Source organism: Clostridium sp. (assembly GCF_050717635.1).
Lineage (GTDB): Bacteria > Bacillota > Clostridia > Clostridiales > Clostridiaceae > Clostridium_AD.
Genome location: NZ_JBOITO010000010.1, coordinates 1 through 115,343, shown reverse-complemented (window position 1 = coordinate 115,343; position 115,343 = coordinate 1). Strand labels below are relative to the sequence as shown.

Annotated in this window: 103 protein-coding genes and 1 other annotated feature (1 of these 104 running past the window's edge); of the genes, 85 read left to right on the top strand and 18 right to left on the bottom strand. The window is 31.5% G+C overall.

The genetic code is table 11. The annotated features are described in order from the left end of the window. A protein-coding gene (locus ACREWB_RS05205; protein WP_431546430.1) for a glutamine--tRNA ligase/YqeY domain fusion protein crosses the window boundary here: on the top strand, positions 1 to 343 show its end. It extends 1,316 nt beyond the left edge of the window; only the last 343 of its 1,659 coding nucleotides appear in the window; its start codon lies beyond the left edge, outside the window; it ends in the stop codon at positions 341 to 343. Between the two features lie 39 nt (positions 344 to 382). On the opposite strand, the gene thrS is transcribed toward ACREWB_RS05205, so the two are convergent. After that, on the bottom strand, positions 383 to 2,320 hold the full coding sequence (thrS, locus tag ACREWB_RS05200) for a threonine--tRNA ligase (protein WP_431546429.1): 1,938 nt from the start codon (positions 2,318 to 2,320) through the stop codon (positions 383 to 385). A gap of 61 nt (positions 2,321 to 2,381) precedes the next feature. Further along, positions 2,382 to 2,585 (bottom strand) — a binding site (T-box leader). A gap of 222 nt (positions 2,586 to 2,807) precedes the next feature. On the opposite strand from thrS, the gene ACREWB_RS05195 reads away from it, so the two are divergent. The 3 genes from ACREWB_RS05195 to ACREWB_RS05185 all read left to right on the top strand — a co-directional run bounded on the left by ACREWB_RS05195 (position 2,808) and on the right by ACREWB_RS05185 (position 6,571). Beyond that, positions 2,808 to 4,946 carry a sensor domain-containing protein gene (locus ACREWB_RS05195; RefSeq protein ID WP_431546428.1) on the top strand — a complete coding sequence of 713 codons (2,139 nt, stop codon included), beginning with the start codon at positions 2,808 to 2,810 and terminating at the stop codon, positions 4,944 to 4,946. Positions 4,947 to 5,224: 278 nt separating this feature from the next. Further along, positions 5,225 to 5,455 (top strand): DUF6465 family protein, encoded by a 231-nt coding sequence (locus ACREWB_RS05190; RefSeq protein ID WP_503417243.1) that lies wholly within the window; start codon positions 5,225 to 5,227, stop codon positions 5,453 to 5,455. A 45-nt stretch (positions 5,456 to 5,500) separates the two neighbouring features. Continuing rightward, the gene (locus ACREWB_RS05185) at positions 5,501 to 6,571 is read left to right on the top strand and encodes a C40 family peptidase (RefSeq protein ID WP_431546426.1); all 1,071 of its coding nucleotides are present in this window, start codon (positions 5,501 to 5,503) and stop codon (positions 6,569 to 6,571) included. A gap of 136 nt (positions 6,572 to 6,707) precedes the next feature. Here the strand turns inward: ACREWB_RS05185 and ACREWB_RS05180 are convergent, their stop codons facing one another. Next, positions 6,708 to 6,926, bottom strand: a complete 219-nt coding sequence (locus ACREWB_RS05180) for a DUF1450 domain-containing protein (RefSeq protein ID WP_431546425.1) — start codon at positions 6,924 to 6,926, stop codon at positions 6,708 to 6,710. Between the two features lie 294 nt (positions 6,927 to 7,220). Continuing rightward, positions 7,221 to 8,132, bottom strand: coding sequence for a transposase (locus ACREWB_RS05175; RefSeq protein WP_431546424.1), 912 nt, complete (start codon positions 8,130 to 8,132; stop codon positions 7,221 to 7,223). 267 nt (positions 8,133 to 8,399) lie between these two features. On the opposite strand from ACREWB_RS05175, the gene ACREWB_RS05170 reads away from it, so the two are divergent. From ACREWB_RS05170 to ACREWB_RS05140, 7 genes are all read left to right on the top strand, one after another. Next, positions 8,400 to 9,395: a serine hydrolase gene (locus ACREWB_RS05170; RefSeq protein ID WP_431546423.1), complete on the top strand. Its 996-nt coding sequence runs from the start codon at positions 8,400 to 8,402 to the stop codon at positions 9,393 to 9,395. A 550-nt stretch (positions 9,396 to 9,945) separates the two neighbouring features. Then, the gene (locus ACREWB_RS05165) at positions 9,946 to 11,670 is read left to right on the top strand and encodes a phospho-sugar mutase (RefSeq protein ID WP_431546422.1); all 1,725 of its coding nucleotides are present in this window, start codon (positions 9,946 to 9,948) and stop codon (positions 11,668 to 11,670) included. A 246-nt stretch (positions 11,671 to 11,916) separates the two neighbouring features. Next, positions 11,917 to 12,399 carry an RNA polymerase sigma factor gene (locus tag ACREWB_RS05160; protein WP_431546421.1) on the top strand — a complete coding sequence of 161 codons (483 nt, stop codon included), beginning with the start codon at positions 11,917 to 11,919 and terminating at the stop codon, positions 12,397 to 12,399. Next, positions 12,378 to 12,851, top strand: a complete 474-nt coding sequence (locus ACREWB_RS05155) for a hypothetical protein (protein WP_431546420.1) — start codon at positions 12,378 to 12,380, stop codon at positions 12,849 to 12,851. The genes ACREWB_RS05160 and ACREWB_RS05155 overlap by 22 nt, the downstream gene beginning before the upstream one ends. Then, positions 12,832 to 13,356, top strand: coding sequence for a hypothetical protein (locus tag ACREWB_RS05150; protein ID WP_431546419.1), 525 nt, complete (start codon positions 12,832 to 12,834; stop codon positions 13,354 to 13,356). The genes ACREWB_RS05155 and ACREWB_RS05150 overlap by 20 nt, the downstream gene beginning before the upstream one ends. Continuing rightward, positions 13,349 to 13,654, top strand: coding sequence for a LiaI-LiaF-like domain-containing protein (locus tag ACREWB_RS05145; RefSeq protein WP_431546418.1), 306 nt, complete (start codon positions 13,349 to 13,351; stop codon positions 13,652 to 13,654). Before ACREWB_RS05150 ends, ACREWB_RS05145 begins: the two co-directional genes overlap by 8 nt. Positions 13,655 to 13,793: 139 nt before the next feature. Beyond that, positions 13,794 to 14,588, top strand: a complete 795-nt coding sequence (locus ACREWB_RS05140) for a nitrilase-related carbon-nitrogen hydrolase (RefSeq protein WP_431546417.1) — start codon at positions 13,794 to 13,796, stop codon at positions 14,586 to 14,588. A gap of 36 nt (positions 14,589 to 14,624) precedes the next feature. Here ACREWB_RS05140 and ACREWB_RS05135 read toward each other — a convergent pair whose 3' ends face one another. From ACREWB_RS05135 to glsA, 3 genes are all read right to left on the bottom strand, one after another. Next, positions 14,625 to 16,706: a methyl-accepting chemotaxis protein gene (locus ACREWB_RS05135; RefSeq protein WP_431546416.1), complete on the bottom strand. Its 2,082-nt coding sequence runs from the start codon at positions 16,704 to 16,706 to the stop codon at positions 14,625 to 14,627. 293 nt (positions 16,707 to 16,999) lie between these two features. Next, positions 17,000 to 17,269, bottom strand: a complete 270-nt coding sequence (locus ACREWB_RS05130) for a late competence development ComFB family protein (protein ID WP_431546415.1) — start codon at positions 17,267 to 17,269, stop codon at positions 17,000 to 17,002. Between the two features lie 76 nt (positions 17,270 to 17,345). Continuing rightward, positions 17,346 to 18,263 (bottom strand): glutaminase A, encoded by a 918-nt coding sequence (gene glsA / locus ACREWB_RS05125; protein ID WP_431546414.1) that lies wholly within the window; start codon positions 18,261 to 18,263, stop codon positions 17,346 to 17,348. A gap of 312 nt (positions 18,264 to 18,575) precedes the next feature. On the opposite strand from glsA, the gene ACREWB_RS05120 reads away from it, so the two are divergent. Both ACREWB_RS05120 and ACREWB_RS05115 read left to right on the top strand, forming a co-directional pair. Further along, entirely contained in the window at positions 18,576 to 18,878 is a 303-nt protein-coding gene (locus tag ACREWB_RS05120) for an autorepressor SdpR family transcription factor (RefSeq protein ID WP_431546413.1), read from the top strand. Next, positions 18,859 to 19,527, top strand: coding sequence for an SdpI family protein (locus tag ACREWB_RS05115; protein WP_431546412.1), 669 nt, complete (start codon positions 18,859 to 18,861; stop codon positions 19,525 to 19,527). The genes ACREWB_RS05120 and ACREWB_RS05115 overlap by 20 nt, the downstream gene beginning before the upstream one ends. 96 nt (positions 19,528 to 19,623) lie before the next feature. On the opposite strand, the gene ACREWB_RS05110 is transcribed toward ACREWB_RS05115, so the two are convergent. Next, positions 19,624 to 20,061 carry a hypothetical protein gene (locus ACREWB_RS05110; protein ID WP_431546411.1) on the bottom strand — a complete coding sequence of 146 codons (438 nt, stop codon included), beginning with the start codon at positions 20,059 to 20,061 and terminating at the stop codon, positions 19,624 to 19,626. Between the two features lie 269 nt (positions 20,062 to 20,330). Here ACREWB_RS05110 and ACREWB_RS05105 point away from each other — a divergent pair, with 269 nt between their 5' ends. Both ACREWB_RS05105 and ACREWB_RS05100 read left to right on the top strand, forming a co-directional pair. Next, positions 20,331 to 20,642: a UPF0175 family protein gene (locus tag ACREWB_RS05105; protein WP_431546410.1), complete on the top strand. Its 312-nt coding sequence runs from the start codon at positions 20,331 to 20,333 to the stop codon at positions 20,640 to 20,642. Next, positions 20,627 to 20,968, top strand: a complete 342-nt coding sequence (locus ACREWB_RS05100; RefSeq protein WP_431546409.1) for a PIN domain-containing protein — start codon at positions 20,627 to 20,629, stop codon at positions 20,966 to 20,968. The genes ACREWB_RS05105 and ACREWB_RS05100 overlap by 16 nt, the downstream gene beginning before the upstream one ends. A gap of 133 nt (positions 20,969 to 21,101) precedes the next feature. Here ACREWB_RS05100 and ACREWB_RS05095 read toward each other — a convergent pair whose 3' ends face one another. From ACREWB_RS05095 to ACREWB_RS05085, 3 genes are read right to left on the bottom strand one after another with little or no spacing between them, the layout of a single operon-like run. Then, complete coding sequence (locus ACREWB_RS05095; protein WP_431546408.1) at positions 21,102 to 21,236, bottom strand: hypothetical protein; 135 nt, start codon at positions 21,234 to 21,236, stop codon at positions 21,102 to 21,104. Between the two features lie 2 nt (positions 21,237 to 21,238). Next, complete coding sequence (locus ACREWB_RS05090) at positions 21,239 to 21,595, bottom strand: enoyl-CoA hydratase-related protein (RefSeq protein WP_431546407.1); 357 nt, start codon at positions 21,593 to 21,595, stop codon at positions 21,239 to 21,241. Beyond that, positions 21,588 to 21,908: an enoyl-CoA hydratase/isomerase family protein gene (locus ACREWB_RS05085; protein WP_431546406.1), complete on the bottom strand. Its 321-nt coding sequence runs from the start codon at positions 21,906 to 21,908 to the stop codon at positions 21,588 to 21,590. Before ACREWB_RS05085 ends, ACREWB_RS05090 begins: the two co-directional genes overlap by 8 nt. A gap of 344 nt (positions 21,909 to 22,252) precedes the next feature. Between ACREWB_RS05085 and addB the strand changes: the two genes are divergently transcribed. The 22 genes from addB (at position 22,253) to ACREWB_RS04975 (ending at position 51,211) form a co-directional block, all read left to right on the top strand. After that, positions 22,253 to 25,825, top strand: coding sequence for a helicase-exonuclease AddAB subunit AddB (gene addB / locus ACREWB_RS05080; RefSeq protein ID WP_431546405.1), 3,573 nt, complete (start codon positions 22,253 to 22,255; stop codon positions 25,823 to 25,825). Next, a complete protein-coding gene (addA, locus tag ACREWB_RS05075; protein WP_431546404.1) occupies positions 25,815 to 29,669 on the top strand; it encodes a helicase-exonuclease AddAB subunit AddA in 3,855 nt (1,284 codons plus the stop codon). The genes addB and addA overlap by 11 nt, the downstream gene beginning before the upstream one ends. Positions 29,670 to 30,087: 418 nt before the next feature. Beyond that, positions 30,088 to 30,357: a DUF1294 domain-containing protein gene (locus ACREWB_RS05070; RefSeq protein WP_431546403.1), complete on the top strand. Its 270-nt coding sequence runs from the start codon at positions 30,088 to 30,090 to the stop codon at positions 30,355 to 30,357. A 97-nt stretch (positions 30,358 to 30,454) separates the two neighbouring features. After that, positions 30,455 to 31,183 carry an ABC transporter ATP-binding protein gene (locus tag ACREWB_RS05065; RefSeq protein WP_431546402.1) on the top strand — a complete coding sequence of 243 codons (729 nt, stop codon included), beginning with the start codon at positions 30,455 to 30,457 and terminating at the stop codon, positions 31,181 to 31,183. Then, positions 31,176 to 32,360, top strand: a complete 1,185-nt coding sequence (locus ACREWB_RS05060) for an ABC transporter permease (RefSeq protein WP_431546401.1) — start codon at positions 31,176 to 31,178, stop codon at positions 32,358 to 32,360. Before ACREWB_RS05065 ends, ACREWB_RS05060 begins: the two co-directional genes overlap by 8 nt. Positions 32,361 to 32,495: 135 nt before the next feature. Beyond that, positions 32,496 to 32,903 carry a hypothetical protein gene (locus tag ACREWB_RS05055; protein ID WP_431546400.1) on the top strand — a complete coding sequence of 136 codons (408 nt, stop codon included), beginning with the start codon at positions 32,496 to 32,498 and terminating at the stop codon, positions 32,901 to 32,903. A gap of 199 nt (positions 32,904 to 33,102) precedes the next feature. Then, positions 33,103 to 33,939 (top strand): YihY/virulence factor BrkB family protein, encoded by an 837-nt coding sequence (locus ACREWB_RS05050; RefSeq protein WP_431546399.1) that lies wholly within the window; start codon positions 33,103 to 33,105, stop codon positions 33,937 to 33,939. Positions 33,940 to 34,383: 444 nt separating this feature from the next. Beyond that, positions 34,384 to 35,295 carry a UTP--glucose-1-phosphate uridylyltransferase GalU gene (gene galU / locus ACREWB_RS05045; RefSeq protein ID WP_431546398.1) on the top strand — a complete coding sequence of 304 codons (912 nt, stop codon included), beginning with the start codon at positions 34,384 to 34,386 and terminating at the stop codon, positions 35,293 to 35,295. Between the two features lie 40 nt (positions 35,296 to 35,335). After that, the gene (locus ACREWB_RS05040; protein WP_431546397.1) at positions 35,336 to 36,004 is read left to right on the top strand and encodes a sugar transferase; all 669 of its coding nucleotides are present in this window, start codon (positions 35,336 to 35,338) and stop codon (positions 36,002 to 36,004) included. 26 nt (positions 36,005 to 36,030) lie between these two features. Then, positions 36,031 to 36,951: a glucose-1-phosphate thymidylyltransferase RfbA gene (gene rfbA, locus ACREWB_RS05035; RefSeq protein ID WP_431546396.1), complete on the top strand. Its 921-nt coding sequence runs from the start codon at positions 36,031 to 36,033 to the stop codon at positions 36,949 to 36,951. Between the two features lie 210 nt (positions 36,952 to 37,161). After that, on the top strand, positions 37,162 to 39,246 hold the full coding sequence (locus ACREWB_RS05030) for a glycosyltransferase (protein ID WP_431546395.1): 2,085 nt from the start codon (positions 37,162 to 37,164) through the stop codon (positions 39,244 to 39,246). A gap of 32 nt (positions 39,247 to 39,278) precedes the next feature. Further along, positions 39,279 to 40,787 carry an oligosaccharide flippase family protein gene (locus ACREWB_RS05025; protein ID WP_431546394.1) on the top strand — a complete coding sequence of 503 codons (1,509 nt, stop codon included), beginning with the start codon at positions 39,279 to 39,281 and terminating at the stop codon, positions 40,785 to 40,787. A 26-nt stretch (positions 40,788 to 40,813) separates the two neighbouring features. After that, on the top strand, positions 40,814 to 41,785 hold the full coding sequence (locus ACREWB_RS05020; protein WP_431546393.1) for a glycosyltransferase: 972 nt from the start codon (positions 40,814 to 40,816) through the stop codon (positions 41,783 to 41,785). A 33-nt stretch (positions 41,786 to 41,818) separates the two neighbouring features. Continuing rightward, positions 41,819 to 42,877 (top strand): glycosyltransferase family 2 protein, encoded by a 1,059-nt coding sequence (locus tag ACREWB_RS05015; RefSeq protein WP_431546392.1) that lies wholly within the window; start codon positions 41,819 to 41,821, stop codon positions 42,875 to 42,877. Positions 42,878 to 42,888: 11 nt separating this feature from the next. After that, entirely contained in the window at positions 42,889 to 43,923 is a 1,035-nt protein-coding gene (locus ACREWB_RS05010; RefSeq protein ID WP_431546391.1) for a glycosyltransferase family 2 protein, read from the top strand. Between the two features lies 1 nt (position 43,924). Next, entirely contained in the window at positions 43,925 to 44,593 is a 669-nt protein-coding gene (locus ACREWB_RS05005) for a YveK family protein (protein WP_431546390.1), read from the top strand. Positions 44,594 to 44,609: 16 nt separating this feature from the next. Continuing rightward, positions 44,610 to 45,242 carry a CpsD/CapB family tyrosine-protein kinase gene (locus ACREWB_RS05000; RefSeq protein WP_431546389.1) on the top strand — a complete coding sequence of 211 codons (633 nt, stop codon included), beginning with the start codon at positions 44,610 to 44,612 and terminating at the stop codon, positions 45,240 to 45,242. 13 nt (positions 45,243 to 45,255) lie between these two features. After that, on the top strand, positions 45,256 to 46,410 hold the full coding sequence (cps2T, locus tag ACREWB_RS04995; protein ID WP_431546388.1) for a beta 1-4 rhamnosyltransferase Cps2T: 1,155 nt from the start codon (positions 45,256 to 45,258) through the stop codon (positions 46,408 to 46,410). Between the two features lie 90 nt (positions 46,411 to 46,500). After that, positions 46,501 to 47,823, top strand: a complete 1,323-nt coding sequence (locus tag ACREWB_RS04990; RefSeq protein ID WP_431546387.1) for a glycosyltransferase — start codon at positions 46,501 to 46,503, stop codon at positions 47,821 to 47,823. Then, positions 47,824 to 49,035, top strand: coding sequence for a hypothetical protein (locus tag ACREWB_RS04985; RefSeq protein ID WP_431546386.1), 1,212 nt, complete (start codon positions 47,824 to 47,826; stop codon positions 49,033 to 49,035). Positions 49,036 to 49,208: 173 nt separating this feature from the next. Then, positions 49,209 to 50,465, top strand: a complete 1,257-nt coding sequence (locus ACREWB_RS04980; RefSeq protein WP_431546385.1) for an AAA family ATPase — start codon at positions 49,209 to 49,211, stop codon at positions 50,463 to 50,465. Further along, positions 50,456 to 51,211 carry an RloB family protein gene (locus ACREWB_RS04975; protein WP_431546384.1) on the top strand — a complete coding sequence of 252 codons (756 nt, stop codon included), beginning with the start codon at positions 50,456 to 50,458 and terminating at the stop codon, positions 51,209 to 51,211. Before ACREWB_RS04980 ends, ACREWB_RS04975 begins: the two co-directional genes overlap by 10 nt. Before the next feature lie 57 nt (positions 51,212 to 51,268). Here the strand turns inward: ACREWB_RS04975 and ACREWB_RS04970 are convergent, their stop codons facing one another. The 3 genes from ACREWB_RS04970 to ACREWB_RS04960 form a co-directional block, all read right to left on the bottom strand. Further along, positions 51,269 to 52,612, bottom strand: a complete 1,344-nt coding sequence (locus tag ACREWB_RS04970) for a right-handed parallel beta-helix repeat-containing protein (RefSeq protein WP_431546383.1) — start codon at positions 52,610 to 52,612, stop codon at positions 51,269 to 51,271. A gap of 189 nt (positions 52,613 to 52,801) precedes the next feature. Next, positions 52,802 to 54,187 (bottom strand): right-handed parallel beta-helix repeat-containing protein, encoded by a 1,386-nt coding sequence (locus tag ACREWB_RS04965; protein ID WP_431546382.1) that lies wholly within the window; start codon positions 54,185 to 54,187, stop codon positions 52,802 to 52,804. Positions 54,188 to 54,192: 5 nt separating this feature from the next. Beyond that, the gene (locus ACREWB_RS04960; protein ID WP_431546381.1) at positions 54,193 to 54,327 is read right to left on the bottom strand and encodes a hypothetical protein; all 135 of its coding nucleotides are present in this window, start codon (positions 54,325 to 54,327) and stop codon (positions 54,193 to 54,195) included. Positions 54,328 to 54,889: 562 nt separating this feature from the next. On the opposite strand from ACREWB_RS04960, the gene ACREWB_RS04955 reads away from it, so the two are divergent. The 22 genes from ACREWB_RS04955 (at position 54,890) to ACREWB_RS04850 (ending at position 76,682) form a co-directional block, all read left to right on the top strand. Continuing rightward, a complete protein-coding gene (locus tag ACREWB_RS04955; protein WP_431546380.1) occupies positions 54,890 to 56,761 on the top strand; it encodes a polysaccharide biosynthesis protein in 1,872 nt (623 codons plus the stop codon). Between the two features lie 22 nt (positions 56,762 to 56,783). Beyond that, positions 56,784 to 57,380 (top strand): sugar transferase, encoded by a 597-nt coding sequence (locus ACREWB_RS04950; protein ID WP_431546379.1) that lies wholly within the window; start codon positions 56,784 to 56,786, stop codon positions 57,378 to 57,380. A gap of 16 nt (positions 57,381 to 57,396) precedes the next feature. Further along, entirely contained in the window at positions 57,397 to 57,954 is a 558-nt protein-coding gene (locus ACREWB_RS04945; protein ID WP_431546378.1) for a NeuD/PglB/VioB family sugar acetyltransferase, read from the top strand. A gap of 22 nt (positions 57,955 to 57,976) precedes the next feature. Then, on the top strand, positions 57,977 to 58,495 hold the full coding sequence (gene loaP, locus ACREWB_RS04940) for an antiterminator LoaP (RefSeq protein WP_431546377.1): 519 nt from the start codon (positions 57,977 to 57,979) through the stop codon (positions 58,493 to 58,495). A gap of 205 nt (positions 58,496 to 58,700) precedes the next feature. Beyond that, positions 58,701 to 59,066, top strand: coding sequence for a prepilin-type N-terminal cleavage/methylation domain-containing protein (locus ACREWB_RS04935; RefSeq protein ID WP_431546523.1), 366 nt, complete (start codon positions 58,701 to 58,703; stop codon positions 59,064 to 59,066). Between the two features lie 299 nt (positions 59,067 to 59,365). Next, positions 59,366 to 60,286, top strand: a complete 921-nt coding sequence (locus ACREWB_RS04930; RefSeq protein ID WP_431546376.1) for an SDR family oxidoreductase — start codon at positions 59,366 to 59,368, stop codon at positions 60,284 to 60,286. Positions 60,287 to 60,307: 21 nt separating this feature from the next. Then, a complete protein-coding gene (locus ACREWB_RS04925; protein ID WP_431546375.1) occupies positions 60,308 to 61,462 on the top strand; it encodes an NAD-dependent epimerase/dehydratase family protein in 1,155 nt (384 codons plus the stop codon). 6 nt (positions 61,463 to 61,468) lie between these two features. Beyond that, the gene (locus ACREWB_RS04920) at positions 61,469 to 62,512 is read left to right on the top strand and encodes a WaaS/CpsH family glycosyltransferase (protein ID WP_431546374.1); all 1,044 of its coding nucleotides are present in this window, start codon (positions 61,469 to 61,471) and stop codon (positions 62,510 to 62,512) included. A gap of 156 nt (positions 62,513 to 62,668) precedes the next feature. Next, positions 62,669 to 63,226 carry an acyltransferase gene (locus tag ACREWB_RS04915; RefSeq protein WP_431546373.1) on the top strand — a complete coding sequence of 186 codons (558 nt, stop codon included), beginning with the start codon at positions 62,669 to 62,671 and terminating at the stop codon, positions 63,224 to 63,226. A gap of 110 nt (positions 63,227 to 63,336) precedes the next feature. Then, positions 63,337 to 64,254 carry a glycosyltransferase gene (locus tag ACREWB_RS04910; protein ID WP_431546372.1) on the top strand — a complete coding sequence of 306 codons (918 nt, stop codon included), beginning with the start codon at positions 63,337 to 63,339 and terminating at the stop codon, positions 64,252 to 64,254. A gap of 1 nt (position 64,255) precedes the next feature. Then, complete coding sequence (locus tag ACREWB_RS04905; protein ID WP_431546371.1) at positions 64,256 to 65,383, top strand: EpsG family protein; 1,128 nt, start codon at positions 64,256 to 64,258, stop codon at positions 65,381 to 65,383. 89 nt (positions 65,384 to 65,472) lie between these two features. Beyond that, a complete protein-coding gene (locus ACREWB_RS04900) occupies positions 65,473 to 66,267 on the top strand; it encodes a glycosyltransferase family 2 protein (RefSeq protein ID WP_431546370.1) in 795 nt (264 codons plus the stop codon). Between the two features lie 4 nt (positions 66,268 to 66,271). Continuing rightward, positions 66,272 to 67,366, top strand: a complete 1,095-nt coding sequence (locus ACREWB_RS04895; protein WP_431546369.1) for a TDP-N-acetylfucosamine:lipid II N-acetylfucosaminyltransferase family protein — start codon at positions 66,272 to 66,274, stop codon at positions 67,364 to 67,366. Beyond that, entirely contained in the window at positions 67,363 to 68,241 is an 879-nt protein-coding gene (locus tag ACREWB_RS04890; protein WP_431546368.1) for a formyltransferase family protein, read from the top strand. The genes ACREWB_RS04895 and ACREWB_RS04890 overlap by 4 nt, the downstream gene beginning before the upstream one ends. 3 nt (positions 68,242 to 68,244) lie before the next feature. Continuing rightward, positions 68,245 to 69,375: a dTDP-4-amino-4,6-dideoxygalactose transaminase gene (rffA, locus tag ACREWB_RS04885; protein WP_431546367.1), complete on the top strand. Its 1,131-nt coding sequence runs from the start codon at positions 68,245 to 68,247 to the stop codon at positions 69,373 to 69,375. A 12-nt stretch (positions 69,376 to 69,387) separates the two neighbouring features. Next, positions 69,388 to 70,815, top strand: a complete 1,428-nt coding sequence (locus ACREWB_RS04880) for a lipopolysaccharide biosynthesis protein (RefSeq protein WP_431546366.1) — start codon at positions 69,388 to 69,390, stop codon at positions 70,813 to 70,815. Between the two features lie 299 nt (positions 70,816 to 71,114). Beyond that, positions 71,115 to 72,017 (top strand): glucose-1-phosphate thymidylyltransferase RfbA, encoded by a 903-nt coding sequence (gene rfbA / locus ACREWB_RS04875; RefSeq protein ID WP_431546365.1) that lies wholly within the window; start codon positions 71,115 to 71,117, stop codon positions 72,015 to 72,017. Between the two features lie 15 nt (positions 72,018 to 72,032). Further along, the gene (gene rfbC, locus ACREWB_RS04870) at positions 72,033 to 72,605 is read left to right on the top strand and encodes a dTDP-4-dehydrorhamnose 3,5-epimerase (protein ID WP_431546364.1); all 573 of its coding nucleotides are present in this window, start codon (positions 72,033 to 72,035) and stop codon (positions 72,603 to 72,605) included. A 6-nt stretch (positions 72,606 to 72,611) separates the two neighbouring features. After that, positions 72,612 to 73,667, top strand: coding sequence for a dTDP-glucose 4,6-dehydratase (gene rfbB, locus ACREWB_RS04865; RefSeq protein ID WP_431546363.1), 1,056 nt, complete (start codon positions 72,612 to 72,614; stop codon positions 73,665 to 73,667). An 80-nt stretch (positions 73,668 to 73,747) separates the two neighbouring features. Further along, positions 73,748 to 74,581, top strand: a complete 834-nt coding sequence (rfbD, locus tag ACREWB_RS04860) for a dTDP-4-dehydrorhamnose reductase (RefSeq protein ID WP_431546362.1) — start codon at positions 73,748 to 73,750, stop codon at positions 74,579 to 74,581. A 56-nt stretch (positions 74,582 to 74,637) separates the two neighbouring features. Beyond that, entirely contained in the window at positions 74,638 to 75,990 is a 1,353-nt protein-coding gene (locus tag ACREWB_RS04855; protein ID WP_431546361.1) for a nucleotide sugar dehydrogenase, read from the top strand. Between the two features lie 413 nt (positions 75,991 to 76,403). Further along, complete coding sequence (locus ACREWB_RS04850) at positions 76,404 to 76,682, top strand: hypothetical protein (RefSeq protein WP_431546360.1); 279 nt, start codon at positions 76,404 to 76,406, stop codon at positions 76,680 to 76,682. A gap of 1,080 nt (positions 76,683 to 77,762) precedes the next feature. On the opposite strand, the gene ACREWB_RS04845 is transcribed toward ACREWB_RS04850, so the two are convergent. Continuing rightward, positions 77,763 to 77,900 carry a hypothetical protein gene (locus tag ACREWB_RS04845; RefSeq protein ID WP_431546359.1) on the bottom strand — a complete coding sequence of 46 codons (138 nt, stop codon included), beginning with the start codon at positions 77,898 to 77,900 and terminating at the stop codon, positions 77,763 to 77,765. Between the two features lie 211 nt (positions 77,901 to 78,111). On the opposite strand from ACREWB_RS04845, the gene ACREWB_RS04840 reads away from it, so the two are divergent. The 3 genes from ACREWB_RS04840 to ACREWB_RS04830 all read left to right on the top strand — a co-directional run bounded on the left by ACREWB_RS04840 (position 78,112) and on the right by ACREWB_RS04830 (position 80,957). Next, positions 78,112 to 78,378, top strand: a complete 267-nt coding sequence (locus tag ACREWB_RS04840) for a type II toxin-antitoxin system Phd/YefM family antitoxin (RefSeq protein WP_431546342.1) — start codon at positions 78,112 to 78,114, stop codon at positions 78,376 to 78,378. Beyond that, the gene (locus ACREWB_RS04835) at positions 78,365 to 78,685 is read left to right on the top strand and encodes a type II toxin-antitoxin system RelE/ParE family toxin (RefSeq protein WP_431546358.1); all 321 of its coding nucleotides are present in this window, start codon (positions 78,365 to 78,367) and stop codon (positions 78,683 to 78,685) included. The genes ACREWB_RS04840 and ACREWB_RS04835 overlap by 14 nt, the downstream gene beginning before the upstream one ends. 865 nt (positions 78,686 to 79,550) lie before the next feature. Continuing rightward, on the top strand, positions 79,551 to 80,957 hold the full coding sequence (locus ACREWB_RS04830; RefSeq protein WP_431546357.1) for an RNA-binding domain-containing protein: 1,407 nt from the start codon (positions 79,551 to 79,553) through the stop codon (positions 80,955 to 80,957). A gap of 926 nt (positions 80,958 to 81,883) precedes the next feature. Here the strand turns inward: ACREWB_RS04830 and ACREWB_RS04825 are convergent. Next, on the bottom strand, positions 81,884 to 82,153 hold the full coding sequence (locus ACREWB_RS04825; protein WP_431546356.1) for a hypothetical protein: 270 nt from the start codon (positions 82,151 to 82,153) through the stop codon (positions 81,884 to 81,886). Between the two features lie 817 nt (positions 82,154 to 82,970). Between ACREWB_RS04825 and ACREWB_RS04820 the strand changes: the two genes are divergently transcribed. The 19 genes from ACREWB_RS04820 (at position 82,971) to ACREWB_RS04730 (ending at position 99,792) form a co-directional block, all read left to right on the top strand. Beyond that, positions 82,971 to 83,102, top strand: a complete 132-nt coding sequence (locus tag ACREWB_RS04820; protein ID WP_431546355.1) for a hypothetical protein — start codon at positions 82,971 to 82,973, stop codon at positions 83,100 to 83,102. Next, positions 83,078 to 83,395 carry an ATP-binding protein gene (locus ACREWB_RS04815; protein ID WP_431546522.1) on the top strand — a complete coding sequence of 106 codons (318 nt, stop codon included), beginning with the start codon at positions 83,078 to 83,080 and terminating at the stop codon, positions 83,393 to 83,395. The genes ACREWB_RS04820 and ACREWB_RS04815 overlap by 25 nt, the downstream gene beginning before the upstream one ends. A 395-nt stretch (positions 83,396 to 83,790) precedes the next feature. Then, positions 83,791 to 84,381, top strand: coding sequence for an REP-associated tyrosine transposase (locus ACREWB_RS04810; protein ID WP_431546354.1), 591 nt, complete (start codon positions 83,791 to 83,793; stop codon positions 84,379 to 84,381). Beyond that, positions 84,365 to 85,903 (top strand): YifB family Mg chelatase-like AAA ATPase, encoded by a 1,539-nt coding sequence (locus ACREWB_RS04805; protein ID WP_431546353.1) that lies wholly within the window; start codon positions 84,365 to 84,367, stop codon positions 85,901 to 85,903. The genes ACREWB_RS04810 and ACREWB_RS04805 overlap by 17 nt, the downstream gene beginning before the upstream one ends. A gap of 1 nt (position 85,904) precedes the next feature. Next, positions 85,905 to 87,029: a DNA-processing protein DprA gene (gene dprA, locus ACREWB_RS04800; RefSeq protein WP_431546352.1), complete on the top strand. Its 1,125-nt coding sequence runs from the start codon at positions 85,905 to 85,907 to the stop codon at positions 87,027 to 87,029. A gap of 147 nt (positions 87,030 to 87,176) precedes the next feature. Continuing rightward, complete coding sequence (locus tag ACREWB_RS04795) at positions 87,177 to 88,130, top strand: Rpn family recombination-promoting nuclease/putative transposase (RefSeq protein WP_431546351.1); 954 nt, start codon at positions 87,177 to 87,179, stop codon at positions 88,128 to 88,130. A gap of 847 nt (positions 88,131 to 88,977) precedes the next feature. Beyond that, a complete protein-coding gene (locus tag ACREWB_RS04790) occupies positions 88,978 to 89,244 on the top strand; it encodes a type II toxin-antitoxin system Phd/YefM family antitoxin (RefSeq protein WP_431546342.1) in 267 nt (88 codons plus the stop codon). Next, positions 89,231 to 89,551 carry a type II toxin-antitoxin system RelE/ParE family toxin gene (locus ACREWB_RS04785; RefSeq protein ID WP_431546350.1) on the top strand — a complete coding sequence of 107 codons (321 nt, stop codon included), beginning with the start codon at positions 89,231 to 89,233 and terminating at the stop codon, positions 89,549 to 89,551. The genes ACREWB_RS04790 and ACREWB_RS04785 overlap by 14 nt, the downstream gene beginning before the upstream one ends. Positions 89,552 to 89,964: 413 nt before the next feature. Next, positions 89,965 to 90,972: an RpnC/YadD family protein gene (locus ACREWB_RS04780; RefSeq protein WP_431546349.1), complete on the top strand. Its 1,008-nt coding sequence runs from the start codon at positions 89,965 to 89,967 to the stop codon at positions 90,970 to 90,972. Between the two features lie 394 nt (positions 90,973 to 91,366). Then, complete coding sequence (locus tag ACREWB_RS04775; RefSeq protein WP_431546348.1) at positions 91,367 to 92,509, top strand: Fic family protein; 1,143 nt, start codon at positions 91,367 to 91,369, stop codon at positions 92,507 to 92,509. A gap of 606 nt (positions 92,510 to 93,115) precedes the next feature. Then, a complete protein-coding gene (locus ACREWB_RS04770; protein ID WP_431546347.1) occupies positions 93,116 to 93,472 on the top strand; it encodes a hypothetical protein in 357 nt (118 codons plus the stop codon). A gap of 523 nt (positions 93,473 to 93,995) precedes the next feature. Further along, entirely contained in the window at positions 93,996 to 95,147 is a 1,152-nt protein-coding gene (locus ACREWB_RS04765) for an RNA/DNA-binding domain-containing protein (RefSeq protein ID WP_431546346.1), read from the top strand. 50 nt (positions 95,148 to 95,197) lie between these two features. Further along, positions 95,198 to 95,791, top strand: coding sequence for a hypothetical protein (locus tag ACREWB_RS04760; protein WP_431546345.1), 594 nt, complete (start codon positions 95,198 to 95,200; stop codon positions 95,789 to 95,791). Positions 95,792 to 96,096: 305 nt separating this feature from the next. Beyond that, positions 96,097 to 96,669, top strand: coding sequence for a Uma2 family endonuclease (locus tag ACREWB_RS04755; RefSeq protein WP_431546344.1), 573 nt, complete (start codon positions 96,097 to 96,099; stop codon positions 96,667 to 96,669). A 506-nt stretch (positions 96,670 to 97,175) separates the two neighbouring features. Then, the gene (locus tag ACREWB_RS04750; RefSeq protein WP_431546343.1) at positions 97,176 to 97,433 is read left to right on the top strand and encodes a nucleotidyl transferase AbiEii/AbiGii toxin family protein; all 258 of its coding nucleotides are present in this window, start codon (positions 97,176 to 97,178) and stop codon (positions 97,431 to 97,433) included. 111 nt (positions 97,434 to 97,544) lie between these two features. Next, a complete protein-coding gene (locus ACREWB_RS04745) occupies positions 97,545 to 97,811 on the top strand; it encodes a type II toxin-antitoxin system Phd/YefM family antitoxin (protein ID WP_431546342.1) in 267 nt (88 codons plus the stop codon). Further along, complete coding sequence (locus tag ACREWB_RS04740) at positions 97,798 to 98,118, top strand: type II toxin-antitoxin system RelE/ParE family toxin (protein ID WP_431546341.1); 321 nt, start codon at positions 97,798 to 97,800, stop codon at positions 98,116 to 98,118. Before ACREWB_RS04745 ends, ACREWB_RS04740 begins: the two co-directional genes overlap by 14 nt. A gap of 286 nt (positions 98,119 to 98,404) precedes the next feature. After that, positions 98,405 to 98,707 (top strand): hypothetical protein, encoded by a 303-nt coding sequence (locus tag ACREWB_RS04735; protein WP_431546340.1) that lies wholly within the window; start codon positions 98,405 to 98,407, stop codon positions 98,705 to 98,707. Between the two features lie 515 nt (positions 98,708 to 99,222). Then, positions 99,223 to 99,792, top strand: coding sequence for a Uma2 family endonuclease (locus ACREWB_RS04730; protein WP_431546339.1), 570 nt, complete (start codon positions 99,223 to 99,225; stop codon positions 99,790 to 99,792). Positions 99,793 to 100,284: 492 nt separating this feature from the next. Here the strand turns inward: ACREWB_RS04730 and ACREWB_RS04725 are convergent, their stop codons facing one another. From ACREWB_RS04725 to ACREWB_RS04715, 3 genes are all read right to left on the bottom strand, one after another. Continuing rightward, positions 100,285 to 100,458, bottom strand: coding sequence for a hypothetical protein (locus tag ACREWB_RS04725; RefSeq protein WP_431546338.1), 174 nt, complete (start codon positions 100,456 to 100,458; stop codon positions 100,285 to 100,287). A 115-nt stretch (positions 100,459 to 100,573) separates the two neighbouring features. Then, positions 100,574 to 100,795, bottom strand: a complete 222-nt coding sequence (locus ACREWB_RS04720) for a DUF2922 domain-containing protein (RefSeq protein ID WP_431546337.1) — start codon at positions 100,793 to 100,795, stop codon at positions 100,574 to 100,576. A 70-nt stretch (positions 100,796 to 100,865) separates the two neighbouring features. Further along, entirely contained in the window at positions 100,866 to 101,051 is a 186-nt protein-coding gene (locus ACREWB_RS04715; RefSeq protein WP_431546336.1) for a DUF1659 domain-containing protein, read from the bottom strand. Between the two features lie 142 nt (positions 101,052 to 101,193). Between ACREWB_RS04715 and ACREWB_RS04710 the strand changes: the two genes are divergently transcribed. The 4 genes from ACREWB_RS04710 to ACREWB_RS04695 all read left to right on the top strand — a co-directional run bounded on the left by ACREWB_RS04710 (position 101,194) and on the right by ACREWB_RS04695 (position 115,281). Beyond that, positions 101,194 to 102,762, top strand: coding sequence for a cell wall-binding repeat-containing protein (locus ACREWB_RS04710; RefSeq protein WP_431546335.1), 1,569 nt, complete (start codon positions 101,194 to 101,196; stop codon positions 102,760 to 102,762). Positions 102,763 to 103,208: 446 nt separating this feature from the next. Then, a complete protein-coding gene (locus ACREWB_RS04705) occupies positions 103,209 to 107,024 on the top strand; it encodes a cell wall-binding repeat-containing protein (RefSeq protein ID WP_431546334.1) in 3,816 nt (1,271 codons plus the stop codon). An 834-nt stretch (positions 107,025 to 107,858) separates the two neighbouring features. Beyond that, the gene (locus ACREWB_RS04700) at positions 107,859 to 112,958 is read left to right on the top strand and encodes a cell wall-binding repeat-containing protein (protein ID WP_431546333.1); all 5,100 of its coding nucleotides are present in this window, start codon (positions 107,859 to 107,861) and stop codon (positions 112,956 to 112,958) included. 79 nt (positions 112,959 to 113,037) lie between these two features. Then, complete coding sequence (locus ACREWB_RS04695; protein ID WP_431546332.1) at positions 113,038 to 115,281, top strand: cell wall-binding repeat-containing protein; 2,244 nt, start codon at positions 113,038 to 113,040, stop codon at positions 115,279 to 115,281. The last annotated feature ends 62 nt before the right edge of the window (positions 115,282 to 115,343 follow it).

Genomic DNA, 115,343 nt, shown 5'->3' with positions numbered 1-115,343 from the left:
AGAAACTAAGAGTGGTAGTGGATTTACTGGAAGAAAAGTCAAAGGAACAATTCACTGGGTAGACGCAATAAATGCATTGCCAGCAGAATTTAGATTATTTGAACCATTAATATTAGACGAAGCACAAGAAGAAGGAAAAACTTTCTTAGATCAAATAAATCCTAATTCTATAGAGGTTTTGCAAGGATTTATAGAGCCAAGTATGAAGGATTCAAAACCACAGGATAAATTCCAATTCTTTAGACATGGTTATTTCAATGTAGATTCTAGATACACTACTGAGGGGAAACTAGTTTTTAACAGAATAGTATCCTTAAAGAGTTCATTTAAAATTTTAAAATAAAATAAACGCCAGTACAAAATTTTGTACTGGCGTTTATTTTTATAACTGCCTAGTTTCTATATCTTCTTTAATTGCTTTAATAAAGGATTCTAGTGGAGTTGCACCTTCATCACCATTTTTACGACTTCTAACAGAAACTTCATTAAGCTCTGCTTCTTTTTCTCCTACTATTAGTAGGTATGGAACTCTTTCATTACGAGCTTCACGAATCTTGTATCCAATTTTTTCTGCTCTGAAATCTCCTGAAGTTCTAATGTTAGCTGCTTTAAGTTTTGCTACTACAGTGTCCGCATAATCATGGAATTTTTCGGAAATAGGCAATACCTTAACTTGCATTGGTGCAAGCCAAGTTGGGAAAGCACCAGCATATTTTTCTATGAGCATTGCGAGTGTTCTCTCGTAGCAACCAATAGAAGTTCTATGGATAACATATGGACGTTTTTTAGAACCATCACTATCAATATAAGTCATGTCAAATCTTTCTGGTAATGAGAAGTCAATTTGTACAGTAATTATAGTATCCTCTTTACCATGAACATTTTTGAATTGAAGGTCAAGCTTAGGGCCGTAGAAAGCTGCTTCACCAACGGCTGTTTTATACTTTATACCTAAATGGTTTAACATATCTTCCATCTTAGTTTCAGTTTCTGCCCAAGCTTCTGGGTTATCAATATATTTATCACTATCATTTGGATCCCATTTAGAGAATCTGTAAGTGATATCATTTTCAATTCCGAGTGTTACCATTATATAGTTAATTAAATTTATAACACCTTTAAATTCGTCTTCTAATTGATCAGGTCTAACAACTAAATGACCCTCTGAAATAGTGAACTGACGAACTCTCATAAGACCATGCATTTCACCTGAAGATTCATTTCTGAAAAGTGTTGAAGTTTCTGCATATCTAATTGGAAGATCGCGATAACTCTTTTGATCTGCATTATAAATTGTAAATTGGAATGGACATGTCATTGGGCGAAGTGCCATAACTTCCTCGTCTTTAGATTCATCACCAAGGACAAACATTCCATCTTTATAATGATCCCAGTGACCAGACATTTTATATAAATCGCTTTTAGCCATAAGAGGAGTCTTAGTAATAACATATCCTCTTTTTTCTTCCTCATCTTCAACAAAACGTTCAAGTAACTGAATTACCCTTGCGCCATTAGGCATAAGTAGTGGTAATCCTTGACCTATAACATCTGATGTTGTAAAGAATTTCAATTCGCGTCCAAGCTTGTTATGGTCTCTTTTTTTAGCATCTTCCACTCTTTCTAAATGAGCATCTAAATCAGATTTTTTTGTAAAGGCAGTCCCGTATATACGACTGAGCATTTTGTTTTTCTCGCTACCTCTCCAATAAGCTCCTGCAACTTGAGTAAGTTTAAAAGCTTTAATATACTTTGTAGACATCAAATGTGGTCCTGCACAAAGATCTGTAAACTCACCATGTTTATAGAAGGAGATAATCGCATCCATTGGTAAATCTTCAATCAATGCCACTTTGAAACTTTCATCTTTATTTGCCATAAAAGCTATAGCTTCAGATCTTGGAAGTTCAAATCTTTCTATGGCAAGATCTGATTTAACAATCTTCTTCATTTCGTCTTCTATTTTTATAATTTCTTCAGCAGAGAAAGAACCCTGTTTATCAAAATCGTAGTAGAAACCTCCATCTATAGCGGGTCCAATAGCAAGTTTAGTAGCAGGAAACAATCTTTTTACTGCTTGAGCCAAAATGTGACAAGCGGTATGTCTAAAGGCCTTTTGACCTTCCTCACTATCAAAAGTTAATATACTAAGTTCGCAATCCTCAGTGATTTTTAAACGTAAATCTACAGTTTTATCGTTCATCATGCCAGCACAGGCCACTCTTGCAAGGCCCTCACTAATATCTCTCGCAATTTCAAATACAGTTATTCCAGACTCATAAGCTTTCATTGAACCATCTTTTAGTGTGATATTTATCATTTATATTGCTCCTTTCAAATTTTTTACAAAACAAAAAACCCCATCCCAATTCTAGTTATAGAAAAGGGACGAGATTATAATTTCCCGCGGTTCCACCCAAATTGTTTATAAAAATAAACCACTTAATAATTATAACGGAATTACCGGGCTTTATTAAAGCCACTCAGAGGTAGTTTTCAGCTAACTGCATTTAAGAATACTTACAGCAATAGTATTCTCTCTCTGTAAATGTATGGTAACTTACTTTTCTCTTCATAGTATTTAAGTATTATATTTACATTAATTATAGCACCTGGGGTAAAAATGTCAAGGTCATTAATAGAGCAACTAAGAATAGTTTAATTAGCATAGAAGTATATTATATTAAAAAGAAAATTAGCTAAAAATAAAATAAATTGTAAAAAACTATTAATAAAACTAAAGTTTATACGATAATTAAAAGTACTATGTAAAAGTTACATGAATTTTCTAAATAGGAGGGCTCGAGGTGAATGACAAAAAAATAGACTTAAACAAAACTGCAAGAAAAGACTTAACAAGTAAAGCTGAAATATTAAATGATGATTCGTTATTCCCTAATGAAATGGGACTTAAAATAATGCCAATTAAGGTAACTGCTGGATATGCTTTAAGTGCTGGACTTTGGGTATTATTTTCAGATAGGATTTTAAATATGGTAATTAAAGGAAAATTTTTAGTGCAGCATATACAAAAAGTTAAAGGTTGGGGATATGTACTTATTTCATCTGTTATAATATATTATTTAGTCAATGAGTTTAGCAAAAAAAATAAGATGTGGTCTCATAAATCAAAAGAGAATTATGAGGAAATACAAGCTACTTATGAGCAGTTAATAGCTGCAGAAGAGGAGTTAAGGGCACAGTATGATGAACTTAATGAAAAACAAGCAATGATTGAAAAAAGTGAAGAAAGATATAAATTAGCTTTGGAAGGGTCCAATGATACCATTTGGGAAGTTGACCTTATAACTAAAGAATTGTTTTTATCTGACAAATTCGGGAAAATTACTGGATATGATAACAACACTATAAATTCATTAGATGATCTAATAAATTTAGTAATTGAAGACGACAAAGAAATTGCAATAAGTGATTTTGAAAATCACATTAATGGAAAGACCTTATATTACCAAAGTAAAATAAAAATTAGGTCTAATGCCGGAGAGAAAAAGTGGATTTTAATTAGAGGTAAGTGCCTAAGAAATAAAAAAGGTATTGCAACTAAAATTTCAGGATCCCTTACTGATATATCTGTACTAAAGGACTCTGAGGAAAAAATTAATAAGTTGGAGTATTATGATATATTAACAGGTATACCAAATAGAAGACTTTTTGTTAATACTCTTAAAAGTGAGATTATAAAAGCTAAATTTAAAGAAACTAAAATGGCTGTATTATTTATCGATTTAGATAATTTTAAAGAAATTAATGATACTTTAGGCCATGATTATGGGGATGAATTATTAAAAAAAGTTGCAATAACCATTAAAGCATCTATTAAAGAAGGCGATCTTGTTTCAAGAGTTGGAGGGGATGAATTTTTTATTTTAATGAAGGATGTTCAGGATTACGCATCTATTAGTGAGCTTTGTAGAAAAATACAAAGTTTACTAAACTGTGGAATTAATATAGATAGTAAGCATGTATATTCTGCAGCAAGTATTGGTATTGCAGTGTTTCCACAAGATGGCAAGACTAGCTCAGCACTGCTACGAAGTGCTGATACTGCCATGTATAATTCTAAATACAATGGAAAATCCAAATATTGTTATTTTGACAAATGTATGAGTGAGGCTGTAGTAAGACGTGTAGAAATAGAAAAAGGTCTAAGACGTGCATTAGAAAGAAACGAGCTTGAAATATATTATCAACCACAGATAGATATTATAAACAATAAAATAAAAGGATTTGAGGCACTTTTAAGATGGGAAAGTCCTGAACTTGGGAAAGTATCTCCAGTAGAGTTTATACCTATTGCAGAGCAAAGTGGATTAATAATTCCTATGGGTGAATGGATTATAAAAACTGTGTATCTTCAAAATAATGCATGGAAAAATAAAGGCTACGTATATGATACTATTGCAATAAATCTATCGTCAATTCAACTTGAGAATGATAAATTTGAAGAAACTCTAAAAAAACTTATAGCTGAAACAAATGTTAATCCAAGATTTGTGGAGCTAGAAATTACAGAAAGCATTTTGGTGAAAGATTTTGAAAAAAGCGTAAAACTTCTTACTGTCATAAGAGACTTAGGTATAAACATTGCCTTAGATGATTTTGGAACGGGATATTCTTCTCTTAGTTATTTAAAGCAATTGCCTATAAACACCCTTAAAATAGACAAGTCTTTTATTGACAACATAGTTACAAATGAAAGAGAAAGAGCCATTGTAGATGGAATAATACAACTTGCACAGAAAATTGGATTGGATGTTATTGCAGAAGGCGCGGAATCCAAGGAACAAATTGAACTATTGCAAAGTATGGGCTGCAACCAAATACAAGGCTATTATTACAGTAAACCTCTTCCAAGCGCTGAAATTGAGGAGAAATTTTTAAAAAGTAAGTGGAGTCAACAACAATTGGGGACGGTTAACAACTAATCGGCTAAAGTCTGGGGAAAGTCTGGGGGACGGTTAACAACTAACTGACTTAAAAAGTGTGGGGGACGAGCATAAGCTTTTAGCTTTAGGCGGAAAAGTTGTTAACCGTCCCCTTAGTGTTTAAAAAAACATAATTAAATAAAAAAGCAGAAAGCTGTGATTTTTAAAATCACAGCTTTCTGCTTATAGAAAAATAATAAAAATATATAAATTACTAAAGTATATGTTCAATAAAATATATTTATGCTATAATAGTACATAAATGTAATATTAAGTAAATAACAAATAAAAGGGGGAAGATTCACATGAAATCAAATAAAATTATACAATTTAATGGGAGGGAAGTAATTTTTAAAGATTTAGAGCAAAAGGTTAAGAAAATATGGAGGCAAGGTGGACAACTTCAAAAGGATATAAAATCAATGGAGATATATGTGAAAATAGAAGAAAATAAGTGCTACTATGTTATTAATGAAAATGTTTCGGGCAAATTTGAATTAACTGCTTAAGGGCTAGATTACTTATGAATCTTGCAAAACGAAGGAGATGTAAAAATGAGAAATGTCCTAAAGAATCTGGCAGTTGTGATAACTTTGATGCTCACTTTAAATGTAACAGCACTAGCAGTTCCAACTAGTGGAATGTTACAACAGCAGAAGGATCAACTAACGAAAGTTCAAACTGAAAGGGATAAAGTAGAAAGCAAAATAGAACAATTAGATAACGAGATTGGAATTAATATGACTAAAACGGAAGAAAATAAGGCCGAAATATCTTTAACAGAAAAGGCGATTAAAATAGCCATAGTAGATATTGAGAAGGTTGAAATTAGCGAAACAAGTCAAGAAAAATTGTTTAATAGCAGAATAAGAACTATGTATATGAATGGTTTCGATGGCTATGCCGAGATGATTCTCAGTGCAGAGACCATTGGTGATTTTGTATCAAGAGTAGAAAATGTAAAAATTATTATGAATTTTGATAAAGAAGTAACGAATAAATTAAAAGCTACTAAAATTAAGTTAAATGAAAAGCAACAAAGTTTAAATAGGACGAAAGAAGCACTACTTAGTTTGCAAGTTGAAAATAAGGAAAAGTTAAATAAAATAATTCTCGCTAGAGAGGCACAAAAAAAATTAATAACTCAGCTAAACAGCAAGAAAAATATTCTTCTAGCTGAGATAAGTAACTCTTACGTGTCATTAAATATAGGCATGTCAAACATAAATGTCATGGGAGACATTTCACCTTCAAGAGGCGCGACTAATGTGTCACAAAACGCTGTAGTATCCTATGCAGCAGATTTCCTTGGCACACCATATTTATGGGCTGGGACATCACCTTCAACAGGTTTTGATTGTTCAGGATTCACACAATATGTGTACAGGCATTTTGGAATATCAATAGGAAGAAGCACTGGTGATCAGGTAAGAAGTGGTGTAGGAGTATCTATAGATAATCTTCAACCTGGAGATTTAGTTTTCTTTGGGGGTTCAAGTAATCCTAAACATACTGGTATTTATATTGGAGATAATAAGTACATTCATTCTCCTCATACAGGAGACGTAATAAAGATTTCATCTATGACAAGACGGGATTATGTAATAGGCAGACGAGTAAGATAAAAAGTATATATATCGCGGATGAACTTTATATAATATATATACTTTGTTGAAAATGATAGGGACGGTTAACAATTGTTGAAAATGATAGGGACGGTTAACAATTGTTGCACTTTATTGAAATACTCCTAATGCCCACCTAAGAGATTAATAATTTACTGATTATCATATCATATAAATTTTCTTCATCCGTACCAACTAAAATCTTTTTATCTACCAGAGCAATAGTGTGAGACTTACACCTGCGGCATTTTCCAAGACATTTTTTAGTGGATATTTTTATATTTGGATGAGTTTCAGTTATCATAGCAATGACAGCATCTTTCCCTTTGTTTTTTTCGCAAAATTTAACTTTCACATTATCAACTCCTCAATAATTACTTTATGCTAGAGGGAAGGCGAAAATGCTTGGGGACGGTTAACAATTGTTTTATCCTTAGTGAATATTAGACTTTAAGTAGAGGTTATCCCTTTGCATTAGGTTTTACATCTATTTATCTCTTGTTTTAATTTTTTATTGGTTTAAAAGGACAAGCATCTGTAATTATAGAGGCTTGTCCTTTTTTATTGAATAAAAAACAAATAAGTAATAATTATAAAATTTTTATTTGTAACTGTTACTTATAGATAAAAGAAATTAATAATAAGCTTTTTAAGAGTAACTTTCGATAAACTCAGAAATAATATTTTCATATTTTTTGTCTGATATAATTAAGTCCACACCAATAGTGCATAATTTTGATGTTCTAGCCTGTGTAATGTTTCCAAGTATACTGCAGATATCGCTGGATTTGAAATTGCAGAGGCATCTCATTAGGACAACAGCTAATGCTCTTGATTTTACGAGCTTTCTGTTATGTTTCATATGAAGAACAACCTTTGGTATACCCATCTTATTCGCTATGAAATTTATTATGTCCTTACTTTTAAAGTTTCGTAAAAGTATTTTCCTTTCACTTTTATATTCCGTTGTTTCATCTTCAAATTCAATTTTTTCTATTTGTTTTTCATCGGTGCATCCTAAAATACGGTTGCAGTAATTTTTTCTTGCTTTTTTAAGATCATTACCAAAAAAGCTCATAACAAAGTCGTAATCAACTACTCTGAAAGCGTCTTTTCTTTTTCCAGTGTATATTCCTAAGCTAGAAAAAGCATATTCTTCAGGACAATCTTTGAATTCACCAATATCTGTAGGATTATTATGTATATATAATGATACAGTTCTAAGGTATTTGTCATTATCAACTATTAGGCTCTTAAATCTATCTTTAAAAAGAGGCCCGTGCCTTTTATATTTTTTGTTAAAGTACATTGCATAAGAAAAATTTATTCCATGCATGACTTTTGATATATCTGCGCCGTTAGCATCGATCAGTAGATGTGCATGGTTATCCATAAGACAGTAACCATAAACTTTAATATTATAGATAACTTTATATTTCTTAAGTAGAGTTAAATACTTGTTCTTATCTTCGCAATCTCTGAATAAATCTACCTCGGTTATACTTTTGCACATAATATGAAATATAGCATCGCTCGCTTTTAATCTTGCTTTTCTTGCCATGAATTATTACCCCTTTTCATAAACTTTTATTTAAATTCTTGCCTATGATTTCAGATGTTATTCATGTTTTTAGATGATAGTTTAATCCAATTAATTGTTAACCGTCCCCAGCTTTTCCATAACTATTTTTCGATAAAATAAAAAAAACAGAAATTTTAAGGTAATGTAAGGTATAATGTAACTATAAGAATAAATTTGGAAATTGTAATTAAAATAAAACAGAAATAATAGAATATTAGTAATAGGATTTTAGGGGGAGTGATTTAGATGGAAGATAAGGATATTATACTTTTGCTAGCAATAGTAATGGTTTTCTTTGCGACACTTTTCATTAGTAAGCAGCAGGCGGTTGCCAGTGTAAGCGTTCCTACGATATATACCTCTGCTAATATTGAAGGGACATCTCAAAGGGAAGCTAGAACAGCTGCAGCTAAAGTTGAAGCACAAGCTAAAGTTGAGGCTAAGGCTAAAGCTGAATATCAGAAGTTATTAGTAGCTAGGCAAAGTAAGATAGATGAAGAGCTAAAAAATCAACGTAAGCTAGATGATATAGAAAAATCAATTAGAACTTTCGTAGGTGAAGATATAAAAAAAATTGGAATTGTTTACTACGACATAAATTCTAAGAAGTTCATTAGCATAAATGGGGACAAACAGTTTGTAGCCGCCAGTACGATAAAAGTACCTATAAATATGCTTATGTACGATATGATACAGCATAAAAAAATTGATATTGATGAAAAATTAAAATACAAAAAATCAGATTTTGAAGGTGGTGCGGGGATGCTTCAAGGAACGGATTTAAGTAAACCTATTGCCATACAGAAATTAAGTGACTATTCAATACGGTATTCAGATAATATAGCCATAAATATGCTTTTAAGAAAAGTGGGAAATGAAAATAGATATGATTATCTTGAAAAAATTACGGGACATTCTATAGAGCATAAAGGGAATTACACCACACCGATGGAATCTTTTAAGATATTAGAAAGATTATATATAAACCCAGACGAGAATGAATACTACAGTGGTTTAATTGAAACTATGAAAAAAACAGAGTATCATGATAGGATAGACAAATATATTCCAAATGAAATTGTAGCTCATAAAATTGGGGACTATGATGAATATGTAAATGATATGGCCATTGTATACAATGATAAACCTTATATTCTTGTAGTTTTTACAAAAAATGTGGTAGATGCACACGAAAGTATTGCACAAGTATCTAAAGTGATATACGAGGCACAAAAAAAATAGTATAGTTTCCTTAAAGAACAAAAATGCCTAAGTATATCAATATACTTAGGCATTTTCTAGTCTATAGGTCTATAGGTCTAGTCTAGGGACGGTTAACAACTAAACAGCATTAAAGGGTGAGGGGGACAGGCAAAAAAGTTAAGGGCGGTTAACAATTTTTACGGTTTAAGGTAAAAAGTTGTTAACCGTCCCCATAAAAGTTGCGTTAAATTATCAAAAAAACAAAGACCCTCGTTTTAACAAATCGATAAATTTGTTAAAACAAAAATCTATTAGAACAACTTCACTAATGACATGAGATAGGCATATAAATAATAAAAAAAAAATTATAAAATATACTCACAAAAATAAATTAGGAGGAATGCCAATCTCTTGTGTCGGTAGTGAAGCATAATATATTATATGCTCGAAAATTAAAGTTGCTACAACCATATACAAATAGATTTCGGTCCAAATATATGGAATTTATCCATCAAAATGTATTTAATCATTTCAAATACATAGGAAATAATGTATAATAATAATAAAACATGGAAAGGCGTGAGATAAAATGACTTATATGAAAAAATACGAAGAATGGTTAAACAATGAATACTTTGATGAAAAGACCAGAGAAGAATTAAGGTCAATATCAGAGGATGATAAGGAAATTCAAGATAGATTCTACATGGACTTAGAGTTTGGAACTGCAGGACTAAGGGGAAAATTAGGTGCGGGACTTAATAGGATGAACATATATATTATATCAAGAGCAACTCAAGGACTTGCAGATTACATTAAAGAATATGGGAAAGAATATATGGATAGAGGCGTAGCCATAGCCTATGATTGCAGACATTTCTCAGAAAAATTTGCAAAAACAGCAGCTCAGGTTTTAGCGGCAAACGGAGTTAAGGCTTATTTATTTGAAGAATTAAGACCTACTCCAGAATTATCCTATGCAGTAAGGACGCTAAATTGTGCTTCTGGAATTGTAGTAACTGCTAGTCATAACCCTAAAGAATACAACGGTTACAAGGTATACTGGGAAGATGGTGCTCAAATATTATCATCTATATCAAAGGGCATAACTGATAAAATTCAAACAATTACAGATTTTAGTGCTATAAAACTTATGGATATGAACGAAGCAAAGGAAAAAGGATTAATAGTAATGCTTGGAAAAGCCATGGATCAAGAGTATATGGAGAAAGTTAAAGGACTTAGCTTAAGAGATGATATAGATAAAGATATAAAAATTGTATATACCCCATTAAATGGTACAGGAAATATGCCTGTAAGGCGTGTTCTTAAGGAAAGAGGCTTTACTAATATAATAGTAGTACCTGAGCAAGAAAATCCAGATCCAGACTTTACTACAGTTGGATATCCAAACCCAGAGGATGTAAAAGCATTTAAATATGCACAGGCTCTTGGGAAAAAAGAAGGGGCAGAATTATTAATAGCTACAGATCCAGATTGTGATAGACTTGCCATAATGGTTAGAGATAAAAATGGTGAATATGTTGCCTTTAACGGTAATCAAACAGGAGCTATATTAATAAAATATGTCATAGAAGGAATGAAGGAAAAAGGCACACTTCCCAAAAATGCTGCTATAGTAAAATCCATAGTAACAGGGGATCTAGGTAGAGCTATAGGAAAAAAATATGGTGTAGAAACTTTTGATGTACTAACAGGATTTAAAAATATTTGTGGAAAAGTAAACGATTTTAAAAAAGACAATAGCTATGAATTTGTATTTGGATATGAAGAAAGTATCGGCTATGTTGCAGGAACTTTCGTTCGTGATAAAGATGCAGTAATAGCTTCTATGCTTTTATGTGAAGCTGCTGGTTATTATAAAAAACAAGAAAAGACTCTAATAGAAGTATTAAATGGAATATATGAAGAGTTTGGATATTATAGAGAAAACCTAATATCTATAGTTTTAGAAGGCATAGAAGGGCAAAAAAGAATTTCTAGGATGATGGAAGAATACAGAAAAGATAATCCAAAGACTTTAGGCACTGCAAAGCTTACTAAATATATAGATTATGACATAGAGAAATCTTACGACATAATAAATGGCACAGAGGAAAGTAGTGGAATTCCAGTATCTAATGTACTTAAATTCTATTTTGACGATGAAAGTTGGTATGCTGTAAGACCATCTGGTACAGAACCAAAAATTAAGATATACATGTACTCTAAGGGAAAAACTTTAGAGGCGGCAGAAACAAAATTAGTAGAGATGAAGGAAATAATAATAGAGAAACTTCAAAGCACGAAATAATATAAAAGGGATTCATGTACTGAGCAGAATGCATTCTGACGCAGTGCATGAATCCTTTAATTTTCATACCATCCGTGGTATTTGGTAAGAGAATCTTTTGTCACTATTTTTGTTGGATGGCACCATTTATGGTGATAGGAAGTAAATTTGGAAGTCTTCTAAAAATTAAAAGTCTTAGGCTGGATGCAAATAGAAATGCATGTGTAAACTGTCATTTATGTGATAAGAATTGCCCGATGAGTCTTAATGTGGAAGAAAAAGTTCGAACGTTTAATCATCACTATTTGTCTATCCTTCACAAAAAATTACTTTGATGCAGAAGATTTAGCACAACAAACCTTTTTGTCTGCTTATAAAAATTACAGTAAATTTGATGGTGTAAATTTTAAGGCTTGGCTTACAACAATCGCCACTAACAAATGCAAAGATTTTTTTAAAAGTCCTGCAAGAAGGGTTGATAGCTTATCCTGCACAGATTATGAATATTTAAAGGATGATGGAGAAACACCTGAAGACGAGATATTAAAAAAACATAGCAGGGAACAAATATATGGTTTATGCGATAAATTAAAAGAGCCTTATAAGTCAATATCCATAAACTATTTTTGTGAAGATATTAAGCTAAAAGATATGGCAAAAGATACAGGACAAAATTTAAAAACATTACAGACCCATCTTTACAGGGCAAAAAAACTGCTTAAAGTTTTATGGAAGGAGGAGTGCATTTGAGAACACTATTTGAAGAAAACGGTCACTTAACTAAAATATCGTTAAATATGATTAAAGAGGGATCATTAAGTGAAGTAGAACTAATTTTAATGGCAGAACATATTTCTCTTTGCGAGGAGTGTGCTGACGCTTTAGCTGATAGTTTTGTGGATAATGAACTTGCATGTGTTCCTTCAGGCTTTGAACAGGAAATATTAAGCAAAATAAAAGTAAAAAAAGAAAAGAATACTCAGTTTATATTTTATTCCATTAGGGTTGTAATGGCTGCAAGTATCGCATTAATGTTTGTTTTTTCTAGTCAATTGAATTTTATTGCCAATACAAAATCCGAAACATTAAATATAAACCCTATAAACTTAAGTAGTATTAACACCTTTAATGAAAGTCTTAATGATTTTTCAGATAAAATAATTAATATGGAGGTCTTTAATAATGAAAAGAGAAAGAAGTAAATTTTTAACCTTTTGTTTCTCGCTTTTACCTGGCGCAGGGCACATGTACATGAGATTTATGAAGCTAGGACTATCACTTATGGCAGCATTTTTCTTTTTAATATTTTCATCTAGCTGGCTTAATATAGGTCCACTGCTCTTTTTTGCACCATTAATTTGGTTTTACTCATTTTTCGATTGTATGAATAAGCGTTATTCAACAGATGAAGAGTTTTTACTTTTAGAGGATAATTACTTATTTTCTCTTGATGAAATAGTAAAAATAGATAGTGGTATATTTAAAAAACACGGAAAATACACAGGAATAATTTTAGTGATTCTTGGTGGTTACTTAATATGGAATAATATCATAAGCAGCTTAGCTAGATTTATGCCTGGGAAAGTATATTACGCCATAAATTCTATAACAAGAGTTGCGCCTCAGATAATAATAGGTATTGCAATAATTGTTGTGGGTTTAAAGCTTATTAAAGGCAAGAAGAAAGAGTGTGAGCTCAATGATTAAAGGACGTAGAGTAGGAACATTTACTACTGGAATAGTTTTAGTTATGTTTGGAATAATGTTTTTATTAAGGCTTATATATCCAGGTATTAGTTATTTGAAAGTAGCATCACTGTGGCCACTTATATTAATTATACTGGGAATTGAAATAATATTAGCTTATTTAATAAACAAGGAAGATATAATGAAATACGATTTTGGGGCAATAGTTCTAATAATATTATTAGCATTTTTCGCAATGAGTATGGGATGCATGGAATATATAATTACTCACGTGGAACAGATTAAACATAACCTTTAGTAAGTTAATGTACAATCTTCGTATAAGATGAAGTAAGTATAAAATGACTAGGTAAATGGGCTGGTGATTTTAGTTTACATATTTAGGAATATAAGATATCATTATATTAATGCAAGTACACTAAAAGGGAGCTGATAATATGAAACTAGCACTAGCTCAATTAGATGTGGCCTGGGAAGAAAAATCCAAAAACAAAGACACCGCCTTGAAATTCATAGAAGAGGCAGCTAAGCAAAATGTAGATATGATACTTTTCCCGGAGATGGCGCTAACAGGCTTTTCTATGAATACTGAGGCAATAGGGGAAACAAACAATGAAACCAAAGAATTCTTTAGGAATCTCAGCTCTAAATTCAATATTTTCATAGGCTTTGGGTATGTAGAGGGAATAAAAGACAGCAAAAATAAATACTCTATAGTATCTCCTAAAGGGGAAAAACTGTTAGATTATACTAAAATACATCTATTTTCTTTTGGAGCGGAAAATGAATTTTATCAAAGTGGAAATGAAATAAAACATTTTGATGCTATGGATTTTAATATTGTACCTTTCATTTGCTACGATTTGCGTTTTCCTGAAATATTTCAGATGGCTTCAAAGACTGCAAGTTTAATTACAATAGGGGCTAACTGGCCAATAGAGCGGCGGGAACACTGGATTTCGCTACTTAAAGCAAGAGCAATAGAAAACCAGTGCTATATTGCTGGAATAAATCGTGTGGGTGAGGGCAATGGATTATACTACAGTGGGGATTCTATGATTGTAGATCCACTAGGAAATATAATAAGTAGCTTATATATGGAGGAAGGTCTAATTGTAGCCAATATTTATAGAGAGAACGTGACCAAAATTAGAGACAGTTTTAGACTTAAGCAGGACCGAAGAGAAAGCTTGTACTACGACATTAAAAATACTCCTTCCCGCAACATTTAATTATTGCAGGAAAGAGTATTATGTTTAGTCACTAAATTAAATTTTAAACTTTTGAACCAGTTCATTAAGCTTTTGTGCAAGCTCTGCCTGACTTTGTGAAGTTTGCGCAACTTCTTCCATAGCTTTCGAGGTCTCGTCAATACTAACTTTAATATCGCCCGTACGCTCTGCTGAGTGTTGTGAATTTTGTGCTAGTGTTTGCACCGCTTCACTAACTTGATTTACAGTGGCTTCTACCTCTTCAGACATGGAAGCAATTTCTTCAGACATAGAACTTATAAATTCTCCATCTTCGCCATATTGCTCGCCTGAAGCTGCATACTCCTCTAAAACAGGTTTAATGTTATTTACAATAAATTTAAGGATGTCATTACTATTTTCTGATAAATTTCCAAATGACTCTTGAACTTTTACTATTGTACGTTGAATTGTAGTTACAGTCTGCGCGGACTCCTCTGCAAGTTTTCTTACTTCCTCTGCAACAACTGCAAAGCCTTTTCCTTGTTCTCCAGCTCTTGCAGCTTCAATTGCTGCATTTAATGCAAGCAAATTAGTTTGCGATGCAATAGCTGCAATGCCATCAGTCATGATTTTTATTTCATCTACAACTTTTCCATCTTCTATAGCCTTTAATATGTTCTTCTCTTTTTCTTTATAAATGCGGTTACCTTCTTCTAATGCCTTATTAGCCGAGATTCGAACTACATTTGCTTTTTCTTTTATTTGAGAAGCATTACCACTGCCTTCCATAGCTTTTGAAGATAGTTCTTCCATACTTGCGTTAACTTCTTCAACGGAAGCAGTTATTTCCTCAGAGGTCGCACTGGCTTCTTGAGTGTTTTTATCTATTTCGCGAGTTGAATGGTCAATAATTTCCATTCTAGATGTTATTTCTTGAACAGTAGCTGAAAGTTCTTCTGATGATGCACTCATATCCATAGAGTTATTCATTATCTCCTGTACCAAATGTTTAATATTTTGCTGAGCTGTATTTAAGGCTAACCCTGTTTGTCCAATTTCATCTTTCCCATTTACAATAACTTCCTCAGAGAAATCATATAATGATAACCTAAGAGCTAAAGCTTTTATGCTAAGGATTGGTTTTGTGATTTTGCTAGACAATACAGTTACAATTATTGCAGCTAGTATTAATAATATAATACCAAATATAATATTTTTGTATCTTATACCATAAATTGAAGCAAAAGCGTCTGATTCTTTTTCAACAGTTATAACAACCCAGTTTCCAGAAGTACCTGGAAGTTTTATAGTATCATAAGCACTAATTACACTATTTTTATTTGTGTCTATATACTGTGTAATTCCACTTTTACCATTTAATGCAGCAGCTGTTATGGTTTTAAGTTCATCTGGAACTTTAATGTCTTCAGTCTTAGTAGATGGAACACCACTGGTATCAGTTACAATTTTACCAGCAGCGTCTTTTTCTTTGACAGTTTTAGTCATAGCCTTATAATTGTATAGTTCTGTGATTTGATTTTTATCAGGATGGGCTATTACTGCGCCTTCTCCATCTAAAACATAGGCATAACTATTTTTCGTACTATATCTTTCAACTATATTTTGCAATTCTTCAAGTTTTAGATCAGCACCCATTATACCTACTAACTCAGATTTATCATTTAGTATTGGATATATTATAGAATTTACTGCATAATTGTCGCCATTAGTTGTTAAATATGATTTTGTAATAAAAGGCTCTTTTAACTCAAGGGCTTGTTTAAACCACCATCTATCAGCCCTATTTGCTAACTTACCGGTACTTCTAGAAGTTTGATCACCTTTTAAATCTTGAATATAAAATAAATCAAAATATGGATTTTTTTCAATAGTTTTCTTAAGTGCTTCCGTTTGTAATGCAGGCACAAAATCACTAATGCTCCTACTCCTTGTAAGCTCCTCAGTTAGTGCGTAGGATTTGGACATATAATCATACACACTGCTCCCAATAGTTTTCGCCAAAATACTATTACTTGCGTAAACATCTTGTGTTAATTGTTTTGCCATATAATGGTCAGAAATCAAATTTGATATTAAAAATGGTATACCTACAATTAAAATTGCAATAATGATTAATTGATGTTTGATAGACTTCATGCTCATCCCCCTAATTTTACAGTAAAATGTATCCTAAACCCTGCATTTATTAATTGTATGAAGAGTTTAGTGTAACGTCAACCTATTTTATCATTTAAAAACCTACATATCAATATAATTCGACTTTGATTTTACGATCTATATAGGAAATTTAAAATGGAGTTATCATATAATTAAATTTTACATTTGATATGCAATTTCATGGAATAATTGTGAAACGAAAAATAAAGTTGGCTTGTCATAAATAGACAAACCAACTTTATTTATATAATTCAATATCACTAAGCTTTAAGTTAATGCTTTGGGTTACCAGCTACTATTTCTATTGCTTTTGTAATGGCTGTAGTAACATTAATTTTTTCTTGCTTGTCAACCTCAGCAAAGGCTTTCGCATATATTTCACCTTGCTCAGATACAATATATCTTGTATCAAGTGAGTTTAATGCAATTGCAGTGATGTCTAATTTGCACTTTTCACATTTGCAAATATTATCATAACCTTTTAATATCTCAGAAAGACGTTTGGACACTTCAGTCTCAGAATAATTTTTTAATTTATACATTGTAGTCCTCCTAAGTTTTTTTTGAAAATCAATCATAAAAATTATATCACAATATGCTAAATATTTACACAAAACCTTAAAACATACTTAGATGGAGCTTACGAGAAAGATCTTCTAGGACTTTACCTCCACCAATGCTATTTCCGTACACGTCAAGGGATGGACCTACAACTGCGATTCCCATGCGGTTTGGAACAACAGCCATTATGCATCCACCAACTCCGCTCTTACACGGAATTCCAACCTCGATGCAAAATTCTCCGGATCTGTCGTATAGTCCACAGGTCATCATAAGAGCCTTAACTATTCGATTAACATCCTCTGGAATTATCATCTCATTAGACCAAGGGGCTATTCCATTATTTGCAATAACTGAGGCTATCCTTGCTACATCTGCAACAACTACCTCAACCGAGCAGCACTTAAAGTAAGCATCTAATACATCTTCTACATCCTTTTGGATTATATTGGCGCCCTTTAGATAGTAAGCCATAGCCCTATTTGTGTTCCCAGTCAATTTTTCAGACTCATAAACTGAATGATTCAACTCAATGTGGTTATTGTTAGATAATCTTTTCATCATGCATAGAATTCTATTAAATTGCTCTATGCCATTATCTCCTGACACAAGGGAGGTACAAACTATTGCTCCTGCATTTATAAACGGATTTGATGGCTTATGTGTGACCTTTATTTCAAGTTTAACCATTGAATTAAATGCGTCAGCTGAAGGCTCTTTACCCACTTTAGAAAAAACAACCTCCTTGCCATTATCAATAAGAGCACATATAAGGATTATTATCTTTGATACACTTTGAATAGTAAACTTTGTATTAAAGTCACCTTCTAAAATAATATTACAATCTGTGTCAAAGATGCACGCTCCAAGGGCATCTCTATCTCCTTTTGCAAGTCCAGGAATATAGGTTGCTACTTCTCCATTTTTCGTAAATTTTTTGCCGTTTTCAATTGCTGCTTTTAATATTGAACGCATTTACAATCATCGCCTCCATCATATATGAGTACTAATGTACTAATGTATAAAAAATATATCTATAATCTAATTTATCACAAATACTTTAGCTATTCAATGGGAAATCAATGGGGACGGTTAACAACTAATGTTCATTGATATCTGGAATATTCAATCATTGTTCCATTGTTCATTAATTCATTCATTGGGGACGGTTAACAACTATTCACTAAATTTACCTTGTCACTTGCACTTTTAAACTGAATGGAATATACTGTGATTAGATAGTTAGACAATCGTCTAAATATCTAATCATAATATAGGAGAGATTATATGTCTGCTTTGAATTTACCTTTTAAAGCTTTAGCTGACCCAACTAGACGCAAAATTATAATGCTTCTTAAAAAAGGAAACCTTACCCCAGGCGAAATTGCAGAGCATTTTGATATGACAAAACCCAGTATTTCTCACCATCTTAATATGCTAAAACAAGCAGACCTTGTGAGTGACGAGAGGAGAGGGCAGAACATTTACTATTCATTAAATACTACTGTATTCCAAGAGGTTATTGGTTGGTTTTTTGATACGGCCCATTATAATGAAGGAGATGATATTAATGATGAAAAAGATTCTTGATACTATTAAAAAAGATTGGTTTATTATCGCTATAATTGCCTTAACTTTTATGGTTACTATATATCTTTATCCAAGCCTTCCTAGCAAGATTCCAAGCCACTGGAATTCTGAAGGACAAATTGACGGTTATTTGGGTAGGTTTTTGGGGGCCTTTTTAATTCCTTTAATGAATTTAGGTTTTTATTTTATGTTTATATTTTTACCGTATTTAGATCCTAAAAAAGCAAATTATGCAAAATTTTCTGGTGCATATAAATTATTAAGGTATTCATTTCATATACTCTTTGCATGTATTCAAATTATAATACTTCTAGTTGCACTTGGACACCCAGTGAATGTAACCATGCTTATAGGCATAGGTACATCCTTATTACTTGTATTAATAGGAAATGTTATGGGGAAATTCAAACACAATTATTTCGTTGGAATAAAGACTCCTTGGACACTTGCAAATGAAGAAGTGTGGACTAAAACTCACCGAATGGCTGCACCATTATGGGTAGTTGGAGGGATTATATCTGCTGTTTTTGCAATACTTTTTGAGGGAAAATCTTCTTACTCCATAGCATTAGTAATAATAATATCTGTGATTTCCATTGTTCCAATAGTATATTCTTTTGTTATTTTCAAAAGGCTTGAGAAAAAATAAGTGTTTGTTAAGGATAAAAAAATAGGTAGAGCTACATATAAGAATATGTTACTCTACCTATTTTTCTAACTTTAGAAGTGTCTAATTCAGTTGGTTTTAAACAATTATTTTTTTTATTAACCTTTTTAAAAAAAATTTAGAACCTACTAATTCCAAACTATTTTCATTTATAGTTACTACTAAATATTCCCTCCATAATGTTCTAATTACAGAGGATTTAAAAATTATCTGTTCACTATCATTTTTCACCATAGACCAATGCAGCTTTTTCATTATTTTTTGTATTTCAATTATTATATCTTTATTCGTTATTTCTTCACATATAACTTTTGTAGAATATTTTGTATAATTATCCATGTTAAGAAAACTATAAAAAATAGAAAATGTGAAAGTAAACCAAAGAGTTGAACTAATATTTCTATTTAGGTGATTGAGAATTAGATTGACCATTATGCTGAATATATATGTCATACTAAACATATAACAAAATATTTTTAAAAATGTTAAAAATTTATTTGAATCTGTTTTATTCAAATTGTTCTCCTCCTTTAGGTTTAATCTTAGTTTATAATATTTTACAATTGCTACTTAATAGTAGCATATTATAGTATAAATATAAAGATTAGAGATATCCCATTATTCCAATAGTATATTCTTTTATTATTAATAAAAAACTTGATAAAAAATAATTCGGGGTTTTATTAAATTCGGAGAATATTTTGAATATTTCTAAAAAATTCGATTATTAATAATATGCTTATGATATAATAATAAATAAGATATATTAAAAAAGAGGTGTTAATTTGAATACGCAACCAACTAAGTTTGAAGTAACTTTACCAGAAGAGCTTATTCCATTTTTAGATAAAATCTCTGGAGATTCTATAGATCAGAAGGTTAGGTTAGCTTTTGCAATAAATTTATTTACAAGTAAAACAGTAACATTAGAAAGAGCAGCAGAGCTTTCAGTGTTATCACTTATAGATTTTATGAATGTACTTGAACAACAAGGAATCCCTTGGGGAGAATACACTTATGAGCATAAAAAGCAAGACGACTTGGTTATTAAAAAGATGTTAATGGAGATAGGACAGAAGAATTGCAAGATGCTATAGAAAAAGGTCTTATTAAAATTTATCATGTAAAAGATGAGCTGTTTGTAAATAGGTTTATGGGGAAATTGCATAGGGGGGAATTAGAAGTAATAGCAGGAGCTAAAGAGCTAAAATTAGATTATCTACTAATTGATGAAAAATCAGCAAGAAGTGTAGCAGAAGTTTTAATGTTAGAACCTACAGGCCTTTTGGGTATTTTGAAATTCGCTAAATTATCAGGCGTAATTGAAGCTTTAAAACCATATTTGGATGGCTTAATAGAAAATAATTATAGAATTTCTAAAAAACTATATAATGATATCTTGTTAGACGTGGGAGAATTATAATAAATCAGTTTCATCATTTAAAAATACAGGAAGTGAAAGCTTAAAACTCATTTGTATCGTTAAAGAAGAAAGACATAAATAAATTCAGAATAATAGCAAGGAGATGACTGTAAAGTCATCTCCTTGCTATTATTTATTTCATTTTCCATTGTGGCTGTCGTTTATTCAAAAATGCATCAATACCTTCATGCGCATCTTCAGTTGTGCATAAAGTAGCGAAATGACTGTTGCTTAAATCAATCGCTTCTTTAAATAATAAATCTTCCATCTTTAGAAAGATTTTTTACCTAATTGTAAAACCAAAGGACTTTTACTAGCTAATTTAAGAGCCATTTTCATGGTTTCTTCATCTAATATATTATCAGGTACGACTTTATTGATTAGACCAATTTTCTCTGCTTCATTTGCATCAATCATATCTCCTGTCAAAAGTAATTCCAAAGCGCGTTTTCTTCCTAGTGACCTCGATAAAGCGACAGCAGGTCCCATACAGAATAGACCTACATTAATGGCTGTGGCGCCGAATTTTGCATTCTCAGATGCCACTGCTAAATCACAGGCAGCCACAAGCCCAATACCATTGGCTACAGCCACGTTATGAACAGAAGCAATCACCGGTTTACTCATACGCAATTGTTAGACCCATTTGTTCCATTAACTCCACCCATTCGAAGTATCGGATATTAGTCTTTCCTTCAAGAGCTCCAACATCAATTCCAGCACCCTTCACAATGACAACACGAATCAATGAATCATTTTCAAATTCAGATAGTGCACCGTTCAATTGCTCAGCCATAGATAAATTAAAAGTGTTGTAATGCTCTGGACGATTGAGAGTAATTATTCCAACACTATCATATCTTTCAACAAGTACATCCGTATAATTCATTAAAATCCCTCCAATTTTTTTTAGAAATATAGGAACATAATTACTAGTCATATATTTTAGTGCTCCTAATATTTTCTTAGGCACTTTATATAATAATAGCGTACCCTACTTCGTTATAAGTGTAAAATCTTACCTACCTTCTTAAATACACACAGACTTGTAACCGTAGCATAGCCTTTAGACTGATTAGTTGTTAACCATCCATTGCTTAATCCCCGTCTTTATGTTCGTTAGTTGTTAACCGTCCCCGGCTTAATCCCTAGCCTTTAGTTTCATTAGTTGTTAACCGTCCCCCTCTTTCCCCCCACCCCTTTAAGTCAATTAGTTGTTAACCGTCCCCACCACTCCCATCTTTAACATGGTATAATAAACTAAAACAGAAAGGATGTGTTTTTGTGAGTTTAAGATTTATCTACGGAGGAGCTGGAATGGGTAAAAGTACGTTCTGCTTAAAGGATATAGAAGCTAGAAGCATAACGCAAAAGGAAAAACCCCTAGTACTTTTAGTTCCAGAACAATTCTCCTTTCAAGCTGAAAAGAATCTTATAAAAGTAGTTGGATCCACAGGAATAAAAAACATCCAAGTACTTAGTTTTAATAGACTGGCCTACAAAGTCTTCAGTGAAGCTGGAGGCATAACCCAAAAACCTATGGATGGTTCAGGAAAGGCAATGCTAATTCACAGCATACTCCAAAAAAACTTAGATGAGTTTAAGGTGTTTAAAGGAGCCGCTAGGCAAAAGGGCTTTGTGGATAATGTAGCAGGAGCTATCACAGAGTTTAAAAAATATAATATAACCCTTGAGGATTTAAATGGGGTAAAAGAAAGTTTAGGAGAAAGTCCACTGTTAGTAGATAAAATAACGGATTTATCCCTTATATATGATGGATTTGATAAAGCGTTAAGTAAAAACTATATTGACCCAGACGAGGATTTGACAAGGCTTTATACTGCCCTTGAAGGCTGCGATATATTTAATGGAGGGGAATTTTGGCTTGATGAATTTACAGGCTTTACGCCGCAGCAGTATGGAATCCTTGAAATGCTATATAAAAAGGCTAAGAGGATAAATATAACACTGCCTTTAAAAAGCTCAGCTCATTCGAAATCTATAGAGGATTCGGATGCTTTTTATGCTATAAAGGTTACAGAAAATACACTAATAGACCTTGCAGAAGAAACGGGTACTAGTTTTGAAAAACCTGTAGAGCTAATGGATAATAAAAATCATAAATTTAGTGAAAACGTGGAGCTAAGATTTTTAGAGCAAAATTATTTCGCTTTTCCATACACGCCGAGAACGCAGAAATGTGAAAATATAAAGATATTTAAAGCACTAAACGCTTATTCGGAAATAGAGCATGTGGCAGTGGATATCTTAAGGCTATGTCGTGATGAAGGTATAAGATTTAATAAAATAGCAGTAGTAACAGGAGATTTACCTTCCTACGAAAAGCTAATTAAAGCTATATTTACGGAATATAATATTCCCTTATTTATAGATAATAAAAAAGACATAACAAGTAATCCACTAATTGTGCTGATAACGGGAGCAGTGGAGATTTTCACTAAGAACTTTAGCTATGAGGCCATGTTTAGATATCTTAAAACTGGACTTTTAGATATAGAGAAAGAGCATATAGATATCTTAGAAAATTTCATAATAGCAACAGGGGTTAAGGGCAAAAGGAAATGGACAGAGCCAGAGCTTTGGCAGGAGAAAATAGAATACTATTTTAGAGACTATTACCAAAGAAAAGCAGAAGAACCACAAGAACCAGAAACAGAAACACAAGACCAAAAAATTGAAGCTACAATAGAAATCCTAAATCACACAAGAGAGCTTGTAATAGAGCCACTACTAACTCTCAAAGAAAAATTAAAAGGTAAAAACACCACTACTAAAATCTGCACAGCCTTATTTGAATTTCTAGAGAATATAAAGGTATATAAGACTATAGAGATATGGATAGAAGATTTCAAAAAGAATGGCGCCCAAGCAGAAGTTACAGAGTACAGTAAGATATGGAACTTAGTAATGGAACTTCTAGATCAGATGTCAGAAGTTATAGGCGATGAAACCTTAACCCTTGAGGAATTTGCGTCGGTGATGTCCCTAGGTTTTAGTAAACATAAAATGGGACTTATCCCACCAGCCCTTGATGGAGTGTCTATTAGTAGCGTGGACCGTGTAAAAAGTCATGACATAACTGCCTTATATATTATAGGGGTAAATGATGGAGTGTTCCCAAAAGTAAGTAGGGAAGAGGGAATATTTACAGATGGGGACAGAGTAATTTTAAGAGAAAGTGGAATAGAAATAGCAAATGACACAAAAACTGAGGCGTTTAATGAACAATATTTAATCTATGCAACCATAACTATTCCAAAAAAATATTTAAATATAAGTTATCCAATTGGGGATTATGAAGGTAAAACTCTAAGGCCTTCCATTATAATATCTAGATTTAAAGCTTTATTTAAGGGATTAATAGAAGAAAATAATATAGTCGAATATAGTGGTCAGGACCAAAATACGCTAACTGAGCATGAAATGCATGAGATTTGTGCTAAGACGCCCACCTTTAACGGATTAATCTTTGCTCTTAGAAAATACTTAGAAGAAGGCCATATATCTGATATGTGGGTTCAGGTTTATAAATGGTACCAAAATCATCCTGAATTTCGAGAAAAGAGTAACAGCATGTTCGAAGGTTTTGATTATAAAAATGAAGTGAAAATGCTAGAAAAAGAAAAAGTGCGCTTGCTTTATGGAGAAAAAAACTATTTTAGTGTATCTAGGATAGAAAAATATGAAGAATGTCCCTTTGCATATTTTGTGCAATATGGCCTAAAAGCTAAAGAAAGAGATACTTTTACCTTTTCATCCCCAGATCTGGGTAGCTTTATGCACAGTGTGCTTGATAATTTTTCGAAACTTGTGGATAAAAGTGATAAAAAGTGGGCGGATCTCGAAAAAGATTGGTGCGAAGAGAATCTTTCCAGCATAGTAGAAACACAAGCAGCGGGAAATTCAAGTGGGTATATATTGAACAGTTCTCCAAGGTATAAGTACTTTACTGAAAGATTAAAGAGAGTTTTAAAAAGGACAATCTATGTTATTGTTGAGCAAATGAAAAATAGTGGCTTTGAGCCCTTTGGTTATGAAGTATCCTTTGGCGTAAAAGATGGAGATTATCCACCGATACCAGTAGAACTATCCACAGGGGAAAAAGTAAATCTAGTGGGTAGGATAGACAGGGTGGATAAATTAATAAGTGAGGGAGAAGAATTTTACAGGATAATAGATTATAAATCTGGTAATAAGGACTTTAAACTCTCCGACGTATATTATGGACTTCAAATACAGCTGCTTACTTATTTAGATGCTATGCTGACAAATGAAAATAAGATGTCAAAACAGCCAGTTTTCCCAGCAGGTATCCTGTATTTTAAAATAGATGACCCAGTAATAAAAGCTAAGAATAATTTAGGCGAAGCCGAACTAGAAAAGGCTATAATGAAAGCGCTGAAAATGAAGGGCCTTCTTTTAGCAGATACAAAGATAATAAGAGAAATGGATAGGAATATAGAAGGGGCCTCTCTAGTGGTTCCTGCCTCTATTAAGCAAAATGGAGATTTAGGCGCAAATTCTTCAGTGGCAACTGCGGATCAGTTTGAAACTCTACTTACACATGTAAAAGAAAACCTAATTACAACTTGTGAGGAAATGTTAAGTGGGGATATAGAAATAAAGCCCTACAAGAAAAAGACTTTAACTCCTTGTAGCTATTGTAAATACACGGCTATTTGCCAATTTGACGCTACTCTTGTGGAAAATACTTATAAGATAATAAAAGATAAAAAGGATGCAGAAATTTGGGAAATGTTAAATTCAAAGGCTATCCCGGGCAGTGGAGAACAAGTAGAAGTAAATACTTTGGAGGCGAGGAAAAATGACAATTAAATCTTCAATAGATAATAAGGAAATACCAGTAGTAGAAGTAGCGGTTGCCTGGACTCCGGACCAAAAAAGTGCAATATTAACTAGAGACTGTAACCTTCTAGTAGCAGCTGCGGCAGGCTCTGGAAAAACTGCAGTACTAGTTGAGAGGATAATAAAAATAGTAACAGATGAAACTAGGCCAACAGATATAGATAAGCTCTTAGTAGTTACCTTTACAAACGCCGCTGCCTCAGAGATGAGAGAGAGAATAGCAGCGGCAATTTCAGTAGAGCTTCATAAAAATCCGGGAAGTAAACTTCTTCAAAGGCAATTAACACTACTGAATAAATCCAGCATCACAACTATTCATTCCTTTTGCCTAGAGGTAATAAGAAGCAATTTTCATGTAGTGGATTTAGATCCAAATTTTCGAATAGCTGACACCACAGAAGCTGTTCTTCTAAAACAAGAAGCCTTAGAAGAGATGTTCGAAGATAGATACCTAGCCTTAAGTGAGGAAAATAAAGAGGAGAACTCCAACTTGCTGGAGAATTCTAGCTTTCTGCAGCTAGTTGAAGCCTATAGTAACAACAAGGAAGATTTAGGACTTCAATCAATAGTTCTAAGTCTATATAATTTCGCCATGAGTGCTGCGAACCCAACAAAGTGGTTAATAGATAAAGCCCAGGATTTTAACATAAGTGAAGGTTACAATTTTAGTGACACTCCTTGGGCAGCAGTTTTAATGAGAGACCTTAAAACAGAACTAAAGGGTATAGAAAAAGTAATGATAAAAGCGCTAAAAATTGTAGAGGCGAATGAAGCTATAGAAGTCTACGGGATTGCTTTTAAAGAAGATTTAGCAAATATATCAGATCTTTTAAGTGCAGCAAATAATAGCTTTGAAAATTTAGCAACCACTGTTGAAATGCTGTCCTTCCCAAAACTACCTACTATAAGGGGATGTAAGGACAAAGATAAACAAAAGATGGTACAGGAAATAAGAAATAAAGTAAAAAAACAATTACAAGCTATGCAGCAGCAGATAAGCAGTGCATCTTCCGTGGAAGCCTTGGATGATATAAAATCTCTTTACCCACAAATGATGGAATTATCACAACTAGTTATAGATTTACAGGAAAAATACAGACAAAAGAAAAAAGATAGGTCCATTATAGATTTCAATGACTTTGAACACTTTTGTCTTTATATATTAACCAAAAGAGATGAGACCGGCGAGGTAATATTAGATGAGCAGGGGAAACCCGAACCTTCAAAAGTTGCCCTTGGGCTAAGGAATAAATATGAAGAAATCTTAATAGATGAATACCAAGACAGCAACATGGTTCAGGAAACTCTATTAAACATAATATCTAGAGAAAAATTAGGCACGCCAAACTTATTTATGGTGGGCGATGTAAAACAAAGTATATATAGATTTAGACAAGCAAAGCCAGAACTGTTCCTGGGTAAATACAATAGTTATTCTAAAATAGAGGGAGACAGCAAGAGAAAAATAACCTTATACAAGAATTTTAGAAGTAGAGAACCAGTTATTAACGCAGTAAATTTTATCTTCAAGCAAGTAATGTGCAAAAATATAGGAGAGCTTGATTATACAGATGAAGAAGCACTGAATTTAGGAGCATATTTTAAAGATCACAAGGATGAATTAGAAGTAGGCGGCGCCGTGGAGCTTCATCTTATTGAAAAAGCAGCTCCTGAATTAACAGAGGATGGCTTGGATAATGAAGAGGGTGAAGCCAGCGAAGAAGGCACGATAGCTGAGGAGGAAACTCCAACTAATATTGAATTAGAAGCTAGAATTGTAGCAAAAAGAATCGGTGAACTTATGAACAGAGATGTGGCTCATCCCTTTAAGATATATGATAAGAAAATCAAAGATTACAGATTTGTAGACTACAAGGATATTGTAATATTACTCCGAGCCACCTCAAACTGGGCACCCTCATTTTTAGAGCAGTTGAAGCTATTGGGTATACCTGTTTATGCAGATACGGGCACAGGATATTTTAGCACTATAGAAATTCAAATAATAATGAGTCTTCTTCAAATTATAGATAACCCAAGACAAGATATACCTATGATTTCAGTACTACGTTCTCCAATAGGCGGCTTTAATTCAGAGGAGATAGTAGACATAAGAATAGGCCAAAGAGAAATGAGTTTTTATGATGCCATGGTAAACCTTGAAAAGACGGGCGAAAATGAGAAGTTAACAAAATTCATGGAAAAATTAAACCACTTTCGAGAAATTCAGTATTATATGCCAATAGATGAATTCATCTGGCTTCTTTATACTAGCACTGGATACTACGGTTATGTGGGAGCTATGCCCCAAGGAGTCCAAAGACAAGCAAATCTACGAGTGCTGTTTCAAAGGGCGAGGCAATACGAGGAAACTAGCTATAAAGGGCTGTTTAACTTTATAAACTTTATAAATAAATTAAAAGTAAGCTCTGGGGACATGGGTAGTGCCAAAACATTAGGGGAAAATGAAAACGTAGTTAGGATAATGAGTATCCATAAAAGTAAGGGACTAGAATTTCCTGTGGTGTTTCTAAGTGGTGCAGGAAAAAACTTTAACCTAATGGACATAAATAAAAGCATATTATTTCACCAGGAACTAGGCTTTGGTCCAGATTTCGTGGATCCAGTTAGAAGAATCTCCTATCCTACAGTACTAAAAGAGGCGCTAAAAAAGACTATAAGGATAGAAAGTCTTTCAGAGGAAATGAGAGTTCTATATGTAGCCTTCACAAGAGCAAAAGAAAAGCTAATAATAACTGGGGCAATGAGAAATATAGAGAAAAATTTAATAAGAATGAGTTCTGCACTTTCGGAAAGTGGTGAAAAGCTTGGAGAATATGAGATATTAAAAGCCAAAAGCTATTTAGATTGGATAGTCCCTGCGGTAATGAGACATAAGGATGGTAAGATGCTAAGAGAGCTAATAGGAATAGATGATACAACTGCATGCCTATTAGAACATCCCGCTAGCTTTGAAATCAGTTTCTGGAATAGAGAAGAAGTAACAAATAATCAAAAGGTGCTAGAAGAAGTAAAGGTTAGTACACAGGATAAGTTAACCTGGCTTAATGAAAGTAAAACCCAAGCAGAACTCCTAGACGCTATTGATAAAAGATTAGGATTTACCTATAAATACGAAATGTCCACAAAAATGCCTACGGTACTTACGGTAACAGAACTTAAAAGAAAATATAATCAAGAGATTACAGAAGGTCCCTCGGACAATATGTATATGCCAAGACTTATTATGAAGCCGAAATTCTTAGAGGGGACAAAAGGTCTAAGCCCAGCTGAAAAAGGAACTGCTATGCATGCGGTTTTGCAAAGGTTAGATTTAACTAAGGTGGAAAGCATAAGTGAAATTAAGGCGCAAATAGATGTCTATATGGAAGAAATGCTGATTTCAGAAGAAGAGGGTAAATCAGTGAGAATAGAAAAGCTGGTGAAGTTATTTAAAACTCCACTAGGGCAAAGAATGGTAAACGCATACCAGCAAAATAAATTAAAAAGAGAAATTCCCTTCCATATAGAGATAAGTTCTACAGACATAGATAAAACTCTTCCTAAAGACATTTATGGAGAGGAAAAAATAATCCTTCAAGGAATTATAGATTGCTATTTTGAGGAGAATGGAGTAATTATACTTGTGGATTATAAAACAGATAAGGTAGAAAATGGTGAGGTTAATTTTATTATGGAGAAGTATAGGTCTCAGTTAGATTATTATGCAAGGGCGCTTAATCAAACACTTGATGGTGATGTTAGGGAAAGGTATTTGTATTTGTTTGGTATCGATGAAGCTGTAAGGGTATGAAAATTCTCCTGCGTGGCTTGTAATGTTTCTGCGCTTCTTATTGCAAGCCACTGCGGAGAGAAGTTCATACTGGGACATATATGAAAAAAAACGAAGAAAGTAGCGAAATATTTCCCGGGGGATAATAAATTGGCGTAAGGAGTATGAAATTCTCTTTCGTGGGGTGTAATATGAGTTGGAAACTGGAAATTCGATTCGAATCGCGACCTATTGCAAGCCCTACGGAGAAAGTTCATACAATTAAGCTATATATGTCATAGGGGATTACAATATACGTGCTCCTAGCGGGGCAAGAGAGGTATAGGAGTATTAGAAGATTATAGATATGGTTAAGTGAGTAAGGATTCTAGGGATCCTCCGGATCTAAGGCAAGGAGGGAAGATATAGGATTGATTGAATATAAATGGAGGGAAAAATTATGAAATATTTTTTATATTATTATTTGGCTATTAATTTATTTGGCGTGTTTATAATGTATTCAGATAAGCAAAAGTCACGAAAAGGAAAATGGAGAACTCCGGAGAATACGCTTTTTGCTATAGCTTCTGCTTTTGGTGCTTTGGGCATTTTTATAGGAATGCGGATGTTTAGGCATAAAACAAAGCATAATAAGTTTGTCATAGGAATACCTTTAATACTGGTAGTTCAACTGTTTATATTTTTCAAATATATTTATAGTGGTTTATAAGTACCATAATTTATTTGGTTGTGTTTTTATAACACCTGGTATAGTCGAAATAAGTTTTATTATATATTGATAATATTTTACGCAAGGGGGAATTAAATTGTTACAGGTAAAAAATCTTACTAAAAAGTTTAAAAAATTTACAGCGGTGGATGGAGTTTCATTTGAAGTTAATAAGGGAGAAATATTAGGATTAATCGGAGAAAATGGTGCAGGAAAAACAACTATAATGAGAATGCTTGCAACTATGCTTAATGTAACATTTGGGGAAGGAAAAATTTCAGGTTATGATTTAGTAAAGGAACCAGAGAGTGTCAGGGGGGAAATTGGGATTTTATTTGGTGGAGAGGTCGGTCTATATGATAGGCTTACAGCAAGGGAAAATATAATGTATTTTGCGCAGTTAAATGGGATGAAGGATTACGATGCAAAAAAAAGTATTGAAGAACTCATAGTAGAACTTGAAATGAGCGAATTTATAGATAAAAGGGTAGGTAAATTTTCCAGGGGTATGAAGCAAAAGGTAGCAATTGCAAGAAGTATTGTCCATAAGCCTTCAGTTATGTTATTTGATGAGCCAAGCACTGGTCTTGATGTTTCTGCCACAAGACTTATTCAGGATTTTATATTTAAGTGTAAGTCCGAAGGTAAGGTTATAGTTTTTTCAAGTCACAGTATGGTAGAAGTGGAAAAACTTTGTGATAGAGTTGTAATAATTCATAAGGGAAAAGTCGTGGAATATGGAACAATAAGCGCGCTTAAGGCTAAATATAATAATGAAGAAATGGAAGATATTTTTGTTGAACTTATAGGGGGTTGTCATGAATAAATTAGTTAGAGTAATATTATTTAAAGAACTTAAGGACATGCTTAGAGATAAGAAGACAATAATAGTAAGTTTGCTACTTCCTCTTTTATTGCTGCCTGTACTTAGCTTTATTATGGGGAAAACTATGAATAGTGCTGAGGATTCTGTTGAGAAAAATATAAATATTGTAATGGTTGATAAGGGAAATAGTAGTCTTTCTAAGGTTTTAAAAGCAGATAAGACTATTAAATTTAGTACAGATGTTGATGGAGAAGTTGCAGTAAAGGATGGAAAAGCATTGCTTTACATAGAAATACCAAAGGATTTTGAAGAAAATATTTCCAGTGGCAATGGGTCAAATTTAAAAATTTTTTATGATAACACAAATCAAAAATCATCTATTGCACTTGGCAAGGTAAAGGAAAAAATAGATGCATTAAGTAAACAAATAGTTACAAATAGGTTAACGAAAAAAAATATTGATGTAAAAATATTAACACCTATAATAATTGTTGAAAAAAGCTTGCAAAAGGAAGAAAATGCACTAAGTCAAGTATTATTAGGTATGATGGTTCCTATGTTTGTACTCCTTTATAGTGCAACAGGAACCATTGCAGCGGCTACAGACATAGGGGCGGGTGAAAAGGAAAGAGGTACACTTGAGCCACTTTTAACAACAAAAGCTGGGAGACAGTACATATTAACAGGAAAGCTCTTTGCAATAACATTAATGGGATTTATAGTCTCGGTATGTTCAATGATTGGTCTTTTAATTTCAATGAAGATTCCTGGTGGAATGTTCGGAAATGGAAGTTCATTAGTGGGTCTAAGTTACAAATCAATTGCTTTGATTGGAGTAATAGCAATAATAACAACAATGTTTTTTGGGGCACTTGAACTAGCGGTAAGTATATATGCTCGTTCATTCAAGGAAGCTCAAACTTATTTGACACCATTTTCAATTGTTCCCATATTTGCCGCTTATGGAACAATGTTTATGGATGCAAAAAATATACCTTTCCTTTATTTTAATATACCATTATTAAGTGTAAGCTCAGTGGTAAAGGAGCTTACAAGTGGAATTTATAATTATGGACATATAGGAATAACAATAATATGGTCTATAATTTATACAATTTTGGCTATTATGCTAGCAAGACATATGTTTAATAAGGAAAGTGTAATATTTAGATCTTAATAAAATTAATATGGTAACAGCTAATAAGTATTATATTACTAGTTGTTACCATAATTTATAGCTTGAAATTTATAGCCTTTTTAGGGTACAATAAAGGTAAGATTATACAGATACATATTAAGAGGTGGTAATAGTATGGATGATAAGATGTTTGCACTAATGGAAAAGATGTATAGTGAGTTCTCTACTTTTAAAACCGACGTAACTACTAAGTTTAAAGGTATAAGACAGGATTTAAGTAGCGTAAAAGAAGATGTGAAAACCCTGAATGTTAAGGTTGATAAAAACACATTAGAGTTAGAGAGTATTAATAGTAAAATAGGAATACTTTCTGAAGTTCAACAGAATACGATGGTGCAAACTGAAAAGCAAATACAGATAGCTATAGCGCTTATTTGTGAAGATATAAGTGCGATTAAAGGTGCAGTAAAAAATATTTCAAATGATGTTATAGATGTAAGCGATAAGATTGAATATATTGGAATGAAAGAATTTAACAATGAACGTGATCTCTTCATGATGAAAAAGAGACTTGCTCAATAAGACTTAAACTTTTGAACCTGTGTATAACTATTCTGATAATATTAATAATTTTACATAAAAATTGGGCATATTATTGCTATATGGCTTGTTCGGTGTATAAATATAAAAAGTTATCCCCTTTTAGTGGATAACTTTTTGTGAATTGTGGATAAATTTTTAATTATCTGAATATAATGTATAGACATTGCGAGGTGATTCTATGTTAAAAGATTTAAAAGAACTTGTTACTAGAGCTATTGATGATGATATTACGGCTCTTGCAGCTCAGGTTACTTATTATTTATTGTTATCCTTTTTTCCTTTTCTACTTTTGCTACTCAGTATGATTGGATATAGCGATTTAAAGAGTGATGATGTACTAGTATATCTAAGTCAAATAATGCCACAAAGTTCTTTTGATTTAATTTATACTACTGTTATAGATGTGTTTGATTCAAAGACTGTGAATTTACTCTCAATAAGTTTGATAGGTTTAGTTTGGTCAGGGTCTAGCGGTTTTAGGGCTATTATAAAGGGACTCAATAAAGCTTATGATGAGAAAGAAACAAGGGCTTATTGGAGAACGTTACTTATATCTATATCCTTTATGATAGGACTTGCGCTGGTTATTATAGCGGCAGTAGCCTTAGTTGTATTTGGTCAGACTTTAGGTGGGATTTTTGTAGACAAATTTAATGTGTCTAGTAATTTTATATTAAATTGGGATATTATAAGGTACTTAGTGACGCTATGTGGGATGGTATTTATTTTTGCAGCGCTGTATCATTTTACTCCTTGTAGGCGACTTACCTGGAAAGAAGTAATGCCTGGAGCTACGTTTAGTACACTGGGGTGGTTAATTTCTTCGCTAGGCTTTGCATATTATGTGAATAATTTTAATAATTATTCTAGCGTGTATGGAGGTATAGGAGGAGTTATAGTACTTATGTTGTGGCTGTATATTACTTCTATCATAATCCTTTTAGGTGGTGAAATTAATGCGTTATTAGCCTTTGAGAGGGAAGGGAAACAGAGACCAAAGTGTAAAAAGTATTAAAAGTATTATTATTATGTTAATAAAAAATGAATTATAAAAACCCAAAGAAAATCAGAAGAAATCTTTCTGATTTTTTTTGCGTGTTATATAAAACTGTTTGTGAGTACACTAATATCAATGCTTATATTGTAATTTAGTAGTAGAGGCAAAATAAGGTTAAATATAATAAAAAAATATAAAATGGGATAAAGTAGCCAGGTTTACATAGCAAATGATACAAGCGTTATAAAAAATTAACAACCGTTTTTTATAATTACTGTATACTTGTTCATAGTAAAGCAAGTTTTTATTTAATCAAATTAACAATAAAATGAAAAATTATCTTGGCTAATGATATTGCACAACGTTAAAACGAAAAGAATGTAGAAAAATAGCATATTAAATTAAAAAGATTAGAATGAAGAAGCAAAAAAAACAATTTACATAAGAAAAGGAGATATTTATATGAAAGTTAGAAAAGCAATTATACCAGCAGCAGGACTGGGAACAAGGTTTTTACCTGCAACAAAGGCACTACCTAAAGAAATGTTACCTATAGTTGATAAGCCTACAATGCAATATATTATAGAGGAAGCAGTGGAGTCAGGTATAGAGGAAATATTAATTATTACAGGAAGAAATAAAAAGTCTATTGAGGATCACTTTGATAAATCAGTAGAACTTGAGTTAGAACTTGAGAATAAAAATAAGGACAATCTACTTAAACAAGTTAAAGATATTTCAAATATGGTAAATATACATTTTATAAGACAAAAGGAACCCAAAGGACTTGGTCACGCTATTAATTGTGCAAGGGCTTTTGTAGGTAATGAGCCTTTTGCTGTAATGCTGGGCGATGATATAGTTGATGCTAAGCTACCATGTTTAAAGCAACTTATGGATTGTTTCGATGAAAAACAATCTACTATTGTAGGGGTTCAACAAGTAGATAATGAAAATGTAGATAAGTATGGAATAGTTGATGGAGTTCAAATTAGTGAGAGAGTATATAAGGTGAATAACTTGGTTGAAAAACCAAGGGTAGAGTTAGCACCTTCGAATATAGCTATACTTGGTAGGTATATAATAACTCCCGATATATTTGATATATTGGATGATACGAAGCCTGGAAAGGGTAACGAAATCCAATTAACTGATGCGCTAAAGACATTAATTTCGAAGCAAAACATGTATGCATATGTATTTGAAGGAAGAAGATATGACGTAGGTGATAAATTAGGATTTTTAGAAGCAACGGTAGAGTTTGCTTTAAAAAGAGATGATTTAAAAGTTCCATTTATGCAGTATCTCCAGACTTTAAAAAATAATGAAAACTTTACTGAGCTATATGAAGAAGTAATAAGAGGTAACTTATAGTAATGAAAACTATATAATTCACTAAAGAGGAGCGATATAGATGGAAGAGTCAGAATATAATTCAACAGTTACAAAGGTAAAGATGAATTGTGATTATAAGAAAAGTGTAGGATATTTTATATTTAAAAGGATAATTGATTTTATAGGAGCTTTAGCCGGGCTAATATTAATAAGTCCAGTGATGATTATTGTTGCTATTTGGATAAAGATAGATTCAAAGGGACCTGTTTTTTTCGCTCAAGATAGAGTTGGGCGAGATGGAAAGAAATTTGTAATGTACAAATTCAGGTCAATGTGTACGCAAGCAGAAGATCTTCTAGATAAGCTTGAAGATGACAATGAAATGGCAGGACCTATGTTTAAAATGAAAGAAGATCCTAGAATAACAAAGGTTGGTAAGTTCGCACGTAAGACAAGCATAGATGAACTGCCACAACTGTTTAATATTTTAAAAGGGGAGATGTCTTTAGTTGGACCAAGACCAAGTTTACCTAAAGAAGTAGTTCAGTTTACACCATTTCAAAAACAAAGATTGGTTGCAAAACCGGGTTTAACTTGTTATTGGCAGGTAAATGGAAGAAGTGATGTTACTTTTAAAGAGTGGATGAAAATGGATGTTGAATACATAGTAGATAGAAGTACACTTCTAGATATAATTCTTATATTTAAGACGGTAGGAGTACTGTTTGGAGATAAGGGAGCAATGTAATAAAAACAATATGGAGGAAGATAGTTATGAAAGGTATTATATTAGCTGGAGGTTCAGGTACGCGGCTTTATCCAGTTACAAAAGCACAATCAAAACAAATGGTACCCATATATGACAAGCCTATGATCTATTATCCTATGTCAGTTTTGATGCTAGCTGGGATAAGAGAGATATTAATAATTTCAACGTCAAGAGATTTGCCAGGGTTTAAGGAGTTATTTGAGGATGGCAGTGAATTAGGCCTTAAGATAGAATACGCTGTGCAAGAGGAACCAAATGGACTGGCTGAGGCCTTCATAATAGGAGAGAAGTTCATTGGTGATGATAAGGTGGCTATGATACTTGGAGATAATTTATTTTGGGGACAAAGCTTTACGAAAAGTCTTAGCAGTGCTGCGAGTCTTGAAGAAGGTGCTGTAATTTTTGGATATCATGTTAAAAATCCGAAGTCCTTTGGAGTTGTGGAGTTTGATAATGCAGGAAATGTACTTTCACTAGAAGAAAAACCTGAAGATCCAAAGTCGGAATATGCTATACCAGGATTATACTTTTATGATAATACTGTTGTAGAAAAAGTTAAGAATTTAAAGCCGTCAAAACGTGGAGAGCTTGAAATTACCGATTTAAATAGAATTTACATGGAAGAGGCAAAGCTTAAGGTGAATCTACTTGGTAGAGGGCTTGCTTGGCTGGATACAGGAACTCACGCTTCTATGCTAAAGGCTTCTAACTTTGTAGAAGCGGTGCAGAATACTCAAGGCACATATATAGCCTGTCTTGAAGAAATTTCCTACAGAAGTGGTTGGATAACTAAGAATAAACTTGAAGAATTAGCAGAACCACTTTTAAAAACTGGATATGGAACTTATTTAATGGATATCGCTATGGAATATAAAAAAGTAAATAGTGTAGCACAAAAGGAAGTAATTGCTACAGTGGATTTATAAGTCGGTTAGTTGTTAACCGTCCCCCGGTTATCTTAGGGTAAAAGGCGATTAGTTGTTAACCGTCCCCAAGGTTTTGCCCAAGGGTTTAAGCGAATTAGTTGTTAACCGTCCCCCGGTTATCGCTAAGGTTAAAAAGCAATTAGTTGTTAACCGTCCCCAAGAAATTAACCGTCCCAGTTAAAAAGATAGATAAGATAGGAGAGAAGTTTAATGAATAACCCCTTAATTTCAATTATAGTACCAATTTACAAAGTAGAGACGTATATTCGTAAATGCGTTGAAAGTATAACAGAGCAGACATATGAAAATATTGAAATTATCCTTGTTGATGATGGATCTCCTGATAATTGTGGAATTATTTGCGAGGAATATGCGTTAAAGGATAAAAGGATAAAAGTAATACATAAAGAAAATGGAGGATTAAGTTCTGCAAGAAATGTTGGACTTGGTGTTTCTAGCGGTGAGTATATAGGATTTATTGATAGTGATGACTTTATTGAAAGTGATATGTATGAGTCGCTTTATGATGCTCTAATAGAACATAGTGCTGATATTTCAGTTTGTGGTAGATATATAGTTCAGGGTAACAGAATAACAAGTATTTCGGATACTGAAATTCCACAGGTTTTCACAAGACGTGAAGCATTAGCAGAATTAGTTCTTGATGAGTATAGTGGCATGAAGAATTTTGCATGGGATAAGCTTTATAAAAGTGAACTATTTGATAATGTTAGATACCCAGAAGGAAAGTGCTTTGAAGATATATTTACTACATATAAGTTGTTTGCAATGTGTAATAAAATTGTGGATATAAAAAGTCCTAAATATTATTATCTCCTTAGAGAAGATAGTATTTGTGGAACAAATTCGCCAAGGAAAAGATATGACTATTATCATGCTAATATGGAGTGTTTAGAATATATAAAAAGAACACAACCATTGCTGGAAGACATGTGTGATAGGCAATTATTTAATAGATTACAATTTTGTTTAAATGATATTTTGCTATTAGATTATAAGAAAGATGATTATACAATTGAAATAAAGGATATTTTAAATAAGCTAAAAGAGAGTTATTTAAGTTTGAAAAATAATGATCAAATGGGATTTAAACAAAAGATGTCACTTATGTATATTGCTAAACATCCTGATTTATATTCTTCTGTTTATCCTAGTTATAAGTCAATTAAGATAAAAGCTTTACAACTTTTAAAACCAATTATCCCCCAAAGAGTTGCGAATAAAATAAAATATCATAGTTACCTTGAAAAGGGATGTAAAGAGACGAAACATTTATATGAAGTAGATAAAGATAAAAACACTATTTTCCTTATAGGAACACCGCACCATGGTAATTTGGGAGATCAAGCTATTGTATATGCAGAAAACAAGATACTAGAGGATAATTTCAAGAATTATAGGATTATAGAAATAACTACCACAGACATAACTAGTCATTTAAAAAACTTAAAAGCTAACCTTAAAAAAGGTGATGTTTTTGCATTACACGGTGGTGGAAACTTAGGAAATGAATATTTCTGGGAAGAAGAAGTTAGGCGTAAAATTATTACTGACTTTAGTGACAATAAGATTATTTTATTCCCACAGTCAATTTATTTTAGTGACACTGAAAATGGGAAAAGTGAACTTGAGAAAACTAAAATGATTTACAGTAAGCATCAAGATTTAACGTTGGTGGCAAGAGAAGAAACATCATATAACGTAATGAAAGAGGCTTTTCCAAATAACAATGTAATTTTAACACCAGATATAGTAATGTATTTAGATAAAACGGAGCCGAAATCCGAGAGAAGTGGTGCTCTATTAAGCCTCAGGCGTGATAGAGAAGGCGTTTTAAAAGTAGAAGAAAAAGATAAAATTAGAGATATGGCCCAAAATAATTTTAAAAATATAATTATTACAGATACATTAGCCCAGTGTATTAGTAGTGAAAATGAAGTTTTAGAATATATGGTGAGTGCAAATCAAAGAGAAAGTGAACTAAATAAAAAATGGAATCAATTTAAAACTGCACGAGTAGTTATTACTGATAGATTACATGGAATGGTATTTTGTGCAATTACGTCTACACCTTGTATTGTGATAGCAAATTATAATCATAAAGTTAAAGACACTTACCAGTGGCTTAAAAACTTAAATTACATTAAATTTGTGGATGACATAGAAGAGATACCAGCACTAATAGAAGAACTTAAAAATATAGAAATAGAAGCATATGATAATTCATTTGCTCTGAAAAGTTATGAGAAAATAATAGAAGTAATTAGAAAATAAAAGAAGTAATGAAATCGAGGTGATCGCAAGATTTGAAGAATGGAATGAGAAAAGCTGTAGTTATTACCTATATTACTATAATATTAGGTAATTTGATTTCATTATTTTATACACCATTTATGCTAACCAAATTGGGAAAAGCGGATTATGGATTGTTTTCACTAGTAAATTCAATAGTAGCATATATTTATCTTTTGGATATGGGCTTCGGGAATGCTGTTATTAGATATAATTCGAAATATATGGTAGAAAAAAATGAGGATGGAAGAAAAAAAATAAATGGAATGTTTTTAACACTTTATTTAATTTTAAGTGCCATATCAGTTTTAATAGGTATAATAGTTTACTTTAATATGGGTAAGATCATGAGTAAAAGTTTAACACTAGATGAAATTATTAAAACAAAACAAATGTTTATGGTGGCTACACTGAATATTGCACTATCATTTCCACTGAGTATATTTAATTCAGTCATCACAGCTCATGAAAAATTTGTGTATATAAAAACCATCAACCTAATTAGAACAATATTAAATCCGGTTATTATGGTATGCGTATTATTCTTTGGATATAGAGCTTTTGGAATGGTACTGGGATCAACTGTTTTTAATATCCTGCTGGGTCTAATGAACGTAATATACTGCTTTAAAATACTTAAGCTAAAAATAAAATTTGCAGGGTTTGATAAAGAGCTATTCAAAGAGATATTCAAGTATTCATTTTTCGTGTTTTTAAGTGCAATAGCATATCAAATATATTGGAATACAGATCAAATGATACTAGCCGTGTTTGTTGGTTCAGCACCTATTGCCATATATGCAGTTGCAACACAATTTAATACGTACTTTTTATCGCTATCTAATGTATTATCTAGTATGTTTCTGCCAAAACTCACAAAAATGGTTACGGTTGAGGAAAATAAAACAGAACTACTGAAACTTTTAACAAAAGTAGGTAGAGTTCAATATTTTATATGTAGCTATATTTTTGTAGGTTTTGTCTTAGTAGGCAAACAGTTTATTACAAGGTGGGTAGGCGATTCATATTCCTACACTTATATAATAGCTATCGTGCTTATGTTTCCGCAAATTTTTTCTATTATACAATCTCTTTTTGCTACAATGCTAGAAGCGATGAACAAACATAAGATTAAAGCATACATATACCTTGGTATTGCAGTATTCAATGTAGGATTATCAATAATACTAGTGCAAAAATATCAAGGGCTTGGGTGTGCAATTGCCACAGCAATCGGCATGATTATAAATGCTATTGCAAATAATATATACTATAAGCATTTTATAAAACTAGATATAAAATACTTTTGGATACAGATATCAAAGCTGGTAATTCCAAGTTTAATTACATTTGTTATAGGATACTTTGCACTGGGTATTTTTAGTCTGACATCTTATGTTTCTATATTGATGTTTGGTACTCTATTTACAATAATTTATTTTATTGTATTTTGGGTATTAGGTTTTAATAAATATGAGAAGAAAATTTTCGAAACTGTGCTTAAAAAAGCGAGAATTAAGTAACAAATTCAAAAAAACGAGGTGTTTTAATGAACCCTAATAGACAACCATTGGTGTCTGTAATTATGAGTGTATATAATGAAGAAATAGTTTGGTTAAGACAGTCAATAGAATCAATCTTAAATCAAAGTTACACAAATCTAGAATTTATTATTATTTTGGACAACCCAGGTAATAATATATTACATGACGTAATTAAAGATTATTGCAAAAACGATGATAGAATAATATATTTCAAGAATGAAAAAAATATTGGCTTAGTAAAAAGTCTTAATGCCTCCCTATCCCATGCACAAGGGGAGTTTATAGCAAGGATGGATGCAGACGATATATCACTTCCAGACAGAATTGCAAAACAGTTGAATTATCTTAATTGTCATCCTCATGTAGATTTTGTAGGCGCTAGATGCATTAATATTGATGAAGAGGGCGCTTTCTTATATAGAGATGCTATGATGCCTGAGGATATGAAGCTTATAGAGAGCTGCCTTACGAACGTAGATTTCATTAATCACCCAACCTGGCTTTTTAAAAAGGAATGTTCGGATAAGAATGAAGGCTATAGAGAAATTACTTGTGCAGAGGATTATGACTTTTTATTAAGACTTATAACGAATGGTTTTGTGCTGGCGAGTACTAATGAGTTCTTAGTTAAATATAGAATTAGAAAAAGCGGAATTTCCAAAAGTAATTCACTTCAACAACTTTTATATTCTAAGCAGGTTGTTAAGATGTATAACGACAGATTAAAGTATGGATTTGAAAAACAGTCAGTAGAGGATTTAAAGGATATTAAAATTCCTGTTAATGAAGAAAGAAAATATAGTTTAGCACTAGAAACACTCACTAAGTCTAAAAACTACAAGAAAAAAAATGAAGTACATAGAATTCATTTAATCCTTAAAAGTTATGTTAGTTCAAAATACCTGCGAATTTTGCTTACAGATATCACCTATTATAAATTCAAGAAGTTATTGCACCTAAAAACTTCAAGGGACTAGATTAAAAGATGATAAATAAGGAGGAATGGTTAATTGAATAAAGTAGATGTCAGTATAATAATACCTGTTTATAATGTACAGGAATACTTATCTGAGTGTTTAGATAGTGTTATAAATCAAACTATTAAAAACAAAGAAATTATTATAGTTAATGATGGTTCTACAGATAACTGCTCCAAAATTCTTACAGAATATAAAATGAAATTCCCTGAACTAATTATCATAAACCAGAAAAATAGAGGTATTAGTGAAACTAGAAATGCTGGACTAAATGCTGCAACAGGAGAATATATAGCATTTGTTGATTCTGATGACTTTATTGAAAAATGTATGTTTGAGAGAATGTATAACGCAGCTAAAAGAGAGAAATCCGATGTAGTTATGTGCAACTACATATTGTATAACGAAGCATCCCATGAACAAAATACTGGTAAGTATGTAATAGAAGGAAACTCTGAAGAGGGATATATAAATAGAACTAAATCTCTTGAAATGTTTTTAATTAATGATATAAAGGGTTATGTATGGAATAAGCTATTTAAAAGGGAACTTTTTATAGACAACAAAATCCTGTTTCCTGATTTTAAAGTATGTGAAGATACACCTGTAGTTTTCTTGCTACTTGCACATTCAAAGAAAATCTTTTCAATGAAAGAGCCACTATATTATTACAGGCAAAGAGAAGCTTCACTTACAAAAATATACTCTATAAAATCCATGGAGGATATGTTAAAAGGGTGTTATATCATGAGAGATTATATTAAAAAGGATGAAGTCCACTATGAAATATTAAGACCTTATTATAGAGTGTATTTGATAAAAACGCTATGGGCAATACATAATAAATATTTCATACAGTCTTGTGAGACTGGAGATAAAAGTAATTATTCTGAGTTTAGAAAAATAGTTGCAAGTGAAGTACATAATTTAAAAATATGCGAAATATTAGGTAATAGTAAGCTTAAAGTTAACGATAAAGTAAATGCAACACTTATAAAGACGAAAACTTATGGGCTTATATTTTCTATATTATACAAGCTCAGAAATATAGTGAAATATCGCAGGATAAATAGCTTGAAAGATGATAAATAAGGAGAGGTTTTATGCCGCAGATAAGTATTATAGTTCCAATTTTTAATGGAGCAAAGTATATAAATAACTGCATAGAGATGATAATAAATCAAACATTTAAAGACTTTGAACTTCTAATAATAGATGATGGATCTACTGATAATAGTAAAAAAATGTGCAAGGAATATGCAGAAATAGATAGTAGGATAAAAGTTATTAGTAAAACAAATGGAGGAACCTGGGCTGCAAGAAATAGAGGTATAGATGAATCCATAGGTAAATACATAATATTTTTTGATTGTGATGACTGGTATGAGGACAATTTGCTTTCTGAAATGTATAAGTGCATTGAGATAAACAATGTTGATTTAGTTATAGCAGGACAAACAAATGTTACTGTAGATAAAAATGGAAAAACAATAAGAAGGAAAGTAGTGTTACCACAAAGTCATACTTTTCACACAAGTGATGAAATTTTAAAAAACTATATAATACTCAGGAAAGAAGAAATAGGAGATACGCTTTGGAACAAGATTTACAGTGCAGAAATTATAAAGAAGAACAATTTAAAATTTGAGAATTACAAACGTGGAGAGGATTGCATTTTCAACACTAACTATTATGAAGTTATAGATAAATGCACAATACTTGGCAGTGCACATTATAGTTACAGAATTGAGAATTCAAATCCAGTATGGTTAAAGTATTCAGAAAATTATTTAAATATGGTTTTAGAAGAAAATAATACCATTATAAGTAAGCTTGAGAAGTGGGGTAAATACGACAATGAAGCCATAGAATATCAATCAACTCATTTTATTTATCGTATAATTGAATATTTCTTTGGGGTAGTTTCTTCTAAAAATTTAAATTTTGAGAATAAACGTGAAACTGCATTTAACATAATATCTGATGAAAATGTGAAATTGAATTTAAAAGTCTCTAATGTAAACGGAAAATTTAATAAGACGATTATTAAATTAATGAAATCAAAAAAAATTGTATTAATACTAATTTTAGTAAGAATTAAATTAATATATAATAATATAAAAGATGTGAGGTATTAAGATGAACAGTGATAATAATGTAGACTATAAAGAGTTTATTAACGTTATAAAAAGAGGAAAATGGACAATACTGCTGATAACAATTTTACTAACCCTTTTAGCAACTTCAATTAGCTATTATTCAATGAAAACCTCGAAAGCAACTTATGAAACAAAAACGAGCCTTATAATAGGTAAAAAAGAAGATATAGGTAGTGCAAAAAAAACAATTAATACTTATGAGAAAATCGCAAGCTCAATCACCATTTCAAAGAATATTAGTGCATCGCTAAAGGATTCAATACCTTTAGAAGAAATTCAAAAGAGTTATGAAATTACTGTAGCAGATGATGCGCCAATACTTACAATTACAGCTAGTGGAGAAACACAAAAAAAATCTGATGAAATAGCTAAAGCAGTTAGTACAGCTTTCGGAAGAGAAGTTGTGAGAATTTATCCTACAGAGACAATAAAAATTATGGAGAATTCAGTCCAAAATGGTATTCAAAATAGTACATTTAAAGTAAAGAATGTAGTACTTGCAGCTTTACTTGGACTATTTCTTTCAACATTTATTGTGACTTTTATAGGATTTTTCGATGAAAAAGTTAGGACTAAAGAGGATGTAGAGAAATACTTAAAACTTGAAGTTATCGGAAAGTTGCCAAATAGAAAAAGAAAAGATATTTAGATAGGAGAGATATACGATGAATAAAAGAAAAAATGCAGAGTATCTAAAATTAGATACAATTAATGCTACAGCGTTTAATGAATTGAAAGCAAATATTCAATTTCTAAGCGTTGATAAACCAAATAAAGTTATTATGATATCCTCTGCAGAGAAAAATGATGGTAGGACTACTACGTCATCATATCTATCATTAGCATTTGCAAAGAGTGGGAAAAAAACTTTACTTGTTGATTGTGATATAAGAAATTCAAATATACATAATATGTTTGATTTAAACAATGACGATAGTGGCTTAGTAAACTTTTTATCAGGAGATATTAAATTTGAAGAATCATTAAAAGCTACAAAACAGGAAAATTTATCTATAGTAACTGCAGGGGGCACAGAAGCAAACTATGCGGAACTTCTTGTTTCAGTAAAGTTTAATGAATTTATCGAAAAGGCAAAAGAAGAATTTGATTATATCATTCTTGATACTTCGCCACTTACCCAGGGTGCTGATGCCCAGGCTATAGCAAAGTATGCAGATGCCTCAGTACTTGTAATTAAAGATGGACAAACAGAAAGAAAAATTGCCATCAAAGCTAAAAATATATTGGAAAAGGCTAACTCCAATATTGTAGGAGTATTTTTGAATAAAACAAACTAGAGGTGTTGTACAAATGAAAAATGTATTTATTATAGGATCTAAAGGAATACCATCAAATTATGGTGGGTTTGAGACTTTTGTAGATAAGTTAACTCTTTATAAAAAAAGTGTGGATATCATGTATCATGTATCTTGCTTAAATGTTAAAAAGGAAGAGATTAACTATAATAATGCAAGATGCTTTAACGTTAAAGTGAAAGAGGTAGGAAGTGCTATAGCAATACTGTACGATCTTAAGGCGCTAGGTAAGTCTATAAAATATATCAAAGAACATAATTTGAAAAATTCTGTTATTCTTATTCTTGCTTGTCGCATTGGACCTTTCTTAAATTTTTATAATAAAAAGCTAAAAGATCTAGGAATAAAACTTTACATAAATCCAGATGGACATGAATGGAAAAGAAGTAAATGGAGTGCACCAATAAGAGCTTATTGGAAGCTTTCGGAGAAACTTATGGTTAAACATTCAGATTTACAAGTGTGTGATTCCATCGGTATGCAGGAATACATAGAAACTGAGTATAAGAGTTATAATCCAACCACTACATATATAGCTTATGGAGCAGAACTTGAAAAATCAACCATAAATAGAAATGATGATGTAATAGTGGACTGGCTGAAGAAGTTCGGAGTAAAAAGAAAAGAATACTACTTGATAGTTGGAAGGTTTGTACCTGAGAACAATTATGAAACTATGATAAGAGAATTTATGAAGTCTGATGTGGATAAGGACCTAGTTATAATTACAAATGTGAAGAAGAATAAATTTTATGAAGCTCTACTTTTGGAAACTCAGTTTACAAATGATAAGAGAATAAAATTTGTAGGAACTGTATATGATAATGAACTTCTAAAGAAGATAAGACAAGGGGCCTTCGCATATATCCATGGACATTCTGTAGGAGGAACAAATCCTTCACTACTAGAAGCTATGTCAAGTACTGATATTAATCTATTATTAAATGTTAAATTTAATACGGAAGTTGGAAACCATGGAGCACTATATTTTAATAAAAAAGAGGATAATTTAGCAAACTTAATAAATAAAACTGAAGAATTAAAAGAAGAAGAAATTGCATCATTAGCTGAGACATCTACAAATATTATTGCGGATTTTTATTCTTGGGACAAGATTGTTAATGATTATGAAGAACTTTTTCATAAATAATGGAGGTGTATTACAATTAAGATATTACATTATTCTCTCGGACTACCTCCTTTTAGGACGGGGGGACTCACTAAATATTCTGTAGATCTTATGAAAAGACAAGTAGAAAATGGCGATGAAGTGTCCTTATTATATCCAGGCCATTTTACGTTTAATAAGAAATTACGGATTAATAAGAATAAATCATTTAAGGGGACGGAGGTTTATGAAATACTAAATCCTATTTCTATCCCGCTTTTAAGTGGAATACCAAGGCCGGGAAAATACTTGAAGGCTGTAGATGAGAATATTTATATTGATTTTTTAAAGTGTTTAGATGTAGAAATCATACATATTCACACATTAATGGGACTAAATAAAGAGCTAATCACAGCGTCAAAACAGTTAAACATAAAAACCATATTCACATCTCATGATTATTTTGGTATATGTCCTAAAGTCAATCTTATTGATTTGCAAGGGGAAATATGTACTGATTATGACAACGGAAAAAACTGTATAGCTTGCAACGCAAATGGATACAGTAGGTGGCTAGTTACTTTAATGCAGTCAAAGACTTATAGAAACTTAAAAAACAGTAGAATTATAAAGAAATTAAGAGCGTATAAGCAGAAATTAATTATAAAGAAAAATAAGAATTTAACTGAATCAGAGCAGGTAAAAGAAAAAAGTAATAATGAAAATAGCGATCAGTATGCGTCTCAATATGTTAATCTAAGGGATTACTACATAGATATCTTGAATAATATTGATTTTATTCATTACAACAGCACTGTTTCAAAACAAGCATATGAGAAATATATTGATAATGAAAATAGCCGAGTTCTTAATATTACTCATTCAAATATACGGGATAATAGAATACATAAGAGTAGTAATAGTAATGAACCGTTAAAAATAACCTATATCGGATCAATAGAAAAATACAAAGGACTATATTTTTTGTTGGACGTACTTGAAAAGTTACTTGAAAATAATAACAATAATTTTAAATTAAACATTTACGGCAAAAATGTAAATATAAATAGGTCTAAATCCAAGGAAAAAGTAAATATAAAGGGTACTTATGTTTACTCTGAGCTAGAGGATATATTTAAAAATACAGATGTACTTATTGTACCAAGTATTTGGTATGAGACATTTGGATACATAGCCCTAGAGGCATTTTCTTATGGGGTGCCCGTAATTGTAACTAATCTTGTAGGGTTTAAGGATATGATTAATCCTGGCGTTACTGGCATCATAATCAAAGCAAGTGAAGAGGAATTGTATGATAATTTACAAACTATAATAGAAGATAGAGAAAAACTATCATATATTAATCAAAATATAATGGAGTTAAAAAGTATTTATACAATGAAAGAACATACTGCCGATATAATGAAATTGTATAAAGGAAGGGGTAATAGGTAAATGGAAATATTAATGGCGCTACTATACGTATTTCATCAGGTATTTGCCAATTTACCTTTTGTCTCAAAAACACTAACTGGCAATTTGGATTTATTTTATGCCTTAGGTATGTTTGGGATCATTTTTGTTATATTTAAAAGAAAAAGAGATATTTCACTGTTAATAATATGCGCACTGCCTATTGCAATTTATGGCATCCTTCAAGGACTCATTATACAAGATTTAAATATGCAAAAGCTTTTCGTTAATATTTCTAAGATTACTATATGTATTTCCCTTATGATACTATCAATAAGGAAAATACATGATTTCAAAATTAAAAAATTCATAGATTATGTTTGTAGAATATACATAATATGTACTCCAATAGCACTAATATTTTCAAAGAACGATTATTTATGGAGACTCAATGATACTATAAATAAGTATAGTCTTTTAAGGCTTAACTTGTTTTATGTAGAGCCTAGTGAACTGGGCTTTCATTTAGCACTTATAATTATTACGCTAATGTATTTAATTATTAGTGAAAAAGATAGCAAGGTAAACCGTAAATACATAATCTATCTAATAAACTGCACAATTTTACTTGTATTATCTCAGGCTTACGGTGCTTCAGTAATACTCCTTGGAACAATTTTTATAGTATCGACTGTAGTACTACTAGCTAAAATTAATTATAAGAACATTTTAGTTGGATATGGGGTAACAATAATTTTTACTATAACAATAATATTATTTATTGCTACTAAATCATCAATTTATATGAGAACAGTTGATACAATAGATGGAAGTGATTCATCAAATAGTTATAGGGTAAATGTTACTGAGGAATTTACAAGAGCCGCTGTAGCTAATACGGATGGGATTGGAGTTGGACTTGGCAATCTGAATACAGATAGGACAAGGAAAATCTTCATGTCAACTGGAATGACAGCAGTAGTTGCAGCATCATTTCCATACTTTATTGCAGAAGGTGGAGTGTTTGCCATACTATATTCGGTTTTGTTACTTTTCTTTTTGATAGTCAATGTGATTTTCAAGAGAAACATGCTGCTTACAAGTCTTCTGATATTTATGATTTTATACCAAATCTATGGAGGGTATTTCACAAATCCAGTAAACTGGATTGTTTATGGGTTAATATTAAGTAGATGGACGCCTGAGAAGATTCAAGAGGAAAATAATATAGACGTAAGAAAAGGGATAATTTAAAAAGTTATCCCTTTTCTTGCATCTATATTCTAAAGTTAGATTTACTTATTTTAATAATTAAAAGTTATTTTTTGTGGATTTTTCACATACTTATGGGTATACTGTATATATAAGAAGTATTACAAGTAGAATATACTATGCAGTAACTGACTATAAATTATTGGAGGTTCATTATGTTGATTGAATTTAGTATAGAAAATTATATGTCTATAAAAGATAGGGTAACTTTAAGTATGGTGGCATCAAAAGATGCATCTCATGAAAACAATCTTATAAAAAATGCAGATAAGGGCGTAAATATTTTAAATACAGCTGTAATTTATGGTGCAAATGCTTCTGGTAAAACAACCGTATTAAGTGGTATAGGATTTTTAGCTAAACTTTTAACTATGTCTCATGAAATGCAAAAAGGAAGAAAAATACCTGTAAAACCATTTAAACTTGATAGGGCGTGGATTGATAAGCCTAGTAGTTTTGAAATTGTTTTTAAAACACAAGGTGTAAAGTATGCCTATGGCTTTTCAGCCACTGAAGATAAAGTTATTGACGAATATCTTTACTACTATCCAAAGGGAAGACAAAGTATAATTTTTGAAAGAGAAAATACTACTGAATATAAATTTACAAGTGATGTAGATTTACAAACTCAAATAAAAAACAAATTTGATTCATCAAATAAACTATATCTTTCCACTGCAAGTTTATGGGAATATAAAAATGCCCAAATTCCTTTTGAGTGGATAGATAATAATTTGCAATTCATTTTTTATCATGAAAGATTAGAAAAACTCACTACTGATATGATGAAAGAAAGTGAAATTATTAACAAAAGAGTTAAATCATTAATTAAAAAAGCAGTAAACGATATAGAGGATATAACTTTTATAGAAATTGAACTAAATAAAAAAGATAACCCCCTACTAAAATATTTAAATGAAGAAGCAAAATCAAAACTTTTAAGCAATAATGATAATAAACTTTTAAGCGTTAATACTGCTCATAAAATGAATAATTCTGATGAGTTGGTTGAATTTGATTTAGCAGAGGAATCTGAGGGGACACAAAAGCTTTTTGGACTTTTAGGACCTTGGATTGATGTTTTAGAAAGAGGAAGCACTCTCATTGTAGATGAGCTTGATATAAGATTGCATACTCACTTGACAAGGTTTTTAGTTGGACTTTTTCAAGATCCTGAGATTAATAAAAAGAATGCTCAACTTATTTTTTCAACCCATGATACCAATCTATTAGATCAAGATCTTTTTAGAAGAGATCAAATATGGTTTACAGAAAAGAAAGAAGATAAGAGTACTGATTTATATTCCTTAGATGATTTTACTGTAAGAAAAGATGCCGCCATTGAGAAAGGATATCTACAAGGGAAATATGGTGCAATTCCTTATATGAAGGGTGATTGTCTATGGGAGTAAAAAGAACTATTGGGGACTTATCTAGAGATAAAAGACGAAAACGTAAGGTTCACCCTACTATTTTAATAGTATCTGAAGGAAAGGATACCGAAGTTAATTATTTTAAAGAATTTAATCTTAAATATGTTAATGTTGATATAAAGATTGCAGATAAAAATTCTGCTGGCAAAAATAAAAGTAGAAAGACCGATCCTTCTCATTTGGTAGATAAAGCAATTGATTATATAGAGCATAAATATGATATAAACGAAGATGATGGTGACAGCGTTTGGTGTTTAATTGATGTAGATTTAAACTATAATAACCCGAATTCTATGAATCAGAGGGTAGCGGAATTAGAAAGAGCTTACACAAAAACAAAAGACTATGAGAAAGAAAGGAAAAAAAATATAAATTTAGGTATATCAAATCCTTGCTTTGAGGTTTGGTATTTACTTCATTACATTTATACAACTGCTAACTTGAGAAATTATGATACAGTAAAAAATAAACTAGTGAGAGAAACACCTCTTAAAGATTACGAAAAAAACAAATGCATCAATAGCCTTCTTCATGATAAAATAGCGCAGGCAATTAGTAATTCAATTAGACTTAAATCTTATCACGAAAGCCTAGGAAGAACATTGATGAATTTTAAAGAAAGTTCATCTATATTTAATGTAAAAGATATTATAGAAGCCAATCCATATACAAATGTATGGGAACTTATAAAATATATCGAAGATCTTAATCAGATTCATTCATAATAATTATAGCCGTTTTGTGTTCCATTACTACCAGTAGCCTATCGGCTAAAAGACTTTTTATTCACCCATGGTCATTTTAGCATACTCATGAAGTCCATCTTTGTAACCGCTTATTGTATTACCATCTATTTTGTTATGTTGGCTTTTATTAGAGGTGGAATAGATACCACTCTTAGCTATAGTTCCCTTAGTTGAACTAATTTTATTTGATTTTATTGTTATATATTGAGGTTGAGATTTTCCATTTGAGTCAAGTAATATTCCGTTACCCTCCTGCACTGTATCCTTATTTTTTTTACCGTTTGTGTTTTGCACTGTGTTATTTGTTATAGTGCATTTATAACTTCCGGCGGTTATTTCAATGCCGTTGGTTTGTGCAGATAATACCTTGTTTGAAGAAACATTGGTCCCTTTTGTATCATAAAGAGTTATTGCTCCTAGATTACCAATGCCAGCAAGAGATTCTTCAACTGTATTGTCTTTAACAATATTATCATCAGATTCCCACACTTCTATTTGATTAAATCTGTTATTTTTGCAGGTGTTGCCAATAAGAGAATTACCATAGGTAACCTTATCTTCACCTCCATAAATTGTAGCACCTTCTTGGCCATTGCCTTCTGCGTGATTATTGCTTGCAACGGAATCTGTTGTACCTTTTCCAGTGGTTGAATTGTAAGCGAATATTACACCTTGTCCACCGCTGTTTTTTAGGACATTGTTTGTTACTTTAATTTTAGTTCCATTTAAACTGTAAACATGACCACTTATTTGTTCTTTTTTGTACCCAGCGAAAACTTCAGGGTTATCAAATTTATTTTTATCGATTGTAATATTGGAGGAATCATTGTCTATTAAAATTCCATATTTACGTATATCGTAGAAATATGAATTAGTAACCGAGGAATCACTTACCTGTGATAAATTAATTGCTGCAAAATCAATTTTATTTGTGAATTTGCAATTGTCTACCACAAGTCCGCTCTTTTTAGTAACACTTAGAGCAGTACCACAATTTTGAAAGTCTATTCCACTAAAACTGTTAGAATTACCTACAGCAAATAGTGTGTTTTTGCCTGTGCCTTTGATTGTAACATCATTTTTAGCAGTTAATACTATTCCGTCTTTAAGTTTTACAGTGTTTGAGAACTTATACTTACCAGCGGGGATGGTTATTGTACTTCCAGTAGTAGAAGCATCTATCATTTTTTGGAGTTCTGCAGAAGTATCGGTAGCTCCAGTTATGTCTAAAGAGTATTTTTTTATGTTCGCATCAACTACATCAAGTTTACTTTGTTTTGTAGTTGTATCACTTTGCTTATTAATAACTACAAAAGCTGCTATTATAATTGATAGTGCGATTATTATAATAACAACTATTTTATTTTTTAGAAAATTCATATATTTCTCCTTTTATTTTCGTATTAGTAAATCAGAATTAATCTATAGTATAACATAGTATACGCAGGGGCTCAATGGGAATTCAATACATACATACTCAATGTAAATTGCAAGAAAAAACAGTGGATAAAGTCTACATAAATTGTAGCCCTTATCCACTGTTAAATATTAAATATTATAATGATTTTATTACTCTGCGCAAGTTGAAAGTGCATAAAAGTGAACTCCATATTTATAACCAGTTATTGTGTTACTATCTATTTGGTTATGATGATTCGCATTTGAAGTTGAATATACACCGCTTTTAGATATAGTTCCATTACTTGAGCTAATTACATTACTTCTAATTGTTATATGACTAGGATCGCCTACACCATTCCAGTCAAGTAATATTCCATTACCTTTCTCAGGTGTATTCACATTATTTTTTCTGTTGGTATCAGCTATATAATTATCGGATACGTTGCAATTTGAAGTCCCTGCAACTATTGCTATACCATTACTTCCAGCAGATATTATGTTATTTCCAAAAACAGTTGTACCAGTTGTATTAAATAAACATATTGCTCCTAAATTACCAATGCCAGTTATTGATTCTTCTACTGTATTGGACTTAACAATGTTATTATCGGACTGCCATACTTCTATTTGATTAAATCTGTTGTTTTTACATGTGTTATTGAGTAAAGAATTTTCTGAGGTAACTTTCCTTTTGCCACCATAAATTGTAGCACCTTCTTGACCATTACCCTCACATAAATTATTCTTTGCTACAGAATTTGTGGTGCCTTTTCCGGTTGTCGAATTGTAACCGAAGATTATACCTTGACCACCGCTGTTTTTTATAATGTTATTGGTTACGTTGATATTACTTCCATTTAATGAGTAAATATGACCACCTATCTGCTCTTTGGCATAGCCACCAAAAACTTGAGGATTATCAAAATTATTGTTATCTATTGTAATATGGTCACTATCATCATCTATTAAAATCCCATATTTGCGGATATTATAGAAATATGAATCTATAACAGTGGAGGAACTTGATCCATAAAAATTAATTGCTGAAAAAGTTATGTTATTTGTGAATCTACAGTTAGTTACATTAAGTCCGATTTTTTTAAAAACACTTAAGGCTGTAGAGCAATTTTGAAACTCTATACCACTAAAACTGGTATTATTACCCGTGGAGAATAAAGTGTTGTTGCCAGTGCCACTAATTATCACATCATTAGAAGCAAAAAAAGTAACATTGTCTTTCAATTTAACGGTGTTAGAAAATTTGTAGGTGCCGCTTGGTAATTGTATTGTGCTACCGCTTATAAAAGAATCTATCATAGTTTGAAAGTTAGCGGAAGTATCTGTTATTCCTGTTGTGTCTAAGTTATAGTCTTTAGCTTCTATTATAATAAGATTATTAGGTGCAATGGGGGTAACATCAGATTTAGTGGTTGTAATAGAAGGATTAACATCTAACCCATTTGCATTTGTAGTAGTTATAAAGTAACTAGCGGTTGTTAAAGAAATTAATATTATGATTGCGGTTATAGCTTTTTTGAAATTGCTTTTTAGCATTTGGGTCACTCCTTTTTATCATCTTCATTATGTTTAATATTTGGATTCATTGGAGTATCCTTACCAGCTGCTTTCATTAAGCCAGCCAAAATAATATACATAATAATCAATACAACGGCAATAATTATAAATTTAAGCATAAAGATTACACCCTCCCATTTTAATAGCAATAAACAGATTTTTATTCATATTCATATAAATTATATGTCACAATGTAAACAATAACAAACAAAATTTACAGGAAATCAACATTTAGTTTGAGATATTGTGTTATTTTGGACATAATAGGTGAAATAAATTATAATTTTATTAAATTCGTTATTAAATGAAACAAAATAATATTGCAAAATATAACATTGTAGCCATTTTTAAAGTGGTAAAATTGTCAAAAGATTATGTTTTATGGCGAGATATGGAAGGGCAAAAGTTGGTATATATGAATTTGTAGGTGAATTTGGTGAAAAAAATAAACTGAAATAATTATTAATTTGAAGCATGTTGGAGTACATGGGCTTTAGTGGTGGAATTTGATGAATTATGAGTTTGTAATAAAGGTGTTAAGATTATATAATTATGTACTGGACGTTAACAAAAATTACAGTAATGATAAATAAATACTTTAATAGAAATTTTTAAATTTACTATATATTGGAGTTGGACAAACATAGAATTGTGATGTAAATTATAGAAGAGGTGGAGAATATGAAAGCACTTGGAAAATGGAGAAAACCAATTTTAATACTAAGTGATGCAGTACTTATAAACTTAGCATATATATTAGCTTTCTATTTTAGATATAATTATAGTGAATTCTGGTTTTTTTCAGATAATTATAAAAAAGTAGCATTAATAGTAACGGTTATCTACATAGGTTGTTTTTATCTCTTTAAGCTTTATGAAAGCCTTTGGAGTTATGCAAGTATAGACGAATTTATGTTGGTCATAGGTGGTTGCCTTACAGCAAATATAATTACAATAGCCTTTGTTAGAATTGCTGGACATGGTTTTGCTTATGGAGTAAGTATAATTGTCTGTGCTTTTAGTATTCTTTTTATACTTGGATTTAGAATGTCGTTTAGAATCTACGAAAGATTTACAACTATTGTAACGGGTAATGTAGGTAAAAGTGAAAAAACCAGAGTAATGATAATAGGTGCTGGTTCAGCGGCTGCTATGGTTATAAAAGAAATGAAGAACAATAGTCAAAGTAAGTATTTGCCTGTTGCACTAATTGATGATGAAGATTATAAAAAAGGTAGAAACGTTATGGGTGTTAAAGTTCTTGGTAGCCGTAAAGATATACCTAGAATAGTAAAAGAAAAAGCGATTGAAACTATTCTTATAGCTATTCCAACAATTGATGATGAAGATAAAAAACAAATATTGGAGCAATGCAAAAAAACAAATTGTAAAATAGAAACTATTCCAGGAATGTATGAAATTATAGATGGTAAAGTTTCCTTAAATCAAATTAGAAAAGTGGATATTGAAGACCTACTTGGAAGAAAAGCTGTACAACTTGATATGAAAGGCATCGCTAGTTATATTAACAATAAAACTGTAATGGTAACTGGAGGTGGAGGGTCCATTGGTTCAGAACTGTGCCGCCAAATTGCGAAATTTAGCCCAAAACAATTAATTATTTTTGATATATATGAAAATAATGCTTATGACCTCCAAATGGAAATCCAATATAAGTATCCAAAATTAGATTTAAAAGTATTAATAGGATCTGTTAGAGATAAGAAAAGACTTGACAGCGTTTTTAAAAAGTATTTACCTAATATAATATTCCATGCTGCGGCTCATAAGCATGTTCCATTAATGGAAGAGAGCCCTATGGAAGCAATAAAAAACAATGTGTTTGGTACATATAATGTGGCAGATTGTGCACATAGATTTAAAGCAGAAAGATTTGTTATGATTTCCACAGATAAAGCAGTTAACCCAACTAATGTTATGGGTGCAACTAAGAGAATGTGCGAAATGATTGTACAATCTATGGACAAGGTAAGTGAAACGCGATTTGTGGCAGTTAGATTTGGTAATGTGCTGGGGAGTAATGGATCGGTTATACCACTATTTAAGAAGCAGATAGAGCGTGGTGGTCCGGTTACACTTACTAATAAATATATTACTAGATTCTTTATGACAATACCAGAAGCTGCACAGCTGGTTATGCAAGCAGGTGCATATGCAGAGGGTGGAGAGATTTTTGTGCTAGATATGGGGAGACCTGTTAAAATTTATGATTTAGCTTGGGATTTGATTAAGCTTTCGGGTTTTGAACCTGGAAAAGATATAAAAATTGAAATTACAGGGCTGAGGCCGGGAGAGAAATTGTATGAAGAACTAATGATGAGCGAAGAGGGGTTAAGCGATACTAAACATGAGAAGATATTTATTGGAAGGCCCACGTTTAGTGATTTGAGTGTGATGAAAGAGAGAATGGAAGAGCTTAAGGAGATTATTGATGGGGATGATGTTGAAGGGTTGATTACGAAAATAGAGGAAATAGTTCCAACATATAACCGAAGTATGGGAGAGGTTGCAGCTACTTCAGTAGCACAATAATGAAAAAATGGGGAGGATCAATATGGGTAGAGTTTTCGATGTTTTAATTAGTTTATTATTATTAACAATGTTTTTGCCATTATTTTTATTTTTAGCAGTAGTAATAAAGTTAAATTCAAAAGGACCAGTATTTTTTACCCAGATGAGAATAGGGAAAAATAATGAGCTTTTTAAATTTTATAAATTTAGAACAATGAAAAACGGTACTCCAAACGTTGCAACTGATAAACTTGATAGCTCAGAAAATTATATAACTGCAAGCGGAAGAATTTTAAGGAAATCTAGTCTTGATGAACTCCCTCAATTAATTAATATACTTTTAGGTGATATGGCGTTTGTAGGACCAAGACCAGCACTATACAATCAATATGAACTTAAGGAAATGAGAACTAAAGCTGGAGTTCATAAAATCCTTCCAGGAGTTACTGGATGGGCTCAAATTAATGGGCGAGATAATAATGATGATTCTGAAAAAACAGAGCATGATAAGTATTATTTAGAAAATAAATCATTGTGGTTAGATGTGAAAATAGTATTTAGGACTGTGTTTAAGGTTTTAAAAGCAGAGGGAATTCTTGATGGTCATAAAATAAATAGTTCGGAAGATTTTACGATATGATTATGAGTGATTATTAATGGGGGCTTTGCTTATAATTGGGGCTGGTGGACATGGTAGAGTGGTGGCAGAAGCTGCTCAGCTAGAAGGGAAATGGAATGATATTGCGTTTCTGGATGATAGAGAGGGTACGGTTTTTGATTATAAGATTATCGGTAAATTAGATGAGTATGAAAAATTTCAAAAAGATTATGAGTATGCTATTGTTTGTTTAGGCGATAATGTTAAAAGAATGGATTTAATAGAGAAGTTACTAAAAGTAGGGTTTAAAGTTCCGGTGATTGTTCATCCTAGAGCGTGGGTTAGCAGATACAGTGAGATAGGATCAGGGTGTGTTATACTAGCTGGGGCTGTAATTAACACAGGCGCTAAAATCGGTAGAGGCTGTATTGTCAATATCAATAGCTGTATTGATCATGACACAACAGTTTCTGATGGAGTTCATGTGTGCAGTGGAGCGACGATTAGGAGTATGTGTAGTATAGGAAGGTTATCTTATATTGGTGCTGGGGCCACAGTTAAATCAGGAGGTATAGTGAAAGAAAGATTTATACTTCAGGGCGGTACGGTGATTTAGGTAAGTAAAGGAGAGACTGCATTTGGAGCTACTAAAAAAAGAATGCTGGTATGTGCTATTTGTTAGTACGAATCAAGAGGAAAAAGTTAAGAAGATTCTTCAAAAGGAAATTGGAAATGAATATGAATTTATTGTTCCAACAAGAGAACTTAGAGAAAGAAAAAATGGGAAATGGCAGATGGTAAAAAGAAAGCTGTTCCCGGGATATGTTTTGATAAAAGGCATTATGGATATAGATATTTATTATAAACTTAAAAAAGTACCTGGAATTATAAAATTACTTTCTAGTGAGGGTGAGATCTTAACAGTAGATGAAAGTGAATTAAGAGTGTTAAAAATACTTATTGATGGTGATAACATAGGAATTTCTACATTATATAAGGTTAATGATAGTATTAAAATAGTTGCAGGGCCTTTAATGGGACTTGAAGGTCAAATAATTAAAGTGGATTCTAGAAAAGGTAGAGCAAAGGTAAGTCTTAGCTTTATGAATGAGGAAAGAATAGTAGAACTTGGTATTGAAGTGGTTGACAAAATCTGATGATGAATTTGGGTGTTTCGGCCCCGGATAGAGATGAAGAGGTTATGGTGAAGTGATGGTAGCATAATGTAAGTGGTTATGTGAAGGGGCGGAGCTGTAGGTGAGGGTATTATGATCTGTGTAATGTTAGTTTAGAAAAAGAGCAAATTGGTTAGTATTTAATTGATTACTCTTTTAAAAATAACATACACAGAGGTGATGAACCATATTAACAAATAAAAAATTAGAAAAGTTTACTAAAGGTTTTACTTTGATTGAGCTGATAATTGTTATTTCTATTATTGCGATTTTAATAACTATAACAGTTCCAGCATATGGGGGATATATAAAGAAGGCGAAAGTGGAAGTTTGTAATGCTAATTGTGTGCAGTTGGAGAGAATGTATGAGATGCATTTCGAAGCAAAGGGAATAGAACATACTGATGTTGTTTTTGAACAATTTGTGCAGGGACAGGGTAAAGAGATATGTCCTGAACATGGAGTTATAACTTATGTTGATGAAAAAGTTCGGTGTAGTGCGCATACTAAAGAGAATGATGAAGGTGACGATGACGATGTTCCATATTTGTAATTGAATTATGAGGAGATTGTGAGTGCTTATAAGATTGTATAATGAGTTAAAAGCCTTGATTTACGGGGCTTTTAAACTTTTAATGATTGAATGGTGACTGCGAAGTGAGTATGCTGTATGGATTAGCTTGTCCAAGCATAAAGCTAGGTAAATCAATGGTTTGAGGTTAATTGATAAAATATAAATAAGCAATAAATAACCTGTTTTAATGGGTTTGAATATATAGGCAAAAACAAGAATGTAGTGGTATCAACGGTTGTAGGATTTTGAAGATGATTGAATGGTAATACGAAGTGAGTATGTGGAATGGATTTAAATGGGGAGATGGTGAAAAGATGTTATTAATTACAGGAATTACAGGGCATAGTGGCAGATATTTTCTGCAAGAACTCATTAAAAATAAATATAAAGAACCCATCCGTTGCATTGTTAGAGAAACATCTGACACATCATTATTAGATAGCAGTGGACTTAAGATAGAGAAGTTTGTTGGGGACATTGAAGATGAAAAGTTTATGGATAGATGTATGAAAGGCGTAGATACAGTGGTACACATTGCCGGAATACAAAAGACTCTTAATGTTATTAAAGGTTCAGTTAATAACAGTGTAAAAAGAGCCATTTTAGTTCACACAACTGGTATTTATTCAAACTTTAAGTCAGCTTCAGAGGAGTACAAGAATACCGAGCTGGAAATGAATGAAATAATCAAGGGGCAAAACATAAGCTTAACAATTCTGAGACCCACTATGATTTATGGTAATTTAATTGATCTCAACATGAGTAAATTTATAAAAATGATAGACAAGCTTAGATTATTTCCCGTAGTTAAGCATGAAAAAAGTTTAATTCAACCAGTAAATGCGAGAGATCTTGGTAAGGCCTATTATCAGGTGCTAACCAAGCCAATACAACAATTGAAGCCAGAATATATCTTATCTGGGGAAAAACCTATCAAAATGGATTACGCTTTTAAATTGATAAGCTCTAATCTTGGTAAGAAAACAGTCTTTATAAATTTTCCTTTAGAAGTTGGGGTTATTATGGCTAGGTCATTAAAAATATTTACTTTTGGAAAAGTTGATTATATAGAGAAAGTTCAAAGGATGGGTGAAGATAGAAGTTTTCCTCACAAGGATGCTACAATAGATTTTGGATATAATCCAATGTCATTTGATGAGGGGATAAAAATAGAAGTTAATCAGTTTAAAATTAAATGACATAGGGGGAAGCTATTAGATATGGAAAAAGTATTTGTTACAGGTGGTTCAGGTTTTATAGGAAATGCAATTGTTGAAAGGTTAAACAAGAAATATGAAGTTATTATTTTAGATAATTTTTCTCCACAGATTCACGGAGATAATTATAAAGATTCATATTTATATCAGAACATAAAAGATAAATGCAAGGTAATTAAGGGTGACGTTCGTAATTCTGAAGATCTAAAGGAAGCATTAGAAGGTGTGGATTATATAATACATCTTGCCGCTGAAACAGGGACAGGCCAATCTATGTATGAAATTAATAGATATACTGATGTAAATATAAAAGGCACATCTAATTTGTTAGAAGTTATATTAAAAAATAAGTTTCCTATAAAGAAAATAATACTTTCTTCATCCCGTTCTGTTTATGGGGAAGGTATGTATTTTTGTAAAGAACATGGAATTGTTGTTCCTAAATCTAGAGATATAGATGATATGAAGAGTGGAGATTTCGAGGTTAAATGTCCTGTTTGTGGTGGAGAAGTTGAATTGAGAAATACAACAGAAGAGTGTGCGTTAACACCTATTTCTTTTTATGCATATACGAAACTTGCGCAGGAAAAAATGCTTGAGGTAATGTGTCCTACAATGAATATACCGTATACAATCTTTAGATATCAAAATGTATATGGAGCAGGGCAGTCTCTTAATAATCCATATACAGGTATCCTTTCAATATTCTCTAAGTTGCTATTAAAAAACCAGAATCTCAATATTTTTGAGGATGGCGAAGAAAGTAGGGACTTTGTACATGTTAAGGATGTTGCTGCTATTACTTGTAACGCACTTGAAAATGTTGCAACAAACTATCAGCATATTAATGTTGGTACTGGGGAGAAAGTCTCTGTTATGCAATTAGCGGAAACATTTAAAAAATTATATGCATCAGATTCAGAAATAAATATTTCAGGGGATTTTAGAAAAGGAGATATTAGGCATAATATTGCAGATACAAATAGGGCTAGAACCTTATGTGAATTTAAACCCGAATATACATTTGAAAGAGGTATGGAAGAGTTTACAGCATGGGTAAAGAAACAAGATAAAGCTCTGGAAAAGTCAGATGATCTTTTTGAACACTCAATAAATGAAATGAAAGAAACAGGTATGTTGATTCAAGGAAAGAGGTGAGTGTAAATGAGCAATAAAAAGGCTCTGTATATTGGTACTCCAATATTCAATTATCATAAAAAGATTATTTCTGAATTCGAAGAACAAGGTTATTCGGTTGACTATTATAATGATAGACCCAGTGAAAGCTCTTTTGTTAAGGGGATTATTAAAATTAGGAGAAGTTCAATGGATTATCTAGTTAAAAGGTATTTTGAAAAAATTTTGTCTGAAACAAAAAGAAAAAGCTATGACTTAATATTCATTGTAAACTGTAAAGTGTTTACTCCAGAAATGATCCTGAAATTGAGGAATAGTCAAAAGTCAGCAAGATTTGTTTTATATATGTGGGATTCATTTACGCTTTATCCGAAAAGTAAAAATCTGCTTTCATTTTTCGATAAGGCATACTCATTCGATTTAGATGACTGTTCTAACAATGATGATTTAACGTTTATGCCGTTGTTTTTTCATAAAGGAATTGAAAGATTAGGACAATTAAAATCTAAAGAAATTGAAGGATTAGGACAAATAAAATTCAAAGAAATTGAATGTGATATTGTGAGTGTATGTACGGCCCATCCTAATCGTTACAAGACGATGCATAAGTTGTTCCCAGAGTTAGAGTTAAATGGTATCCATGTGTTTTCTTATATGTTTCTGAATAGGTTTCAATACCTATATAATAAGGCGTTTGTACCCGAATTTAAAAATGCAAGGAGTAGCGAATTTAGATTTAAACCTTTATCTGAGAAAGAAAACTTAGCTGTTCTTAAGAGATCCAATACTGTGTTTGATATGCAACATAACTTACAGAGTGGACTTACAATGAGAACTATTGAGACTCTTGGTGCTAAAAAAAAGATGATCACGACCAACAGCAATATTAAAAAATATGACTTCTATAATGAAAATAATATTTTTGTAATGGACAAGAATAATTTATCAGGTATTGAGAAATTTATTAAACGAGAATACCAACCAATAAGTGAGGATATTTATAGAAAATATAGTTTGCATAACTGGATAGAAACAATTATAAATGAAACAGATAATATATATGTTAGCTAAAGTCTAACTTGATACAGGATATGTCTTGATATGGGTGAAATTGTAATAGAAGTCTTTCATTATAATTGTAGCCTAATGTTTTAGCAAAGTTCGTCTTAACTTTGTTGGATGGCACTTATCACGATTAACTTATGATATGGGAAAGGGAATGTTGAAATGAATATAGTAAAATATTTTTGGGCTATCAGAGCTATTGTTTATAAAGTACGTTTTAAAAAAATTGGTAAACTTTCATACATAGGAAAACCTATATGTTTGGAAGGTACGATGGGAGTAGAAATTGGAAATAAAGTTAGAATTTACCCTGGATCAAGAATAGAAACATATGGGACAGAAGGAAGCATTGTTATTAGAGACAATGTATCCATAGGGCAGAGCTTTCATATCACTTCAAGTAGTTCAGAACTGGTTATTGGTGAAGACACAACTATTTCGGGTAATGTTTTTATAACTAATATTGATCATGATTATAAGCAAATAGGTATTCATATTTTAAAGCAAGATTTCATAACGAAAGAAACTAGAATTGGGCAAAACTGTTTCATTGGATTTGGAGTTGCCATACAGGCAGGCACTATTCTTGGGAAGCAATGTATTGTAGGTGCGAATTCTGTGGTACGTGGTGAATTCCCTGATTATTGTGTTATAGTAGGTGCACCTGCAAAAGTAGTGAAAAGATATAATTGTGATTCTGGTAAATGGGAGAAAATTTGAATGAAGGTAATCAATTGACTATTACATGTTACATATCAGACAATTAGTAGTGGGTTGAGTGTGGTTTCGAATCAAATGAAATAATAAATCATGAAAGGTATGGAAATGAAATGGAATTAATTAGTATTATAGTACCGACCTATAAAAGAAGTATTATGATTTCCAAAACTATAAAAAGTCTACTGTCTCAAACGTATACAAATGTTGAAATAATTATTGTTGATGATAACAATCCTAATAGCATTGAAAGATCGAAAACTGAAGGAGTTCTTAAAGAGTACATAGGCTATAATAATGTGAAATATATAAAACATAGCGAAAACAAAGGAGGTTCAGAAGCGAGAAATACTGGAATTAAGCATGCTTCTGGGAAATATATAACATTTTTAGATGATGACGATGAATACTATAAAGACAAAGTTGAAAAACAGTACATTTTTTATAAAAAAACATTTGAAAAAGATGATGGTTTTATAAACTGTAAAGTTAATGTTTTTAGAAACGATAAGTTTGTAAGAAAATCTAAGAGTAAAGTTGATTATGATAATTTATTATTTTCAGTCGTATCTGAGAAAATTTTAGGCACGCCTACATTATTCATACCTAAATATCAACTGGAATCTGTGGGTGGCTTTAAGATATTATCTAAAGGTCAAGAGTGGTTCTTGTGCTTAAAACTAATTGAAGCTGGTTATAAATTCAAATCGATGAAAGAAGCTCTTGTTAGAGTTAATATTCATAAATTTGATAGCATATCAAATGGGCAAAATTCAGTTGAGAAAAAAAGCGAGGGATTAACAACTATATATGAAATTCAAAAGAATTATTTTGAATATTTTAATCAAAAACAAATAAGAGAAATAAATTATAACTATACCATGGCTATGGCTGCTTGTTATTTGAATTCTAATAAAAAGGAATCTTTAAAATATTTTTTCAAATCATTTTTGAATTATAGATTTGACAGAAAAACATTAAAGTATATGGTGAAATTTTTTTTAAATTACTTACAGAAGAGTAATATATAAAATGGGTGTATATCTATTAATTTATCTATTCAATGTATTACTATCCATTTGTGAATTTATTAATAAAAAACCTATATTATTAAAAATCAGTTTTGTTGTTTTAGCTCTATTTTTGGGGCTTTCATATACTAACGGAATTGACTGGACTGTTTACCAGATGGACTATATTTATAGAACTGATCCCGTAAGAGTTTTTGAATATGGGTATGATATAAGTGTATCAATATTTAAAGCTATGGGATTTAATTTTGAGTTCTTTAAATTTACTATCTTGACGATTGATTTATATATAATATACGTATTTTTAAAAAAATATTCGCCTTACCCATTGTTTTCTATAATAGTTTTATTCCAAACTTTCTTATTAGGAAATTTTTTTGAACCAGCTATAAGACAGCTACAAGCAATGGTTATATTTTTATTTGCTTTTAAATATTTAGTTGAAGATAAGAAAATGAAATATTTCTTATGTTGTGGGTTTGGATTATTATTTCATACGTCTTCTATTATTTTATTCCCCTTATATTTTATAAGAAAACGACAAATAAAATTAAGACAATTATTTGTTTTAATAATTATTGTTTATACATTTTCAAACTTAGCTAGTAATATTATTCTTTTTATTGTAAATAAAAGTAGTTTATTAAATGATTATACATATTATTTTGATAAAATCTATTTTGAAGGTTCAAATTTTGACCTTCTTTTAATTATAAAAGTTATTGTTTATTTTATACCCATATATTTATTGAAAAATTTCGGATCTAAAAGCAAAGAAAATATCGTATTATTTAATTTTTCCATTATTTTTTTTATGACCTTTATGTTACAAAATCAAATTATGATTTTTTATAGGTTTAATCATTATTTTATAATAATATATGTTGCATTTATAGCTAATTTGTTCGTTGTCGTTAATAAAAAAATTATTAAAACCATCATATTTGCATTTTTTGTATCTTTGCATTGCTTTTCTCTAGTTAGGGGTATTCAATATTATAAAGATAAAGATCCAATGAAATATTATCCTTATACTAATTATATAATAGAACTTGTAAAAGGAACAAATTATAAATCTCCGGAGGAAAAAATATATTACAGATTAGAAAATAGAAGGATATATAAATGATATTAATTTTAATACATACTTATAATAGTATTAAACTGGTATTAATAGTGTTAAATAATCATTGAAAAAAATGAGTTAAGGAGGTAATTATGATTGAAGTAAGTGTTGTTATCCCTATGTATAATTCAGAAGATACTATTATCGAATGTCTTAATTCTGTTTTACATCAGAGTTATAAATGTAAAGAGATAATTATTATAAATGATGGATCTACTGATAAATCTAAGAGTGTAGTTGAAGAATTTATAATTAATAATAACTTGAAAAATAAAATGAAACTAATTACTAAGAAAAATGCAGGAGTGTCTTCTGCTAGAAATACAGGATTAAAAATTGTTAGTGGGAATTACATTGCATTATTAGATTCTGATGATGTGTGGCTACCCAATAAACTTCAAAAGCAAATTGATGTAATGATAAATAACCAACATATTGATTTTTTAGGCTGTAATAGAAATAACGAAATCACAAAGATATACGGAAAAGAAATTAAGACTCTAACTAAGGTAACATTGAACCATTTACTGTTCAAGATGTTCCCTCAGACTTCTACTGCATTCTTTAAAGCGGAGTTATTGGAAAGTATAGGATATTATGACGAAGAACAAACTCACGCTGAAGATGGCAACTTGTGGTTGAGAATTTGCGTGGATAAAAATTTTTATATGATGCCGGAAAGTTTGGTAATTACAGGTGGAGGAAAACCTAGCTTTGGATTCTCAGGGTTATCAGCCAATATTAAAGCCATGCACAGAGGTTGTTTAAAAAATTTTAAAGAGATGTATGATTTACGTAATATAAACTATGTGCAATATATATTATCAACTTTATATGAAGATATAAAATATATTAGAAGAGTATTATTAGTAATAATGCGGGGGTAGCTACATGAAATTCATAATAGGAAATGACAAAAAGGATGAGGGAAAGAAATTTTTACATTTGATAGAAAATGAAAAATTTACCAATAAGTTTATAAAGTTTATTAATAAAAACTTTGATCCTAAGGAGCATCTTTTTATAGTAATAGGTAAAGGGGTAGGTGCTACAATCGATTCATTTGATAATGTAAAAGTTATATCAAATAATATTAGAGGGTTAATAACAATACTAGGGGATATGTGGGCAAGTAAAAAGATATTTTTACACGGCTTATTTAATTGGAGGATTATATTATTTCTTTTTTTTCAACCTTGGCTATTAAAGAAGTCAAATTGGGTAATTTGGGGTGGAGACTTATATTATTATAAATATAGAAAAAATACGTATAAAAGTAACTTGTATGAGTTTTTTAGAAAGTTTACAATTAGAAGAGTAGGTGGACTAATTACGCATGTAAAAGGTGATTATGAACTAGCAAAAGAATGGTATGGAGCTAGAGGAAAATATTACTATTCATTTATGTATCCAAGCAATCTATTTAATGAATATGACTTATCAAAAGTAAAAAAATCCAACAAAAAAACGTATATTCAGGTGGGGAATTCTTCGAATCCGTCTAATAATCATTTAGAGGTATTTGATAAATTAAAAAAATATAAAAATAAAAACATAGAAATTATATGCCCTCTATCATATGGTAATATTGAATATAGAGATAAAGTTATAGCGAATGGGAATAAAATTTTCGGTGATAAATTCAATCCTATAATAGAATTTATTTGTTTTGATGAGTATTTAGAATTGCTAGCGAAAATAGATATAGCTGTATTTAATCATAATAGGCAACAAGCGCTTGGAAATATAACAACATTGCTTGGACTTGGGAAAAAGGTATATATAAGAGATGATATTACTACTTGGCAATTTTGTATTGAACATGAACTTAAAGTTTATAGTTCTAACCAAAATTTAAATGGGTTTTTCGATAAGGTAACAATAGATAAAAGACTTAAAAATATAAATAATGTAAAAAAACATTTTTCAGAGAAAAAACTATATTCAGATTGGAAATCTATTTTTCTTAAAGGGGGAGATGTATGAATAAAATCGTATTTTATTTGATGAATGAAAAGGGATTTCATGTATTAGAAAATTTTTTAAAGGATTTTGGTCCGGAAAATATTGAATATATAGTATTGGCTGGAGATAAAAATGTTAGAAATGACTATTATAATGAAATAAGAAATCTTTGTGTGAAATATTCTATTAATTACTTAGATAGAAGAACTTACATTCCTATTTTTAAGGGATATAAGTTTGTAATAGGATGGAGATGGATTATACAAGATAGTTCGAAATTAATTGTGTTACATGATTCTATATTGCCTAGGTATAGGGGGTTTGCACCACTTGTGAACATGTTGATAAATGGAGAGAGTCAGATTGGAGTAACTGCTCTGTTTGCTTCTAATGAGTATGATAAAGGGGATATAATAAAACAACAAACAATTCCAGTTATCTATCCTGTAAAAATACAGCAGGCCATTGAGCTTGTGTCTAACCTATATTCAAAAATAATTAATGATATATCTGCTCTAATATTTAACAATGAAAATTTAGTAGGTATTCCCCAACTTGAAGAGGATGCTACTTACAGCTTATGGCGCGATGATGATGATTACTTTATTAATTGGACTAGTGATTCACATTGCATAAGAAGAAAAGTTGATGCAGTAGGTTATCCATATAATGGAGCTAAGACTTATTTAAATAAAGAAATTATAATTATTGATGAAGTAGAGGAATATCCTGATTTGAAGATTGAAAATAGAGATTCAGGAAAAATTATTTTTATGGAAGATGGACTGCCTATAATAGTTTGTGGACAAGGGGCATTAAAAATAAAAAGTGCTCGATATGAAGATGGCAAGTCAATTATGCCAATAAAAAAATTCAGAAGTAAATTTGGAGGGTAAATTATGATAATGTTTAATATTCCACCGTTTGTAGGTAAGGAACAGCAGTATATAAAAGAAGCTATAGAAAATAATCAAAAACTATCTGGTGATGGACCATTCACTAAAAAATGCAGTAGTTGGCTTGAACAAAAATTTAATACGCCTAAAGTATTGTTAACGACATCGTGTACCCATGCTATTGAAATGGCGGCTATTCTGATTGAAATTCAACCTGGTGATGAGATTATTGCACCATCTTACACTTTTGTCTCGACTGTGAATGCATTTGTATTAAGGGGTGCAAAAATAGTTTTTGTTGATATTAGACCAGATACTATGAATATAGATGAAAATTTGATAGAAGATGCAATTACAGAAAAAACAAAGGCTATAGTTCCAGTTCATTATGCAGGAGTTGCATGTGAAATGGATAAAATAATGGATATAGCAAAAAAATATAATCTTTATGTAATAGAAGATGCGGCACAAGGTGTAATGTCAACTTACAAAGGTAAAGCGTTAGGAACAATAGGAGACTTCGGTTGCTATAGTTTCCATGAAACTAAAAACTATACCATGGGTGAAGGTGGAGCTATATTAATTCAAAATAAGGAGTTTATTGAAAGAGCAGAAATAATTAGAGAAAAAGGCACTAATAGAAGTAAATTTTTCAGGGGACAAATAGACAAATATACCTGGGTTGACGTAGGAAGTTCATATCTCCCTAGTGAATTAAGTGTTGCTTATCTATATGCGCAGTTGGAAGAAGCAGAAAAAATCAATCAAAATCGCTTGAGTACTTGGAATATGTATTATAATGATTTAAAAGACTTACAAGAAAAAGGGTTAATTGAGTTGCCATATGTATCGAATGAATGTGATCATAATGCTCATATGTTTTATATTAAATGCAAAGACATAGTGGAAAGAACAAGATTAATTAATTTCTTAAAAGAGAATGATATCTTAGCGGTATTCCATTATATACCACTACATAGTTGTGATGCAGGGCTAAGATATGGCAGACTTAATGGGGTAGACAAATATACAACAAGAGAAAGTGAAAGGCTTTTAAGATTACCTTTGTATTATAATTTAGAAGAAAGTAAAGTTAAATATATTGTAAGAACAATAAAACTTTTTTATGAATAGAGGAAGAAAAATATGAAAAATACTTTACTGAAAAAGTTTTTCTCATTTTCTTATGGGAGTTGGATAGGTCTAATAATCGGTTTTTTAGCCACGATTGTAACTACAAGAATATTGTCACCAGAAGACTTTGGTAAAGCATCAATGTTCACTTTAGCAATAAATATATTCATGATATTGATAATATTTGGAACAGACCAATCTTTTGTTAGATTTTTCTATGAAGAAAAAGAAGAAAACAGGGGTGGTTTATTATTTAATTGTCTAAGGATAACTACCTGCATATCATTATTTGTGATTTTAATGATTTTAGTATTTTATAAACAGTTGTCGATGTTTCTGTTTGAAGAACAAAATTTAAAAGTAATATTAGTATTAATACTAGGAATATTAGCTCAAGTATTCTATAGGTATGGTTCATTAGTTATTAGAATGCAACAAAAGGGAAATAAATTTTCTATTTTGGAAATATTGAATAGGGTGGTTAACTTCATTTTTATAGTAATTCTATATTTATTAATGGGTAAAAATTATGAAATAATAATTTATTCAACTGTGATGACTTTAGTAATTTTGGCTTTAGTCTCGATTTATTTTGAAAAAGAATATTGGAATTTCAATAATTTTTTTAGAAAAAATTTAAAACATAGTAAAATAGAAATAATAAAATATAGTTTTCCTCTTGTTTTGACAACACTTATTACGTGGCTTTTTCAATCGTTTGATAGAATAGCAATAAAACATTGGAGTAGTTATGGCGAATTAGGTATATATTCTGCAGCATTTAAAATAGTGGCTCTTTTAAGTATTATTCAAGTAACTTTTTCCACGTTTTGGACGCCGGTTTGTTATGAAAACTTTGAAAAAAATCCTGGGAATAGGAATTTTTATAAAAATATTTTCAAAATAGTATCATTTGGAATGTTTTTTGTAGCTATTGCTTGTATAGCAGGGAAGGAGTTGCTGGTATTATTTCTTGGGAAAGAGTATAGAGAAGCAGCAAATATAATGCCCTTTTTAGTATTTATGCCGATAATGTATACATTATCGGAAACAACGGTTATTGGAATTAATTTTTATAAAAAACCCAAATGGCATATTTTAATTGCAGGAATAGTTTGTTTTATAAACATAATTGGAAATTGGGCTTTAGTCCCTAAATATGGAGCAGTTGGAGCGGCAATATCAACTGCTTTTGCATATATTTTGTTCTTTAGCTTAAGAACTCATATATCTTTAAGATATTATAAAATTAATTATGGTTTGAAAAAAGTATATCTTATGATATTTGTCATATTCTCGTATGCGGTATTTTCAATTACTAATACAAGTATTTATATAAATTTATTGGTGGGTGCTTTTGTTTTATTAGTTATGTTGATTTTATATTATAAGGATTTAATTGATGCATATAAAAAACAAAAGTATGAGAGGATAAGTTAAGTTTCTTCACAAAGATATATGTTCCGATAAGTAACAAGGGTCTAAATTCCGACTAATAACTATAGAATTGCTACAATCACTTGACAAAATGGAATGAAGTAAGGGTGCTAGAACGATAAAAAATAGAAATCTGATGCTAAATAAGGGAATAAAGCGAGATAAAATAATAGGAGCTTAAATAAAGAAAAGAAGAATAAATTAACAACAAGAATAGCAAGAAATACTAAATGCATAAAATGATTAATTTAATCTTACATAAATTGAAAATTAGTTAAAAATAAAATTTTTGGAGGAAAAATATGAAAGGCATTATTTTGGCTGGTGGATCAGGCACAAGACTATACCCGGTAACAAAAGCAGTATCAAAGCAAATACTTCCAATATACGATAAGCCAATGATATATTATCCATTGTCGGTGTTAATGCTTGCAGGTATAAAAGAAATATTAATAATTTCAACTCAAAGAGATGTAGTTACTTTTGAAGAGTTACTAGGTGATGGAAGTGATATAGGACTTAAATTACAATATGCTGTTCAAGAAGAACCAAGAGGACTTGCAGATGCATTTATTATTGGAGAAGAGTTCATAGGGAATGATAATGTAGCCTTAGTACTTGGTGATAATATTTTCCATGGTTATGGTTTTACTGAAAGATTAACAAGAGCTTCAGAAAGAGAAGGGGCCACTATTTTTGGGTACCATGTAAGTAATCCAAATGAATTTGGTGTTGTTGAATTTGATGAAAACAATAATGTTGTTTCTATAGAGGAAAAACCTCAAAAACCTAAATCGAATTATGCGGTTCCAGGCCTGTATTTCTACGATAACGATGTAATAGATATCGCTAAAAATGTTAAGCCTTCAGCAAGAGGTGAAATAGAAATAACAGCAGTAAATAATGAATACTTAAGAAGGGGTAAACTAAAAGTTGAGCTCTTTGGTAGAGGAATGGCATGGCTAGATACGGGAACTCATAGAGGGCTACTAGATGCAGCTAACTTTGTTGAAGCTATTCAAACTAGGCAAGGATTATATGTAGCTTGCATAGAAGAGATAGCTTATAGAAATGGTTTTATAAATAGAGATCAAATTTTAAAATTAGCTGAACCATTAGTGAAAACAGAATATGGTAAATATTTAATACAGATTGCGGATGAATATAATAAAGCTAATTTAGAAGCGGCTGCTGCATTAGAGTAGTGAATGGAGGCACATATGGGAAAGTTTAATTTTATAGAAACTAAGATAAAAGATATATACATAATTGAACCTAAAGTCTTTGGTGACAATAGAGGATATTTCATGGAAACATACAATAAGAATGACTTCTTTGAAGCTGGGCTTACAATGGAATTTGTTCAAGATAATGAATCAAAGTCTAAAAAAGGCGTTTTAAGAGGACTTCATTTTCAAACTAAACATACACAAGGTAAATTAGTTAGAGTTACAGAGGGACAAGTCTTTGATGTAGCTGTAGATTTAAGAAAAGGTTCACCTACTTTTGGAGAGTGGGAAGGAGTAATCCTTACAGAAGAAAATAAAAAACAATTTTATGTTCCAGAAGGATTTGCTCATGGTTTTTTAGTTATGTCAGATGTAGCTGTATTCAACTATAAATGTACAGACTATTATGCTCCCGAGTATGATAGCGGACTATTATGGAATGATGAAGATATTGCTATAGAATGGCCACTGTCAGGTATAGAAGAGATTTTATTGTCAGATAAGGATAAAATACAAAAGAAACTAAAAGATTTAGAAGTACCATTTCAATATAGAGGGGAGTAATTAGTTATGAAAACTTATTTAGTTACCGGTGGAGCTGGCTTCATTGGTTCAAATTTTATTCATTATATGTTAAATAAATATTCAGATATAAAAATTATAAATTTAGATAAATTAACTTATGCAGGTAATTTAGAGAATTTAAAAGCTGTAGAAAATGATCAAAGACATATATTTGTTCAAGGTGATATATGTGATAAGGAATTGGTTTCAAGTCTTTTTGAAAAGTATGACATAGACTATGTTGCACATTTTGCAGCTGAGTCACACGTAGATAGAAGTATAAAGATGCCAGAAATTTTTGCTCAAACTAATGTACTTGGTACGGTGAACATACTTAATTGTGCAAAAAATGCTTGGGAGACAGCTGATGGTTTTAAGGAAGGCGTTAAGTTCCTTCACGTTTCTACAGATGAGGTTTATGGAAGTTTAGGTGCAACAGGTTTCTTTATGGAAACTACACCGTTAGACCCACATAGTCCATATGCAGCAAGTAAAACTGGTTCAGATTTAATGGTTAAGGCTTATGCAGATACATATAAAATGCCAGTTAATATTACAAGATGTTCAAATAACTATGGCCCATATCAATTCCCAGAAAAATTAATACCGCTTTTAATAAACAATTGCTTAAATCATAAAGATTTACCTGTATACGGTGATGGTATGAATGTAAGAGATTGGTTATATGTTGAAGATCATTGCAAAGCTATAGACATGGTAATTAATGATGGTAGATTAGGTGAAGTTTACAATGTAGGTGGACATAATGAAAGAACTAACATTACTATAGTGAAAACTGTTATTGATTATATAAATCAAAATGTGGATAAAGAAATTACAGAAAATCTAATTAAATATGTAGAAGACAGAAAAGGCCATGATTTAAGATATGGAATAGATCCAACTAAGATTAAAGAAGAGCTTGGATGGTATCCAGAAACAACTTTTGAAGTTGGAATAAAGAAGACTATAAAATGGTATCTAGATAATGAAGCTTGGATGAAAAATGTAACCTCAGGTGATTATCAAAAATATTATAGTAAAATGTACGAAAATAAATAGCAAGTAAAATAACTCTTGGGGTAAGCTCTGAGAGTTTCGTCATATAAAGGGCTTGTAAATTTGATTAAGAGGTGTTAAATATGAAGCTATTAATAACAGGAGCTAATGGTCAATTGGGCAGAGAACTAACAAAACAATATAAAGAAAAAATTAATGTAGAATTGATTCTTACTGATGTATTAGATTTAGATATAACAAATGTTAGCAAAGTATATAGCTTTGTAAATGGTAATAAACCAGATGTAATTATTAATTGTGCTGCACTTACGGCTGTTGATAAGTGTGAGTCGCAATTAGATTTGGCATATAAGATAAATACAATAGGACCTAAAAACTTAGCCATGGCCGCAAATGAGATTGGTGCAGAAATTGTTCAAATATCAACAGACTATGTTTTTGGTGGTAATATCAGTAAATCACTAACAGAGTTTGATGAAGTAAATCCACAAACTGTTTATGGTAAAACAAAGCTTGAGGGAGAAATATTAGTTAAGAACCTTAATACTAAGCATTACATAGTTAGAACTGCATGGCTTTACGGAGATGGAAATAATTTTGTAAAGACTATGCTAAATTTAAGTAAAACTAATAAGACATTAAAAGTAGTTAATGACCAAAGAGGAACCCCTACAAGTGCAGTAGATTTAGCGAGAGTTATAATAAAGCTTGTAGAAGATAAGAACTATGGCCTTTTCCATTGTACCTGTAAAGGCGAATGTACATGGTATGAGTTTACTAAAGAAATATTCAGACTTAAAGGTATAGACACAGAAGTTTTGCCTTGCACAACTGATGAATTTCCAAGGCCTGCAAAAAGACCTGAGTATTCAGTACTTAAAAATTATATGTTGGAATTAACTACTGGGGATATAACTAGAACTTGGCAGGACGCGATTGAGGAATATTTGAAATAGTAATAAAATGAAAAAATCTATAAATATATAAATATATACTATAAGGGGAATTAATTATGAATTTATATAATGAGTTATTAGACAAAAAAACAAAGCTATCTTTAGTTGGTTTAGGGTATGTAGGATTACCTTTAGCAATAGCTTTTGATAGAAAGGTTAATGTTATAGGGTTTGATATAAATAAAGAGAAGTTAGAAACATATAAGTCTGGGATTGATCCAACAAATGAAATAGGTGATGAAGGTGTTAAAAATTCATCAGTATTTTTTACTAGCGATGAAAGTAAATTAAGAGAATGCAAATTTCATATAGTTGCAGTACCAACACCTACTAATGTTGATAAAACACCAGACTTAAGGCCAGTTAAAGGTTCAAGTGAGATAATAGGAAGAAACTTAACTAAAGGTTCTATAGTAGTATATGAGTCAACAGTATACCCAGGTGTAACTGAAGAAATATGCGTACCTATATTAGAAAGAGAATCAGGTTTGAAATGTGGACAAGACTTCAAAGTAGCATATTCACCTGAAAGAATTAATCCTGGAGATAAAGTTAATAGATTAGAAAATATAGTTAAAATAGTTTCAGGAATGGATGAAGTAACATTAGATACTGTAGCAAAAGTTTATGAGTTAGTAATAGAAGCTGGTGTGTATAGAGCAGAAAGTATAAAAGTTGCAGAAGCAGCTAAGCTTATAGAAAACTGTCAGAGGGACGTAAATATAGCATTTGTAAATGAATTAGCTATGATTTTCAATAAAATGAACATAGATACTAAAGCTGTTATAGATGCAGCAGGTAGTAAGTGGAACTTCATTAAAATGAATCCCGGTTTAGTTGGAGGACACTGCATAGGGGTAGATCCGTACTATCTAATACATAGAGCAAAAGAAGTAGGAGTGGAATCTAAGGTAATAGCAGCAGGTAGAAAAATTAATGATGGTATGGCTAAGTATATTGCTGAGAATACTGTTAAGAGTTTAATAAAAGCTAATAAGAGAGTTAAGGGTGCTAAAGTAGCGATACTCGGAATTACATTTAAAGAAGATTGTCCTGATATTAGAAACACTAAAGTTGTAGACGTTATTAAAGAATTAAAAGAATATGACATAGATGTCTTAGTTACAGATCCATTTGCTGATAAGAATGAAATAAAAAAAGAATATGGATTAGAGTTAAGGAATATTCAGGATATAAATGATATGGATGCAGTTATATTAGCGGTATCGCATAGTGAGTATAGAAACATGGATATTAATGATTTTAGCAAGTTATATTGTGTAAATGATATACTAGACGAAGTTGCAGCAGATGAAGAACTAGGATATAAAAATGTATTTATCGATATTAAAGGAATAATGGACAAAGATAGTGTTGATAGAGACAGATTTATTTACTGGAGATTATAGTTGTTTTGAAAATAAGACTTGAAGATACATATGATGTTAAAGCTGTGTTTAGTAATAAAGTATTTAAAGGTGGCAGATATTTGGTTATAAAATAGAGTAGGATAAAGAAGTGGATAAATTAATTTACTTTTCACTAAAACCACTAATTAAGGTTGGTATGGATTTTTGTGAATAAGACAATAAAAAAAACCCATTTATAGTTGGGCACTGAAAAAGTAAATTTTAAAATCAATATTAAGACCTAAAATATATTTTGCATTTTAGGTTAACTTTCACTTTTAACCACAAGTATATTTATCTAAAATATAATACTTAGTTTATTGTAAAAATGTACTTTCTTATAGATTGATAAGAAAGTTTGAAGATGTTATAATTAGCTTACTTGAAAATTAAAATAGTGGTGGTGATTTAGAATGGATAATGAAACAAAGAAAATGTTCGAAATATTGATAAAGAAATTAGATACTATAGAAGAAAATCAAAAGGAAATGTATGTAAGCCAAAAGAATATGGAAATAAGACAGGATGAAATATTTTCTGTTGTAAATGCTATTGAACTTAGTAATACTACGCATAAAGCAGAGATTGATAATATTAGCAAACATAAACTGCCAGCTAACGCTGACAATTTATGTAATGGGGTCGCATCAGGCGCCTATTTTATGGGAACCGAAAAGGTGAACATGAGGTAGGCATGCGGAGCTAGGCGAAAATGGGACATCTGATGCGGATTTAATAGCGTGAAATTAGGTAAGAAACAGAAACAGCCAGCTAACGCTGACAATTTCTGTAATGGGGTCGTGTCAGCCGCCTATTTTATGGGAAGCGAAAAGGTAAACATGAGATAGGCATGCGGAGCTAGGCGAAAATGGGACATTTGATGCGGATTCATTAGATGTAAAATTAGATTGAAAAATTAAAACCTAAAGAAGAGTATAAACAAAAAAAACTTGGCGGCAACCATGGGGAACCACTGAAATTTATAATTTTGGTGGTTTCTTTAGCAAACATAAACTGCCAGCTAACGCTGACAATTTATGTAATGGGGTCGCATCAGCCGCCTATTTTATGGGAACCGAAAAGGTAAACATGAGATAGGCATGCGGAGCAAGGCGAAAATGGGACATTTGATGCGGATTCATTAGATGTAAAATTGGATTGGAAGATTAAAAACCAAAGAAGAGTATGAACAAAAAAACTTGGCGGTAGCCATGGGGTGAGACCACTGAAATTTATAGAAATATATTAGCAAACAGAAACAGCCAGCTAACGCTGACAATTTATGTAATGGGGTCGCATCAGGCACCTATTTTATGGGAACCGAAATGGTAAACATGAGATAGGCATGCGGAGCTAGGCGAAAATGGGATATTTGATGCGGATTCATTAGATGTAAAAGTGGATTGAAAAATTAAAACCTAAAGAAGAGTATGAACAAAAAAAATTGGCGGCAGCCATGGGGAACCACTGAAATTTATAATTTTGGTGGTTTCTTTGTCGTTAAAATCGGTTTAGAACATTATGTTATTTAAAGAGCACCCAATATAATTACTATTATGTTGGATGTTTTTTGCTATCATGCCAGTACTTTTCATATTCAGATAAATCTAAAAGACAAGACCTAAGACCTAGGCCTAAGGCCTAAGACAAAAAATAGAAAAAAGTAGTAGGGATATTCTCTACTACTCAAAACATGAAAAGACATATTATATTTACAGGGAAATCAAAACTCGACAAGCCTTTGTATAACGGGGTTTAAGCAAATCAAATTACTATTGTCCATAAAATACCATATTGTTTAATTTTAAAGATAAATTCATACTAAAAGGTCGTATGTTAGTAGCTGCGATAGTTGGTGTAGATATGAGATCAACAATTGATATGGATGCGACCATAAAAATCTTATCCATTAAGTATGGAATCTATTAAAAGTGCCTTTGATGCTATTTTATCAGTAGCAATAGATGATGGAGTAAATGTAGAACTTAAAAAAATAGAAAATTCATTATAGTGTCATAGAATAATAAAAAAGAAGTGTGATTTGTACATAATTATGTTATAATAATGAAAACAATCAGTGTACAAGTAAGTACACTAGATATAAAAAAGAGGTGATCTTCTATGCCACAAATAAGACCAATAACAGATTTGAGAAATACAAATGAAATATCTGAGATGTGTCATAAAAAACATGAACCTATTTTCATTACTAAAAATGGTTATGGAGATTTAGTTGTAATGAGTATGGAAACTTATGAATCCCAACTTGCTATAGTAGGAGTGTACAAAAAACTTGCTGAAGCTGAAGCACAGGTTTCAGGAGGAGTAGCGTTACTAGATGGTGAGGAAGTTTTCAAGAAGTTGAGGAATAAATATGCCAATAAATGAATACAAAATAAAATTTACACCAGTTGCTGAGGAAGACTTAGATCAGATTTATGAGTATATAGTTAATAAATTATTTGCAGGAACTGCGGCAAATGATCTGATGGAAAAAATAGAAACAGGGATAATGAGGTTAAAACAGTTTCCTTTTTCCTGTAGCCATGTATTAGATGAAGCATTAAAAACAAGAGGTTATCGTAGGTTTATAGTAGATAATTATATTGTATTTTATTTAGTGAATGAGTCTGAAAAACAGGTGGTAATAATGCGAATTCTATACGGAGCTAGAAATTATGAGACCTTAATGTAGTAAGTTCAGGGCGGAAGCCAGGGTATGTAGCAAGCTCAGCCAAGGCCTCGTAAGTAGTAACCATTAAACGGATTCGCTCTGCTAATCCATTTAATGGAAGGAGGTTGTGTCAGGCACCTAGTAAATGGGAATGCAGCGCTAGGCGAAGATGGGACATCTGATGCGGATTTACTAGAATGTAACTCAGGTAGGGAAAATTGAGAGTTTCAAAAAATAAAAACAAAAAAAATTGGCGGTAGCCATGGGGTGAGGCCAGCGAAAAAACTACTTAAATGCAATAGGGATGCATTCGGGTAGTTTTTGTTTATTAAATTTTTTTTTGGATATAATTTAGAAATAAAAATATATCTATGGGAGAATAAAAGCTATGGTCAGTAGCAAGGCGGCCCTATGGTCCACCAAGGACCCCTGGGGGATGTGAACGTTTAGTGAACATCATATGCGAAAGCTAGGCGAAGATGGGACATCTGATGCGGATTCATTAGAAGAGAAGCTTAGTGGAAAAGCTCTGATACTTTGAAAAGAATAAGAACAAAAAAACTTGGCGGTAGCCATGGGGTGAGACCAGTGAAATATTTAAATATATTTCTCTGGTTTTTTTCGTCGTTAAGGCCAGGTTTCACGACATTAATAGAATACTCATTATATTATTTATTTAGGTGAAAAGATACTTCAAAATAGAAAAAAAATGATATAATACTATTAGTTTATTGTAATATATAATATTATTAAATAGAGTAGTGTGAAATAATTTTATAGTGCTTTTAGTTTAAATAAAGCTAAATTGTAAAATTCATGTGAATTATATATAATATAATTACAATTAAATTTAACAGATTAAATTCTTGAAAAAGGTTGTGTGCTTATGCAATACACAGTTGAAGAACTACAAACAATGCCAGAGAATCAAGTTTTTGACAAAAAAAGTATACGTATTGATCCAAAGAATTTAGCAGATCCTATTATTGCCTTTGCTAATGCTGATGGTGGTACTCTTGCTATCGGTATTGATGATAAGACAAGGCAAATAGAGGGTATAAAGGGTTATGAAGAAAAAATTAATGAGTTTTTACGAGTTCCATTTGATTTTTGCAAGCCTACAATTAAAGTTGATTTCAAAAGAATTGATTGCATAGATAAAGAGGGTAATTTAAATCAATTATTATTAATAAATGTATATCAGAGCACTCAAGTACATACTAATCAGGCTGATGTTGTTTTTTATCGTGTTGGGGATAAATCAAAAAAATTAAGCTTTGACGAAAGGATGCAGCTTATTTATGATAAGGGCGATATGCTCTATGAGGACACTTTTTTGAGAGAAGCATCCTTAGAGGATATTGATATGAATGCTGTTACAGAATACATCAATATAATTGGATATTCTAAGACTCCACTTGAATATTTGTCTGAAGGTAAAGATTTTATCCGGAAAGAAAATGATAAGTTCGCTATCAGTGCAGCAACAATACTTCTCTTTGGAAAGTTTCCACAAAGATTCTTCCCACGTGCAAGAATTCGCTTTATTAAATATCAAGGGATAGAAGAAAAAACTGGGGCACAAATGAATATAATTAAAGATGTGATTTTTGAAGGAACAGTTTTACAAATGCTTAGAAAATCAATAGAATTTGTTGGGACCCAGATAAAAGAGTATACAAGGCTTGTAAAAGGTGGATTATTTAAAACAACGCCAGAGTATCCTGAGTTTGTATGGAATGAAATTATTGTAAATGCTGTTGCACATCGGGACTATAGCATAAAAGGAACTGACATACAAATAAAAATGTTTGATAATAGAATTGTTGTTGAAAGTCCAGGAAGTTTACCTGGACTTGTAAGACTTAATAATATGCGTAATGTGCACTTTTCTAGAAATCCTAAAATTGCAGGACTTTTAAAGGACTACAAATATGTTAAAGAATTTGGTGAAGGTGTAGACCGTATGTGTAACGAAATGGTGGAGTTAGGGTTATCAGAACCTGAATTTAGTACAGTTGCGTTTATGACTAAAGTGGTAATAAGTAATAATAAAGATTTAAATGATACTTTAAATGATACTTTAAATGATACTTTAAATGATACTTTAAATACAACAGAAAGAAAAATACTCAGTGAAATTTATAATGATCAAAGAATTACTGCTAAAAATATATCTGTGAATACCAAATTTGCAATAAGTACAGTAAAAAGGAATTTGGCATCTTTGCAGAATAAAAATATCATTATCAGAGTAGGTTCAAAGAAGACTGGTTTCTGGGAGATTAAGTAGCAAACAGAAACTGCCAGCTAACGCTGACAATTTCTGTAATGGGGTCGCATCAGCAGCCTATTAATTGGGAATGGGAAATTAGAGTTTGGAAAAAATAGAAATAAAAAAACTTGGCGATAGCCAGTATAGAAAGCTACTGAATGCATAGTGATGTATTTCGGTTAGCAAACAGAAACTGCCAGCTAACGCTGACAATTTCTGTAATGGGGTCGTGTCAGCCACCTATTTTATGGGAATCGAAAAGGTAAACATGAGATAGGCATGCGGAGCTAGGCGAAAATGGGATATTTGATGCAGATTCATTAGATGTAAAAGTGAATTGAAAAATTAAAACCTAAAGAAGAGTATGAACAAAAAAACTTGGCGGCGGCCATGGGAAACCACTGAAATTTATAATTTTGGTGGTTTTTTCGTCGTGAAGTGACAGTTTCACGAAATTGTTATAGATTGTTAAGAAAGATTTATGATTTACGGTTTACACTTTAAAATAAAGAATTTGTATGCTTTGTTTGAAATTACATAAAAAAGCAACAGAGCTTGTTTGCTTCGCTTCCTAATACTGTAAGGGGTCAGACCCTTGGGTATGATTGGCAAGCGAAAGCAATGCGAAAATGGGACATTTGATGCGAATTTATCGGCAAACAGAAACAGCCAGCTAACGCTGACAATTTCTGTAATGGGGTCGTGTCAGCCGCCTATTTTATGGGAACCGAAAAGGTAAACATGACATAGGCATGCAGAGCTAGGCGAAAATGGGACATTTGATTTCAATTCATTAGATGTAAAATTGGATTGGATGATTAAAACTCAAAGAAGAGTATAAACAAAAAAGCTTGGTGGCAGCCATAGGATGGAAGCGCTCAATATAATAAAGGTTATATTGAACCAAAAGAAAAAACCATCTAACAATAGATGGTTTTTAAATATCATTTAACTGCTTTTAATTTTGCGATATCTTTCCAGTTACTGGCTGTTATAACTTCAACATTGCTTAAATTATCTTTTATATCTTCTAAGTTGCTACTTACCATAGTTCTAAATTCTGTTAAGTCTGCTGTTTGATCAACAACTGAATCTAATTTTATTTCAATCCTATCAATTTTTAAATCTGTGTTTTTTTGTCCTTCTAACAATTGATTTAGTAAAGATACTATTTTTTCATCCATTACCATCACCTCATAATTATAGTATATCATTTATTTTAAACAAATACGAGTGGAATTGTATGTAAATATATTATTTGCACATTGCAATATGAGCAAGTAAAAAAATGGTTTCCGTTACACTACACCCATTTTTTACAAATACCCCCGGCAGGCTGTGCGAAAACCTAAAAAAAACTATAATTTCTGTAATGGGGTCGCATCAGCAGCCTATTTTATGGGAATCGAAAAGGTGAACATGAGGTAGGCATGCGGAGCTAGGCGAAAATGGGACATCTGATGCGGATTTAATAGCGTGAAATTAGGTAGAAAAATATAGAAGATTAGAAAAGAATAAGAACAAAAAAAAGTTGGCGATAGCCATTGGGGGTGACCACAGAAATATATATAAATATTTCTGTGGTCTTTACGTCGTTAAGTGACAACTTCACGATATTTATACAATATAAAATGTTCTTTATATTGGGTGAGTAAATAGTGCATAAGGTAAGAAAAGAGGATATAATAAAATGAGTGTGAAAGTGGATTTATATTATTAATCAAATAAAGTAGAAATAGTTACAGTGGTAAACAAGAATATAATTATTCATTTTATATTTTATATTATCTTAATTAAAGGTAAATAATGGATTTGTGTTTAATTATATATAAGATAATGCACAAAGTCAAAAAATATAAATATAATATTGTGTGTTTAAGTATGGTACGTATGACTTATACTTGCTAAATAGTTTGAATTATTTATATGAATGATTTAATATTATATTTTAATAGGAAAATTTGTGAATTACACAAAAATTTATTTAAATTTTAAAATAGGATTATCGTATTGGATAGGAGGTACATTGATATGAAAGATACAGAGCTTCTTCAGTTAATTAAACAATTTAGAGAATTGCCTGCTGAAACTGAATGGATTGAATTTAAGGAAGCTAAGAGTCAGTATGATTTAATAAAATCGGTCAGTATTTTTCAGCGCTGAGTAATGAGGCTAATTTAAAAGATAAAAGGTATGCTTGGCTTGTTTTTGGCATTAAGGATAATAGAGAGGTTGTAGGTACCAATTTTAGAAAAGATAAAGCTGATTTAGATAATTTAAAATTTGAGATTTCTAAAAAGACTACAATCGCTTTAACATTTATTGAAATATATGAATTAAGTATAGAGGGTAATAGAGTTATAATGTTTCAAATTCCAGCGGCGCCAAAAGGAATTCCTATAGCTTGGCAAGGTCATTATTATGGCAGAGATGCTAGTTCAATAGGTGCTTATTAACTAAAAAATAAGAAGAACTTTAGAGCTATTTAAGAAGAACTTTAGAAGTTTTTCAAGGAAAAATAGTTAGTATAAAGGACATAAATGGCTCCGTTGAAGGCTTATACAACTTTAGATGTTCTTCTTGAAATAATGTAGTAAAAAAACTTAGCAAACAAAAACTGCCAGCTAACGCTGACAATTTATGTAATGTTATGTAATGGGGTCGCATCAGCAGCCTATTAATTGGGAATGGGAAATTAGAGTTTGGAAAAAATAGAAATAAAAAAACTTGGCGATAGCCAGTATAGAAAGCTACTGAATGCATAGTGATGTATTTCGGTAGTTTTTGTTTATTAAGAAGTTATTTGGATATAATTTAAATAAATAATTACTTAGTAGGAGAATAAAAAAATATGGTTAGAAAAAAGTGTGATTGGTACCCAGGATCAATTCATCATATTACATGTAGAGGTAATAGAAGAAGTGATCTATTTAAATCTGAAGAGGATTATGTAATATTTCTTGCAATAGTTAAGGAAGCAATGGAGAAATTCCCTTTTAAATTATATAGTTACTGTTTGATGACAAATCATGTTCATTTACAAATAAGAACATTAGATAATAATATTTCTGAAATAATGAAGAAAATCAATCAAACATATGCCCAATACTTTAATAAAACATATAATTATATAGGCCATTTGTTTCAAGATAGATATCATTCGGAAGTTATTGAAACTGATGAACAAATGCTTGCTACAAGTCGATACATACATTTAAATCCAGTGAGAGCGAATATGGTTAAAAACGCAGAGGAATATTCCTGGTCTAGCTATAAAATATATATAGGTGAGGAAAAGGAAAAACTTATTTCATCAGAAGAAATCCTTCTGCATTTTAAAGAAGAAAATAAACATAAATTATATAAGAACTTTGTAGAAAGTGCTATAAAAATAAAATCTGATAGCGTGAAAGTAGGTTGTATAAATGGCAGCAGTAGTTAATAGTTTTGCTTTGAGTGGAGTAGATGGATATGTAGTAAAAATTGAAACTGACACAATATATGGGCAGCCATCTGTATCAATTGTTGGGCTAGGAGATGCTTCAGTAAAGGAAGCAAAGGAAAGACTTGAAGCTGCCATTGTACATATCAAATACGAATTTCCAAAAATGAAAATTGTTATTAATCTTTCACCAGGAGACATCAAAAAGAGTGGATCTCACTTTGATTTAGCAATGGCTATAGGGCTGTTGATACAATCTAAACAAATAAATATAGAAGAGATTCAAAACTTTGGGTTTATTGGTGAACTATCTTTAAATGCCGATATAAGACCATGCTCAGGAATTCTACCTATGGCAATAGAAGCTAAGCAAAGGGGAATTACGAGTCTAATTGTTCCTAAGGAAAATATAATGGAAGCCTCTTTAGTAAAAGGGATAAATATTTTCGGATTTGATAAGCTAACAGATGTAATTTCTTTTTTAGAAGGGGTGACCCCTTATAGTATCCCAAAAGAATCAAAATGTGAGAATGAAATACAAGATCCTTACCTATTTGATTTTCAGGAGGTCCAAGGTCAAGAGGCTATTATAGAATTTATTATGGTAGCTGCAGCAGGAGGTCATAACTTACTTATGTCTGGAGCACCAGGCTGCGGTAAGTCTATGATAGCAAAAAGGATACCATCAATCTTGCCATCAATGACAGAGAAGGAAGCTCTAGAAGTAACAAAAATATATAGTGTAGCAGGTGTTTTAAAAAACAGAGGTGCATTAATAACAGAAAGACCATTTAGAGCACCACATCACAATGCTTCTATGAATTCTTTAGTAGGTGGAGGGTGCAATGCTACACCTGGAGAAATTTCGCTTTCTCATAACGGAGTGCTATTTTTAGATGAGATTGCAGAATTTAATAAGAAAACTTTGGATGCTTTAAGGCAACCTATGGAAGATAATGAGGTTACTATTTCTAGAGTTAAATACACTAATGTCTACCCTGCAAGTTTTATGCTTATAGCTGCTATGAATCCTTGTCCTTGTGGTTATTACGGGCAACAAAGATGTCATTGCACGGATTATGAGGTTTTAAAATATAGGCAGAAAATATCAGGACCAATGCTGGATCGTATAGATATACAAAAATACGTTATGCCTGTGGATTTTATAAAACTTTCAGATAATTCCAAAGGAATTAGTTCTTTTGAGATTAGAAAAAAAGTGGAGTTCGCTAGAGATATACAAAGGGAAAGATATAAAAATAATGAGAAAGTAAATTCAAATGCAGAGATGACACCGGATTTAATCAAAAAGTTTTGCATACTTGATGATGAAAGTAAAAAGTTATTAAGAATGGCTTTTGATAGATTTAATTATAGTGCAAGGACTTATCATAAATTCTTAAAAGTAGCAAGAACCTTTGCAGATATAGATGGTGCTAAGAATATAAATAAGAGGCATATGGCCAAAGCATTATTGTGCAGAGATTTGGACAAAGAACAAGTGAATATGGTAGTGATTTAGTATGGTTACTAATGATAGAAATCTACTATACTGGATATGGTTATCACAAATTAGTGGGATAGGTCCCGTAATCTCAAAAATATTATTAGATGTCTTTAAAACCCCAGAAAATATTTATAAAGCTACCAAACATGAACTTATAAATATAAATAGGATAGGTAACGCTACTGCAGATATAATTTTTAGTTCTAAATCTTTAGCAAACTCAGAAGAAATTTTAAAAAAATGTGAAAAGATAAATATAAAAGTATTAACTTATGGAGATTCCTTATATCCAATTGAAGTAAAGGATATTAAAAAAGCTCCAATTATTCTATATTATAGAGGTAATGTTATAGAAGATAGTATGGGAGTAGCAATTGTTGGTAGTCGTAGATGTACTGAATATGGTAAAACATTAACAGTAGAAGCATCGGAGTTCTTAGCTCAAAATAACGTACCAATTATTAGTGGAATGGCTAAAGGGATAGATGGATATGCACAAATAGCTTGCCTAAAAGCAGGCGGATATACTATAGCTATCTTAGGGTGTGGGGTAGACATATGTTATCCAAAAGAACATATAGAACTTATGATGAAGATTATAGAAAAAGGGACCGTTATTTCAGAATATCCACCAGGAACAAAACCCAATCCTAATTATTTTCCAATGAGAAATAGATTAATAAGTGCTTGGTGTAAAAAACTTTTAGTGGTGGAAGCGGGAGATAAAAGTGGCTCTCTTCTGACCGCAGCTTTTGCAAAAGAACAAAACAGGCAAGTATTTGCTGCACCAAATAGTATTTATAGTAGAGAAAGTATAGGTACAAATAGGTTAATAAGAGAAGGGGCTGAAATATATTTAAAACCTTCGCAATTACTACTAGAGGGTATGAGGACGCAAATAGTGTGTAGTGAAAACGCATCTCTCATATCTGATGAGTTAACTTCACTAGAAAAGGCTATACTTGATAGATTAAAGGGCAAATCTATGACGTTAGGCGAACTGTTACTTAATGTAAAAGATGATAGATCTGATATTATAGAAGCCATTTCAGTAATGGAATTAAGAGGTTTAATAGTAAATGTGGGTGGGTTTTTAAGAAGTAAAAAACTTGGCGACAGCCATGGGGTGAGACCAGTGTAATATTTAAATATATTCCACTGGTTTTTTCGTCATTAAAGCCAGGTTTCGCGACATTGCTTTAATGCTTTAAAAGTAGTGTGAAGAAAAAATTAATGTGATATAATAAAATTATAAATACATTGCATAATTACAAGGAAGTGAATAATTTTGAAGACAAAACATGATTTTGATGCAGCTTGGAAATCAATCTTGGAAGCATTTGAAGAAGAAATAGTAGAATTGCTTTTTCCAGAGATATTTAATAAAATAGCTTGGGAAATGGGAACAGAATCATTAGATAAAGATTTGCAAGAAATACAAAAGGAAATATTTGATAAGGATAGCGCTGAAAACATAATATCAGATAAAATAATAAAGGTGAGATTAAAAGATAAAGGAAGCAAGATCTTATTTATTCATGTAGAAGTACAAAGCTATAGAAGTGGGCATGAAATTTTTGGAGAAAGAATGTTTAGATATTTTTATAGAATATGGGATAAATTTAGATATAAGAATAAAGATAGGTCAGAAATAGTAGCTGCAGCAATATATACCTATAAAGGTGATAGTGGAAAAGATAAAAGTTATGTATATAAATTACCAGAGTTAGAAAATGAAATACTAATATATAACTTTAAAACTATTGATGTAGAAAAAATAGAACTTGAAAATATTAGTGATGATAACCCACTCAAATTAGTTTTTAAAATGGCAAAAAGTTTATTAGAAACAGGTTCAAGAGACGAGGATATATATGAGGCAAAAATAAAACTATCAGATGAATTATCAACTTATAATAAAGTTAAAAACAATGATCAAGTAAAAGCATTAGTAGATTTTTTAGGATACTTATTTTTAACTGAAGACATTGCGTTTGAAAAGAAATATGAAGAATATAAAAGGGAAAGAGGAGGTGCATTTAAATTGAGTATAGACGAAATTAGAAAATTGCACTACAAGGAAGAAGGCAGAGAAGAAGGCAGAGAAGAAGGCAGAGAAGAAGGAATAAAACAATTAATATTGAAACAATACAGTAAAGGGCTTTCTATAGAATATATTGCGGAGATAAATGATTTTGATGTAGAATATGTAAGGGATGTAGTAAAGAATGTAATCCACTAGTAATTAGGGAACCACAAAATAGCAAACAGATAGCAAGGCGGGCCCGTTGGTCCGTCAAGTAGCAAACAGAAACTGCCAGCTAACGCTGACAATTTCTGTAATGGGGTCGTGTCAGTCACCTATTTTATGGGGATCGAAAAGGTAAACATGAGATAGGCATGTGGAGCTAGGCGAAAATGGGACATTTGATGCGGATTCATTAGATGTAAAAGTGGATTGAAAAATTAAAACCTAAAGAAGAGTATGAACAAAAAAAACTTGGCGGCGGCCATGGGTAACCACTGAAATTTATAATTTTGGTGGTTTCTTTGTCGTTAAAATCGGTTTAGAACATTATGTTATTTAAAGAGCACCCAATATAATTACTATTATGTTGGATGTTTTTTGCTATCATGCCAGTACTTTTCATATTCAAATAAATCTAAAAGACAAGACCTAAGACCTAGGCCTAAGGCGCAAGACAAAAAATAGAAAAAAGTAGTAGGGATATTCGCTACTACTCAAAACATGAAAAGACATATTATTTAATTTTAAAGATAAATTCATACTAAAAGGTGGTATGTTAGTAGCTGCGATAGTTGGTGTAGATATGAGATCAACGATTGATATGGATGCGACCATAAAAATCTTATCCATTAAGTATGGAATCTATTAAAAGTGCCTTTGATGCTATTTTATCAGTAGCAATAGATGATGGAGTAAATGTAGAACTTAAAAAAATAGAAAATTCATTATAGTGTCATAGAATAATAAAAAAGAAGTGTGATTTGTACATAATTATGTTATAATAATGAAAACAATCAGTGTACAAGTAAGTACACTAGATATAAAAAAGAGGTGATCTTCTATGCCACAAATAAGACCAATAACAGATTTGAGAAATACAAATGAAATATCTGAGATGTGTCATAAAAAACATGAACCTATTTTCATTACTAAAAATGGTTATGGAGATTTAGTTGTAATGAGTATGGAAACTTATGAATCCCAACTTGCTATAGTAGGAGTGTACAAAAAACTTGCTGAAGCTGAAGCACAGGTTTCAGGAGGAGTAGCGTTACTAGATGGTGAGGAAGTTTTCAAGAAGTTGAGGAATAAATATGCCAATAAATGAATACAAAATAAAATTTACACCAGTTGCTGAGGAAGACTTAGATCAGATTTATGAGTATATAGTTAATAAATTATTTGCAGGAACTGCGGCAAATGATCTGATGGAAAAAATAGAAACAGGGATAATGAGGTTAAAACAGTTTCCTTTTTCCTGTAGCCATGTATTAGATGAAGCATTAAAAACAAGAGGTTATCGTAGGTTTATAGTAGATAATTATATTGTATTTTATTTAGTGAATGAGTCTGAAAAACAGGTGGTAATAATGCGAATTCTATACGGAGCTAAAAATTATGAGACCTTAATGTAGTAAGTTCAGGGCGGCAGCCAGGGTATGTAGCAAGCTCAGCCAAGTCCTCGTAAGTAGTAACCATTAAACGGATTCGCTCCGCTAATCCATTTAATGGAATGAGGTTGTGTCAGGCACCTAGTAAATGGGAATGCGGCGCTAGGCGAAGATGAAACATTTGATGCGGATTTATCAGAAGAGAAGTTGGGTGGAAAAGCCCTGGAACACAGAAAAAAATAAAAGCAAAAAAACTTGGCGGTAGCCATGGGGTGAGACCAGTTAAATACTTAAATGTATTTCACTGGTTTTTTCGCCGTTAAAGGTGTGGTTTACGACATTTATAGAATATCCATTATATTAAATACACAAATAGTGTATAATAAAATTGTAAACTATATATAAAAATGCTAAAATGAAAGTATAATAGAAAGTAGGTGAGATGGCTTATAAATATTGAAAATGAACAACCAGTAAAATTAGATCAGATACTAAAGTCACTGTTTGCAGTATCAAAGAAAGTACTAATTACAATGATGAATAGTCTATTTAAAGAAGATTTTGATGAAAAAAAGGTAGAAATAACATTTGAAAACAGTGAATTTGTTTCAGATGATTATGATATAATACGTGGCGATTTATTTTTAAAGATTTCTAAGGAAAATAAACCATATCATTATCATATAGAGCTGCAAACAAAAAATGATTCAACAATGGTAATAAGAATGTTTGAATACGGTTTTAAAAAAGCAAAGGAATTAGCAAAGGGTCAGGTCGCTAATACAGAAGAAATAGTATTATTTATTCCAAAGCAATTAGTGATATTTGTTGAGCAAAATAAGAATATCAAAGATGAATTAAAAATGAAATTAATTTTTCCAGATGGACAGGAAATAAAATATACTGTGCCAACAATGAAATATTGGGAGTACAGTGACATAGATATTATGGAAGATAAAATGTATCCACTGCTTCCATTGCAAGTATTTAAACTTAGATATAAAATGGAGCAAATAAAAAAGAAATATGGCGAAGGAAGTAATGAACTTAGAGAAACAATTATAGAAGCAAAAAATATATCAGAAAAAATATCTAAAGAAGGAAGTCAATTATTTAATAATAGGGAAATAGACGGGGATGATTTACACAGAATATTATTAGCTGTGGCAAATTTATTTGAATATCTGAATACAAGATATGGTGAGGATGAAAAATTAAATGAGGAGGTACGCGCTATGACTAAGACTTTGTATGATCCAGTTGTAGAACAAAGGGGAAGAGAAAAAGGAAGAGAAGAAGGAAGAGAAGAAGGAGTGGAAAAAGAAAGAAAAGAAATAGCAACAGAAATGCTATTAGATGAAGAACCAATTGAAAAAATTAAAAAATACTCTAAGTTAAGTGAAGAAGAAATAATAGAACTAAGGAATAAACTATTTTTGAATTAGGAGGTAGCAAGCTCAGCCAAGGCCTCGCAAAGCCCCCTAGGGGTAAACCGAATGGTGTCGAAATTCGAGACAATGAACTTTAGGCTGGTAGAAAAATAAAAAAACTTGGCGATAGCCATGGATGGGAACTACTGAAATGTATAGAAATATTTCAGTAGTTTTTTGTCGTTAAAGCCATGTTTCACGACAATAATACAAAATCAATTATAATTTTAAGGGATGATCAATCCTCTTAGAGTAGTAACAAGCGCTGAAACCTTATAATTTGTATTTTTAAATTTGCATTATAAAAAAAATAAAACAAAAAAGTATGCTTTTTTGTTTTAAATGGTATAATTTAATAGAATAGTAACGATAATATTAGTAAAAGTGTTTCAAATAAGGAGGGTTAACAATGAGAAAATCGTATGTGCCATTCACATTTCCTAATGATAAATTAATTGATAAGGAAAGATTGTTTAATAAAGTAATAAAAGCAAATAAAGAAATTGCTATTTATAATGAAAAATTAAAAAACTCAAAAGTAAGACCTTCGCTTCTAATGGATTTGTTTTCATTAAAAGAAGCTTTAGAGTCTTCTAAAATTGAAGGTACTCAGGCAACTATGGATCAAATGTTAGATTATAGATCAGATGAGAAAAATGTTACAGATGATATTAGAGAAGTAATAAACTATCATATTGCTCTACAAGAAGGAGTATATGGTTTAGAAAGATTACCTATAAGCAGTAGATTAATAAAAAATTTGCATAAAACATTACTTGGGGGTGGTGTGAGAGGTGGAAGTAAAACACCAGGAGAATTTAGAACAGTTCAAAATTATATAGGAACACAAGGGTGTAAAATAGAGAATGCTTCATACATTCCACCAGAGCCACAGCTTGTAGATAGTTATATGAGCAATTTAGAAAAATTTATAAATGAAGATGATGAAACTAACGATTTAATTAAAATAGCATTAATTCACTCACAGTTTGAGACGATTCATCCCTTTTTAGATGGAAATGGTAGAATAGGAAGGATACTAATTCCTTTATATTTATACAGTAAAGGATTTATAAGTAGTGCTAACTTATTTGTAAGTGAAAGTTTAGAAAAAGATAAGTTTAAATACTATGATCTTTTAAATGCAACTAGAGTTATTGTGACAGACAAAGAAGACGATGAAGAGCAGAACAACATAGATGTTGCGGAAGCAAGAAAGATTTATTCTGATTGGATAGACTTCTTTTTATGTGCCTGCATAAATGAATCAAATAAATTAATTGATAAAATAGAAAAAATAAATGAACTATATAATATAGCTATTAATAAAAGCATAGAAATAATCGATAGCAGCAAAATGAGGGAAGTTATAGATGCTATATTTGAATTTCCTATTTTCACAAAAGTTAAAATAAGTAGTAAAGTTACAATTCCAACGACAACTTTAGATGGTTATTTAAGAAAATTAGTGGAAGCAAAAATCATTTATTCCGATCAAAAACCAAGAAATAGAAAATATTATTTTTACGATTTAATTAATATCTTAAGATAGACAGCAAGCGCAGCCAAGGCCTCGCAAAGACCTCGGGGTAACCCGAATGATGTCGAAATTCGAGATAATGAACTTTAGGATGGTAGAAAAATAAAAAAACTTGGCGATAGCCATGGGTGGGAACTACTGAAATGTATAGAAATATTTCAGTAGTTTTTTGTCATTAAATGTTTGTTTCACGACATTAATATAATATTTTAAAAGTAGTATAGAATAAATTATAATTTTCTGATAAAATAAGAATATAGGAATGGATGATTATATGAAAAGATTAAAACCTCTTAATGATTTCATTTTAAAAAAAAACTTTTGGTGAAGAAGAAACAAAAGATAATCTAATAGCACTACTTAACGCAATTCTAAGTAAAAAAGATAGAGATAAATTAGTAACACTTGAGATAGTTGAAAATAAAGAATTAACGCCTGAATCATATCTAAAGAGTAATATTAAATAAATAATAAATTTTTAGTTTTTTTGCCAGAAATGAATTATAATATAAAAAATAATGATATAATATAAAAATGAGATGATAATATGGATAGGTAGTTAGTAAGTCACCAATGTTAAGAAATGATAATAATTATAATAATATGGGGTGATAAAAAATGGCGAGCAATGAGGATATAATGGATATACTGGTTAAATTAACGGAAGGTCAGACAGAAATAAAAGGTGCATTATATACCGTAGATAGTAGGCTTAATAAAATTGAATTAATACAAGAAGAAATAAAGGCTAATGTTATCACATTGGGTGAACTTCATCAGGCACATGGTGAACAACAAGAACGATTATTTGAAGTTAGTGATAGTGTGATAATGGAGAAAATCGATATATCAGAAATAGCAATTAAGAATGTATCTATCGATGTGAAGCATGTTAAAGAAGTTGTTGAGGTTCTTGAAGAAGTTACTGGAAAACATGAAATTAAAATAAAGGTACTGGAACGTAGACCAGTATAAAATAGTAAGGTAGTTAGCAAACAGAAAAAGTTTGAAAGAAATATAATAGGTTGGAAAAAATAGAAACAAAAAAACTTGGCGGTAGCCATGGGGTGAGACCAGTGAAATATTTAAATATATTTTACTGGTTTTTTTCGTCGTTAAGGCCAAGTTTCATGACATTTACAAAGTATTCATTACGGTGATTAGATAAGTAGTGCATAAGGTAATAAAAGAGGATATAATATAGTAATGTTAGTAATATGGATGGGATATAATATAAAAGAAAAATTAAGTGATTGAATTTATGTAATCGAAAATATATTATATATTTAAGCCACTCTTTGGAGATTGAAAAACAAAGAAAGTTTATTCTTTTAGTGAAACATTATAAATTTCACAGAAAGACTTTGAATAAATAGAAATAATAAATAATGAGATAATATGGGAATGTAAACAATATAGAAAAGAGATCTATCTTATTGGCCAAAATTATATAATGGACAATAATTGTAAATAGAAATTTCAAGAGGAGGATGGGGTTATGGAATCTGAAGAGCTAATTCAGCTTATAGATAAAGGTGAAACTAGAGAAATAGAGTTTAAAAGCTGGATAAAAGCAAAAAGTAAGAAGGATCTAATGGGAGTGATAACAAAAGAAGCTGTGGCTCTAGCTAATACCTTTGGTGGGTATATATTCGTTGGCGTTGAAGATAATGGACAAATTACTGGTTGTAACGATTATGATATACAAAATATAATTGAAAGTATCTATGACAGGACTGTTCATAAGCTCTTTACAGATATTGAGGAAGTGGAATTAGTTGGCAAGATAGTTCTAGTAATCAAAGTTAAAAAATCAAATCAGTTAATATCAACATCAGCAGGCGAGGTCTTTAAAAGATTAGGTAAAAATTCAAAGCCTTTGTATCCTGATGAATACCATCTAAATGAAGTGACTAAAACTACGAATGATTTTTCAACATTAGTTTTGGCGGAGACATCAGAAATAAATATTAATACATTAGAGGTTTATAAATTAAAGGAAAGACTGAGAAGCAGGGATCCTGAATCAACATTAGTTAATTTACAGGATAAAGCATTTTTAAATGATTTAGGACTAACTGTGAGTGTAGATGGACAAGTAAAATTAACTATAGCTGGGTTATTATTTGTAGGTAAAGATGACTCCATTAGAAAGTACCTTCCACAGTCAGAGGTTATATATCTACATTACAATGAAAGGAATACTACAGAGTACGATAAGAGATTAGATTTAAGAACAACAATATTATCTGCATTAGATAGACTTACACAGATAATAGAGGATTCTAACACAATTGTTAATATACAGGTTGGGCTATTTAGAATGGAAGTTAAGGATTATCCAAAACATATTTTTCAAGAAGCTTTATTGAATGCGATTTCACACCGAGATTATACAAGTAATGGGGCTATTTATGTTAAACATTATCATAATAGATTAGTTATAGAAAACCCAGGTGGATTTCCACAAGGGATAACTACCGAAAATATAATAACTCATCCTTCAGTTCCACGTAATAAGCTTATAGCCGAAAACTTACAGCAATTTAAGTATGTGCAAAGGGCAGGTCAGGGTGTAGATATTATTTTTAGAGATATGCTTGCACTTGGAAAACATATGCCTGTATATACGTTTATAGTGATGCAGTAATACTTACTTTAAGAAATACCCTTGAAGATAAGGAGTTCGTTAAATTCATTTTGGAAGAACAAGAAACAAAGCAGAAGATATTTAATACTGTAGAGGTTATGATTTTGCATTATTTAAAAGAGAACAAAAGTATAAACATAGAAGAGGCTGCTAAGCTTACTCAGCTAGAAGGCATTGATATTAGAAATATATTAAATGAACTAGTTGAAGGTGGATACTTAGAAAGGAACAATAGAAAGTTTATATTCACTCAAAGGGTGTATGGATCATTTGGTGAAGATGTAGGCTATATTAAAGATAAAACTGTAGATTATATAAAAGCTAAAACTATGATTTTAGAGTATATAGAACAGAAAGGCTCAATAACAAATAAAACTGTTCAGGATTTATGCTGTTATGATGAAAGAAAGGTTAGGTATATTCTTAGTAAAATGAAAGAGGATGGAATAATTAGCTTAATTGCAGCGGGTAGTAATAGTTATTATGTTAGAACCGACAATAAACCGACAATAAACCGACAATTCAATAATCAAGTAAAAAAATGGTTACCGCTACGCTACATCCATTTTTTTACAAAGTTCCCTGGGGACTGTGAGCTTTTAGTAAACAGCATATGCGGAGCTAGGCGAAAATGGGACATTTGATGCGGATTTATCAGAAGAGGAGTTGGGTGGAAAAGCGCTGACTCTGAAAAGAATAAGAACAAAAAAACTTGGCGGTAGCCATGGGGTGAGACCAGTGAAATATTGAAATATATTTCACAGGTTTTTTTCGTCGTTAAGGCCAGGTTTCATGACATTTATAGAATAATCATTGTAATGTTTAGGTAAATAGTGCATAGTGTAAGAAAATGAGATAAGGTTTACTTAAATATATTTAAATGGTGCAAATATTCAAAAAATTTGATATAATACTTGTATTAGAGTTGTTTTAAATTAGAGAGGAAGGAATGATTTTGATGTTGCCAGAAACGAAATATATAACTTATGATGAATTTGTAAATATAGATGAGAATAGCGATGAATTATTAGAATACATTGATGGAATATTATATAATCAAGCATCACCATCCAAAACACATCAAATAGTAGCACTTAACATAGCTACTGAATTTAATATTTTCTTTAAGAATAAATTATGTAAGCCTTTTATCGCTCCATTTGATATTATACTGAAAAATGAAAAAGAAGAGTATCCCAAAAAGGTTATCCCAGATATAAGTATCATTTGCGATAAAATAGGTCTCAATGATGGAAACTATACTGGGGTGCCTACCTTAATTGTAGAGATATTAAGTCCGTCAAATGAGTCTCATGATTTAGTTACAAAGATGAATTTATATCAACACTTTGGAGTAAATGAATACTGGATAGTAAATCCTAAAATTAAAACAGTATCAATATATAAAATTAATGATAAAGGGTTTTATGAACAATTCGGAGTTTATAAAAACGGAGAAGAATTTGAATCAGCTACTTTCAAAGAACTTAAAATAAATTTGAAAGAAATTTTTGAACTTTAGCAACGCCCCCTTATCAACAGAGTTTAGCACTTAGCAACGAGCTAACTTCCAGTCATCTCCTAGAGCCTCTGAGGAAGAGCAAGAAATTACCAAAGGTGAATGCGAAGGTAAGACATGCGGAGGCTAGGCTAAAATGGGAACCCCGAAGGGCATCAAAGATGGGACAGCTGATGCGTTAGAACAGAAAAAGTTTGAAAGAAATATAATAGGTTGGAAAAAATAGAAACAAAAAAACTTGGCGGCAGCCATGGGGAACCACTGAAATTTATAATTTTGGTGGTTTCTTTGTCGTTAAAATCGGATTAGAACATTATGTTATTTAAAGAACACCCAATATAATTACTATTATGTTGAATGTTCTTGCTATCATGCCAGTACTTTTCATATTCAAATAAATCTAAAAGACAAGACCTAAGACCTAGGCCTAAGGCCCAAGACAAAAAATAGAAAAAAGTAGAATTAACAGATAGGGATCCACTTGAATGGATATCAATGCCCAAATCGTTTTGAGAAACTATATGCTTGAAAGACTTCTTGAGAGGATATCTCTATCTGAATTTAAAGATAAATTCATACTAAAAGGTGGTATGTTAGTAGCTGCGATAGTTGGTGTAGATATGAGATCAACGATTGATATGGATGCGACCATAAAATCTTATCCATTAAGTATGGAATCTATTAAAAGTGCCTTTGATGCTATTTTATCAGTAGCAATAGATGATGGAGTAAAGGTAGAACTTAAAAAAATAGAAAATTCATTATAGTGTCATAGAATAATAAAAAAGAAGTGTACTTTGTACATAATTATGTTATAATAATGAAAACAATCTAGTGTACAAGTAAGTACACTAGATATAAAAAAGAGGTGATCTTCTATGCCACAAATAAGACCAATAACAGATTTGAGAAATACAAATGAAATATCTGAGATGTGTCATAAAAAACATGAACCTATTTTCATTACTAAAAATGGTTATGGAGATTTAGTTGTAATGAGTATGGAAACTTATGAATCCCAACTTGCTATAGTAGGAGTGTACAAAAAACTTGCTGAAGCTGAAGCACAGGTTTCAGGAGGAGTAGCGTTACTAGATGGTGAGGAAGTTTTCAAGAAGTTGAGGAATAAATATGCCAATAAATGAATACAAAATAAAATTTACACCAGTTGCTGAGGAAGACTTAGATCAGATTTATGAGTATATAGTTAATAAATTATTTGCAGGAACTGCGGCAAATGATCTGATGGAAAAAATAGAAACAGGGATAATTAGGTTAAAACAGTTTCCTTTTTCTTGTAGCCATGTATTAGATGAAGCATTAAAAACAAGAGGTTATCGTAGGTTTATAGTAGATAATTATATTGTATTTTATTTAGTTAATGAGTCTGAAAAACAGGTGGTAATAATGCGAATTCTATACGGAGCTAGAAATTATGAGACCTTAATGTAGTAAGTTCAGGGCAGCAGCCAGGGTATGTAGCAAGCTCAGCCAAGGCCTCGTAAGTAGTAACCATTAAACGGATTCGCTCCGCTAATATTATATGGAGTAATAGCTTTGATATAATTGAAAATTAAGTTTGTATTGATTTTATTAAAGAGCGTCAGTATTTGCAAATATAATCTGATTTTTTTATCTTTTACATAAAATATGTAAATTTTTGCATGTTGATAAAATAAAAGTATAATGATATAATTTTATTATAGTTGCATAAGATAATATAAATGGTGGTGTTAAAATGGATAAAGAAACAAAACAAATGTTTGAATTGATATTGTCTAAGTTAGACAATATGGAACAAAAACAAGATAGCATGGAACAGAAACAAGATAGTATGGAACAGAAACAAGATAGTATGGATAAAAGACAAGATGAAGTATATATAATGCAAAGAGGGTTAGAAGAAAATGCTAAAGTAACTAGAGCAGAACAAGATAAAATGATGCATATACTTTTTGACATACAAGGTAAAGTTACAAAATTAACTGGAGAAGTTGAAGAACATGAAAATTTTATTAGTCAAATAAGATCTATTAAATAATCTATTAAGCTCGGTACGATCCGGTCAAGGGCTCGTAAAGACACCTGTCTAGCAAGCTCGTCACTCCGCTCCTACCAAAAAAACTCTGGGGATGTGAACTTTTAGAAGCAAGTAAAAAATGGTTTCCGCTACGCTACACCCATTTTTTTACAAGGCGCCCCGGGGGCTGTGAACTTTTAGTGAACAGCATATGCGGAGCTAGGCGAAAATGGGACATTTGATGCGGATTTGTTAGAAGAGAAGCTGAGTAGAAAAGCTCTAAAACTCTGAAAAAAATAAGAACAAAAAACTTGGCGGTAGCCATGGGGTGAGACCAGTGAAATAATTAAATATATTTCACTGGTTTTTCTTCGTGAAGTTTAGATTTTATGACATTGTTAGAATATTCAATATAATGTTTTGATAAATAGATGTTTAAAAATATAAAAGATGATATAATTAAAGAAGGATAAAAACTTAAAGAAGATATTGGATTTATTATAAAACAGAATGATATTAGAAAGAGGTGAAGTTATATGCCATTACCACAAAATAATAAGAGTTATACTTATGAAGATTATTTAAAGTGGCCAGAGGATGAAAGATGTGAATTGATTGATGGCACACCATATATGCAAGCAGCACCAGCATGGCGGCATCAAGCAATTACTTTTGAGTTAGGTAGGCAATTTGGAAACTATTTGATAGGCAAGTCTTGTATAGCTTTTACTGCTCCATTTGATTTGATAATGTTGGATGATGTAACCGAAGAAAGTAAATCGAAAAATGTAGTTCAACCAGATCTTATAGTTATATGTGATAAGAGTGGATTAAAAGGTACTGGATACGTTGGAGTGCCAGATTTAATTATTGAAGTATGTTCGCCATCTACAATAAGAAATGATAAAGTTTTAAAGTTTAATAAATATGAAACAATTGGAGTAAAAGAATATTGGATAGTTGAGCCAGAAGGAAAATTTATAAGTATATTTACATTGCAGGAAAATAAAAGATATGGAAGACCTGAAATATATATAGAAGTTGATAAAGTAAAAGTAGGTATTTTTGAAAACCTTATAATTGATTTAAAATCAGTTTTTGAATAGCAAGCGCAGCTAAGGCCTCGTACCCCCCCTCGGGGGTTGTGAACTTTCAGTGAACAACATATGCGAAGCTAGGCGAAAATGAGACATTTGATGCGGATTTATTAGAAGAGGAGTTGGGTGGAAAAGCTCTGATACTATGAAAAGAAGAGTAAGAACAAAAAAACTTGGAGGTAGCCATGGGGTGAGACCAGTGAAATATTTTCTGTTGTAAAGGCTATTGAACATAGTAATACTACACATAAAGCGGAGTTTAAATCGATTGGTTTAAGTCAATAATTTAAAAAAAGAGAAGAGGTCGAAAAACGATAGATGGTTTTTTAATATTATTTAACTGAATGTTGCGGGTAAATATAAGGTCCGTGAAATAGGGTGACAGAGAATTGTAAGATAAGTTATTGAAAAAGAAATAACTTCCAGTTTTCATTATGGCCGCTATGGCCGTAACATAAACCTGGAAGTTATTTTTACTACTCGTTTGATTTTTCTAAACTGTTATAAGAATTTTTTGTCTTGTATTATTTCCTTGTCAAGACCTAATTTACTATTTTGAATCTTGGTTTTTAAAATATTAGGTTCTTCCTTGTGGTGATGAAGCTTTTCAACATCACCAGTAGTTTCTTTTTTTTTATCATTTTCGCTTTTGAAAACTGATTTATTTACGTACATATGAGCCTCCATTAATATAAATTTTATATTTCTTTATATTGCTCTTTTAAAAGATATATTATCCTAATTATTTTCCGATAAAAAATATAGTGCCCCTTTTCAAGGGCACTAATTTTTAAGCTACAGCAACAACACTAGTATCAGTGCTAACTATTTTAGCATCTTTCTTGCCAATTGAGTTACCATTAGCTGATTCAAAGATGTTCGTTGCAATGACTAAATCCATAAGAGCATTTACCTCAGCTTCGGTAACAGATGGAACTCCATCTCCATCAACTTTAATGCCATCCACAGATAACGTGAAATACTTACCTTCTGTTTGTGTTAAAAATCTCATAACTAATTTGTGCGTATCACTTTTCCTCCTTCTAAATTATTTGATTGAAGTTTCTTTTGAATTGGAACGACTATTCACTAACTAAGTTAAACTGATCTTCTCTGTCTAATCTGAATAATGGATAAGTTTTGAGGTTTGAGATAGCTTCTCCTACAGCAAATATGTCCGCGTCTACTGTAGCAACTTTTAGATTACTTAATCTTTTGGTTGCATATTTGTCTTTGCCTTTGCCTTTGATGTCAACTCCTACCTTCAAAAGTTTTGTGCGAAGTATTGGAAAATTAAAACCTAAAGAAGAGTATGAACAATAACTTAAAGTAAAATTAAAGTTATAAATAAAGTATCCGATAATTTATTAAACTAAGGTATTAGTAAAATGGATATAGGGAGATAAACTTATGAAAAAATGCAGCAAATTAATTTTTACTTTAGCAATAATATTATTTACTACAATTTTAGCTGCGTATCCATTAACGAAGGTACATGCAGCCACAGGTAGCGTTTCAATTAGACTGAGTGGAGCAGACAGATATGAAACATCTGTAAAAATAGCACAGTCGGGTTGGACAAGTTCTAACTATGCTGTTATAGCTACAGGAGAGGACTTTCCAGATGCGCTTTGTGCAGCTCCACTTGCGAAAAAAATAAAGGCTCCAATTTTGCTTACAAACAAAAGTATATTAAATGCGCATACAAAATTAGAACTTAAGAGGCTTAAAGTAATGAATGTTACAATCATTGGTGGAGTAGGCGCGGTATCACAAAATGTAGAAAATCAGATAAAAGCATTAGGTATAAATATTACTCGTATAGAGGGAGTAAATAGATATGAAACATCCGAAAAGGTTGCGCAACAGCTTGGAACAAGCTCGGAAATTGTTATAGCAACTGGCGAAGATTTTCCGGATGCGTTATCTATAGCTTCTATAGCAGCTGCAAAAAAAATGCCAATATTGTTAACACAAAAACTTACACTAGCATCTGAAATCAAAGATTATATATCATCTAATAATACTACAGTTACATATGTAGTAGGGGGAATTGGTGTTATAGCAGAGCGTCAGCTATCAGAGCTTAATAACCCCATAAGGTTATCAGGAAGTAACAGATATGAAACGAATGTAGCAGTATTAAAAAAATTCAGTTCTGAACTAAACGTCAAAAATATATTTATAGCTACGGGAACGAATTTTCCAGATGCACTATCTACATCAGCACTTGTAGCTTTATCGTCTTCACCATTATTACTAACGAGCTATACTCCCAATACAGCTACAAAAACGTATATAGCAAACAATAGGGCACTTGTTAATACATGTACATCTATAGGAGGAGTACGAATTGTACCTAATGCATTAGTAGAATTAGTTGTAGTAGGTCATATATCTGTTAATACACTGCCGAAAAATCCATTCCCGTTACCAAATGGAATGGTACCTAAAAGTACAATTTTCGCAATAGATATAGGGCATAATACAGCATATGATGGCGGAGCAGTAGGAATACGAAAAGAAGATGAATGCGCAAAAGAAGTAGGGTTACTAGTTATTAGCAAACTTACTAAATTAGGGTATAATGCTATTAATTGTTCACCTAAGAAAGTTATAACAAGTACAACTAACTCCTTGCAGCAAAGGTGTGACATAGCAAATGCTGCGAAAGCTAATATATTCGCTTCAATACATTTCAATTGTTTCAACGGTACAGTAAGAGGGTCAGAGATATTTGCAGGATCAAGTAAGACAGTGGAAAAAGCAAAAACAATACTAAAAAATTTAGAGATGTTAGGATATGTAAATCGAGGTGTAAAAGATAACTCTAGACATTTATATGTTTTAAGTCATACAAAAATGCCATCTATGCTTATTGAATGTTCATTTATAGATTCAGCAAGTGATATGGATAGGTATAATGCTTCTAAAATAGCAGATGCAATAGTAAATGGATTAATCAGAGCAGATAAATAAAACCAACATAAACTCGTAATTTTTTATTTAAAAATAGTAAACAGAAACTGCCAGCGAAATATTTAAATATATTTCACTGGCTTTTTTCGTCGTTTAAGCGTAACTTCACCACATTTATAAAGTATGAAATATAAAATATTATTTATATTGGGTGGGTAAACAGTAAAAATGGCGGGTCAGATAATAAACTTGGGTAAATATTAACCTAGGCAAAGGTGGGACAGGTATTTACAGTCAATGAGGCCGGCGAACTAAAAGTGTAGAATAATACAAAATATAAATTAAAATCCAGTATTCTTGTAGAAAAAGATTGAAAGGTGGCGAAAAAAATGGTAAGATATATAAGCTAAGTCAAACTATTCATATAGTTACATTCTATTGTAAATATGAATGATTAAACATGGAATTAAGATTATAACAAAAGTGAATTATTAGGGGGATATTGAATGAACAAACGATTGAAAATATTAGGTATTATCATATCAGCAACAATGTTGGTGGGAATGGTTGGTGTGGTACCTGTAAGAGCAGATATTTTATCCGTTGGACAAGTAAAATCCATAGTTTCAACTCATAGGTTATCTGGAACGAATCGTTATGCTACAGCTAACGCCATAGCACAAAAGGGCTGGATATCATCAGATACAGTAATACTTGCAAGCGGAGAAGAATATGCTGATGCATTATGTGCTGGCCCTTTAGCTGAAAAATATAATGCGCCACTACTATTAACTAAGTCCACTGGTATAAGTGATGAGACTTTAAGTGAGTTAGGTAGATTAAAGACAAAAGGCATTATAATCATAGGAGGTACGGGAGCGGTTTCTACAAATGTTGAGAATCAACTAAAATCAGCAGGATACACTGGTATAAGTAGGATTGGTGGTAAGACTAGATATGAAACTGCAACTTTAGTTGCAAGCAAACTAGATAAAGCTAATGCAGTTGTAATTGCATCAGGAGAAAATTTCCCTGACGCTTTATCAATATCTTCAATTGCTTCTAAGTTAGGAATGCCAATTTTATTATCAAAAAAAGATGGTTTATCAGATTTTTCAAAAGCTTATATTAAAAATAATAGTATAGAAAAAACATATATAGTAGGTGGACTCGGAGTTTTAACAGGAGCTATTGAAACACAAGTCCCTTCACCTAAAAGATTAGGAGGAAGTAATAGATATGCAACTAATTTAGCTATAATTAATTCATTTGAAACTGAGTTAAATTTTGATAATGTATATTTGGCTACTGGTGAAGATTTCGCTGATGCGTTATCTGGTTCAGCTTTAGCAGCCCAAACAAGTTCACCAATTATTTTAAAGAATAGGGCGCTTAATAGTGATGCAAATGCTTATTTAAAATCAAAAATGAATTCTAAATCAAATGTAGTTGCATTAGGAGGCAAATCTGTAATATCTGATATTATGGTTCAGGAACTAATAGATATTGTAGCAGCAATATTACCTGAGAATTCCATACCAACACCACCAGAAGGCTCAGGGAATAATGGTAATCAGGAATCGTCAGCTTCTGTTGTGGATCTAAGCGACGGAGAAAGCCATACAAATAATTATACGATTTTATCACAAGGAACTTATGGACATAGTTCCAAAACCACGACAATTACAGGAAATATAGATATAAATAAAACGGCAGCAACTGTAGAAGATGAAGTAATCCTACAAAACTTAAACATTGTTGGAGATTTGACTGTGAATTTTGGAGCAGGTAATGTAATTCTAAACAATGTAACAGTAAATGGAATTATAGTTAAAAATGTAGGAGCAAGTTCCCTTCATATTAGAGGTAACTCTTCAATTGGGCTTCTTACAGTAAATGACACAGACAATAATGCTCATATAGTTGTTGAAGAGGGTGCTAACATCTCTAATACTACAGTGCTCTCAGGTGCAAAACTTGAAGTAGCAACGGGTACACGAGCTTCAACACATGCTAATCCTTTTGAAAATATTAAGATAGCACCTGCTGCGGCGCCTACTGATGATAATGCAATAACTCTTGCGGGTGCTTTCACAAATGTGACTGTAGCAGCAGCTACTAAATTAACTTTAGCAGATAATGCTATAATATCAAACCAATTAAAAATAAATGCTCCTATTGAATTGAATGTAGCAAGTAATGCAAGTATTACAAAAGTAAGTATAGCAACGGCAAATTCAACTGATAAGGTTGTTATAAGCGGAAACTTAGATAACGTAGATGTAAGCAAAGATGTGGACATTGAAATTAAAACTGGTTCTGTACAGATTGCTTCAAGTACAAATTCAGTTGTAAAGATTCAAGTAGATGAAACCGCTACAGTAACAACAGGAAAAGATTCCAATATAGATATAACGGGTAGTGGTGAAGTAGTTCTTAAGGCAAATTTAAGTAATGATGCAGTAGTTATAAAAAGTTTTGATGTGGAAAATAATAATACTGATGAACTATACAATATTCCTGCTGCAATAACAGCTAAGGATTTAATTGACAATATTATAGTTTCTCCATTTGCAACAATGTCAGTAGTAGATGACTATTCTGGAAAAGAAGTAGATGGAAACACTTATATTACAGACTCAATGAAGCTGAGGATTGTTTCTGGAAGTGGAAATACTATAAATAATCTCAGTTTAAATTTTGAGTGGTTACGCGGTAATTTATTTGCATTAAACGGATTTGGTTATGATTCTAGCATGCATGAAGACCCATATACTTTGGATACTAATATAAATGAAGGGATAGTAAGCACTACAATTAAATTTAATAAACCTACAAATGAAACGGATGTAGATGGTTACTTTGTGGGTATAGAAGGAAGCAAGATTATTTCTAGTAATAATTATGATAATAAGCAATTGAGGAATTTTCCCATTTATAAAATATTTGTTGCAAAAGATAGTGCAGCTAATGGGAAATACTCTGTGAATTTAAAGGATATAAATTTAAAAGGATATAAAATAATAAACTTAAGCTTAACACCTATTATCAATAATAAAATATTATCAAATTACTGGGGTTCTATATACGATAATCCTTCAAATAAGGTACCAGCATCTTCAGAAGGCATTATTCTTTCACAGTTTGAAGATACTAATAGCACTAAAGGTATGATTGAAGGAAAAGTTTCATTTACAAAATCAACAGATGAATCAAATACTGGTTTTTACAGAGTAATGTTCCAGATAGGGTACAGTAACGTTAATGGTGGACCACACAACAGCGTATATGAAATTGGTGTTGTAGAACCAGGTGACGCAGTAAATGGAATATATTCAATAACAACAAAATATCCTATACAAGTAGGAGCAACAAACGATATAACAATACAAATAACTCCTGTTAGTAAGGCTGGATTAGAAGCTAATTATAATGAATGTGTAACTGGAAATATAAATGATAATCCGGCTGATACAGAAATCGTAGTTGAAGTCCCAAATTTATTTGCTGATGTGAGTGAAGACTATAGAGTAAATGTATCAGGAGCTTTACCTGGTTCAATATTAACACTTTATAAGTTTGATGGAACATCCTTTGTACCTTATGTTAAAAATGAAAAACTAGTAAAAGTTATTAATTGGAATAATTTTTCTGAGTTTGATAAGGTAGAGGTGGGCAGATATAAAGTGACACAAACAGCAAAGGGTATTGAAACAGCTAAATCGGAGGAAGTTAAGGTGAGGCCAATGAGACTTTCAGGTGTTTTCCAAACCTCAGATTCAAGCTTAAGCTTAATAAATGCAATAGACGGGTCTATTATAAAAGTCTATGATAAAAATAATAATGTAATTAAGACAACTACAAAGGAGGCAGGTAAAACACCTGTTATCATGGGGCTCACTACAGGATTATACTATGCTACTCAAACTGTAAGCGGGATTGAAAGTACTAAGTTTGTAGTGCCTATTGGCGTAGATTATACAATAGATGACATCAATAGCTCTGTTGTAGCTTCTTTTAATGCAGCAAATCTTAATGCAAGTATCACAGGGAGTACAATAACCGTTACTAAGAAGAATGTGGGACCAATAGGAGAAATTTCTATTGATACGGGTGCAGATCTTCCTATACATATAGGAGGAGATTTTGACGGTAATTTGATGCAAAAATTGTTTGGGGTTAATTATTTGGAAAACTTTAAAGCTGCAACTTTTACTATAAATTCTGACTACGACACCTTTATACAAACAACACATGAGATATATGTAAGTGCTACATACAATGGAGTGAAATCTCAATTGAAAATAGTATTTGAAGATTAGAATTTATCTTTACCAATATTAAATGTGCTAAATGCAAAGTTCAGCCAAGGCTTCGCAAAGACCTCCGAGCTAAGTGAACAAAGTGTTAACACAGTAGAGCGGCAGTTATGGTGTGAGACCAGTGAAATATTTAAATATATTTCACTGGTTTTTTCGTCGTTAAAGTGAGATGAAAATATAATAATTTCTTGAATAACAAGTGACTAACTTACTGGTATGGATTTTGTTTAAGAAAAGTTGAAAATGGAACTACTGAAATTGAAAGTAATCAAGTAAGCTTAGCCAAGGCATCTTAAATACATTGTACAAAAATTATACTATTAGGCTTTACTGCTGCAAAAGATGAAGTCTACCTTCACTATGTAAATATAAACAATTATATATTTATTGAATATTATATAAGGAATTATCATAAGCTGATTAATATAGTACAAGCTTGGTAATACTTTTAATATATGAAATAAGGTATAAGGTGGGGGTATAAAATGAAGAAAATAAAAGTTAAAGTTGGAATAGATAAAAGTAAATTTAAAAAAGGTGATAAACGGTTGATTGCTTGCGGTAAAAATTTTTAGTGAATGGTGACAGGCACTTGTAAAACAATGTAAAAAAAATAAAAATTTACAAATAGGATGTCTTATAGGGCATTCTTTTTTAGTTATTGTATAAGTATCCATCTTTAAGGGGTGACAGGCACTTGTATTATAATGTAAAAAATATTGCAAAATAAATACAGTGATGATATAATTTAATTTGAATACAAATTCTAACATAAATGTATTAAAATATAATTATGTTGATTAGTATTTAAAACACTGAATTGGGGGTAAAAAGATGAATAAACTATCACGCAAGTTTATTTCAGGGATGCTGACACTAATGATGATTTTTACATTAGTTAGCGGAACGGGAACTAAACAAGTATTCGCAACGGGGAATGATTCACAAATTACAGAAGCAAGAGCTTCACTTGTAAAAGCAATAACCAAGGCATATTCTGAAAAGGATAATGAAAACTGGTTGAAGAGCAAATATGGACAAGGCTTTATTAAGGATGAAAGCGAAACAGCTAAGGTTGATCCGAACGAAGTAGTAAGAGTTATTGTTCAATTAACAGATAAGCCTGTGGCTGAAGCAGGTGCTAAAAAGTTACAATCATTACAAGCAGCTCAGAATACAATAAAAGCTAAATCTAAAACATTAAAAAATGTAGAGATAAGACACACCTATACTAATTTAATAAATGGATTTAGTATGACAATTGTGAGAAGTGAAATTGATAAAGTTAAAGCTATGTCTGGAGTTAAGAGTGTTACTCAAGCAACTAAGTATTATCCAGATATGACTACTGCTAAATCATTAACACAAACTTATGAAGCATGGAATAACCCTAACTTTAAGGTTAAAGGTGAAGGAATGGTTGTTTCAATTATTGATACAGGAATAGATTGGGAACACAAAGACATGATATTATCCAATTCAACAAATGAAAAGCTTACAAACAAAACTCCTGTTGGACCTGGAAAATATTATTCGGAAAAAGTTCCATATGGATATAATTATGCTGAAATGAATAGTGACGTAAAAGATACAGGTACTATGCATGGTATGCACGTTGCAGGTATAGTTGGAGCAAATGGTCCTGAAGCAGAAGTTGCTGCTGGTAAAGCTATACAAGGAGTAGCTCCAGAATGTCAACTTTTGGCAATGAAAGTATTCGCAAATGATGATGCAATAGGTGGAGCATATACTGATGATATTATTGCCGCTATTGAAGATTCAGTTAAACAGGGTGCAGACGTTATTAACATGAGTTTAGGTTCTAATTCAGGGTTCCAAGACGCTGACCAACCTGAACAAAAGGCTATAAAAAACGCTACTGACAAGGGTGTTATGGTAGTTGTATCTGCAGGAAACTCTCAATACAATACAGCACCATACAAATTTGGTGAATTGTATGATACAGGAGTTGTTGGTTCGCCAGGACTAACTAAAGATACATTACAAGTTGCATCTTCTGAAAACTCTAATCTTACTGCAACATCTTTTGAATATGAGATTAGTGGTGTTAAAGCTAGAATGCTACATGCATTTACAGAAGCACCAAAAGATCCAGCAGTGGTATTTAAAGGACAAAAATTACAATTGGTTGACTGTGGACAAGGAGGTATTTTACCAGAAGATTATCAAGGAAAAGATTTAACAGGTAAAATTGCAGTTGTTGAGTGGGGTCATGGACTAGGTAGTAAGGGTCTAAGAACCGCTGCAATGAATGCTGGTGCTGCAGGTGCTATAATATATGGACCAGCAGGTGATGAAGCTATGCATGGTATGTACGTTGATTCAACTTTAGTGCCAGCAGCTTGGGTAGCACACTCTGATGGATTAAAACTTATAGATGGAATAGCTACTGGAATAACTGTAAGCTTTGACGGAAAGCAAGGAAATGGGTTAAATCCAAATGCCAATGATATGTCAGACTTTACATCATGGGGACCAACTCCAAGCTTAGATTTCAAACCTGAAATCACAGCTCCGGGTGGAAACATATGGTCAACAGTTAATAATAATAACTATGAAAATATGTCCGGTACCTCTATGGCGGCTCCTCATGCGTCTGGTGCAGAGGCGTTAGTTATGCAAGCAATAAAAAAATCAAATCCAAGCATAACTGGAAGAGACTTAGTAGAACTTGCAAAAACAACTTCAATAAATACATCTAAAACTCTTATGGATAAAGCACATCCAGCAGTACCTTATTCACCAAGAAGACAAGGCGCTGGAATAGTTCAAATAAACGATGCTATAACAAATTTAGTTACTATAACAGATACTAATGGAAGTGCAGCAGTAGCATTAAAAGAAATAGAAAAAACAAAGACATTTACTTTAAATTTAAAAAATTATGACGCTACCCCTGTTACCTATACTATAGGTGATATTGGTGGAGTGTTAACTGAACAAAATGAAGGGTTTATTACCAGTATGTCATATGATGTTAAAATTGCTGGAGCGACTACTACATTTGATAACAATAGCGTAACTGTACCTTCAAATGGAACAGCTACAGTTAATGTTACAATTACATTACCAAATGACTTTGCAACAGAACAATTCGTTGAAGGGTTTATAAAGTTTACATCAACTGATAAACCATCTTTAGTTGTTCCATACATGGGATTTTATGGTGATTGGTCTTCACAAGAGACTATTGATAAGCCGGTTTGGGATCCAGAATGTTACTTTGGTTACACAGAAATGCTTACTTTAGGTGATGACAACAATACACTCAATTATCTTGGATTTGATGGTAAGGATAAAGATGGTAATACGATTATAAATCCAAATAAAATAGCAATTTCACCTAATGGTGATGGAATGAATGATAATGCATTCCCATTGTTATCTTTCCTAAGAAACGCAAAGACAATGAATGTACAAGTACTAGACAAAGATAATAAAATAGTAGCGCAAATTGCTGCAGACAGTAATATTAGAAAGAATGTATTTGCTGAGAAGAATAAATACAACCAAAGTATGAACTGGATGTGGGACGGGAAAGTTCTGAACCCAGCTACGGGTGAAATGGAAGCAGCTAAAGATGGACAATATAATATAGATTACGTTACAAAGGTTGATTCTTCAACTGCAAAAGAGCAACATTTTACTATACCTGTAAAAGTTGATTTAACAGCTCCAGAGATTCTTTTAAAATCATCTACAAGCTCAGACTCAACGACTTATAAATTAGAATGGGAAGTAAATGATATTCTTTCAGGAGATGCTGGCATTTCAGGAATAGTACTAAATGGTGTTGAACAAAAGGGTATAAAAGTAACTAACACTGAGGGTGTTTATAGCTGTGATTTAACACTTGAAAAGGATACAATAAATACAATCGATATTCTTACTGCAGATAATGCATTAAATATTGCGATGAAAACAATAATGATTAAAGAAGGAAGTGTTCCTTTTACGTTAACTTTTGATAATTTAGAGTCAAGAATGTTAGTAAATAAAGTTGACTTAAAAGTAACTGGTAGTGTTAGTTATGTTCCAGGTGAATTTAAGATAAATGGCTTAGATGTAGATATAAAAGATGATTTAACATTTAGTACTGATCTTAAATTTGTAGAAGGAAGAAATACAGTGTTAGTATATGTTGTTGACATTGATGGAACCACAAAACTTAAAGATTTTTCATATAAACTAGATTGTGACACAATTGCACCAGTATTGACTTTAACTTCACCAATAATCACAAGTGATGGTAAAGCACATACGGATAAAGGTATAATTACAATCGCAGGTAATGTTTCAGATAACACTATTGGTTATAAGTTATACATTAATGGAAATCAGAAAATGTCTGTTGAATTAGATGGGGAAGCGGGGAACGCAGCAACAGAAAAAAGCTTTAGCTATGAAGTCCCAGTTACCAATAATTCAAATATAATAATTAAAGTAGTAGACTTATTTGGAAATGAAACTATTAAAAATATCAATGTAGTAATTGATGTTACAGTGCCAGTAATAACAACATCAGTAGAAGAAGGTAAAATATATAATGTCGATGTCACTCCAGTAATTACTACTGATGATAATGCAGATATAGTTACTATGACACTTAATGAAAAACTATATAATGGTGAAGCTATTACAAAAGATGGCAACTATAAATTAATAGTAACTGCTGTAGATTTAGCTGGAAATAGTTCAACTATGACTGTTAGTTTTATTATTGATAAAATAGCTCCAATTATAACAGTAACAGGGGTTGAAGCTGGTAAAACATACAACACTAATGTTACTCCAGTATTCAAAGCTAATAAAGGTACAGTTACAGCTACATTAAATGGTATAGAATATAATGGTAAAGAAATCACAGCTGAAGGTAACTATAAATTAATAGTAACTGCTGTAGATTTAGCTGGAAATAGTTCAACTATCACTGTTAGCTTTACTATTGATAAACCAGCCCCAATAACAACTCAAGTTACAGATTCTACTATCATTCCGAAGACAGAAGTAAATGAACAAAGACTATCTGGAGCTGACAGAATAGCAACCTCAATTGCTATTGCAAAAGAGCAATATAAGACTACTAAGCCAGATGCAGTAGTACTGGCTACATCAAATGAGTTTGCTGATGCCTTAGCTGGTTCAGGACTCGCATATAAAAATAATGCACCACTATTATTAGTTAATAAAACTGTTAAAAATAGTCAAGCAGTGCTTGATTACATCAATACTAATTTAAGTAAAGAGAAAAATGTTTATATACTAGGAGGAACTGGTGTTGTTAGCAAAGAAATTGAAGATTACCTAACAGCGCAAGGATACAAAGTAATCAGACTTGGCGGTAGAGACCGTTATGAAACAAATCAAAAAATTGTTGATTATTTAAATGTAGCTAAAGGTACTAGTATGGTTATTGCAACTGGAAATGATTTTGCAGATGCACTTAGCATATCAAGTATAGCTGATATCAAAGGATTCCCTGTATTGTTAAACAGTAAGAATAATCTTTCAGATAGTACAAGTGACTATATAACTAAGTTACAACCAACAACTGTTTATATTGCAGGTGGAACTGGAGTTATTAGTGCTAATATTGAAGCTCAGATTAAAAAGCTTAATACAAATATACAAATAGTAAGACTAGGTGGAACAGATAGATATGAAACATCAATGATGATTTTAGAGCATTTTAATCTACCTACAACTACTATTGCTGTAGCTACTGGAAAAGATTTTCCTGATGCTTTAAGTGGATCAGTATTAGCTGCAAGAAATAATTGTGGTGTTCTACTTTTGGACAACAAGAATGTATCTAAACAGAAAGCTTTGTTAAGTAAACAAAAAATAACAAAAGTAATTATATTTGGTGGAGAAGCGGTAATAAGTAATGATATTTTAAAATCATTATTTTAGGGACAAGTGGTGACAGGCACTTGTAAAATTAGTAAGGCTTGGCGGTAGCCAGGGAGTAGAAACTGTGGGCATTTAATAGATGTCCGCAGTTTTTTATTCTCCATGGGTGACAGGCACTTGTAAAATGTTGTATTCAATTGATTATATTAAAGATCATTTGAAAAAAGATGGTACAATATATATATTGGGAGGTATAGGTGTAGTCAGTAATGATTTTGTTAATCAATTTAACACTTTAGGATTCAAAAATATTATTAGATTAGGTGGTATAGATAGATTTGATACAAATAAGAAAATCATAGATCAGCTTGCATCAAGCAAAGGAACACCAATTATAATAGCAAATGGATATGATTTTGCTGATGCTTTAAGCGTTTCAAGTATTGCAGCAATTAAAGGATATCCTATTTTTATGTCCAATACCAAAAGCATACCTGAGAGCATTAAATCTAAAATTAGTGAGTTGCAGCCATCAAAGGTGTATATACTAGGTGGAATTGGTGCATTAACAGAGGATATAAAAGATCAAGTAAAGTCGTTAACATCATTAACGGATGCAGATATACTGAGGATAGGGGGAGCAAATAGGTATGAGACATCACTTAATATTTGCAATACGTTTAAGCTTAATACTGATACCATAGTTATTGCAAACGGTGAGCAGTTTCCAGATGCATTATCAGGAAGTGCTTTAGCGGCTAAAAGAAATTCCCCAATTATCTTAACTAATGGGAAAGATATTGCTAAGCAAAAGGAATACATTGATAAATCTGATTGCACAAAAATCATACTATTAGGCGGTACTGCGGCTATAGGTAAGAGCGTAGAAGATAAGTTTGATAAAGTAGTCGGTAATACAGAGCCATCTCAAGGAGGGGGCAGTACTAATCCAACAACTGATAATACAAATATCGTATTAAAAGCTAAAAGGACGTTTGGAATACCTGAATTGCAGTGGAATGCAATAGAGGGTGCCTCTTATCAAGTTAAAAGAGGAGAGGATAAAGAAAAATTAGAGATAGTGGCAGAAAATATAACCGAAAATAATTTTACTGATGTGAATAGCACAACAGAAAAACAATACTTTTATAGTGTAACTGCAAAAAAAAGTGGGAAGGATTTATATACATCTAATTTAGTTTTGATTAAGGCATTTATAGATAGTGATAAAGATGGACTTTCAGATGAACAGGAAGTAATTTATAAAACAGAACCTAATAATCCAGATACAGATGGAGATAAGTTGACTGATGGGTTAGAGGTGCTTTCATTTTACACAAACCCATTAATAAAGGATACAGATGGAGATAGGCTTTCAGACTATGAAGAGGCAACAATTACAGTGACAAATCCAGTCAAAAAAGATACGGATGGAAATGGAATTACCGATGATTTGGAGGATATTGATAAAGATACACTTAATAACTATGATGAAATGCAGTTAGCAAGTAATCCGAATTTAGATGATTCAGATTTTGATGGATTAAAGGATGCTGATGAAAAACAAAGAGGGACGAATCCTAACAATATTGATACAGATGAAGATGGATTGTCAGATTTTAAAGAAGTAGAATTAGGAACAAATCCTCTTATTAAAGATACTGATGGTGATGGAATTTTAGATGGTGATGAAGTATTTAAAACAAAGCTTTCAGCAGAAGGGGTAAACGTTGATGACAAAGTAAAACCTACATTAGAGTTAGACTTAAAGGGAAGTCAGATTGGGACTTTAAAAATTGACATAATAGATAAAAGTGATTTGTTTTTATCGAGTGATATACCAGGGTACATTGGAAGTGCGTATGAATTTGCTGTTGATGGCACATTTACAACTTCAAAGTTAACTTTTGAATTTGATAGTGCGCTATCAGCTACTACAGGATTTACACCTAGAATATATTATTTTAATGAAGAATTACAAATGTTAGAAGAATTAGAAAATCAAACGGTTATAGGTAACACGGTATCTGCGGATTTAACGCATTTTTCAAAATATATATTACTAAACAAAATTGAATTTGATAAGGTTTGGGAAGAAAAAATAAAGCCACCAACAGAAGAAGGAACGCAGGCTGATTCTCTTGATATAGCGCTAGTCCTTGATTCGTCTGGTAGCATGGTTGATAATGACTACAAAGATATTCGACTAGATGTAGCAAAGGCATTTGTTGATAAACTTACAGATAAGGATAGAGCAGCAATAGTTGATTTTGATTACAGTGCTATTTTATTATCAGCATTCACATCAGACAAGGAAGTAACTCATACTTCGCAGGAGAAAAATGCCTGCAACCCCTTATGTATAAATACTTGTGTAGCTTAAAATAGCATTAATATTTGCTTTTAAGCTACTTTTTTAACATTAAATTTCTCAGCAAAATGTTT

What these genes read in the sequence shown, in the direction of transcription:
- rfbD (WP_431546362.1), top strand. Translation starts at nt 73,748, where the DNA reads ATGAAGCTATTAATAACAGGAGCTAATGGTCAATTGGGCAGAGAACTA.
- ACREWB_RS04735 (WP_431546340.1), top strand. Translation starts at nt 98,405, where the DNA reads ATGGATAAAGAAACAAAACAAATGTTTGAATTGATATTGTCTAAGTTA.
- ACREWB_RS04850 (WP_431546360.1), top strand. Translation starts at nt 76,404, where the DNA reads ATGGATAATGAAACAAAGAAAATGTTCGAAATATTGATAAAGAAATTA.
- ACREWB_RS05170 (WP_431546423.1), top strand. Translation starts at nt 8,400, where the DNA reads ATGGAAGATAAGGATATTATACTTTTGCTAGCAATAGTAATGGTTTTC.
- ACREWB_RS04880 (WP_431546366.1), top strand. Translation starts at nt 69,388, where the DNA reads ATGAAAAATACTTTACTGAAAAAGTTTTTCTCATTTTCTTATGGGAGT.
- ACREWB_RS05160 (WP_431546421.1), top strand. Translation starts at nt 11,917, where the DNA reads ATGTGGAAGAAAAAGTTCGAACGTTTAATCATCACTATTTGTCTATCC.
- ACREWB_RS04840 (WP_431546342.1), top strand. Translation starts at nt 78,112, where the DNA reads ATGCCACAAATAAGACCAATAACAGATTTGAGAAATACAAATGAAATA.
- ACREWB_RS04755 (WP_431546344.1), top strand. Translation starts at nt 96,097, where the DNA reads ATGATTTTGATGTTGCCAGAAACGAAATATATAACTTATGATGAATTT.
- ACREWB_RS05135 (WP_431546416.1), bottom strand. Translation starts at nt 16,706, where the DNA reads ATGAAGTCTATCAAACATCAATTAATCATTATTGCAATTTTAATTGTA.
- ACREWB_RS04695 (WP_431546332.1), top strand. Translation starts at nt 113,038, where the DNA reads ATGTCCGCAGTTTTTTATTCTCCATGGGTGACAGGCACTTGTAAAATG.
- ACREWB_RS05090 (WP_431546407.1), bottom strand. Translation starts at nt 21,595, where the DNA reads ATGAGTAAACCGGTGATTGCTTCTGTTCATAACGTGGCTGTAGCCAAT.
- ACREWB_RS05140 (WP_431546417.1), top strand. Translation starts at nt 13,794, where the DNA reads ATGAAACTAGCACTAGCTCAATTAGATGTGGCCTGGGAAGAAAAATCC.
- galU (WP_431546398.1), top strand. Translation starts at nt 34,384, where the DNA reads ATGAAAGTTAGAAAAGCAATTATACCAGCAGCAGGACTGGGAACAAGG.
- ACREWB_RS04955 (WP_431546380.1), top strand. Translation starts at nt 54,890, where the DNA reads ATGAAAGCACTTGGAAAATGGAGAAAACCAATTTTAATACTAAGTGAT.
- ACREWB_RS05060 (WP_431546401.1), top strand. Translation starts at nt 31,176, where the DNA reads ATGAATAAATTAGTTAGAGTAATATTATTTAAAGAACTTAAGGACATG.
- rffA (WP_431546367.1), top strand. Translation starts at nt 68,245, where the DNA reads ATGATAATGTTTAATATTCCACCGTTTGTAGGTAAGGAACAGCAGTAT.
- ACREWB_RS04990 (WP_431546387.1), top strand. Translation starts at nt 46,501, where the DNA reads ATGAAAAGACAAGTAGAAAATGGCGATGAAGTGTCCTTATTATATCCA.
- ACREWB_RS04855 (WP_431546361.1), top strand. Translation starts at nt 74,638, where the DNA reads ATGAATTTATATAATGAGTTATTAGACAAAAAAACAAAGCTATCTTTA.
- ACREWB_RS04845 (WP_431546359.1), bottom strand. Translation starts at nt 77,900, where the DNA reads ATGGATAAGATTTTTATGGTCGCATCCATATCAATTGTTGATCTCATA.
- ACREWB_RS04810 (WP_431546354.1), top strand. Translation starts at nt 83,791, where the DNA reads ATGGTTAGAAAAAAGTGTGATTGGTACCCAGGATCAATTCATCATATT.
- rfbA (WP_431546396.1), top strand. Translation starts at nt 36,031, where the DNA reads ATGAAAGGTATTATATTAGCTGGAGGTTCAGGTACGCGGCTTTATCCA.
- ACREWB_RS04725 (WP_431546338.1), bottom strand. Translation starts at nt 100,458, where the DNA reads ATGTACGTAAATAAATCAGTTTTCAAAAGCGAAAATGATAAAAAAAAA.
- ACREWB_RS05000 (WP_431546389.1), top strand. Translation starts at nt 44,610, where the DNA reads ATGAATAAAAGAAAAAATGCAGAGTATCTAAAATTAGATACAATTAAT.
- ACREWB_RS04700 (WP_431546333.1), top strand. Translation starts at nt 107,859, where the DNA reads ATGAATAAACTATCACGCAAGTTTATTTCAGGGATGCTGACACTAATG.
- thrS (WP_431546429.1), bottom strand. Translation starts at nt 2,320, where the DNA reads ATGATAAATATCACACTAAAAGATGGTTCAATGAAAGCTTATGAGTCT.
- ACREWB_RS05050 (WP_431546399.1), top strand. Translation starts at nt 33,103, where the DNA reads ATGTTAAAAGATTTAAAAGAACTTGTTACTAGAGCTATTGATGATGAT.
- ACREWB_RS04950 (WP_431546379.1), top strand. Translation starts at nt 56,784, where the DNA reads ATGGGTAGAGTTTTCGATGTTTTAATTAGTTTATTATTATTAACAATG.
- addA (WP_431546404.1), top strand. Translation starts at nt 25,815, where the DNA reads ATGACAATTAAATCTTCAATAGATAATAAGGAAATACCAGTAGTAGAA.
- ACREWB_RS04900 (WP_431546370.1), top strand. Translation starts at nt 65,473, where the DNA reads ATGATTGAAGTAAGTGTTGTTATCCCTATGTATAATTCAGAAGATACT.
- ACREWB_RS04740 (WP_431546341.1), top strand. Translation starts at nt 97,798, where the DNA reads ATGCCAATAAATGAATACAAAATAAAATTTACACCAGTTGCTGAGGAA.
- rfbB (WP_431546363.1), top strand. Translation starts at nt 72,612, where the DNA reads ATGAAAACTTATTTAGTTACCGGTGGAGCTGGCTTCATTGGTTCAAAT.
- ACREWB_RS05020 (WP_431546393.1), top strand. Translation starts at nt 40,814, where the DNA reads ATGAACCCTAATAGACAACCATTGGTGTCTGTAATTATGAGTGTATAT.
- ACREWB_RS04825 (WP_431546356.1), bottom strand. Translation starts at nt 82,153, where the DNA reads ATGATATACTATAATTATGAGGTGATGGTAATGGATGAAAAAATAGTA.
- ACREWB_RS04930 (WP_431546376.1), top strand. Translation starts at nt 59,366, where the DNA reads ATGTGGAATGGATTTAAATGGGGAGATGGTGAAAAGATGTTATTAATT.
- ACREWB_RS05155 (WP_431546420.1), top strand. Translation starts at nt 12,378, where the DNA reads ATGGAAGGAGGAGTGCATTTGAGAACACTATTTGAAGAAAACGGTCAC.
- ACREWB_RS04925 (WP_431546375.1), top strand. Translation starts at nt 60,308, where the DNA reads ATGGAAAAAGTATTTGTTACAGGTGGTTCAGGTTTTATAGGAAATGCA.
- ACREWB_RS05175 (WP_431546424.1), bottom strand. Translation starts at nt 8,132, where the DNA reads ATGGCAAGAAAAGCAAGATTAAAAGCGAGCGATGCTATATTTCATATT.
- glsA (WP_431546414.1), bottom strand. Translation starts at nt 18,263, where the DNA reads ATGCGTTCAATATTAAAAGCAGCAATTGAAAACGGCAAAAAATTTACG.
- ACREWB_RS04960 (WP_431546381.1), bottom strand. Translation starts at nt 54,327, where the DNA reads ATGCTTAAATTTATAATTATTGCCGTTGTATTGATTATTATGTATATT.
- ACREWB_RS04765 (WP_431546346.1), top strand. Translation starts at nt 93,996, where the DNA reads ATGGAATCTGAAGAGCTAATTCAGCTTATAGATAAAGGTGAAACTAGA.
- ACREWB_RS04985 (WP_431546386.1), top strand. Translation starts at nt 47,824, where the DNA reads ATGGAAATATTAATGGCGCTACTATACGTATTTCATCAGGTATTTGCC.
- ACREWB_RS05165 (WP_431546422.1), top strand. Translation starts at nt 9,946, where the DNA reads ATGACTTATATGAAAAAATACGAAGAATGGTTAAACAATGAATACTTT.
- ACREWB_RS04895 (WP_431546369.1), top strand. Translation starts at nt 66,272, where the DNA reads ATGAAATTCATAATAGGAAATGACAAAAAGGATGAGGGAAAGAAATTT.
- dprA (WP_431546352.1), top strand. Translation starts at nt 85,905, where the DNA reads ATGGTTACTAATGATAGAAATCTACTATACTGGATATGGTTATCACAA.
- ACREWB_RS04710 (WP_431546335.1), top strand. Translation starts at nt 101,194, where the DNA reads ATGAAAAAATGCAGCAAATTAATTTTTACTTTAGCAATAATATTATTT.
- ACREWB_RS05040 (WP_431546397.1), top strand. Translation starts at nt 35,336, where the DNA reads ATGGAAGAGTCAGAATATAATTCAACAGTTACAAAGGTAAAGATGAAT.
- ACREWB_RS04970 (WP_431546383.1), bottom strand. Translation starts at nt 52,612, where the DNA reads ATGAATTTTCTAAAAAATAAAATAGTTGTTATTATAATAATCGCACTA.
- ACREWB_RS04890 (WP_431546368.1), top strand. Translation starts at nt 67,363, where the DNA reads ATGAATAAAATCGTATTTTATTTGATGAATGAAAAGGGATTTCATGTA.
- rfbC (WP_431546364.1), top strand. Translation starts at nt 72,033, where the DNA reads ATGGGAAAGTTTAATTTTATAGAAACTAAGATAAAAGATATATACATA.
- ACREWB_RS04965 (WP_431546382.1), bottom strand. Translation starts at nt 54,187, where the DNA reads ATGCTAAAAAGCAATTTCAAAAAAGCTATAACCGCAATCATAATATTA.
- rfbA (WP_431546365.1), top strand. Translation starts at nt 71,115, where the DNA reads ATGAAAGGCATTATTTTGGCTGGTGGATCAGGCACAAGACTATACCCG.
- ACREWB_RS04720 (WP_431546337.1), bottom strand. Translation starts at nt 100,795, where the DNA reads ATGAGATTTTTAACACAAACAGAAGGTAAGTATTTCACGTTATCTGTG.
- ACREWB_RS05005 (WP_431546390.1), top strand. Translation starts at nt 43,925, where the DNA reads ATGAACAGTGATAATAATGTAGACTATAAAGAGTTTATTAACGTTATA.
- ACREWB_RS05120 (WP_431546413.1), top strand. Translation starts at nt 18,576, where the DNA reads ATGTCTGCTTTGAATTTACCTTTTAAAGCTTTAGCTGACCCAACTAGA.
- ACREWB_RS04920 (WP_431546374.1), top strand. Translation starts at nt 61,469, where the DNA reads ATGAGCAATAAAAAGGCTCTGTATATTGGTACTCCAATATTCAATTAT.
- ACREWB_RS04975 (WP_431546384.1), top strand. Translation starts at nt 50,456, where the DNA reads ATGGGAGTAAAAAGAACTATTGGGGACTTATCTAGAGATAAAAGACGA.
- ACREWB_RS04730 (WP_431546339.1), top strand. Translation starts at nt 99,223, where the DNA reads ATGCCATTACCACAAAATAATAAGAGTTATACTTATGAAGATTATTTA.
- ACREWB_RS04915 (WP_431546373.1), top strand. Translation starts at nt 62,669, where the DNA reads ATGAATATAGTAAAATATTTTTGGGCTATCAGAGCTATTGTTTATAAA.
- ACREWB_RS04745 (WP_431546342.1), top strand. Translation starts at nt 97,545, where the DNA reads ATGCCACAAATAAGACCAATAACAGATTTGAGAAATACAAATGAAATA.
- ACREWB_RS05055 (WP_431546400.1), top strand. Translation starts at nt 32,496, where the DNA reads ATGGATGATAAGATGTTTGCACTAATGGAAAAGATGTATAGTGAGTTC.
- ACREWB_RS05130 (WP_431546415.1), bottom strand. Translation starts at nt 17,269, where the DNA reads ATGTATAAATTAAAAAATTATTCTGAGACTGAAGTGTCCAAACGTCTT.
- ACREWB_RS04910 (WP_431546372.1), top strand. Translation starts at nt 63,337, where the DNA reads ATGGAATTAATTAGTATTATAGTACCGACCTATAAAAGAAGTATTATG.
- ACREWB_RS04905 (WP_431546371.1), top strand. Translation starts at nt 64,256, where the DNA reads ATGGGTGTATATCTATTAATTTATCTATTCAATGTATTACTATCCATT.
- ACREWB_RS04835 (WP_431546358.1), top strand. Translation starts at nt 78,365, where the DNA reads ATGCCAATAAATGAATACAAAATAAAATTTACACCAGTTGCTGAGGAA.
- ACREWB_RS04775 (WP_431546348.1), top strand. Translation starts at nt 91,367, where the DNA reads ATGAGAAAATCGTATGTGCCATTCACATTTCCTAATGATAAATTAATT.
- ACREWB_RS05085 (WP_431546406.1), bottom strand. Translation starts at nt 21,908, where the DNA reads ATGACTAGTAATTATGTTCCTATATTTCTAAAAAAAATTGGAGGGATT.
- ACREWB_RS04945 (WP_431546378.1), top strand. Translation starts at nt 57,397, where the DNA reads ATGGGGGCTTTGCTTATAATTGGGGCTGGTGGACATGGTAGAGTGGTG.
- ACREWB_RS05145 (WP_431546418.1), top strand. Translation starts at nt 13,349, where the DNA reads ATGATTAAAGGACGTAGAGTAGGAACATTTACTACTGGAATAGTTTTA.
- ACREWB_RS04830 (WP_431546357.1), top strand. Translation starts at nt 79,551, where the DNA reads ATGCAATACACAGTTGAAGAACTACAAACAATGCCAGAGAATCAAGTT.
- ACREWB_RS04805 (WP_431546353.1), top strand. Translation starts at nt 84,365, where the DNA reads ATGGCAGCAGTAGTTAATAGTTTTGCTTTGAGTGGAGTAGATGGATAT.
- ACREWB_RS04705 (WP_431546334.1), top strand. Translation starts at nt 103,209, where the DNA reads ATGAACAAACGATTGAAAATATTAGGTATTATCATATCAGCAACAATG.
- ACREWB_RS05095 (WP_431546408.1), bottom strand. Translation starts at nt 21,236, where the DNA reads ATGGAAGATTTATTATTTAAAGAAGCGATTGATTTAAGCAACAGTCAT.
- ACREWB_RS05070 (WP_431546403.1), top strand. Translation starts at nt 30,088, where the DNA reads ATGAAATATTTTTTATATTATTATTTGGCTATTAATTTATTTGGCGTG.
- ACREWB_RS05030 (WP_431546395.1), top strand. Translation starts at nt 37,162, where the DNA reads ATGAATAACCCCTTAATTTCAATTATAGTACCAATTTACAAAGTAGAG.
- ACREWB_RS05185 (WP_431546426.1), top strand. Translation starts at nt 5,501, where the DNA reads ATGAGAAATGTCCTAAAGAATCTGGCAGTTGTGATAACTTTGATGCTC.
- ACREWB_RS04790 (WP_431546342.1), top strand. Translation starts at nt 88,978, where the DNA reads ATGCCACAAATAAGACCAATAACAGATTTGAGAAATACAAATGAAATA.
- cps2T (WP_431546388.1), top strand. Translation starts at nt 45,256, where the DNA reads ATGAAAAATGTATTTATTATAGGATCTAAAGGAATACCATCAAATTAT.
- ACREWB_RS05150 (WP_431546419.1), top strand. Translation starts at nt 12,832, where the DNA reads ATGAAAAGAGAAAGAAGTAAATTTTTAACCTTTTGTTTCTCGCTTTTA.
- ACREWB_RS05010 (WP_431546391.1), top strand. Translation starts at nt 42,889, where the DNA reads ATGCCGCAGATAAGTATTATAGTTCCAATTTTTAATGGAGCAAAGTAT.
- ACREWB_RS04820 (WP_431546355.1), top strand. Translation starts at nt 82,971, where the DNA reads ATGAAAGATACAGAGCTTCTTCAGTTAATTAAACAATTTAGAGAATTG.
- ACREWB_RS04785 (WP_431546350.1), top strand. Translation starts at nt 89,231, where the DNA reads ATGCCAATAAATGAATACAAAATAAAATTTACACCAGTTGCTGAGGAA.
- ACREWB_RS04770 (WP_431546347.1), top strand. Translation starts at nt 93,116, where the DNA reads ATGGCGAGCAATGAGGATATAATGGATATACTGGTTAAATTAACGGAA.
- ACREWB_RS04980 (WP_431546385.1), top strand. Translation starts at nt 49,209, where the DNA reads ATGTTGATTGAATTTAGTATAGAAAATTATATGTCTATAAAAGATAGG.
- ACREWB_RS05115 (WP_431546412.1), top strand. Translation starts at nt 18,859, where the DNA reads ATGATGAAAAAGATTCTTGATACTATTAAAAAAGATTGGTTTATTATC.